General features: G+C 71.1%; 91 protein-coding genes, 4 pseudogenes and 1 riboswitch (1 of these 96 running past the window's edge). Of the genes and pseudogenes, 49 read left to right on the forward strand and 46 right to left on the reverse strand.

The window, feature by feature from the left end:
* Nucleotides 1-405: 405 nt before the first annotated feature.
* A complete protein-coding gene (locus tag AB0I18_RS00005) occupies nucleotides 406-759 on the forward strand; it encodes a hypothetical protein (RefSeq protein WP_363103018.1) in 354 nt (117 codons plus the stop codon).
* Between the two features lie 101 nt (nucleotides 760-860).
* On the opposite strand, the gene AB0I18_RS00010 is transcribed toward AB0I18_RS00005, so the two are convergent.
* Nucleotides 861-2,033, reverse strand: a complete 1,173-nt coding sequence (locus tag AB0I18_RS00010) for an NlpC/P60 family protein (RefSeq protein WP_363103019.1) — start codon at nucleotides 2,031-2,033, stop codon at nucleotides 861-863.
* Between the two features lie 6 nt (nucleotides 2,034-2,039).
* Nucleotides 2,040-2,211: riboswitch (cyclic di-AMP (ydaO/yuaA leader) on the reverse strand.
* 261 nt (nucleotides 2,212-2,472) lie between these two features.
* Here AB0I18_RS00010 and AB0I18_RS00015 point away from each other — a divergent pair.
* Nucleotides 2,473-3,582 (forward strand): ScyD/ScyE family protein, encoded by a 1,110-nt coding sequence (locus AB0I18_RS00015; protein ID WP_363103020.1) that lies wholly within the window; start codon nucleotides 2,473-2,475, stop codon nucleotides 3,580-3,582.
* A 104-nt stretch (nucleotides 3,583-3,686) separates the two neighbouring features.
* Nucleotides 3,687-6,152, forward strand: a complete 2,466-nt coding sequence (gene pcrA, locus AB0I18_RS00020) for a DNA helicase PcrA (protein ID WP_363103021.1) — start codon at nucleotides 3,687-3,689, stop codon at nucleotides 6,150-6,152.
* 109 nt (nucleotides 6,153-6,261) lie between these two features.
* Here pcrA and AB0I18_RS00025 read toward each other — a convergent pair whose 3' ends face one another.
* Both AB0I18_RS00025 and AB0I18_RS00030 read right to left on the reverse strand, forming a co-directional pair.
* Nucleotides 6,262-7,965, reverse strand: a complete 1,704-nt coding sequence (locus AB0I18_RS00025) for a M23 family metallopeptidase (RefSeq protein WP_363103022.1) — start codon at nucleotides 7,963-7,965, stop codon at nucleotides 6,262-6,264.
* 326 nt (nucleotides 7,966-8,291) lie between these two features.
* Nucleotides 8,292-9,191: an alpha/beta fold hydrolase gene (locus tag AB0I18_RS00030; protein WP_363103023.1), complete on the reverse strand. Its 900-nt coding sequence runs from the start codon at nucleotides 9,189-9,191 to the stop codon at nucleotides 8,292-8,294.
* Nucleotides 9,192-9,742: 551 nt separating this feature from the next.
* On the opposite strand from AB0I18_RS00030, the gene AB0I18_RS00035 reads away from it, so the two are divergent.
* Nucleotides 9,743-10,153 (forward strand): cobalamin B12-binding domain-containing protein, encoded by a 411-nt coding sequence (locus AB0I18_RS00035; protein WP_363103024.1) that lies wholly within the window; start codon nucleotides 9,743-9,745, stop codon nucleotides 10,151-10,153.
* Between the two features lie 317 nt (nucleotides 10,154-10,470).
* Here the strand turns inward: AB0I18_RS00035 and AB0I18_RS00040 are convergent, their stop codons facing one another.
* On the reverse strand, nucleotides 10,471-12,093 hold the full coding sequence (locus AB0I18_RS00040; RefSeq protein WP_363103025.1) for a DUF5691 domain-containing protein: 1,623 nt from the start codon (nucleotides 12,091-12,093) through the stop codon (nucleotides 10,471-10,473).
* 97 nt (nucleotides 12,094-12,190) lie between these two features.
* Entirely contained in the window at nucleotides 12,191-13,546 is a 1,356-nt protein-coding gene (locus tag AB0I18_RS00045; RefSeq protein WP_363103026.1) for an SWIM zinc finger family protein, read from the reverse strand.
* Between the two features lie 134 nt (nucleotides 13,547-13,680).
* On the opposite strand from AB0I18_RS00045, the gene AB0I18_RS00050 reads away from it, so the two are divergent.
* From AB0I18_RS00050 to sucD, 7 genes are all read left to right on the forward strand, one after another.
* Nucleotides 13,681-14,871, forward strand: a complete 1,191-nt coding sequence (locus AB0I18_RS00050; protein ID WP_363103027.1) for an AAA family ATPase — start codon at nucleotides 13,681-13,683, stop codon at nucleotides 14,869-14,871.
* A gap of 80 nt (nucleotides 14,872-14,951) precedes the next feature.
* Nucleotides 14,952-17,444 carry a DUF5682 family protein gene (locus tag AB0I18_RS00055; RefSeq protein WP_363103188.1) on the forward strand — a complete coding sequence of 831 codons (2,493 nt, stop codon included), beginning with the start codon at nucleotides 14,952-14,954 and terminating at the stop codon, nucleotides 17,442-17,444.
* Nucleotides 17,441-18,652: a VWA domain-containing protein gene (locus AB0I18_RS00060; RefSeq protein ID WP_363103028.1), complete on the forward strand. Its 1,212-nt coding sequence runs from the start codon at nucleotides 17,441-17,443 to the stop codon at nucleotides 18,650-18,652. Before AB0I18_RS00055 ends, AB0I18_RS00060 begins: the two co-directional genes overlap by 4 nt.
* Nucleotides 18,653-18,990: 338 nt before the next feature.
* A complete protein-coding gene (locus AB0I18_RS00065; RefSeq protein ID WP_363103029.1) occupies nucleotides 18,991-20,112 on the forward strand; it encodes a hypothetical protein in 1,122 nt (373 codons plus the stop codon).
* A 273-nt stretch (nucleotides 20,113-20,385) separates the two neighbouring features.
* Entirely contained in the window at nucleotides 20,386-22,413 is a 2,028-nt protein-coding gene (locus tag AB0I18_RS00070) for a hypothetical protein (RefSeq protein ID WP_363103030.1), read from the forward strand.
* Nucleotides 22,414-22,840: 427 nt separating this feature from the next.
* Nucleotides 22,841-24,019 (forward strand): ADP-forming succinate--CoA ligase subunit beta, encoded by a 1,179-nt coding sequence (gene sucC, locus AB0I18_RS00075; protein ID WP_363103031.1) that lies wholly within the window; start codon nucleotides 22,841-22,843, stop codon nucleotides 24,017-24,019.
* A 20-nt stretch (nucleotides 24,020-24,039) separates the two neighbouring features.
* A complete protein-coding gene (gene sucD, locus AB0I18_RS00080; RefSeq protein WP_363103032.1) occupies nucleotides 24,040-24,924 on the forward strand; it encodes a succinate--CoA ligase subunit alpha in 885 nt (294 codons plus the stop codon).
* Nucleotides 24,925-25,061: 137 nt separating this feature from the next.
* Here sucD and AB0I18_RS00085 read toward each other — a convergent pair whose 3' ends face one another.
* Nucleotides 25,062-25,916, reverse strand: a complete 855-nt coding sequence (locus AB0I18_RS00085; RefSeq protein WP_363103033.1) for a sigma factor-like helix-turn-helix DNA-binding protein — start codon at nucleotides 25,914-25,916, stop codon at nucleotides 25,062-25,064.
* A 181-nt stretch (nucleotides 25,917-26,097) separates the two neighbouring features.
* On the opposite strand from AB0I18_RS00085, the gene AB0I18_RS00090 reads away from it, so the two are divergent.
* Nucleotides 26,098-28,113 (forward strand): DUF6350 family protein, encoded by a 2,016-nt coding sequence (locus tag AB0I18_RS00090; RefSeq protein ID WP_363103189.1) that lies wholly within the window; start codon nucleotides 26,098-26,100, stop codon nucleotides 28,111-28,113.
* A 45-nt stretch (nucleotides 28,114-28,158) separates the two neighbouring features.
* Here AB0I18_RS00090 and AB0I18_RS00095 read toward each other — a convergent pair whose 3' ends face one another.
* The gene (locus AB0I18_RS00095) at nucleotides 28,159-29,145 is read right to left on the reverse strand and encodes an aldo/keto reductase (protein WP_363103034.1); all 987 of its coding nucleotides are present in this window, start codon (nucleotides 29,143-29,145) and stop codon (nucleotides 28,159-28,161) included.
* A 113-nt stretch (nucleotides 29,146-29,258) separates the two neighbouring features.
* Nucleotides 29,259-30,149, reverse strand: coding sequence for a hypothetical protein (locus AB0I18_RS00100; protein WP_363103035.1), 891 nt, complete (start codon nucleotides 30,147-30,149; stop codon nucleotides 29,259-29,261).
* A gap of 343 nt (nucleotides 30,150-30,492) precedes the next feature.
* On the opposite strand from AB0I18_RS00100, the gene purN reads away from it, so the two are divergent.
* Nucleotides 30,493-31,113, forward strand: coding sequence for a phosphoribosylglycinamide formyltransferase (purN, locus tag AB0I18_RS00105; RefSeq protein WP_363103036.1), 621 nt, complete (start codon nucleotides 30,493-30,495; stop codon nucleotides 31,111-31,113).
* Nucleotides 31,110-32,672, forward strand: coding sequence for a bifunctional phosphoribosylaminoimidazolecarboxamide formyltransferase/IMP cyclohydrolase (purH, locus tag AB0I18_RS00110; protein WP_363103037.1), 1,563 nt, complete (start codon nucleotides 31,110-31,112; stop codon nucleotides 32,670-32,672). The genes purN and purH overlap by 4 nt, the downstream gene beginning before the upstream one ends.
* Before the next feature lie 249 nt (nucleotides 32,673-32,921).
* Here purH and AB0I18_RS00115 read toward each other — a convergent pair whose 3' ends face one another.
* Both AB0I18_RS00115 and AB0I18_RS00120 read right to left on the reverse strand, forming a co-directional pair.
* Nucleotides 32,922-34,328, reverse strand: coding sequence for a protein kinase (locus tag AB0I18_RS00115; RefSeq protein WP_363103038.1), 1,407 nt, complete (start codon nucleotides 34,326-34,328; stop codon nucleotides 32,922-32,924).
* Nucleotides 34,325-34,426 (reverse strand): annotated as a pseudogene (locus tag AB0I18_RS00120) (FHA domain-containing protein); the annotation flags it as partial. The pseudogene AB0I18_RS00120 and the gene AB0I18_RS00115, both read right to left, overlap by 4 nt.
* Before the next feature lie 525 nt (nucleotides 34,427-34,951).
* Between AB0I18_RS00120 and AB0I18_RS00125 the strand changes: the two are divergent.
* Nucleotides 34,952-35,308, forward strand: coding sequence for a hypothetical protein (locus tag AB0I18_RS00125; protein WP_363103039.1), 357 nt, complete (start codon nucleotides 34,952-34,954; stop codon nucleotides 35,306-35,308).
* A gap of 49 nt (nucleotides 35,309-35,357) precedes the next feature.
* Here AB0I18_RS00125 and AB0I18_RS00130 read toward each other — a convergent pair whose 3' ends face one another.
* The 8 genes from AB0I18_RS00130 to AB0I18_RS00165 all read right to left on the reverse strand — a co-directional run bounded on the left by AB0I18_RS00130 (nucleotide 35,358) and on the right by AB0I18_RS00165 (nucleotide 44,180).
* Nucleotides 35,358-37,205, reverse strand: a complete 1,848-nt coding sequence (locus AB0I18_RS00130; RefSeq protein ID WP_363103040.1) for a serine/threonine-protein kinase — start codon at nucleotides 37,203-37,205, stop codon at nucleotides 35,358-35,360.
* Between the two features lie 217 nt (nucleotides 37,206-37,422).
* Nucleotides 37,423-37,842 (reverse strand): hypothetical protein, encoded by a 420-nt coding sequence (locus AB0I18_RS00135; RefSeq protein ID WP_363103041.1) that lies wholly within the window; start codon nucleotides 37,840-37,842, stop codon nucleotides 37,423-37,425.
* Between the two features lie 215 nt (nucleotides 37,843-38,057).
* The gene (locus AB0I18_RS00140) at nucleotides 38,058-39,446 is read right to left on the reverse strand and encodes a serine/threonine-protein kinase (RefSeq protein WP_363103042.1); all 1,389 of its coding nucleotides are present in this window, start codon (nucleotides 39,444-39,446) and stop codon (nucleotides 38,058-38,060) included.
* On the reverse strand, nucleotides 39,443-40,201 hold the full coding sequence (locus tag AB0I18_RS00145; RefSeq protein WP_363103043.1) for an FHA domain-containing protein: 759 nt from the start codon (nucleotides 40,199-40,201) through the stop codon (nucleotides 39,443-39,445). The genes AB0I18_RS00140 and AB0I18_RS00145 overlap by 4 nt, the downstream gene beginning before the upstream one ends.
* 245 nt (nucleotides 40,202-40,446) lie before the next feature.
* A complete protein-coding gene (locus AB0I18_RS00150) occupies nucleotides 40,447-40,965 on the reverse strand; it encodes a hypothetical protein (protein WP_363103044.1) in 519 nt (172 codons plus the stop codon).
* Between the two features lie 99 nt (nucleotides 40,966-41,064).
* A complete protein-coding gene (locus tag AB0I18_RS00155; RefSeq protein ID WP_363103045.1) occupies nucleotides 41,065-42,648 on the reverse strand; it encodes a protein kinase in 1,584 nt (527 codons plus the stop codon).
* Nucleotides 42,645-43,403, reverse strand: coding sequence for an FHA domain-containing protein (locus AB0I18_RS00160; RefSeq protein ID WP_363103046.1), 759 nt, complete (start codon nucleotides 43,401-43,403; stop codon nucleotides 42,645-42,647). Before AB0I18_RS00160 ends, AB0I18_RS00155 begins: the two co-directional genes overlap by 4 nt.
* A 138-nt stretch (nucleotides 43,404-43,541) precedes the next feature.
* Nucleotides 43,542-44,180 (reverse strand): hypothetical protein, encoded by a 639-nt coding sequence (locus AB0I18_RS00165; RefSeq protein WP_363103047.1) that lies wholly within the window; start codon nucleotides 44,178-44,180, stop codon nucleotides 43,542-43,544.
* Nucleotides 44,181-44,428: 248 nt separating this feature from the next.
* Between AB0I18_RS00165 and AB0I18_RS00170 the strand changes: the two genes are divergently transcribed.
* From AB0I18_RS00170 to AB0I18_RS00180, 3 genes are all read left to right on the forward strand, one after another.
* Nucleotides 44,429-45,283, forward strand: coding sequence for a bifunctional methylenetetrahydrofolate dehydrogenase/methenyltetrahydrofolate cyclohydrolase (locus AB0I18_RS00170; protein ID WP_363103048.1), 855 nt, complete (start codon nucleotides 44,429-44,431; stop codon nucleotides 45,281-45,283).
* A 118-nt stretch (nucleotides 45,284-45,401) separates the two neighbouring features.
* A complete protein-coding gene (locus tag AB0I18_RS00175; RefSeq protein WP_363103190.1) occupies nucleotides 45,402-46,046 on the forward strand; it encodes a DUF3017 domain-containing protein in 645 nt (214 codons plus the stop codon).
* Between the two features lie 242 nt (nucleotides 46,047-46,288).
* Nucleotides 46,289-46,786, forward strand: coding sequence for a helix-turn-helix transcriptional regulator (locus AB0I18_RS00180; protein WP_363103049.1), 498 nt, complete (start codon nucleotides 46,289-46,291; stop codon nucleotides 46,784-46,786).
* A gap of 55 nt (nucleotides 46,787-46,841) precedes the next feature.
* Here the strand turns inward: AB0I18_RS00180 and AB0I18_RS00185 are convergent, their stop codons facing one another.
* Nucleotides 46,842-47,396, reverse strand: coding sequence for a peptidoglycan-binding domain-containing protein (locus AB0I18_RS00185; RefSeq protein WP_363103050.1), 555 nt, complete (start codon nucleotides 47,394-47,396; stop codon nucleotides 46,842-46,844).
* A 395-nt stretch (nucleotides 47,397-47,791) separates the two neighbouring features.
* Here AB0I18_RS00185 and AB0I18_RS00190 point away from each other — a divergent pair, with 395 nt between their 5' ends.
* Both AB0I18_RS00190 and AB0I18_RS00195 read left to right on the forward strand, forming a co-directional pair.
* The gene (locus AB0I18_RS00190; RefSeq protein WP_363103051.1) at nucleotides 47,792-49,147 is read left to right on the forward strand and encodes an XRE family transcriptional regulator; all 1,356 of its coding nucleotides are present in this window, start codon (nucleotides 47,792-47,794) and stop codon (nucleotides 49,145-49,147) included.
* 995 nt (nucleotides 49,148-50,142) lie between these two features.
* Nucleotides 50,143-51,132: a malate dehydrogenase gene (locus AB0I18_RS00195; protein ID WP_363103052.1), complete on the forward strand. Its 990-nt coding sequence runs from the start codon at nucleotides 50,143-50,145 to the stop codon at nucleotides 51,130-51,132.
* A 171-nt stretch (nucleotides 51,133-51,303) separates the two neighbouring features.
* Here the strand turns inward: AB0I18_RS00195 and AB0I18_RS00200 are convergent, their stop codons facing one another.
* The gene (locus tag AB0I18_RS00200; protein ID WP_363103053.1) at nucleotides 51,304-52,224 is read right to left on the reverse strand and encodes a bifunctional helix-turn-helix transcriptional regulator/GNAT family N-acetyltransferase; all 921 of its coding nucleotides are present in this window, start codon (nucleotides 52,222-52,224) and stop codon (nucleotides 51,304-51,306) included.
* 205 nt (nucleotides 52,225-52,429) lie between these two features.
* On the opposite strand from AB0I18_RS00200, the gene AB0I18_RS00205 reads away from it, so the two are divergent.
* The 8 genes and pseudogenes from AB0I18_RS00205 (at nucleotide 52,430) to AB0I18_RS00240 (ending at nucleotide 63,517) form a co-directional block, all read left to right on the forward strand.
* Entirely contained in the window at nucleotides 52,430-54,256 is a 1,827-nt protein-coding gene (locus AB0I18_RS00205; RefSeq protein ID WP_363103054.1) for a hypothetical protein, read from the forward strand.
* Nucleotides 54,243-54,599 (forward strand): hypothetical protein, encoded by a 357-nt coding sequence (locus tag AB0I18_RS00210; protein WP_363103055.1) that lies wholly within the window; start codon nucleotides 54,243-54,245, stop codon nucleotides 54,597-54,599. The genes AB0I18_RS00205 and AB0I18_RS00210 overlap by 14 nt, the downstream gene beginning before the upstream one ends.
* A 22-nt stretch (nucleotides 54,600-54,621) precedes the next feature.
* On the forward strand, nucleotides 54,622-55,737 hold the full coding sequence (locus AB0I18_RS00215) for a hypothetical protein (RefSeq protein WP_363103056.1): 1,116 nt from the start codon (nucleotides 54,622-54,624) through the stop codon (nucleotides 55,735-55,737).
* 246 nt (nucleotides 55,738-55,983) lie between these two features.
* Nucleotides 55,984-57,495: an aldehyde dehydrogenase family protein gene (locus AB0I18_RS00220; RefSeq protein ID WP_363103057.1), complete on the forward strand. Its 1,512-nt coding sequence runs from the start codon at nucleotides 55,984-55,986 to the stop codon at nucleotides 57,493-57,495.
* Nucleotides 57,496-57,584: 89 nt separating this feature from the next.
* Nucleotides 57,585-59,111: a GMC oxidoreductase gene (locus tag AB0I18_RS00225; protein ID WP_363103058.1), complete on the forward strand. Its 1,527-nt coding sequence runs from the start codon at nucleotides 57,585-57,587 to the stop codon at nucleotides 59,109-59,111.
* A 74-nt stretch (nucleotides 59,112-59,185) separates the two neighbouring features.
* Nucleotides 59,186-60,196: pseudogene (locus tag AB0I18_RS00230) on the forward strand (glycine betaine/L-proline ABC transporter ATP-binding protein); the annotation flags it as partial.
* 377 nt (nucleotides 60,197-60,573) lie between these two features.
* Nucleotides 60,574-62,538, forward strand: a complete 1,965-nt coding sequence (locus tag AB0I18_RS00235) for an ABC transporter permease subunit (RefSeq protein WP_363103059.1) — start codon at nucleotides 60,574-60,576, stop codon at nucleotides 62,536-62,538.
* 25 nt (nucleotides 62,539-62,563) lie between these two features.
* A complete protein-coding gene (locus AB0I18_RS00240) occupies nucleotides 62,564-63,517 on the forward strand; it encodes an ABC transporter substrate-binding protein (RefSeq protein WP_363103191.1) in 954 nt (317 codons plus the stop codon).
* A 135-nt stretch (nucleotides 63,518-63,652) separates the two neighbouring features.
* On the opposite strand, the gene AB0I18_RS00245 is transcribed toward AB0I18_RS00240, so the two are convergent.
* Nucleotides 63,653-64,375 carry an isocitrate lyase/phosphoenolpyruvate mutase family protein gene (locus tag AB0I18_RS00245; RefSeq protein WP_363103060.1) on the reverse strand — a complete coding sequence of 241 codons (723 nt, stop codon included), beginning with the start codon at nucleotides 64,373-64,375 and terminating at the stop codon, nucleotides 63,653-63,655.
* Between the two features lie 29 nt (nucleotides 64,376-64,404).
* The gene (locus AB0I18_RS00250; RefSeq protein WP_363103061.1) at nucleotides 64,405-64,926 is read right to left on the reverse strand and encodes a carboxymuconolactone decarboxylase family protein; all 522 of its coding nucleotides are present in this window, start codon (nucleotides 64,924-64,926) and stop codon (nucleotides 64,405-64,407) included.
* 47 nt (nucleotides 64,927-64,973) lie between these two features.
* Here AB0I18_RS00250 and AB0I18_RS00255 point away from each other — a divergent pair, with 47 nt between their 5' ends.
* The gene (locus AB0I18_RS00255) at nucleotides 64,974-66,452 is read left to right on the forward strand and encodes a PLP-dependent aminotransferase family protein (RefSeq protein WP_363103062.1); all 1,479 of its coding nucleotides are present in this window, start codon (nucleotides 64,974-64,976) and stop codon (nucleotides 66,450-66,452) included.
* Between the two features lie 304 nt (nucleotides 66,453-66,756).
* Here AB0I18_RS00255 and AB0I18_RS00260 read toward each other — a convergent pair whose 3' ends face one another.
* Nucleotides 66,757-67,635: a hypothetical protein gene (locus tag AB0I18_RS00260; protein ID WP_363103192.1), complete on the reverse strand. Its 879-nt coding sequence runs from the start codon at nucleotides 67,633-67,635 to the stop codon at nucleotides 66,757-66,759.
* A gap of 75 nt (nucleotides 67,636-67,710) precedes the next feature.
* Nucleotides 67,711-68,916, reverse strand: coding sequence for an ornithine--oxo-acid transaminase (gene rocD, locus AB0I18_RS00265; protein ID WP_363103063.1), 1,206 nt, complete (start codon nucleotides 68,914-68,916; stop codon nucleotides 67,711-67,713).
* Nucleotides 68,917-69,290: 374 nt separating this feature from the next.
* Between rocD and AB0I18_RS00270 the strand changes: the two genes are divergently transcribed.
* Nucleotides 69,291-70,736 carry a glycine hydroxymethyltransferase gene (locus AB0I18_RS00270; protein ID WP_363103064.1) on the forward strand — a complete coding sequence of 482 codons (1,446 nt, stop codon included), beginning with the start codon at nucleotides 69,291-69,293 and terminating at the stop codon, nucleotides 70,734-70,736.
* 112 nt (nucleotides 70,737-70,848) lie between these two features.
* Here AB0I18_RS00270 and AB0I18_RS00275 read toward each other — a convergent pair whose 3' ends face one another.
* The 3 genes from AB0I18_RS00275 to AB0I18_RS00285 form a co-directional block, all read right to left on the reverse strand.
* On the reverse strand, nucleotides 70,849-71,592 hold the full coding sequence (locus AB0I18_RS00275) for a hypothetical protein (protein WP_363103065.1): 744 nt from the start codon (nucleotides 71,590-71,592) through the stop codon (nucleotides 70,849-70,851).
* A gap of 161 nt (nucleotides 71,593-71,753) precedes the next feature.
* On the reverse strand, nucleotides 71,754-72,680 hold the full coding sequence (locus AB0I18_RS00280; protein ID WP_363103066.1) for a hypothetical protein: 927 nt from the start codon (nucleotides 72,678-72,680) through the stop codon (nucleotides 71,754-71,756).
* On the reverse strand, nucleotides 72,673-73,287 hold the full coding sequence (locus tag AB0I18_RS00285) for an RNA polymerase sigma factor (protein WP_363103067.1): 615 nt from the start codon (nucleotides 73,285-73,287) through the stop codon (nucleotides 72,673-72,675). Before AB0I18_RS00285 ends, AB0I18_RS00280 begins: the two co-directional genes overlap by 8 nt.
* A 119-nt stretch (nucleotides 73,288-73,406) precedes the next feature.
* On the opposite strand from AB0I18_RS00285, the gene trpS reads away from it, so the two are divergent.
* From trpS to AB0I18_RS00310, 5 genes and pseudogenes are all read left to right on the forward strand, one after another.
* The gene (gene trpS / locus AB0I18_RS00290) at nucleotides 73,407-74,420 is read left to right on the forward strand and encodes a tryptophan--tRNA ligase (protein ID WP_363103068.1); all 1,014 of its coding nucleotides are present in this window, start codon (nucleotides 73,407-73,409) and stop codon (nucleotides 74,418-74,420) included.
* Between the two features lie 189 nt (nucleotides 74,421-74,609).
* Nucleotides 74,610-75,188 carry a 2'-5' RNA ligase family protein gene (locus AB0I18_RS00295; protein ID WP_363103069.1) on the forward strand — a complete coding sequence of 193 codons (579 nt, stop codon included), beginning with the start codon at nucleotides 74,610-74,612 and terminating at the stop codon, nucleotides 75,186-75,188.
* Between the two features lie 39 nt (nucleotides 75,189-75,227).
* Nucleotides 75,228-76,493: a hypothetical protein gene (locus AB0I18_RS00300; protein ID WP_363103070.1), complete on the forward strand. Its 1,266-nt coding sequence runs from the start codon at nucleotides 75,228-75,230 to the stop codon at nucleotides 76,491-76,493.
* A 24-nt stretch (nucleotides 76,494-76,517) separates the two neighbouring features.
* Nucleotides 76,518-76,643 (forward strand): annotated as a pseudogene (locus AB0I18_RS00305) (GtrA family protein); the annotation flags it as partial.
* Complete coding sequence (locus AB0I18_RS00310; RefSeq protein WP_363103071.1) at nucleotides 76,631-77,602, forward strand: YihY/virulence factor BrkB family protein; 972 nt, start codon at nucleotides 76,631-76,633, stop codon at nucleotides 77,600-77,602. The pseudogene AB0I18_RS00305 and the gene AB0I18_RS00310, both read left to right, overlap by 13 nt.
* Here AB0I18_RS00310 and AB0I18_RS00315 read toward each other — a convergent pair.
* Nucleotides 77,556-78,929: a D-alanyl-D-alanine carboxypeptidase gene (locus AB0I18_RS00315; RefSeq protein WP_363103072.1), complete on the reverse strand. Its 1,374-nt coding sequence runs from the start codon at nucleotides 78,927-78,929 to the stop codon at nucleotides 77,556-77,558. The genes AB0I18_RS00310 and AB0I18_RS00315 overlap by 47 nt on opposite strands.
* A gap of 151 nt (nucleotides 78,930-79,080) precedes the next feature.
* Between AB0I18_RS00315 and AB0I18_RS00320 the strand changes: the two genes are divergently transcribed.
* The 3 genes from AB0I18_RS00320 (at nucleotide 79,081) to AB0I18_RS00330 (ending at nucleotide 81,488) form a co-directional block, all read left to right on the forward strand.
* Nucleotides 79,081-79,341: a hypothetical protein gene (locus AB0I18_RS00320; protein WP_363103073.1), complete on the forward strand. Its 261-nt coding sequence runs from the start codon at nucleotides 79,081-79,083 to the stop codon at nucleotides 79,339-79,341.
* Nucleotides 79,338-80,708 carry a metallophosphoesterase gene (locus AB0I18_RS00325; RefSeq protein ID WP_363103074.1) on the forward strand — a complete coding sequence of 457 codons (1,371 nt, stop codon included), beginning with the start codon at nucleotides 79,338-79,340 and terminating at the stop codon, nucleotides 80,706-80,708. The genes AB0I18_RS00320 and AB0I18_RS00325 overlap by 4 nt, the downstream gene beginning before the upstream one ends.
* A 372-nt stretch (nucleotides 80,709-81,080) precedes the next feature.
* Nucleotides 81,081-81,488: an ATP-binding protein gene (locus AB0I18_RS00330; protein WP_363103075.1), complete on the forward strand. Its 408-nt coding sequence runs from the start codon at nucleotides 81,081-81,083 to the stop codon at nucleotides 81,486-81,488.
* A gap of 102 nt (nucleotides 81,489-81,590) precedes the next feature.
* Here the strand turns inward: AB0I18_RS00330 and AB0I18_RS00335 are convergent, their stop codons facing one another.
* Nucleotides 81,591-83,033, reverse strand: coding sequence for a HAMP domain-containing sensor histidine kinase (locus AB0I18_RS00335; protein WP_363103076.1), 1,443 nt, complete (start codon nucleotides 83,031-83,033; stop codon nucleotides 81,591-81,593).
* Entirely contained in the window at nucleotides 83,030-83,719 is a 690-nt protein-coding gene (locus AB0I18_RS00340; RefSeq protein WP_363103077.1) for a response regulator transcription factor, read from the reverse strand. The genes AB0I18_RS00335 and AB0I18_RS00340 overlap by 4 nt, the downstream gene beginning before the upstream one ends.
* 173 nt (nucleotides 83,720-83,892) lie before the next feature.
* Here AB0I18_RS00340 and AB0I18_RS00345 point away from each other — a divergent pair, with 173 nt between their 5' ends.
* Nucleotides 83,893-86,316: an MMPL family transporter gene (locus tag AB0I18_RS00345; RefSeq protein ID WP_363103193.1), complete on the forward strand. Its 2,424-nt coding sequence runs from the start codon at nucleotides 83,893-83,895 to the stop codon at nucleotides 86,314-86,316.
* On the opposite strand, the gene AB0I18_RS00350 is transcribed toward AB0I18_RS00345, so the two are convergent.
* From AB0I18_RS00350 to AB0I18_RS00380, 7 genes are all read right to left on the reverse strand, one after another.
* Entirely contained in the window at nucleotides 86,309-86,917 is a 609-nt protein-coding gene (locus AB0I18_RS00350) for a Uma2 family endonuclease (RefSeq protein ID WP_363103078.1), read from the reverse strand. The two genes, AB0I18_RS00345 and AB0I18_RS00350, sit on opposite strands and share 8 nt — an antisense overlap.
* 90 nt (nucleotides 86,918-87,007) lie before the next feature.
* Nucleotides 87,008-87,790: a TetR family transcriptional regulator gene (locus AB0I18_RS00355; RefSeq protein WP_363103079.1), complete on the reverse strand. Its 783-nt coding sequence runs from the start codon at nucleotides 87,788-87,790 to the stop codon at nucleotides 87,008-87,010.
* Between the two features lie 10 nt (nucleotides 87,791-87,800).
* Nucleotides 87,801-88,316, reverse strand: a complete 516-nt coding sequence (locus tag AB0I18_RS00360) for a DCC1-like thiol-disulfide oxidoreductase family protein (protein ID WP_363103194.1) — start codon at nucleotides 88,314-88,316, stop codon at nucleotides 87,801-87,803.
* 5 nt (nucleotides 88,317-88,321) lie between these two features.
* The gene (locus AB0I18_RS00365) at nucleotides 88,322-88,729 is read right to left on the reverse strand and encodes a hypothetical protein (protein ID WP_363103080.1); all 408 of its coding nucleotides are present in this window, start codon (nucleotides 88,727-88,729) and stop codon (nucleotides 88,322-88,324) included.
* A 316-nt stretch (nucleotides 88,730-89,045) separates the two neighbouring features.
* A complete protein-coding gene (locus tag AB0I18_RS00370) occupies nucleotides 89,046-89,462 on the reverse strand; it encodes a VOC family protein (protein ID WP_363103081.1) in 417 nt (138 codons plus the stop codon).
* Nucleotides 89,463-89,569: 107 nt separating this feature from the next.
* Entirely contained in the window at nucleotides 89,570-90,682 is a 1,113-nt protein-coding gene (locus tag AB0I18_RS00375; protein WP_363103082.1) for a serine hydrolase domain-containing protein, read from the reverse strand.
* A 143-nt stretch (nucleotides 90,683-90,825) separates the two neighbouring features.
* Nucleotides 90,826-91,608 carry a hypothetical protein gene (locus tag AB0I18_RS00380; protein WP_363103083.1) on the reverse strand — a complete coding sequence of 261 codons (783 nt, stop codon included), beginning with the start codon at nucleotides 91,606-91,608 and terminating at the stop codon, nucleotides 90,826-90,828.
* A gap of 228 nt (nucleotides 91,609-91,836) precedes the next feature.
* Between AB0I18_RS00380 and AB0I18_RS00385 the strand changes: the two genes are divergently transcribed.
* A complete protein-coding gene (locus AB0I18_RS00385) occupies nucleotides 91,837-93,468 on the forward strand; it encodes a DASS family sodium-coupled anion symporter (RefSeq protein WP_363103084.1) in 1,632 nt (543 codons plus the stop codon).
* A 95-nt stretch (nucleotides 93,469-93,563) separates the two neighbouring features.
* On the opposite strand, the pseudogene AB0I18_RS00390 reads toward AB0I18_RS00385, so the two are convergent.
* Nucleotides 93,564-96,164: pseudogene (locus AB0I18_RS00390) on the reverse strand (DNRLRE domain-containing protein); the annotation flags it as partial.
* On the opposite strand from AB0I18_RS00390, the gene AB0I18_RS00395 reads away from it, so the two are divergent.
* Nucleotides 96,109-101,265, forward strand: a complete 5,157-nt coding sequence (locus AB0I18_RS00395) for a hypothetical protein (RefSeq protein ID WP_363103195.1) — start codon at nucleotides 96,109-96,111, stop codon at nucleotides 101,263-101,265. The pseudogene AB0I18_RS00390 and the gene AB0I18_RS00395 sit on opposite strands and share 56 nt — an antisense overlap.
* Before the next feature lie 51 nt (nucleotides 101,266-101,316).
* The gene (locus tag AB0I18_RS00400) at nucleotides 101,317-101,730 is read left to right on the forward strand and encodes a DUF2750 domain-containing protein (RefSeq protein WP_363103196.1); all 414 of its coding nucleotides are present in this window, start codon (nucleotides 101,317-101,319) and stop codon (nucleotides 101,728-101,730) included.
* Between the two features lie 1,042 nt (nucleotides 101,731-102,772).
* Here AB0I18_RS00400 and AB0I18_RS00405 read toward each other — a convergent pair.
* Together AB0I18_RS00405 and AB0I18_RS00410 are read right to left on the reverse strand one after the other, a co-directional pair.
* Nucleotides 102,773-103,153: a PIN domain-containing protein gene (locus AB0I18_RS00405; RefSeq protein WP_363103085.1), complete on the reverse strand. Its 381-nt coding sequence runs from the start codon at nucleotides 103,151-103,153 to the stop codon at nucleotides 102,773-102,775.
* A 4-nt stretch (nucleotides 103,154-103,157) separates the two neighbouring features.
* Complete coding sequence (locus AB0I18_RS00410; RefSeq protein WP_363103086.1) at nucleotides 103,158-103,442, reverse strand: hypothetical protein; 285 nt, start codon at nucleotides 103,440-103,442, stop codon at nucleotides 103,158-103,160.
* A 308-nt stretch (nucleotides 103,443-103,750) separates the two neighbouring features.
* Here AB0I18_RS00410 and AB0I18_RS00415 point away from each other — a divergent pair, with 308 nt between their 5' ends.
* Nucleotides 103,751-105,544 (forward strand): aminotransferase class I/II-fold pyridoxal phosphate-dependent enzyme, encoded by a 1,794-nt coding sequence (locus tag AB0I18_RS00415; RefSeq protein ID WP_363103197.1) that lies wholly within the window; start codon nucleotides 103,751-103,753, stop codon nucleotides 105,542-105,544.
* Entirely contained in the window at nucleotides 105,541-106,344 is an 804-nt protein-coding gene (locus tag AB0I18_RS00420) for a phosphatidate cytidylyltransferase (protein WP_363103087.1), read from the forward strand. The genes AB0I18_RS00415 and AB0I18_RS00420 overlap by 4 nt, the downstream gene beginning before the upstream one ends.
* Nucleotides 106,345-106,500: 156 nt before the next feature.
* On the opposite strand, the gene AB0I18_RS00425 is transcribed toward AB0I18_RS00420, so the two are convergent.
* On the reverse strand, nucleotides 106,501-106,893 hold the full coding sequence (locus AB0I18_RS00425; protein WP_363103088.1) for a DUF1330 domain-containing protein: 393 nt from the start codon (nucleotides 106,891-106,893) through the stop codon (nucleotides 106,501-106,503).
* Nucleotides 106,894-107,170: 277 nt separating this feature from the next.
* Here AB0I18_RS00425 and AB0I18_RS00430 point away from each other — a divergent pair, with 277 nt between their 5' ends.
* The 3 genes from AB0I18_RS00430 to AB0I18_RS00440 all read left to right on the forward strand — a co-directional run bounded on the left by AB0I18_RS00430 (nucleotide 107,171) and on the right by AB0I18_RS00440 (nucleotide 108,638).
* Nucleotides 107,171-107,653 (forward strand): TM2 domain-containing protein, encoded by a 483-nt coding sequence (locus AB0I18_RS00430; RefSeq protein WP_363103089.1) that lies wholly within the window; start codon nucleotides 107,171-107,173, stop codon nucleotides 107,651-107,653.
* 49 nt (nucleotides 107,654-107,702) lie between these two features.
* Nucleotides 107,703-108,098 carry a DUF2752 domain-containing protein gene (locus AB0I18_RS00435; protein WP_363103198.1) on the forward strand — a complete coding sequence of 132 codons (396 nt, stop codon included), beginning with the start codon at nucleotides 107,703-107,705 and terminating at the stop codon, nucleotides 108,096-108,098.
* Nucleotides 108,099-108,374: 276 nt separating this feature from the next.
* Nucleotides 108,375-108,638 (forward strand): TM2 domain-containing protein, encoded by a 264-nt coding sequence (locus AB0I18_RS00440; protein WP_363103090.1) that lies wholly within the window; start codon nucleotides 108,375-108,377, stop codon nucleotides 108,636-108,638.
* Between the two features lie 117 nt (nucleotides 108,639-108,755).
* On the opposite strand, the gene AB0I18_RS00445 is transcribed toward AB0I18_RS00440, so the two are convergent.
* The 5 genes from AB0I18_RS00445 to AB0I18_RS00465 form a co-directional block, all read right to left on the reverse strand.
* Nucleotides 108,756-109,535 carry a succinate dehydrogenase iron-sulfur subunit gene (locus tag AB0I18_RS00445; RefSeq protein WP_363103091.1) on the reverse strand — a complete coding sequence of 260 codons (780 nt, stop codon included), beginning with the start codon at nucleotides 109,533-109,535 and terminating at the stop codon, nucleotides 108,756-108,758.
* Nucleotides 109,535-111,292, reverse strand: a complete 1,758-nt coding sequence (gene sdhA / locus AB0I18_RS00450; protein WP_363103092.1) for a succinate dehydrogenase flavoprotein subunit — start codon at nucleotides 111,290-111,292, stop codon at nucleotides 109,535-109,537. Before sdhA ends, AB0I18_RS00445 begins: the two co-directional genes overlap by 1 nt.
* A 19-nt stretch (nucleotides 111,293-111,311) precedes the next feature.
* Nucleotides 111,312-111,797 (reverse strand): succinate dehydrogenase hydrophobic membrane anchor subunit, encoded by a 486-nt coding sequence (locus AB0I18_RS00455; RefSeq protein ID WP_363103093.1) that lies wholly within the window; start codon nucleotides 111,795-111,797, stop codon nucleotides 111,312-111,314.
* 5 nt (nucleotides 111,798-111,802) lie between these two features.
* A complete protein-coding gene (sdhC, locus tag AB0I18_RS00460) occupies nucleotides 111,803-112,183 on the reverse strand; it encodes a succinate dehydrogenase, cytochrome b556 subunit (protein WP_363103094.1) in 381 nt (126 codons plus the stop codon).
* Between the two features lie 271 nt (nucleotides 112,184-112,454).
* The gene (locus AB0I18_RS00465; protein WP_363103095.1) at nucleotides 112,455-113,045 is read right to left on the reverse strand and encodes a 2-oxo-4-hydroxy-4-carboxy-5-ureidoimidazoline decarboxylase; all 591 of its coding nucleotides are present in this window, start codon (nucleotides 113,043-113,045) and stop codon (nucleotides 112,455-112,457) included.
* Between the two features lie 249 nt (nucleotides 113,046-113,294).
* On the opposite strand from AB0I18_RS00465, the gene AB0I18_RS00470 reads away from it, so the two are divergent.
* Nucleotides 113,295-114,875, forward strand: coding sequence for a glycoside hydrolase family 20 protein (locus AB0I18_RS00470; RefSeq protein WP_363103199.1), 1,581 nt, complete (start codon nucleotides 113,295-113,297; stop codon nucleotides 114,873-114,875).
* A gap of 204 nt (nucleotides 114,876-115,079) precedes the next feature.
* Nucleotides 115,080-115,343, forward strand: the 5' portion of a protein-coding gene (locus tag AB0I18_RS00475; protein WP_363103096.1) for a hypothetical protein. It continues 252 nt past the right edge of the window; the window shows 264 of its 516 coding nt (coding positions 1-264); the start codon lies at nucleotides 115,080-115,082; its stop codon lies off the right edge, out of view.

The raw sequence follows: 115,343 nt of genomic DNA on the forward strand, positions 1-115,343 counted from the left end.
GGCCCGCTCCCCCCTGTGCGGGCCGCCGCCGGACCTTTCTCGGCGGTGGTGTCCGACTGCCGCCCCTGGCCGGGCGGCGGTGGGGAGCCGGTCACCTGGGGAAGGACGCTAAACCTCGAAGTGCGGCGGGGGTAACGGCATGTACGGAAGTGGTGGGACTACGGCACGAGGTGACCGGATCGGACCATGATCCCCGCCCGGCGGCGGCCACTTGGCGCGGCCGGGTGACCGATGCGGGGGTTGTCCGGAAGCGGAGGGCGGGCCGGTGCTATGGGCCGCCGACCGGTGCTGCCGACCGGTGCCGCGGGCCGGTGCCATGGGCTCCGCCGGGGCGCGTACGGGACCGGCACCGGCACCGGGGGCGGTGCGGAGCGGTACGCGGACCTCCGGTTAGGGTCCGGGCTCATGGACGTACTCATTCATGTCTTCGTCGCCCTGCACATCATCGGCATCGCCGCCCTGCTCGGCGGCTTCCTCACCCAGCTGAAGGCCATGGGCGCCGGCACGGCCCGTTTCACCCCCGCCATGCTGCACGGCGCCCTGACCATGCTGGTCACGGGCGCGATCCTGGTCGGCCTCAACCAGGCCGACGACCAGACCGTGAACAACATCAAGATCGGCGTCAAGCTCGCGCTGCTGGTCGTGGTCCTGGGCCTCGTCTACGTGCAGCGCGACGAGGAGAAGGTCGAGAAGCCCCTCTTCGGCCTGGTCGGTCTGCTGACCACGGCGAACATCTTCATCGCGGTCCTCTGGACCTGAGGATGCTCTGGACCTGAGGGTGCTCCGGACCCGAGCGGCCGCCGACCTGAACAGCGGCCGCCCCGAGCCCTGGTGAGAGTCCTGAAGGTCCTGGAGGTGCCTTACGCCGGCCGCACCACGCTGTGGATCGGCATGTAGTAGATCGACTCCTCGCGGACGTACGCCCCCGGCTTGGGCGCGTGGATCATCATGCCGTCGCCGATGTAGATGCCGACGTGGCTGATGTCGTCGTAGAAGAAGACGAGGTCGCCGGGCTGCGCGCTGTTCACCGAGACCGTCGTGCCGACGTTGACCTGGTCCCAGGTGGTGCGCGGGAGCGTGACGCCCGCGGCCTTCCAGGCGGCCTGGGTGAGGCCCGAGCAGTCGTAGGAGCCGGGGCCGCTCGCGCCCCACACGTACGGCTTGCCGATCTGATCGCGGGCGAAGGCGAGCGCCTTGTCGGCCTTGGCGGTGGTGGAGGAGTCGGTCCCCGAGGCGCTCCCCGCACCGGTCGAGGTCCCCGTGCCGCCCGTGGACGTTCCCGTGCCCTGCTGGGCCTGCGCGGCCTCCTCCTGGCGCCGCTGCTCCTCGGCGGCGGCCTGCTGCCGCGCCAGCTCGTCGGCCTTGCGCCGTGCCTCTTCCTGCTTCTCCCGCTCGATCGCCGCGAGCCGCGCCTTCTCGTCGGCGGTCAGCTTCGAGAGGAGTCCGCGCGCCTCGGCGAGCTTCCGCTGCACGTCCGCCTTGGACGTCTTCAGCGTGCTCTGCGTCGTGGTGAGCGTCTCCAGGCTCTCGGACGCCTCCTGCCGCTTCTCCGTCGTAGCGGCCTGCTGCGTCGCGTAGTCGTCGACGGCCTGCTTCTGGCGGCTGGTCAGCCGGCTCATCAGCTGGGTCTGGTCGAAGTAGTCCTGCGGGTTGTCCGCGAGGAGGAGGGAAGCGGTGTCCGGAGTGGAGGCGCCCGTGCGGTACTGCGCGGCGGCGAACGTACCGAGTTCCTCGCGCGCCTCGTTGAGCTTCTCCGTGCGCTGGGCGACGTCGTCCAGCAGGGTGTCCACCTGCTTGCGCTGCTTGGTGGTCTTCTCCTTGGCCCCGTTGTACTTCTCGGTGGCCGTCCCCGCCTGCTGGTAGAGGTCGTCGACCTTCTTCTGGACTTCCTCCAGGCTCGGCTTGGGCTCCGCGGCGGGTGAGGCGTTCGCCGTCTGGGAGAGGAGGGCAACCGAGGTGAGGGCCGCGGTGGCGAGGGCCGGGGTCCTCATGCCCATGGGACTGGGCGGCCGCGTCTTGCGGTGTGGCGCCACGAGGGCGACTCCTTCCGTCATCCGCCTACCGGGTTAGCTGTCGGGTTCGGGCGAGTGCTTCGGAAGGTTTGCCCTACGGTCCTCGTCCCGGAAGGGAGTCGGACCGATTCACCCCAAGTTCGGTGGGTCCCCGGTTCCGTCGGCCACGAGGGCGTGCCGGATTCGGCGGAGGCCGCTCGGCCCGGCGATGTTCGCCGGTGGAGGTCGGGCGGCCCACTCGGCAAGTTAGCCAATTCGTGTGGCTCTTGTGAAGTTTGATGTGCGATATGCCCGATACATTTTCGTGACCTCAGCCTCAAGCATCGCTCTTCGAGGTCAATACGGAAGGATCTGCGATGAGTTGTACGGAGTTACGGAGTCCGCCTGGTTCCGGCCATTAAGGTCGGCTCGGCCCGGCCCGGGACAGCCCGGCGCCGACCGCCCGACTCAGGGGGTACGTATGGCACGCAGGGCGTACAAGGTGCGTACAGGACAACTTCTCGTCGCCTCGGCCACCGGGGTCGCTCTCGCCGTCACGGCGGGCGTCGCCCCCGCGAGTTCGGCGAGCGGTTCCGGCGGGAAGCCCGTCGTACGGGTGATCGCGACCGGCCTCGACAACCCGCGTCAACTCTCCTACGGCAACGGCCGGGTGTACGTCGCCGAAGCCGGCCGGGGCGGCAGGACGTGCACCGGCGGCGGCAGCCCGGAAGAGGTCCAGTGCATCGGGACCACCGCGGGAGTCACCAAGGTCTTCTGGAACGGCGGCAGTTGGCAGCAGCGCAGGCTGGTCGGCGGGCTGCCCTCCTCGGCCGCCAAGGACGGCGGCTTCGCGGTCGGGCTCAACGGCGTCTCGGCCCTCGACGGCGGTGTGTGGGGCGTCGAGACCTGGGCCCCGCCCGAGGCCGGCGTCCCCGAGGGCAGGCCCTGGAACACCCTCGGCAAGCTGCTGGGCATCACCCACGGCAAGGCGCGGATCGCCGCCGACATCGCCGCCGTCGAGCTGAAGCACAACCCGCACAAGGCCACGATCGAATCCAACCCGTACGGCGTGCTCGCGCTCCCCGACGGCCGGAAGATCGTCGCCGACGCGGCGGGCAACGACCTGATCGAGGTCTCGCCGCGGGGCAGGACCCGCGCTCTCACGGTCTTCCCCGACCACGACGGGAACGAGTCCGTGCCCACCTCCCTCGCCCTCGGTCCGGACGGCAAGCTCTACGTCGGCGAGCTGAACGGCGAGGCCGCGAAGCCGACCGCCCGTGTCTGGCGCGTCGACCCCCGCACCGGGAAGATCCTCGGCCGGCAGGGCGGCTTCGGTTCGATCACCGGGATCGCCTTCAACGGCAGCGGCGACCTGTACGTCAGCCAGCTCTTCGCCGGACGCGTGACCAAGGTCGCGCACGACGGCGGCAAGCGTACGAGCGTGAAGGTGCCGTTCCCGGCGGGCGTGGCGGTGGACCCGTACGACGGGAAGGTCTTCGTCTCCGCCTGGTCCGTCGCGGACCGTGACGGGACGGTGATGGAGGGCAAGAAGACGCCAGGCGGTCAGCTCTGGAAGATCCTCGGCTTCTGAGGGGCGGTTCCGCCGGGCCCGGATTCTGCGGGCGGGGTGCGAATTCCGTCGAGTTTTCGGGGTGGCGGCGGGGTGTCAGTGGGGGCGCCTAGACTCGGAGGGCGATGAGCAGCCTCTTTGATGACAGCTTCCTGGCGGACCTCAAGCCTTCCAAGGCCCACGAGGAAGAGCCCCCGCCGCCGCCCGAGGACGAGGCGCCGGAGCCGGTTCCGGACGACCTGTTCGGCGGCCGCTTCGACGTGCCGCCGAGCCGGGACGGCCACTACCGCGACGGCGCCCCGCGCCCGTACGTGGACCCGGCCGCGCTCCTGGACGGGCTGAACGAGAACCAGCGCGCGGCCGTGACGCACCACGGCTCGCCCCTGCTCATCGTGGCCGGCGCCGGCTCCGGCAAGACCCGGGTGCTCACCCACCGGATCGCCCATCTGCTGGGCGAACGCAAGGTGCACCCGGGCGAGATCCTCGCGATCACCTTCACGAACAAGGCCGCGGGCGAGATGAAGGAGCGCGTCGAGCACCTCGTCGGCCCGCGCGCCCACGCGATGTGGGTGATGACCTTCCACAGCGCGTGCGTCCGCATCCTGCGCAGGGAGTCGAAGAAGCTCGGCTTCACGTCGTCGTTCTCGATCTACGACGCCGCCGACAGCAAGCGCCTCATGGCCCTGGTCTGCCGCGACCTGGACCTCGACCCCAAGCGCTTCCCGCCCAAGTCGTTCAGCGCCAAGATCTCGAACCTGAAGAACGAGCTGATCGACGAGGAGGACTTCGCGGGCCAGGCCGTCGACGGTTTCGAGAAGACCCTCGCCCAGGCCTACGCGATGTACCAGTCACGGCTGCGCGAGGCGAACGCGCTGGACTTCGACGACCTGATCATGACGACGGTCAACCTGTTCCGGGCCTTCCCGGACGTCGCCGAGCACTACCGCCGCCGCTTCCGCCACGTGCTCGTGGACGAGTACCAGGACACGAACCACGCCCAGTACGCGCTCGTACGGGAGCTGGTGGGCCCCTCCGGCGAGGACCAGGACCCGGGTGAGCTGTGCGTCGTGGGCGACGCCGACCAGTCCATCTACGCGTTCCGCGGCGCCACCATCCGCAACATCCTCCAGTTCGAGGAGGACTACCCGAACGCGAAGACGATCCTCCTGGAGCAGAACTACCGCTCCACCCAGACGATCCTCACCGCCGCCAACGCGGTCATCGAGCGCAACGAGAGCCGCCGCCCGAAGAACCTGTGGACCAACGCGGGCGCGGGCTCCCAGATCACCGGCTACGTGGCCGACACGGAGCACGACGAGGCCCAGTTCATCGCCGACGAGATCGACCGGCTCACGGACGCGGGCGACGCGAAGGCGGGTGACGTCGCCGTCTTCTACCGTACGAACGCGCAGTCCCGTGTCTTCGAAGAGGTCTTCATCCGGGTCGGCCTGCCCTACAAGGTCGTCGGCGGCGTCCGCTTCTACGAGCGCAAGGAGGTCCGGGACGTCCTGGCGTACCTTCGCGTGCTCGCGAACCCCGAGGACTCCGTACCGCTGCGCCGCATCCTGAACGTGCCCAAGCGAGGCATCGGCGACCGTGCCGAGGCGATGATCGACGCGCTCTCCCAGCGCGAGAAGATCAGCTTCCCGCAGGCGCTGCGCCGCGTCGACGAGGCGTACGGCATGGCGGCCCGCTCGACCAACGCCGTCAAGCGGTTCAACACGCTGATGGAGGACCTGCGGACCGTCGTCGAGTCGGGCGCGGGCCCGGCGACCGTCCTGGAGGCGATCCTCGAACGCACCGGCTACCTGGCCGAGTTGCAGGCCTCCACCGACCCGCAGGACGAGACCCGCATCGAGAACCTCCAGGAACTCGCCGCCGTGGCCCTGGAGTTCGAGCAGGAGGCCGGTGAGGGCGAGGCGGCGGCGGGCGGGCTCTCCGCCTTCCTGGAGCGGGTCGCGCTCGTCGCCGACTCGGACCAGATCCCGGACGAGGAGGAGGACGGGTCCGGTGTCATAACGCTGATGACCCTCCACACCGCCAAGGGTCTCGAGTTCCCCGTGGTGTTCCTGACCGGCATGGAGGACGGCGTCTTCCCGCACATGCGCGCACTCGGCCAGACCAAGGAGCTGGAGGAGGAGCGGCGGCTCGCGTACGTCGGCATCACGCGCGCGCGGGAGCGGCTGTACCTGACGCGGTCGTCGATGCGCAGCGCCTGGGGGCAGCCCTCGTACAACCCGCCGTCCCGTTTCCTGGAGGAGATCCCGGAGGCGCATCTGGAGTGGAAGCGGACGGGCTCCATGGGGCCGGTGAACTCCGGTCCCGCCGCCGGTGTGGCGGCTTCCCTGTCCTCGTCCCGGTCGCGCTCGGCGGCCTCTGGTGCGTCCGGCTTCGCGACGCGGCGCGGCGGCGCGAGCGAGAAGCCGGTGGTGTCGCTGGCGGTGGGGGACCGGGTCACCCACGACCAGTTCGGCCTGGGCACGGTGGTCGGCGTGAAGGGCACGGGGGCGAACTCGGAAGCGACGGTCGACTTCGGCGAGGAGAAGCCGAAGCGGTTGCTGCTGCGGTACGCGCCGGTGGAGAAGCTCTAGGGCCCTAGCTCCGGGGCTTGCGGGGGCTCGACGGTTCGGTCGCGTCGAGCCTTGTGGGTGGGGCCGGGCGTGGGTCCGGGCCCTGGATCTCTGGGGCCCGGTGGCTCGATTACGTCGGGTTGAGGCCGTGGCTCCGCAGCCACGGGAGCGGGTCGATCGCCGAGCCGCCGGCCGGGCGTACCTCGAAGTGGAGGTGCGGGCCGGTGGAGTTGCCGGAGTTGCCGGAGAACGCGATCGGGTCCCCGGCCTTCACGACGGCGCCGGAGGCCACCTTGTAGCTGGCGAGGTGGCAGTACCAGGTCTCCGTGCCGTCCTTGGCGGTGACGATGACCATGTTGCCGTACGCGCTGTTCCACTCCGTGCGGACGGTCCCGTCGGTCGCGGCCATCACCGTCGTGCCGTACGAGACGGGGAAGTCGATGCCGGTGTGCACGGACATCCAGTTGATGCCGGCCTGTCCGTAGTAGGCGCTGAGCCCCTTCTGCGCGACCGGCAGCGCGAACTTCGGACGCAGCCGCTCCTTGCGGGCCGCCTCCTCGGCGGCCTTCCGCTTCTCCGCGTCCTGCTGGGCCTTCAAGTCGATACGTTCCTGCGTCCGGCTGGCCCGGTCGGCGAAGTCGTCCGCGTCCGCCGAGAGGTTCTCCAGCTGGGTGTCGAGCTTGTTGTTCACGGCGGCCGGTTTCACGGCACTCACGTCGGGCGCGGCGACGGTCGTCTCCTTGACGTCGTCCCCGCTCCCGCCGGGCAGCACCGTCGCGGCGGCGATCCCGGCCACACCCATCACACACGCCGAGGGCACGGCGACCGTCAGCAGCGCGGAACGCTTGGGCGGGGTACGGCGGCGGGAACGCGAGGCGGAACGGCCCGCCGCGCGCGCCGCCGAGCGGGAGCCGGGGGTGGCGCGGGCCGCGGAGGCCGCGGGGGCGATCTCCTCGACGTCGTCCAGGAGCGGGAGCTCATCGTGGTCGTGGGCACCGGTGTGATGACCGGTGCCCACGTCGGTGCCCGAGTTGACGCCGTCGGAGGAAGTGAACTCCCCCTCCACGGCGGCCTGTTCCTCGTACCCGACCTGCTCGAAGACCGAGGTGGCCTGCTGGTCGTAGGACCCGTGCTGCTCGTAGGACTCCGGTTGGTCGTACGACTCGTGGGCGGCCTGATGCTCGGTCAGCGCCTGATCATGTCCCTGCGCCTGATGCGTCTGGTGGTTCTGATGTGCCTGGTCGCCGCCGTCCGAGTTCCAGGCCGTCGCGTCGTACGCGCCCGTGTCGAAGGTCGGCGCGGTCCACTGCTGGGTTCCGCCGACCGGATCGGCCTGCTGCCACGCGTTCGCGTCCCACTGGCCGGTGGGGTCGGGCCCCGCGGCCTGCGCCGGGATCGCGCCGAGCTGCTGGTAACCGGCGTCCGGCCAGACGCCGGTCGTGTCGTAGCTGCCGGTCTCGTACGCGGCGTGGTGCTGGGCCGCGTACGGGTCGTAGTTCAGCGTCTGTTGGCCGCCCGTGGACCACTGCGTGGCGTCGTACGAACCCGTGCCGCCGCCGTTGCTTCCGGTTCCGCTCCCGTCGCCGGGAAGGTCGCCGAAGAGGGGGTCGGTGTCGAAGGTCGTCGTCGCGTAGGCGCCCGACGTGTCGTAGCTGCCCGTCGTGTCGTACGAGCCGGTGGCTGTCGCGTCAAAACCGGTGGCGGAGTATCCGTCGTACGTGGTGAAGTCGCCGTACTGGACGCCCTGTCCGCCATGGGACGCGTAGTGCGCCGAGGCGGCTTCGGGAGCCGGGGCCGGGGGAGTTACGGTCCCCGACGGGTGACGGTCGTTCACCAACTTCTCTTTCGCCTCGACAACAGGGGCTGGCAGAGCAGTGCGGTGACTGTACCCGGCGGTATGAGGGCGCGACAATCTTCGGCAGGTTTCCCCCTCTCAGGAAACGGGCATTCGGCCGCCTTTCGGCGGAGGGCGGGCAGAGCTTTGGCCTTGCGTTCGATGACTGTTCGAGAAATCGCGGATGGCCGGAGCCGGTTGAGCCGCTTCCGGTAAGCCTTCCGTTGCGCCGCTTCCCGCGGCGAAGCCACCGGCCGTGACGATTCCGGTTGCCTGGGTTACCTGGTTCCCGGCTTGTGCCGCTTCCCGTTGCGTGCCGGGCCGGATTACGCCACGGTCAGGCCGTCCGCGCGGGCGGCGGTGCGGGCTCCCGTTTCCTCGGCGTCGAGCGCCTGCCGTATGCCGACCGCGACGGCCGGGTGCACGGGCAGGGCGAGATGCCCGATTCCGCTCACCCGCACGTTCTGCGCGAGCAGGTCCGGGTGCTCGATGCAGGCGGTCTCCAACGGGTCCATCAACTGGTCGAGGTCGCTCCAGAAACTCACGAACCGCGTCCGGCAGTGCGGTGCGGGCCGGCCGAGCTCCTCGATCACCGTGGAACCGGGGCGCATCTGGCGGACGATCGGGTGCGCGTTCATCAGCGGGACGACGCGGGTGCCCGAGTGCGGCGTGCCCAGCGTGACCAGCGTCCGGACGCGGGCGTCCCCGCCGAGGCACTGTGCGTAGTACCGCGCGATCAGTCCGCCGAGGCTGTGCCCGACGATGTCCACCTCCTGGTGCCCCGTGCGCTCGCAGATCTCCTCTATGTGCCGGCCGAGCAGCTCGGCAGCGGTCCGTATGTCGCAGGTCAACGGTGAGTAGTTGAGCGACTCGATCTGCTGCCTGCCGTGCTGGGCCAGGGAGCGGCGCAGCAGCACGAACACCGAGCGGTTGTCTATGAAGCCATGCAGGAGGACGACCGGGGGCCTGGCCGGAGTGGGCAGCCGGGCAGCGTCCGCGGGGGCGTCCGGGTCGGTGATCTGCGGGTCTTCCGGGGTCCTGGGGGCGATCGGGACCGGGCGGCGCTCCGGAGTGATGCCGGAGGGGTAGAGGAGCAGGTGGCCCGCGAGGATCGCGATCTCCAGGGCGGTCGCCTTCAGGAGGGTCAGTGAGAGTCCGGCCAGTCTGCCGGGGAGCAGACGCTGGCAGAGTGGCAGAAGGGGCAGCAATGCCCTGGTGACCGTCATGGCCGACCTCCCGTCGGCGCACGGGAGGACGCCTCTGTCCCCCGTGTGCCCTCGTGGGAAACCGCCGCCGAAGAAGGCGACAGCGCACGTGCGGCGTGTGTGACGCCGGTGGAGCGACGGAGGTGCCCGTCGTCGTGCGGTCGCCGATGCGCCGCATCACCTCGCCGTGCGACTGACGGCTCGGAGGTGCGGCGACCTCGTAGCGGCTCCCCTTGCGCCCGTCCCGGCTGCGGCCCATGTGCCGCAGGGTGTGGGATCGGTGCGCGGCGAACTTGTCCCACTGTGTGATTTCCCCCTCGGTCTGCACCGTGAAACTGCCGGTTGCGGGATGGTGGCGATAACGTTCGTTCACTTCCCCGGCCTACGCGGTGTGGGGTGGCTGTGCCGCTGGGGCATACCTGATGTGGGTGCGGTGGCGGCGAGTCGCCGGTGTGGCCGTCAGGTGCTTCAGTCGGTACAGGGCGAGGGACGGCGGTCGACAGGTGACGGTCGATCGCCGATGGTCGGTAGAGATCTCTGCAGATCGGTGTAGTCGGTTCATGGAGGCAGTGATGGGTGTGGCAACCGGTCCGATCCGCGTGGTGGTGGCCAAACCGGGGCTCGACGGCCACGATCGCGGGGCGAAGGTGATCGCGCGGGCGCTGCGGGACGCGGGGATGGAGGTCATCTACACCGGCCTTCACCAGACGCCCGAGCAGATTGTGGACACCGCGATTCAGGAGGACGCCGATGCGATTGGGCTGTCCATTCTGTCCGGTGCGCACAACACGCTGTTCGCCGCCGTGATCAAGCTCCTTGAGGAGCGTGAGGCCGCGGACATCAAGGTGTTCGGGGGCGGCATCATTCCCGAGGCGGATATTGCGCCGCTCAAGGAGAAGGGGGTTGCTGAGATCTTCACTCCCGGGGCTACGACTGCGTCCATCGTGGACTGGGTGCGGGCGAATGTGCGGCAGCCGGTGTAGGGCTCCGGTGGTTGGGCGGGGCCACTGGTTCGGTTGTGGGTGGGTGCGGGTCGGCTCGGGCTGGTCGCGCAGTTCCCCGCGCCCCTGGGTGGGTGGGGGTGTGGGTGGTGTGTGAGCTGCGGGTTGGTTTGGGTTGAGCGCGCAGTTCCTCGCGCCCCTGGGTGGGTGGGGGATTGGGTGGTGTGTGAGGTGCGGGTTGGATTGGGCTGGTCGCGCCGTTCCTCGCGCCCCTAAAAGATTGGGGGGCTTGGGGCGGTGTGCGTACTGCGGGGCGGTGGGGGCTGGTCGCGCAGTTCCTCGCGCCCCTGAGGGGTGGGTTACGGGGTGGTGAGTTCGTTGTGCATGGTTGCTCTTAGGCGCAGTGTGGTGACCAGGCGTTGGAAGGACTCGGACCAGTAGCCGCCGGCGCCCGGAGCGGCGTTCTCGGGCTCGTCCGGGGTGGCTGTGAGGGCTTCGAGCCGGGTGGCCTCCGACGGGTCCAGGCAGCGTTCGGCCAGACCCATGACTCCGCTGAAACTCCATGGATAACTCCCCGCGTCCCGCGCGATGTTGAGGGCGTCCACCACTGCCCGCCCCAAAGGCTCCGCCCAGGGCACCGCGCACACCCCGAGCAGTTGGAATGCCTCGGACAACCCGTGCACGGCGATGAACCCCGCCACCCACTCGGCCCGCTCCGCGTCCCCCAGCGTGGCGAGCAGCTTCGCCCGTTCGGCCAGCGACACCGCCCCCGGCCCGCCTGCCTCCGGCGACACAGGAGCCCCCAACAGGGCCCTGGACCAAGAAGGATCACGCTGCCGCACCGCAGCCCGGCACCACGCGGCGTGCAGCTCGCCCTGCCAGTCGTCCACCACGGGCAGGGCCACGATCTCCTCCGGCGTACGCCCCCCGAGCCGCCGCGACCAGGTGCCGAGCGGCGCCGCCTCCATCAACTGGCCCAGCCACCAGGACCGTTCACCCCGGCCGGCCGGGGCCTTGGGGGCCACTCCGTCCCGCTCCATGCCCGGATCGCACTCGTGCGGCGCCTCGACCGCGAGCGTCGGCTTGTCCCGCGTGTGATCGACGGCCACGCAGGACCCGGCGCGCTCCGCCATCCGCCCGGCGAGCGCCGAACCCGGCAGCGCGGACAGCAGCTCGGCCGCCGTGGCCCGCACATTCCGGCTCCGGTCGGCCAGCGCCTGCTCCAGGAACGGCTCGTCCGCCGCGCACAGCCCCGTCCGCAACGAGTCGAGGAACATCAGCCGGTCCTCGGCCCGCTCCGTCGCCCACGTCGTGGCGAGCAGGTCCCGCGCGGCCGCCGCGTCCCGCGACCGTATCGCCGTAAGGAGCGTGACCCGCTCGGCGAACAGCCCTTCCTCCCACAACGCCCGCACCCGCTCCGGCTCTTCGGGCCCCGGCACCGCCGCCCCACCGCCCGGCGTCGAGCGCAGCGCGAACCGCCAGTCCGGGTTCAGCCGCGCCAGCCACAGGGCCCGCGGGCCCGCGAACGTCAGCGCCGGCGGCCGCAGGTCCGTACGCCCCCGGGCCGCGTCCAGCAGCGCGGGCAGCACCTCCGGGGGTGCGGCGAACCCACGTCGGTTCGCCGTGGCCAGCCACTGCGGCAGCAGCTCCATCAGGTCGGGAGCCGCCCCTCTGCGGACACCGCTGCCCGTCCCCGGCCGGTCGGCGAGCAGCATCGCCAGCCTGCGCGCCGCCGCCCGTGGCAACGCCGGACGCGGGTCCTCCGCCGCGGGGTCCACGCGGGCCGCAGCGGGCCCCGGCCGCATCCCGGCCCGCCGCCGTACGGTCTCCACGGCCGCCGCGTCCAGCAGCGCCCCCGGCGCCTCCCGCCCGGCCGCCACCCCCGAAGGCGTACGCCGCGCGGTCCCCAGCAGTGCCGCGGTCACGAGCTCCTCCCAGCGGTTCCCGCCGGGCGCGTTCGGGGGAGCCGGGGTCCTGTTCATGAGAGTCCCTTCTGCAAGGAGTTGAAGGAGTCGAAGGATTTGAAGGGGTTGAAGGAGCTGTTGGTGAAGGCGGAGGGTGCGGTGGGGCGTGGTGGCGTCAGCACAGGAGGACCGCCTCTCCCGGGCCCTCCGGCCAGGCCGTCAGAGGGGTGAAGCCTCGGTGGCCGCACTCCCCGAAGACGGTGACCGGTGCGCCGCCCGAGAGGGCGACCAGGCGCCACAGGCCCGAGCGGGAGCGGGCGGCCGGGGCGAGGGGCAGGGCCACATCGCCGTCGGCGTCCGCCAGTTGCCAGTCGTCGCCGTCCGGGGTCGGTATGACGCGGCCGAGCGTCACCGGGTGGGAGTCCAGCCACGGGTCGTCCCGGAGCGCCTCGCCGTACCGCTCCGCGGCCCGGGCCACGCTCACCCCCGGCGGACGCCGAGTCGTGGGCGCCGGAGCCGTGAACTGCTCGCCCAACGCGACCCGCAGCTGACCCGCGCCCGGATACGCGGCCACCTCCGCGTCGAGGGCCAGCCCGACCGGCAGCGACAGCTCGGGAGCGCGGCCGGCCGCCCCGTACGACAGGAGCAGGGCCGGGCGCTCCGACTCCGCCCCGTGCAACCAGATGCGCCGGGTCGTGAGGTGGCTGTCCGCCGTGTCGTACTGGGCGAGGACCAGCCAGTGGTCGCGCACCGGTGGGCCGTCCGCCGAACCGGGCAGCCCGATCCGCGAACGGACCGTCGCGGCAAGCCCGTCCGGCAGCCGCTCGCGGCGCAGCCAGCCCTGGTCGAGGAGATGCAGCAGCGCGCACTCCTCAAGCAGCCGCACCGGCCAGCCGGGCCCTGATGACGGGATCGCCCCCAACTCCCGCACCCGCGCGGCCAGCCCCGGCGCCTGCGCGTCGACCATCCGGGCCGCCGTCTCCTCCCACAGCCCGTACCCCGCCTGCTCGGCTGCCGCCAGCCCGCCCCGCAGCAGGTCGGTCAGCCGCTGCTCCAACTCCGCTGCCCCCGCGGTGATCCGCTCGGCCCGCCGCTCCGCCCTGCGCCGCGCCGCCTCCGGATCACCCGACGCCGACGCTCCGGACGCCGCGCCCGCCGTCCGCTTCTCCTCCGCCCGCTGCCTCCTCCCCGCTATCCACTCGCCCGCCCAGTCCGGCGCCTGCCCCCGCGGCACCGTGCCGTCCTCGCCCGCCCAGAGCAGCAGCAGCCCCAGCGCGTGCTTGCACGGGAACTTGCGGCTCGGACAACTGCACTTGTACGCGGGCCCGGTGGAGTCCGTGATGTCGATGACCGTTTGATACGGCTTGCTGCCACTGCCCCTGCACAGTCCCCACAGCGTCCCCTCGTCAGAACTGCCCGCCTCCGACCACGGCCCGGCCGCGCCGAGTTTGCTTCCCGCTTTGCGCGACGCGGCGTCAGGCGCCAGTGCCAGCACCTGATCCGCAGTCCAGCGCACCCCCTGCTGAGTCATGTCATCGAAGGTAGATCCCACCACTGACAATCGGCCGTCGCGAGATTGTTTCCGCAGGTCAGGGCCGATTGTCAGTGGCGTGGTGCACGGTGGAACCAGATCCGAACCGGCCGAGCCGCAAGGGGGACCGCTCCATGTCCGTGTCCGTCGACCCGACGTCCGTCGACCCGAGCCAGCACCAGTCCGCGCCCGTGAACGGGGGCGCGGGTGTGGGTACGTCCGTGCGGGCGCCCGCACGAGAAGCAGGCGAGGCGCTGCGGCCGCACGCCGAGGAGGCGTTCGCCGCCGAGCTCGCCGCGCTGGCCGCGCAGGACGACCGCCCGCGCCCGGTCCGCTGGCGGATGTCGCCGTGGGCCGTCGCGACCTACCTGCTCGGCGGCACACTGCCGGACGGCACGGTGATCACCCCGAAGTACGTGGGGCCCCGCCGCATCGTCGAGGTCGCCGTCACCACGCTCGCCACCGACCGGGCGCTGCTCCTGCTCGGCGTGCCCGGCACGGCGAAGACGTGGGTGTCCGAGCACCTCGCCGCGGCGGTCAGCGGCGACTCGACCCTCCTCGTGCAGGGCACGGCCGGCACACCGGAGGAGGCGATCCGGTACGGCTGGAACTACGCGCAGCTGCTCGCGAACGGGCCGAGCCACGACGCCCTGGTCCCGAGTCCGGTGATGCGCGCCATGGCCGAGGGCATGACGGCCCGGGTGGAGGAGTTGACCCGCATTCCCGCCGACGTGCAGGACACGCTCATCACGATCCTGTCGGAGAAGACCCTGCCGATACCGGAGTTGGGGTCGGAGGTGCAGGCCGTCCGCGGCTTCAACCTGATCGCGACCGCCAACGACCGCGACCGCGGGGTGAACGACCTGTCCAGCGCCCTGCGCCGCCGTTTCAACACGGTGGTGCTGCCGCTGCCGGAGAGTGCCGACGCCGAGGTCGACATCGTCTCGCGCCGGGTCGACCAGATCGGCCGGTCCCTCGACCTGCCCGCCGTGCCCGACGGCGTCGACGAGATCCGCCGCGTCGTCACCGTCTTCCGCGAGCTGCGCGACGGGATCACCGCCGACGGCCGTACGAAGCTGAAGTCGCCCAGCGGCACGCTCTCCACGGCGGAGGCGATCTCCGTCATCACCGGCGGGCTCGCCCTGGCCGCCCACTTCGGGGACGGCGTCCTGCGCGCGGGCGACGTCGCCGCGGGCATCCTCGGTGCCGTCGTCCGCGATCCGGCTGCCGACCGGGTCATCTGGCAGGAGTACCTGGAGGCGGTCGTTCGCGAGCGCGACGGCTGGAAGGACTTCTACCGGGCCTGCCGGGAGGTGAGCGCGTGAACGACCGGGAGGGGACGACGGAGCCCGGCGGGACGGCGGACACCGGCGGGGCGAGGGAGGTCGGCCGGGCGCCGGGACCGCTGTTGCTCGGAGTGCGGCACCACGGGCCCGGATCGGCGAGGGCCGTGCGGGCCGCCCTTGCGGCGGCGAGCCCCCGCGCGGTGCTCATCGAGGGACCGCCGGAGGCCGACGTACTGATTCCGCTGGCCGCCGACGAGGACATGCGGCCGCCCGTCGCGCTCCTCGCGCATGTCGTGGACGAGCCGGGGCGGTCGGCCTTCTGGCCACTGGCCGAGTTCTCGCCGGAGTGGGTGGCCATGCGATGGGCCCTGGAGCACGGGGTGCCGGCCCGCTTCATCGACCTCCCGGCCACGCACACGCTGGCATGGGGGCGGGACGCAGAGGAGCAGGGAGAGGGGGAAGGGGAAGGGCAGGGGGAGCCGGGTGGGCTTCCGGCCGTACCCGAGGAGGCCGTCCGGATCGATCCGCTCGCCGTGCTCGCAGAGACCGCCGGGTACGACGACCCCGAGCGGTGGTGGGAGGACGTGATCGAGCATCGGGGGATGCGCGGCGGGGACGCGTTCGTGCCGTTCGAGGTGCTGGGCGAGGCCATGGGGGCGCTGCGGGAGGCGTACGGGACCGGAGGGCATGAGCGGGATCTCGTGCGGGAGGCGTATATGCGGCTCCAAGTTCGCTCGGCCCAGCGGGAGTTCGGGGACGACGTGGCCGTGGTGTGCGGAGCCTGGCATGTACCCGCGCTACGGCAGAGGACGACCGTCGCCGCCGACCGGGCGCTGCTCAAGGGACTGCCCAAGGCGAAGGTCGACATGACGTGGGTGCCGTGGACGCACCGGCGGCTGGCGCGGGCGAGTGGTTACGGCGCGGGGATCGACTCACCGGGGTGGTACGGGCACTTGTTCAGCGCCGCCGACCGTCCGATCGAGCGCTGGATGACGAAGGTGGCAGGGCTGCTGCGGGACGAGGACCGGCTCGTCTCGTCCGCGCACGTCATCGAGGCGGTGCGGCTCGCCGACACGCTCGCCGCGATGAGAGGCAGGCCGCTGCCCGGTCTGACCGAGACCACCGATGCCGTACGGGCCGTGATGTGCGAGGGCTCGGACGTGCCGCTCGCGCTCGTGCACGACCGGCTCGTCGTCGGTGACGTCCTGGGCGAGGTGCCCGCGTCGGCGCCCGCGGTGCCTCTGCAGCGCGACCTCGCCCGGCTCCAGCGCCGGCTGCGGCTCAAACCGGAGGCGCTGGAGCGGGAGATGGAGCTCGACCTGCGCAAGGAGAACGACGCCGAGCGCAGCAGGCTGCTGCACCGGCTGCGGCTCCTGGGCATCGAGTGGGGGGAAGCGGTCGCCTCGCGCGGCAGCACGGGTACGTTCCGGGAGACCTGGCGGCTGCGCTGGGAGCCGGAGCTGGCGGTGCGGGTCGCCGAGGCCGGGGTGTGGGGCACGACGGTCATCGCCGCCGCGACCGCGAAGGCCGAGACGGACGCGATCGGCGCACCCTCCCTGGCCGACGTGACGGCACTCGCCGAGCGCTGCCTCCTCGCCGAACTCCCGGACGCGCTCCCGGTGGTGATGCGGGTCCTCGCCGACCGCGCCGCCCTGGACGCCGATGTCGGCCACCTCGCCCAGGCTCTGCCCGCCCTGGTCCGCTCCCTCCGCTACGGCGACGTACGCGGCACGGGCACGCACGCCCTGGCCGAGGTCGCCGCGGGTCTCGCGGAGCGCGTCTTCGTGGGCCTGCCGCCGGCCTGCGCCGCGTTGGACACGGAGGCCGCGGAGGAGATGCGGGGGCATGTCGACGCCGTGCACGGGGCGGTGGGGTTGCTGGGGGAGGGGGAAGAAGAAGGAGAGGGAGAAGGGGAGGGGCCTGCGGAGGACTCGGCGGGGGCCGACTCCGCCCCTCGGCCACCCCGACCTGGGCCCGGAGTTGGCACCGGCACCGGCACCGGTATACGCGGCCGGTGGCACGCCGTGCTGCGCACCCTGTCCGGGCGGGAGACGATCCCCGGGGTCATCCGGGGGCGGGCCGTGCGGTTGCTGCTGGACGACGGGGAGTTGGCGCAGGGGGAGGCCGCGCGGCTCATGGGGCTCGTGTTGTCGCCCGGGACGGCGCCGGGGGACGCGGCGGCGTGGATCGAGGGATTCGTCGGCGGCGGCTCCGGGGGCGGGATGCTCCTCGTGCACGACGAGCGGCTGCTCGGGCTGGTCGACGAGTGGCTGACCGGGGTGTCGGGGGACGCGTTCACCGACGTACTGCCGTTGCTGCGGCGCACGTTCTCGGCGTACGAGGCAGGGGTGCGACGCACGCTCGGTGAACTGGTCCGGCGCGGTCCCGGCACGAAGGGGAGCGCCACGGGGGCCGCCTCCGGCATGCCCGGCTTCGCCCCCGACCTGGATGCCGGACGCGCGGATGCCGTACTGCCGGTGCTGCGCCTGCTGCTGGGGCTGGACGAAACCGAGCGCGTCGACCGCACCGGCCGCGACGATGACGCCGACCGCGCTGACAACGCCGACGACAACAACGCCGACGACAACGGCCTTGTGGGGGTGGCCCGATGAGCACGGAAGCGACTGGCCAGGCGGGTCCGACCGACGCATCCGACGAACGGATGCGGCGCTGGCGGCTCGTGCTCGGTGGTGAGGAGGCGGACGGTACCGGGTGTGCGCTCGCCGGGCGGGACGCCGCGATGGACGGGGCGCTCAGCGCGTTGTACGGGAACGGAAAGGGGGGCGGCGCGGCGCGGGCGGGGAAGGCGCGGTCGGCGGGGCTCGGGGCGTCCGCTCCGTCCGTCGCCCGGTGGCTGGGGGACATCCGGACGTACTTTCCGTCCTCCGTCGTCCAGGTCATGCAGCGGGACGCCATCGACCGGCTCGGCCTGTCCACCCTCCTGTTGGAGCCGGAGATGCTGGAGGCGGTGGAGGCCGACGTCCACCTGGTCGGCACCCTGCTCTCGCTCAACAAGGCCATGCCGGAGACGACCAAGGAGACGGCACGGGCCGTTGTGCGCAAGGTGGTGGAGGACCTGGAGAAGCGGCTCGCGACGCGGACCCGGGCCACGCTCACCGGCGCCCTCGACCGAAGTGCCCGTATCAACCGGCCGCGCCATCACGACATCGACTGGAACCGCACGATCTCGGCCAATCTCAAGCACTACCTGCCCGAGTACCGCACGATCGTGCCCGAGCGGCTCATCGGCTACGGGCGTGCGTCGCAGTCGGTGAAGAAGGAGGTCGTCCTCTGCATCGACCAGTCGGGGTCGATGGCGGCGTCCGTCGTCTACGCGTCCGTGTTCGGCGCGGTCCTGGCCTCGATGCGGTCCATCGACACCAGGCTCGTCGTCTTCGACACGGCCGTCGTCGACCTCACCGACCAGCTCGACGACCCGGTCGACGTCCTCTTCGGCACACAGCTCGGCGGCGGTACGGACATCAACAGGGCGCTCGCTTACTGCCAGTCGCAGATCACCCGCCCCGCCGACACCGTGGTCGTGCTCATCAGCGACCTCTACGAAGGGGGGATACGGAACGAGATGCTGAAGCGGGTCGCGGCGATGAAGGCGTCGGGGGTGCAGTTCGTGACGTTGCTCGCGCTGTCCGACGAGGGGGCTCCCGCGTACGACCGTGAACACGCGGCGGCGCTCGCAGCGTTGGGCGCGCCCGCGTTCGCGTGTACGCCCGACCTCTTCCCGGAGGTGATGGCGGCGGCGATCGAGAAGCGCCCACTGCCGATACCGGACACCGGGAGCCCGGCGCGGCAAGGCCAGTAAGGCAGCAAGGCTGTATGGCTGTAAGGCGATAAAGCGGTAAGGGGGCAAGGCGGTAAGAGGGTAAGGAGGCAAGGCTGGACGGGTGAAGTGGCAAACGGGGCATGTGGCGTCGGGACATGGAAAACGGGACATGAGCGTCCATCGGTAACAGGGGGCTTGCGCAACCGCGGGAGTTCCGTGCGAGGATCTGCGGGTCTTCGGGGGGCGCGCTGCGTTTCTGCCGCGCCCCACCTCGCTCCGACCCGCTCCACCTCACTCCGCTCGGCCCCACTCCGTTCCACCTCGTTCCACATCCTCCGCCCTGTTCCGCCGCACGGGAGGCCCGCTCCGTCTTGCCCTTGTCAGCCGCACTGCCCGGTGTCGCTCTGCGCGTGACGCGCACGGCGGCGGGGCGGCGTGCGCTGCAAGTGGTGTTGCTGGTGGGTGGGTTGTTCGTACTGGGGCTTCTCTGCGGGGAGCAGGCGCGGGCGGCGGACGGTGTGGGGGCGACACCGACGGAGGTCGTCCGCTCGGTGGAGGGCTCGACCGAGCGGCTCGTGACGAATCTGACGAATCCGGTCGGGCAGGCGGCGAAGGACGCGCAGCGGGCTTCGGACCAGCAGACCGGAGAGCGGTCGGCGGAGCCGAATCCGCCGACCTCGCCGAACGTGAGCACGCCCCCGTCCGACTCCTCGCCGTCGAGCACGTCCTCCGAACCGGCCGGGCCTGGGCTCCCCAAGGCGATCACGCCCGTGACCGACGGAGTCCAGCGCGTCGTGCGCCCTGTGACGGAGCGCGTCGTTCGCCCGGTCACCGAGCAAGTTGTCCGCCCGGTGACCGAGCGGGTCGTTCGCCCGGTCACCGGGCGCGTGGTGCCGCCGGTCGCCGAAGGTGTCGTACGACCCATCGGGGATCTGGTGGACGGGATCACCGGTGGGGTCACGGAACCGCCGCCGTCGTCGCCTTCGCTGCCGCCGTCGCAGTGGTGGCCGTCGTGGCCTCAACTCCCCACGCTGCCGGGCCTTCCGGAGTTGCCGGGGCTGCCCGCGGTTCCGGGGCAGACGTTGCCGGTCGGCACGGCGCCGCAGCAGCCGGGCGGGGCGACGGACGAACACGGGGCGGCCGGCCGCGAGGCCGAGGAGAAGGCGCGCGACGAGGGTACGGGCGCGTACGGGCCGCAGTTCGGCGGCGGCTCAGCGGTGGATGGTGCCGACGTGGACCACGCCGCCGACCAAGCCGATGACGCGCGAGCCGTGCAGGCTCCCGCGCGACAGGCTCCTGACGGTGGATCCGACGGTGACCCCACGGGTTCGTCGGGGCATCGGTCCGCGGTCGACAACGGGTCGCCGCGGCACGGCGACGCACAGGCCGTCGCGTTGAACGAGCGGGCCCAGCTTCGGCTGGTGCCCGGCGCCGCCGCGGATGTCACCGCGGCCGGGACCCGGGACAGGCACCGGGACATTCCGGCATTCCCCGGTTAGAGCAGACCTTCCCCCGCTGAGACCTGCCGCGCGGGGGCGGAACAGGTCTGCCCGCCGTCCGGGCATCCCTCCGGTCTCCGGACGGGACCAGTCGGACGCCGAACCGCTGTCGTAGCTGTAGCCGTTGCCGTTGCCGTAGTCGTCGGTCCTCAACTCCCCGGACCGGCACGGCATCGCGACCGCGCACGCACGGCGCACCCGGCCTCCGGCACCCGGAAGCCCCCCACTCCACACGTCCTGAAATCTCGGTATCCCGAAGGATCTGACGCACGCATGCACAAGAACATCCGCCGTTCCATCGTCATAGCCGCCGGCGTCACCGGCGCGTGGGCGCTCGGCTCAGCCGTCGCCAGCGCTGACGAACTGCCCGCCACCTCCGCCACCGTTCCCGATGTGTCGCTGTCCGTGGACGACGTGGTCGGCAGCACTGTCAGCACGGTCGACGACACTGTCGACGGAGTCGTGGGTGACGTTCAGAGCGACGCCCCCACCGTCACGGACAAGGTCGCCGACACCACCGACACCACCGACACCACCGCCAGGGCGAAGGCGGCCGACCAGGCCCGCCAGTACGTCGAGGGCGAGCTGCCCGCACACCAGACCGTGCAGAAGACCATGGCCAAGACCACGACCACGACCACGGCCAAGGCCAAGACCACGACCACGACCACGACCAAGGCCACGGACAAGGCGGCGGCCACGGCGAGGGACGCGGTGTCCGACACAGCGTCCGACGCCACCAGTTACCAGAACCCCCAGAGTCCCCAGGACGAGGTCGACTACCTCTTCGGCCCGTTGTCGGCGTTCGCGCCCCAGCTGGAGCAGGCACTCGGCGCGGCCCAGGCGAAGCTCGCGGCCGACCGTCGCACCGTCGCCGGTGTCTCCTCCGACGCCCGCACCAAGGTCCGGCAGACCGTCGCCACCGCAGGCAGGACGGTCTCCGACACCCGCAGGACCGTGACCGGCGCCCCCGGCCAGGTCCAGGCCACGGCCGACGGCGTCCCCGCCCAGATCCAGGGCACCGTCACCGGCGCGAAGGCCCAGGCCCACGGCATCGTCACTGGTGTCCACACCGGTGTCCACGGCACCGTCGCCACCGCCGGCGGCCTGACCCAGGCCACGGTCACCACCGTGAAGGCCGACGCGTCCGCCACGGTCACCGGCATCCCTGCCACGGTCCACGGGGTTCACCGGACGGCCGTCCCGGTCGTCGACCAGACCGCCGCCGCCGTACTTCCGCCGGTCGCCGCCACGGCCGTTCAGGGCGTCACGCCGATCGCGGGCCGTGCCGTCAGTGGTGTCGCGCCCGTCGCCGACCAGGCCGTGACCGGCGTCGGGTCCGTCGCCGACCGGGCCGTGACGGACGTCGCGCCGGTCGCCGTCGGCGCCGTGGACGGGGTGGCCCCGGTCGCCGGGTACGCCGTCGGCACCACCACCGCCCTCGCCTACGGCGTCGTCGCCGACGTGCACGCGTACACCCACGGCGTCGTCGGTGACGTCGCCCCCTACGCGACCGGCGTGGTCGGCGAAGCGGCACCGTACGCGACCGGCGTGGTGGACGACGTCGTCCCGTACGCGACGGGTGTGGTCGGTGATGTCGCCCCGTACGCGACCGGAGTCGTCGGTGAGATCCCGCCGTACGCCACCGGTGTCGTGGGCCAGGTCGCCGACGAGACCGTCGCCGCCGTCCTGCCGCCCGTCGTCGCCACCGCCGTGGACGGCGTGGTCCCGGTCGTCGGACAGGCGGTCGGTGACGCGACCGCGCTGGCCGACGGTGTCGTCGGTGACGTGCGGCCCTTCGCGGGCGGTGTCGTGGGCGAGGTCCCGCCGCTCGCGTACGGAGTGACCGGTCAGGTCGCCCCCTTCGCGCAGGGAGTCGTCGGCGAGGTGCCGCCCTTCGCCGAGGGCGTCGCCGGCGCGGTGCGGCCGGTCGTGGAGACCGTCGTCGACTACGTCCGGCCGGTCGTCCGGGGCGTCGGCGGCAGCGCCACGGCGCTGGCGTACGGAGTCACGGGCGACGTCCGTCCCTTCGCGGACGGCGTCGTCGGCGCGGTCGACCCGTTCGCGGCCGGTGTGGCCGGCCAGGTCGCGCCCTTCGCGCAGGACCTGACCGGGACCGTCGAGTCGGCCGGCGGCCCGCTGGCCGGGAACGCCGTCAGCGGCGTCCAGGCAGTGGCCGAGTCGGTCACGCCGGGCTACCTGCCGGACGCCGAGTACGGCCAGTACGCGCAACACGGCACGCACGGCCAGTACACGCAGCCCGGCCAGTACGGCCAGTACGGCTCCCCGTACGGCGTCTGAGCGCGGCGGACCGCCTCACCGCGCACGCCACCCCATCCGACTCCGCAGGGCGCCGGCCCCGTACGGCCGAAAGCCGTCGGCCTGTCCGACCGAAACCCCGCGGATAGGGACGGGTGGTCCCCATTGGGGTGGGGACCACCCGCCCTGAGCCCCTCAAGGGGCTGTTCAACGGGCCTCACCGGGCCGACCCCAGCCTGGTGAGGCCCTGTGCGTGCGTGGCCCGTGAAGGCATCTGTGACCGTAATCACCGCTCAGGTGTGACCTGCGATTTACGACCCCGCCGCCCACGGCGATAACCTGCGAGACGGACATGCCGCGTGCCGGCCACCGTGCCCACGCCCTCCTTGTGACCGCGCAGTCACGTTGCCCTTCGCGGCACGCCCACGCAGACAACGAACCGCGAGATACCTGATAGGGACGGACGCGCGTGGACCTGTTCGAGTACCAGGCGAGGGACCTCTTCGCCAAGCACGGTGTACCGGTGCTGGCCGGTGAAGTCATCGACACGCCTGAGGCGGCGCGCGAAGCCACCGAGCGTTTGGGCGGCAAGTCGGTCGTCAAGGCGCAGGTGAAGGTCGGCGGCCGCGGCAAGGCCGGTGGCGTGAAGCTGGCCGCCGACGCCGACGAGGCGGTGGCCCGGGCCACCGACATTCTCGGCATGGACATCAAGGGCCACACGGTCCACAAGGTGATGATCGCCGAGCTGTCCCCGGAGATCGAGGCGGAGTACTACGTCTCGTACCTCCTCGACCGCACCAACCGCACCTTCCTGGCCATGGCCTCGGTGCAGGGCGGCATGGACATCGAGGAGGTCGCGGAGAAGACCCCCGAGGCCCTCGCGAAGGTCCCGGTCAACGCCGTCGACGGCGTGGACATCGTCAAGGCCCGCGAGATCGTGGCCCTGGCGAAGTTCCCGGCCGACGTGGCCGAGGGTGTCGCCGAGGCCATGGTGACGCTGTGGGACACCTTCGTCGCCGAGGACGCCCTCCTCGTCGAGGTCAACCCGCTGGTGAAGACCAAGGACGGCCGCATCCTGGCCCTCGACGGCAAGGTCTCCCTCGACGAGAACGCCGACTTCCGCCAGCCCGAGCACGAGGCGCTGGAGGACAAGGAGGCGGCCGACCCGCTGGAGGCCGCGGCCAAGGCCAAGAACCTCAACTACGTCAAGCTCGACGGCGAGGTCGGCATCATCGGCAACGGCGCGGGTCTCGTCATGAGCACCCTCGACGTCGTCGCGTACGCCGGTGAGGCGCACGGCGGCGTGAAGCCCGCCAACTTCCTCGACATCGGCGGCGGCGCCTCGGCGCAGGTCATGGCCAACGGCCTGGAGATCATCCTCGGCGACCCGGACGTCAAGTCCGTCTTCGTCAACGTCTTCGGCGGCATCACCGCCTGTGACGAGGTCGCCAACGGCATCGTCCAGGCGCTGCAGCTGCTCGCCGACAAGGGCGAGGACGTCACCAAGCCGCTCGTCGTCCGCCTCGACGGCAACAACGCGGACCTGGGTCGCAAGATCCTGTCGGACGCCAACCACCCGCTGGTGCAGCGCGTGGACACCATGGACGGCGCGGCCGACAAGGCCGCCGAGCTGGCCGCGGCCAAGTAAGGACGAGGGAAACCACAGCCATGGCTATCTTCCTCAACAAGGACAGCAAGGTCATCGTCCAGGGCATGACCGGTGCCACGGGCATGAAGCACACCAAGCTCATGCTGGCCGACGGCACCAACATCGTCGGTGGCGTCAACCCGCGCAAGGCGGGCACGTCGGTCGACATCGACGGCACCGAGATCCCGGTCTTCGGCACGGTCGCCGAGGCGATCGAGAAGACGGGCGCCAACGTGTCCGTCCTCTTCGTGCCGCCGGCCTTCTCCAAGGCCGCCGTCGTCGAGGCCATCGACGCCGAGATCCCCCTCGCGGTCGTCATCACCGAGGGCATCGCCGTCCACGACTCCGCCGCCTTCTGGGCGTACGCGAAGGCGAAGGGCAACAAGACGCGGATCATCGGCCCGAACTGCCCCGGTCTCATCACCCCGGGCCAGTCCAACGCCGGCATCATCCCGGGCGACATCACGAAGCCGGGCCGTATCGGCCTGGTCTCGAAGTCCGGCACGCTGACGTACCAGATGATGTACGAGCTCCGTGACATCGGCTTCTCGTCCGCCGTCGGCATCGGTGGCGACCCGGTCATCGGTACGACGCACATCGACGCGCTCGCCGCGTTCGAGGCCGACCCCGACACCGACCTGATCGTCATGATCGGCGAGATCGGCGGCGACGCCGAGGAGCGTGCGGCGGACTTCATCGCGAAGAACGTGACGAAGCCGGTCGTCGGCTACGTCGCCGGCTTCACCGCGCCCGAGGGCAAGACCATGGGCCACGCCGGCGCCATCGTCTCCGGCTCCTCCGGCACGGCCGCCGCGAAGAAGGAGGCCCTTGAGGCCGCCGGTGTCAAGGTCGGCAAGACCCCGACCGAGACGGCCAAGCTGGCTCGCGCCATTCTCGGCAACTAGGCACAGCCAGGCGCAGTCGGGCACAGCCAGGGACGGCCTGGCACAGCCTGGCCGGCTGAAGCGCCGGATTCGACTGGATCGCCTGTACGCGGCCGGGCCCGCACCCCTTCTCCAGGGGTGCGGGCCCGGCCGCGTTCTCAGCGCAGTTCAGGGACCAGCCTCTCCGGGCCCTTCCCGAGCATCGAGTGGAGCCTGGCGCGGAGCTGCCGGTCCGTCTCGGAGAGCGGGCCGGGGCCCGAGCGCGGCGGTACACCGTGGACGGTTTCGCCGGGGGCCCGCGGGGCCTCGTAGTGGTCGGGGGCCGAGCGGAGCGTGAACGCGGTGGAGCCGATGATCAGGACCGTGAAGGCGACGGCCGCGAGGGTCCAGCAGCGCGCGCGGCGCTCGCTGCCCGAACGCACCGCCGCGGGTGCGGGTTTCACGGCGGTGGTCGCGGTGGTCGCGGCGGCCCGCAGCCGCTCGGTGCCCGCGAGTTGCGTCAGACGCTGCCGCAGCACCTGGGGATCCGCCAGCTCCGGCAGCCGTCCGGCGAGGGTCTCGCGCGCGTACAGCAGCCGGTTCGCCGCCGCGCGCGTGCTCGCCTCCGTCTCCGCCGCGGTCTCAGGCAGGCCGAGGCCGAGACCGTCGTGGAGGAGCAGCGTGCGGCGGTACGCGGGCGGCAGCCTCAGCAGTACGGAGAGCAGCCGACGGTCGTCCAGAGCGGCGGGCGGCGCCTCCGGATACCGGTGACGCAGACGCAGCCGGTGCCAGGGAGACACCGCGTACTCGTACGCCGCCGCCCGCACCCAGCCCGCCGGGTCCCGGTCGACCGCCACCTCGGGCCAGCGCTGCCAGGCCTGGTGGAAGGCCCGCTCGACGGACTCGCGGGCCAGTCCGCGCCGCCCGGTGAGCAGATAGGCCTGCCGTACGAGGGCGGGGGCGGCGAACGCGTAGAGGGCGTCGAAGGCCTGAGCGGGGGTCAGGGCCGGGGCAGGGGTGTCGGTCTGCGTCACCGGGCTGCGCCCCTTCGTACGTAAAAGTACATAAAACATATATTGAGCGACACATCCGGGGTTCGCCTGTTACGACGAGAAAGCGCGTGTCGTTGGGAGCATGGCGGGCGTGCCCCATATGACCGATCGCACCCCATCGTCATCGCCGTCATCGCCGTCACCGTCACCGTCGCCGCCGACACTGTCGGCGTCGTCGCCTCCGCCCCTGTTCGCCCGGGCGCCCGGACTGGCCGCCGGGCTGGTGGGTGGCGCCCTCGCGGCGGGGCTCGGGCTGGGTACGTTCGCCGTGCTCGTGACGGTCCTGTGGATCAGTTCGCCCTATCCGGACAGCGGTCCCGGCGGGGCGTTGCACGTCGCCGCCGCGCTGTGGCTGCTCGCGCACGGCGCCGAACTCGTCCGCACGGACACACTCTCCGGCGTACCCGCGCCCGTCGGGGTCACCCCGCTCCTCCTGGTCGCCCTGCCGGTGTGGCTGCTGCACCGCGCGGCGCGCGACGCGACGGGCGGGGACGAGGCGGGCGTGCCGTCCGCCGCCCGGACCGCCTGGAGCGGTGTCGTGGTGGGATACCTGACGGTCGGTGCGGCGGCCGCGGCCTACGCGTCCGGCGGTGAACTGCGGCCCTCGTGGGTGTCGGTCGCGGTGTGGCCGCCGCTGCTCGTGGTGGCCGCGGCGGGGGCGGGCGTGTGGACGGCGTACGGCCGCCCGCGTGGACCTCTGCCGCCGACCGTGCGCCGCGCCCTCGACACGCTCCCCCTCGGCTCCCTCGCGCCTCTCGCCGCCGGCAACCGGCTCACGGCCGCCGTGAGCGCCGCGGGTGCGGGGGCGGTGGTCCTCGTCGGGGGCGGGCTTGTGCTCATGGGTACCTCGCTGGTGTGGCACGGCGGGCCGGCCCGGGAGTCGGTCCTGCACCTCACGGAGAGCTGGTCGGGGCGGTTCGCGGTACTCCTGCTGGCGCTGGCCCTCGTGCCGAACGCGGCGGTGTGGGGGGCGGCGTACGCCCTCGGCCCGGGGTTCGCGCTCGGGGCCGGGCATGCGGCGGGTCCCCTGATGTCGTCCCCCGGGCAGTTGCTTCCGCCCTTCCCGCTGCTGGCGGCCGTGCCGGGGGCGGGTCCCGGGACGCCGGTGAACTGGGCGGCCGGGGCGGTGCCGTTGGTGGCCGGGACGGCGGTGGCGTGGTTCGTGGTGGTGGCGGGGGTGCCGGGGCGGAAGGACCGCGAGGAGGGCGCGGGCGCCGATCCGGCTCCGGCGGGCACCGGGTGCGGCGGGGCCTGGTCGCGCGGGCGCACCGCCGGGACCGTGGCGCTCGCGGCGGTCCTGTGCGGGCTCGCCCTCGCGATCCTCGCCGCCCTCGCGGGCGGGCCCCTCGGCGTCGCCGCACTCGCCGAATTCGGACCCGTCTGGTGGCAGACGGGGCCCGCGGCGGCGGGGTGGACAGCGGTGGTGGGCGTGCCGGTGGCGCTGGGACTGCGGGCCTGGCGCCTGCGGGAGCCGCGCGTACGGGAACCTCGGGTGCGTGAGCCTCGGGCGGCGCGTGGGGGCTGGGCGCGGGTGCCTCGGGTGCGGATGCCCTGGCGCCGGGGACTTGGAGCATACGAGCCTGGAGCTGGAGCTGGAGCTGGAGCTGGAGCTGGAGCCGGGGCCGGGGCCGGGGCCGGGGCCGGGGCTGGAGTTGGAGTTGGAGTTGAGACGATGATTGGGCCGGGGCCGGGGCCGGGGACTCCGCGAGTTCAGGAGCCGTCGCTGGTTCCGGAACCGCAGGCTCGTCCCCCGTGGGGCGCGGCGGAGGGGTTCGAGCCCCGGTCCGCCGAGCCGCAGCCGCCACACCCCCAGGACCTCGCCCGCCAGCCCGAGCCCATGGTTGCCACCCGCCAGCCGCCCGGTCCCGGTCCTGAGCCCGATCTCGATCCTGATCCCGTTTCCGGGGCACCTCCACCCGTCCCGCAGCTCTTTGTCCCCCCGCGCAAAACCTGGTTCTCGCGGGTACGGCTCGGGCGGCGAACGGCCCCACCGTCCGCCATCCGAGCCGACACCGGCGCCCCCGCCGACGCGGAGACCTACATCGACCCCGACTTCGAGCCGTACGACTTCCTGCCGTCCAGCGACCCCTTCGGCTCCCTCTGGCACGACGACGCCGCCAGGGAGACCCGCTGGGCCGCGCTCAAGCGGGCGTCCGCGCCGACGGACCCGCCGGACTGACGGAGAGCGAAGAGCGAGCGAACGGAGGCACGTAGGCGCGGAGGCTCAGCGGGCCGCGTCCAGCCGGGCCCGCTGGTTCGCCGTCAGTTCCAGATCCAGCGCGGCCAGGTTCTCGTTCAACTGGGCCACCGAGGAGCAGCCGACGAGCGGGATCACCGGGATCTCGCCGTCGATCAGCCAGGACAGGACCACCTGGTTGACGGTCGCGCCGGTCTCCTCGGCGACCGAGCGGAGTGCGGCCAGGCGGGTCGGTGTGCCCGCGTGGTCGAACTCGGGGCCGAGCGGCTTGTCCTCGTTGACGTAACTCCCCTTCAGCAGCGGGGAGTAGGCCACGAGCGTCAGCGAGGGCTCGGTGCGCAGATAGCTGAGCAGATCGCCGCCGACCGCGCCCTGGTCGCCGTCCGGCGAGAGCTGGCCCGGCAGGTCCGCACGCTTGCGCAGATAGCTGTGCTGGTACTGCAGGACCTCGTACCCCGGAAGGCCCGCCGCCGCGGCGAGGCTCCGGGCCCGTTCCAGCCGCCACGTCCAGTGGTTGCTCGCGCCGAGGAGGCCGACGGTGCCCTCGGCGACGAGTTCGGCGAAGCCCTCGACCGTCTCCTTCAGCGGGACGGCCGGGTCCTCGATGTGGGCGTACAGCAGGTCGAGTTTCGCGACACCGAGCCGCTCTCGGCTGCCTTCCGCCGCCTCGCGGACGGCCTTGGCGGACAGGCCTTCGGGGTTGTCGGTGTAGCTGGTGCCGGGGGCGAGCGGCCGTGCGCCCAGCTTCGTCGCGATGACGATCTCGTCGCCGATGCCACGGCTGCGGCGCCAGCGGCCGAGCAGCGCCTCGCTCTCGCCGCCCTGGGTGCCGTTGACCCAGAACGCGTAGTTGTCGGAGGTGTCGATGAAGGTGCCGCCGGCCTCGACGAAACGGTCGAGCACGGCGAACGAGGTCGCCTCGTCGGTGACCGTGCCGAACAGCATCGCGCCGAGACTGAGGACGCTCACCTCACGGCGGGTCCCCGGGGCCGTGCCGATCGTGCGGTAACGCATGCGGGTGTCCTCCCCTTGCGGCCCGCCGGGCGGCGGGCGTTGAAGCGGAGTATGGATTTTGAAGCGCACTCGAAGTCAACGGGCCGAAACCCGGAAGAACGCCCCCGCCGACCTCAGTCCCGCGTGCCCAGCAGATCCCGTAGTTCCTCCGGGAGCAACGTGTCGCAGGACTGCTTCGCCGTGTTGGTGAGTGAGTCGTTCACGCAGGTGTAGTAGTCGCGGTAGACGAGCTGGGCGGTGAACGTGGCCGCGACCACGGCGAGTGCCAGGGATGCCGTGACCAGGCCGCTGATCGCCGCCGTGGTCTGCGGTTTGCTGCCCGAGGTCGGTGCCGGGGTGTCCGGATCCTGCGTACGGGGCTTGGCGCGCAGGGAGCTGATCGCCCAGTACAGCGCCAGCGCGCCGAGCAGCAGTGCGATGTACGGCCAGCTGAAGAGGGCGAAGAAGAACGCCCACATACCGGAGAGCAGCGCGAACCGGGCGCGGCGCTGGGCCGGGTCCGCCGGGTCCCAGCGCATGCCGGTGCCGGGGCCACTGGGTCCTTCAGGACCGCCCTGCCCACCGGGGCCTCCGGTCCCGCCGGGTCCGCCCGAGGAACCGGGCCGGTCACCGAAACCGCCGCCCTGCGCGGGCCCGGGCTGCCGGTCGCTCCACTGGCTGCCCCACGGGGTGTAACCACCCTCGCCCTGGCCGTCCTGTTCTTGCCCCTGCCCCTGGCCCTGTCCGCCGGTCTCCTGCCCCTGTCCGCCCGCGGGCCGCCGAGGCTGCCACGGCCGGTCGGGTGTGCCCTCCGCGGGCGGGGCGAAGGGGTTGTCGTCGCTGGGAGCCGCGGGAGTCCCGGGAGCCGCGGGTGTCCGGGGCGGCTCGGGACGCTGTCCGGAGCCCTTGGCGGCCGCGGAGTCCTGCCCGCCCTCGGGCACGTCGTCGCTCTCCCGCGGCGGCGTGGGAGAAGGGCGCCGCTCGCGCAGCAGGAGCGGAGGGAGTCGGAGACTGCGGTCCGGCATCAGGTGTGCGTCTTCCCCTTGGTGGTCTCTGGCAGGCAACGTGTCCACAGAGCTGGTTACGTGCCCGAGGCTGGCGCCCCGGGTGTTCGCACCCGTCCTGGTCAACGTCCCGTACGCACAGGGCGTTCCCCGGTGCGGACCGTGTGCCCAGGGCGGATCCTCCCCAGACGCTACCTTCCGGCCACGCCCCCGTCCCGTGGGGGCCGCCCGGTGTGCCGGTATCGTTGCTGACGGTCGGCCGCTTCGTAGACTTCCCCGTATCCGAGGGCGCGAAGCATTCGTACGACCGTACAAACGCAGAACCGCACAAGCTCTCCCCCAGAACCCGAGAAAGGGCCCCGCTGTGGCCAAGGCCAAGCGCCTCGTCGTGCTGGTCTCCGGATCAGGTACGAATCTGCAGGCTCTCCTCGACGCGATCGCGATGCAGGGGACGGCCGTCTACGGAGCCGAGATCGTCGCGGTCGGCGCGGACCGCGACAACATCGCCGGCCTGGAGCGGGCCGAGCGCGCCGGCCTTCCCACCTTCGTGTGCCGGGTGAAGGACCACGCCACGAGGGACGCGTGGGACAGGGCGCTAGCCGAGGCCACGGCCGCCTACGAGCCGGATCTCGTCGTCTCGGCCGGGTTCATGAAGATCGTGGGCAAGGAGTTCCTGGCCCGCTTCGGCGGCCGGTTCGTGAACACCCACCCGGCACTGCTGCCCAGTTTCCCGGGGGCGCACGGCGTCCGCGACACCCTCGCCTACGGCGCGAAGGTCTCCGGGTGCACCGTCCACTTCGTCGACGACGGCGTCGACACCGGGCCGATCATCGCTCAGGGCGTGGTCGAGGTCCGGAACGAGGACGACGAAGCCGCTCTGCACGAGCGCATCAAGGATGTCGAGCGAAGGCTGCTCGTCGATGTCGTGGGCCGGCTCGCCCGCCACGGCTATCGCATCGAGGGACGAAAGGTAGTTATCCAGTGACCGCCGAGAGCAACAAGCGGCCCCTTCGCCGGGCGCTCGTCAGCGTCTACGACAAGACCGGCCTCGAAGAGCTGGCGCGCGGGCTGCACGAGGCCGGTGTCGAGCTCGTCTCCACCGGCTCGACCGCGTCGAAGATCGCCGCCGCCGGTGTGCCCGTCACCAAGGTCGAGGAGCTCACCGGCTTCCCCGAGTGCCTGGACGGCCGGGTCAAGACCCTGCACCCCAAGGTCCACGCGGGCATCCTCGCCGACCTGCGCCTGGAGAGCCACCGGGAGCAGCTCGCCGACCTCGGGGTCGAGCCGTTCGACCTGGTCGTCGTGAACCTCTACCCGTTCCGCGAGACCGTCGCCTCGGGCGCCACCCCCGACGAGTGCGTCGAGCAGATCGACATCGGCGGCCCCTCGATGGTCCGCGCCGCCGCCAAGAACCACCCGTCCGTCGCCGTGGTCACCAGCCCCGAGCGGTACGCCGACGTGCTGGGCGCCGCTCGCGACGGCGGCTTCGACCTCACCGCCCGCAAGCGGCTCGCCGCCGAGGCCTTCCAGCACACGGCCGCGTACGACGTCGCCGTCGCCTCCTGGTTCGCGAGCGAGTACGCCCCCGCCGACGACTCCGCCTTCCCGGACTTCATCGGCGCGACCTTCGAGAAGCGCAACACCCTGCGCTACGGCGAGAACCCACACCAGGGCGCGGCCCTGTACGTGGACGGCACGGGCGGCCTGGCGGACGCAGAGCAGCTGCACGGCAAGGAGATGTCGTACAACAACTACACGGACACGGATGCCGCCCGCCGTGCCGCGTACGACCACGACGAGCCCTGTGTCGCGATCATCAAGCACGCCAACCCCTGCGGTATCGCGGTCGGCGCGGACGTCGCCGAGGCGCACCGCAAGGCGCACGCCTGCGACCCGCTGTCGGCGTTCGGCGGCGTGATCGCGGTCAACCGCCCGGTGTCCAAGGAGCTGGCCGAGCAGGTCGCGGAGATCTTCACCGAGGTCATCGTGGCGCCCGGTTACGAGGACGGCGCGCTGGAGGCCCTCACCAAGAAGAAGAACATCCGCGTGCTGCGCGCCCAGCAGGGCCCGACCGCGTCCGTCGAGATCAAGCAGATCGACGGCGGCCGCCTCCTCCAGGCCGCCGACCGCCTCCAGGCCGACGGCGACGACCCGGCGAACTGGACCCTCGCGACCGGTGACGCGCTGTCCTCCGCCGAGCTGGCCGACCTCGCCTTCGCCTGGCGGGCCTGCCGCGCGGTGAAGTCCAACGCGATCCTGCTCGCCAAGGACGGCGCCTCCGTCGGCGTCGGCATGGGCCAGGTCAACCGCGTCGACTCCTGCAAGCTGGCCGTCGAGCGAGCGGGCGAGGAGCGGGCACGGGGCTCGTTCGTCGCCTCGGACGCGTTCTTCCCCTTCCCGGACAACATCGACGTCCTCGGCGCCGCCGGCGTCAAGGCCATCGTCCAGCCCGGCGGTTCGGTCCGCGACGAGCTGGTCGTCGAGGCCGCGGCGAAGGCGGGCATCACGATGTACTTCACGGGGACGCGGCACTTCTTCCACTGAGGTCCTCCTGGGGCCCCGCTGAGTTGACGTGAGCGAGGGGCGAGCCGTGGTCCACGGCTCGCCCCTCGTCGGCATGTGGCGGAGTAGCCGCACCTCTTCCGCGTACGTCTGCTTCCTCGGCTCTTCCTGCCGGCCGGTGCCGGTGCCGGTGCCGGTGCCGGTGCCGGCGTCGGCCGCGGCCCTGTCGGTGCGCTGTGTCGTGCAGCCGGTCACGGTGACCGGCACCATGACCGAGACGGCGACCGCGGGTCAGCAGCTCTCCGCCCACGTGTGGGACAGGGGGCGGACGGGCGCGGACAGGGTGGCTTTCGTGCCGACCTCCACACAGCTCTGCCGGTCACGCAGGGCAGGCTTCGCGTAGTGGACGACATCCACGAAGGTCTCGCCCGCCTCGGTGTCATGGCCGTTGTTGAACACCGACCGCGCGTCCATGCGGCCCGCCCAGCCGCAACTGTGCTCCCCCTTCGTCCAGTCGACGTCGTCGCCCTCCCAGGCGCACATGTCGCCCCGGCCGGCGGGCTCGGTGAAGAAGCAGACGAAGCCCCGGGAACAGCGGTCGTACCCGGCGGGGGACGAGGCGCCGGCGGCGATGTCCGCCCGTACCCCCGGACCGCGCTCCGGTGATTCGCCGCCGCTCGCCAGGGCGCTGACGCCGAGGCCGAGGGCCGCGAGCAGTGCCGTCACCGTGGCGGAGGCCAGCAGGACGTGTGCCCGTGAGCGGGGGCGGAGCCTCGGCAGGCGGGATGGGCGGGGGGTGCCCGCGGCTTGTGTCACGCGGCGCAGGAGGGTGGCCGTACCGGCTGCGCGGGCGGTCCGCTCCTCGTGCGTGGGGGCGAGGCAGTCGGTGATGATCTGCCGCCAGACGGACGGGAGTTCCGGGCTCAGACGCAGTTCCTCGGTGCCGCGGGCGTAGCGCACCGCCGCGTCCGTGCGGGCGGCCGTGGTGGCGCCGGGCAGCGGGTGCCGGCCGGTGAGGGCGAGGTGGGCGAGGACGCCGAAGGCCCAGACGTCCGCGCTGGGGCGGATCCGCATGCCGCGTACGCCGATGTCGGACCAGAGAAGGTCGGGCGGGGTGTAGTCGGGCGTGGTGAAGGCGGGGGAGTAGGCGTGGGTGCCCTCCAGTTCGGCGGCGCTGTTGAAGTCGGCGAGGCGGACCGTGCCGTCGTCCATGAGCAGGATGTTGGCCGGTTTGAGGTCGCCGTGCACCCAGCCGGCCCGGTGCAGCTGGGCCAGCCCCTCGCAGACCTGGACGAGCAGCGGCGACACGGAATCGGGCGCCGGACGCCGGGACAGCAGCGCGTCCAGTGAGCCGTGCGCCCGTTCCAGTACGAGGACGGTGGCGCCGTCGAGTTCGGGGTGGCCGGGATCGTCGACGACGAGAGCCTCGTACATGTGGATGAGGCGCGGCGAGCGCAGCCGCTTGAGCAGGTTCACTTCACGTTCGGCCAGGTCGCGCAGGTGGGCGAGCTGCCGTGGGGTGTGGGTGCCGGTGGGCAGGAACTTCAGGGCCGCCCGCTGCGGCGGTTCGCCGTCCTCGGAGGTGTTGCGGGCCGCGTAGACGGTGCCGAAGGCACCCGAGCCGATCGGCTCGCCGATCTCCCAGCGGCCGACGCGGTAGCCGGCGGGCACCTCGACGGCGTACGGCCGGCCGGTCACGCCGCCGCCTCGCAGGGGACGGGGGTGAGCAGGTCCAGGTCGTCCTCCCCTACGAGGTCGAAGCGGAGCGCGAGCGAGATCAGGAACTCCTTCTTGCCGTCCGGTGGCACCACGATGACGCTGTACATGGAGTTCCCCCTTCTCCGTGACTCCGTGACGCGCTGTGTCGAACTGAGTGAAGCACTCCAGGCGTTGGGGCGGCAGGCCGGGGTGAACGGGGCATCCGACCCTGTGGCGACACCTGGGGATGGTGGCGTGGATCCGGGGCGAGCGGTACCTGGAACTTTGCAGGGTCGAGGAGCAGGGCGTTGTTCCCGGTCGCCCGGTGGGTGGCGGACGGACCGTTCAGAGCATGGCCGGAAACGCCGGTGGAGACCCACAGCGTTCCGTCCGCGCCGAACCAGAGCCCCTTGGGCGCGGCGAACGCGCCGTCGTCGGACAGAGCGGGGGCGTCCGTCCTACGGCCACGACCCGGACCTCCCGCTGACCTCACGTGCGTACCCGCGAGTTCGCCCCGAACCCGGGCGCGGCGGAATGGCGCATACCCGGGTACAGAGTCCCTCCCTCCGCTGGAAGGGTGTGCCGCCTGTCGGCTCTCTCAACCGGCCCTTGGAGGTTCAGTCATGCGGAGCAGATCACGTCGATTCGCCGCCGTCGTCGCGGTGTTGGCCGTCGCACTCGGTACGGGTGCTGTCGGGAGTGCCGCCGCGGCCGAGGCGGGCGCGGAAGCCGTCGCCTGCCCCAAGGGGTACGTGTGTCTCCTGCCCCAGTTCGGTAGCGGCCAGCCGGTGCTGGTGAAGGAGGGGGACACGGCCAAGTTCTCTCCCGCGCTGACGGTCACGGAAGTCACCAACGCCACGAGCGTGGCGTACTGCGTGGGCGGCAACCTGAACTACCCGCTCGGACCCGGCCGGACACAGACCGGGGTCAGCCAGGTGAACACCGTGGAGCCGTCGAAGAGCGGCTTCTGCCTGCTGTGAACCGGTGAGCTCGGACGGCGGGCCGCTGTCATTGTGCCGCGAGGCGAGTTCAGGCCGAACTGCGCAGCGCTCCCCAGGTGTTGGGGCCCACCTGCCCGTCGACTTCCAGCCCCTTGTCGCTCTGGAAGAGCCTGACCGCCGACACGGTGTCCGCGCCGAACTGGCCGTCCACGCCCGCGCCGCCGACGCTGTACCCGCGCTTGGACAGCATGCACTGCACCTGTACGACGCGCTGGCCCTTGTCGCCGGCCTGCGTGAGCTGGGTGCCGGAGTAGTACGTGCACTGGGAGATCCACGGGGGAGCGGCCGGCTTGGTGGCGGTCCTGGTCGGGGCCGGGGTGCTGCCGCCGTTGCCACCGCCCCCGCCGTTGCCGCCGGCCGCGGTGGTCTCCGCCTGGGTGGGCGAGGCCTGCCCACCGCCCTGGCCGCCGGCGGCTCCGGCTCCGGAGGCATCGTCATCGCTTCCCCCGTCCTTGTCCTCCTTCTCCTTCTGCTTCCCCTTCTCGGGGGAAGTGGAGGGAGAGGCCGAGCGGGAGGAGCTGGGTGACGGCGAGGTCTCCGTCCCTTCCTTCTCCTGCTGGGAGGCGGTGGCTTCGGTGGTCGGTGCGGGGGACGCGGTGCCGGCCGAGTCCGGTCGGGTGAGCAGAAAGGCGCTCACGGCGACGGCGCACACGGCGAGCACCGCGGCGACGACCAGGTACGGCTTCCGCCTGCCGCGCCTGGCGGGCGGATTGTACTGGCCGCCCTGGCCGCCCTGACCGCCCGGCGGTGTCGGCGGGCCGTACGAGTTCGGTGGCGTCGGGGGACCGTACGAGTTCGGTGGCGTCGGGGGTCCGAAGCCGGGGCCCGGGACGGGGGACGCCACGCGCTGGGTGGGCGTGCGGAAGTGGCCCGTCTGCTCGGTGGAGGCGTGCCCCAGCACTTCGTGGGCCTGACTCCGGGTGACCAGACGGGAGTTGAGGGGTTCCTGCCACGACGGCACACGCGACGCACGGGTACGGGCGTGTGCCTCGGCCGCGTCGATCAGCTGGCGTGGCGTGGGCCGCCCGGCCGGGTCCTTGGACAGGCAGGCGAGGAGCAGCGCGGCCAGCGGGGGATCCGCCTCCGCGAGCTCGTCCATGATCTCGGGTTTCGGCTCCTCGAAGGCGACCCGGTGCATGACGTCGACACCGGTGCCGTCGCCGAACGGGGCGCGCGCCGTGGCCGCGTAGACGAGTGTGCTCGCGAGCGAGAACACGTCGGAGGCGGTGTCGCACTCGCCCTCCCGGAGGTATTCGGGGGACATGAAGGCGGGGGTGCCGACCCGGTTGCCGGTGGTGGTGATCGCGCTGCTGTCGGCGGCCTGCGAGATGCCGAAGTCGATCACGTGCGCGCCCTGCAGGGACAGGATCACGTTGGACGGCTTGAGGTCGCGGTGCACGATTCCGGCGGCGGCCAGTGCCGACAGGGCCTGCCCGAGTTCGCCCACCAGCCGCCACACGCCCGCCGGTTCGAGCCCGCCGCACTCACGGGTGGCCTCCGCGAGGTTGAGGCCGGGCACGTACTGCGTGGCCATCCACAGCAAATCGTCCTGGAACCCGGTGCCCAGCAGTCGAGGCGCGTGCGGCGTACGCACCTGGGCGTGCACGGACGCCTCGCGCTCGAACCGCCGCCGGAACTCGGCGTCCTCGGCGTACTCGGGCCGGATCACCTTCACCGCGGCGAGCCCCGGGGCGTCGTCGGCGGGCCGAGCCAGATAGACCCGGCCCATCCCGCCGCTGCCGAGCAGCCCGAGCGGTGCGTACGGTCCGATGTGCGCCGGATCCGTGGACTTCAGCCGGGTCGCCCCGGCCTGCTCCAGCGCGGCGTCGCCGGACGCCGGAGAGTACGGCGACGGCGTGGGCCGCTGGTCTGACATGGATCCCCCGATGGGCTGCTCTGCCGCAGCCGTTCTTTCACAAGTCGCTGTTCCGCCACCCCAGTCGGCACGAGGCTATCGCGGGTCCCGTGTGTCCCGCCGCCGTCTCGGGCCAACGGCGGCTCTGCGTCGAGTTGTTGCCTCGCGACCGGGCAAGCGGAGGCGAGTACTCGCCTCCGCTCGGTGCCGCGTACCCCTACAGCGGTGCCATGCTGATTCAGTGGGCGAGGTCGGCCTTGAACGTGTTGGTGGCGTAGTCCATGGAGACGCTGTACCTGGTGCCGTCCCTGACGTCACTGGCGATCACACGCCACTCGTCCAGGTCCGACTTGTAGAACTCCTTCCAGCTGTTGCAGGTCGTGCCGCCGGAGGACGGGTGGAAGCACACCCGCACCGCCAGCATGCCGGCGTTGCCCCAGGTGGTGAACCTCAGGTTGATGTCGTTGCACCGTGAGGTGGTGGTGTAGGGGCCGAAGCGGTGCTCGGACTGGTCCGATCCCATGTTGAAGGTCTTGCTGACCGCGCCCCCCTTGCAGGTCGCGGCCGCCGCGGTCGACGCGGTGCCGACCGTGAGCGCGCCGGCTGCCAGGACCAGTCCACCCGCGACCGCCGTAAGTCGCTTCGCCGTCGTCCTCATATGCCGTTCTCCTACGGGTCGATGTGGGGAGTTTCAGCACGAAGGCCGCAGCTGTGGCGTCAAGGCATGCGGAATGACGTGCTGCGGTTGTGGTGTCTCGTTCCCCGTGGGTCGTTCGTGTCAGGTCTCACTGTGCGGAGGCCGTGCGGCGAGCGGTACCTGAAATGTTTCAGGTATGCGGTGCGGAACCGCAGGTGCCGTTCCCCGTCCGCGACTCATTCCGTGGCGCGCAGCGCCCGCCATGTCTTCGGCCCGACCGTTCCGTCCGTGTCCAGTCCGGCCCGTTTCTGGAAGGTCAGGACGGCCGCGTGGGTCAGGGGCCCGAAGTCGCCGTCCGTCTCTCCGACTGCGGTGATGCCGTGGCGGTATTTGAGCAGGCACTGCAGCTCTTCGACCTGGCTGCCCCCGTCGCCCTGTTTGACGGTGAAGTCCCACGTGCCGCTCTTGCCCGCGTGGTACCACGTGCCGTGGGTGCTGTCCTTGTGCAGGACGGGCTTCTCGCAGGTCGGCGGCGCCGCGGTCGCCGGGTCCGAGTCCCGCAGGGCGTACGTCGTCGCCGTCGCCGCGCCCAGGACCAACGCCGTGAACACGGCCGCCAGGACCGCGGGGTGCGGTCGGCGGCGGGGCCGCAGCCGGGGCAGGCGGGGTGAGCGGTCGGCCCCGGCGGTCTGTTCCACCCGGCGCAGGAGCGCGGTCATGTCGGCGGCGAGGGCGGCGCGTTCCTCGTGGGTGCGGGCGAGGCAGTCGGTGATGATCTCCCGCCAGGGATCGGGGAGTTCGGGGGACAGGCGCAGTTCCTCGGCGCCGCGCGCGTACCGGACCGCGGCGTCGCGACGGGCCTCGGCCGTGCCGCCGGGCAGGGGCAGGGAGCCGGTCAGGACGAGGTGGGCGAGGACGCCGAAGGCCCAGAGGTCGGCGGTGGGGCGGATCCGCTGGCCGCGTTCGTCGATCTCGGCCCAGAGGAGTTCGGGCGGGGTGTAGTCGGGGGTGGAGAAGGCCGGGGAGTAGGCATGGGTGCCTTCGAGTTCCGCGGCCAGGTTGAAGTCGGCGAGGCGGACCGAACCGTCCTTGAGCAGGAGGACGTTGGCCGGTTTGAGGTCGGCGTGTACCCAGCCCGCGTGGTGCAGCTGGGCAAGCCCCTCGCAGACCTGGGCGAGCAGCGCGGGGCCGGACTCCGGTTTCGGTGAGCGGGCCAGCAGGGTGTCCAGGGAGCCTTCGGCCCGTTCCAGTACGAGGACGGTGGCGCCGTCGAGTTCGGGGTGGTCCGGGTCGTCGACCGTCAGGGCCTCGTACATCCGGATCAGCCGTGGCGATTGCAGCCGGCGCAGCAGGTCGACTTCGCGCTCGGCGAGTTCGCGCAGGTGGTGCAGTTGGCGCGGGGTGCGGGTGCCGGTCGGCAGGAACTTCAGCGCGGCTGTCTGCGGCAGTTCACCGTGGTCCGCGTAGCCCGTGTGGCCTGCGTGGTCCGGCTGGGCCGTGCCGTGCCCGGTGTTCCTGGCCGCGTAGACGCTGCCGAACGCGCCGGACGCGAGGGGTTCCCGTACCTCCCAGGAGCCGACGCGGTAGCCCTTCGGCACGCGGACGGCGAAATCGCGCCCGTTCACCGGGGGAACCCGCTCGGGGCGGGGGTGAGCGCGACGAGATCGGCCTCGCGTACGAGGTCGAAGCGGAGGGCGAGGGAGACCAGGGTCTCCTTCTTGCCGTTGAGGCGCTGACCGGATTCGGCGGTGTCCGGGTCGGGGCGCAGCCGCAGCTTCACCGTCAGGTAGTCGATGTTCCAGTACACGGAGGAGCGGTTCGCGGCGGGCCAGGTGGGCCGCAGGCGTTCCACGAGCTGGTCGACGGTGGGGAGCGGCGCGTGCGGTTCGCCGCGCAGCCGGGGCTCGCACAGGGCGGTCAGGACGGCGAAGTAGCGCTTGGCACGGTCGAGAGCGAATGCCTGGGCCGTGGTGGCGCCGGAGAGGCCGGGACCGTCGGCGCTGCGGTAGGTGTGGCGGGGTGCCCACACGTCGAAGCTGAGCAGTTCACCCGCGGCGGGCAGCACCACGCGGGAGAACTCGAAGGACACGGGTGCGTCCAGGCGGCCCGGCGCGACCTTGATGTGTTCGCCCGCGCCCTCCGGATTCTCCACCACATAGGTCTGGTCCTGGCTGAGGTTGCTCAGGATCCAGAAGGCGCGGTGGGCGGTGATCTCACCGGCGACCCGGGACACCCCGTCGTGGGCGATCGTCAGACCGCCCTCCGGCGCGGTTCTGCCGAAGACGAGCTTCTCGCCCGCCGAGAGTCTGATCTGGTCGCTTGATTCGACGGCACGGCTGCGGCTCCGCGGGTGCGGTGGCACGACGATGACGCTGTACATGGAGTCGTCCCCCTCCTCCTGACCTGATGAGAGTCAGGGTAAGAGGAGTTACCGGGGGCTTGTCCCGTCGGCGCGACGGGGCGCGGCCCGGTGGCTGAGACCACCATGAAGTCCGTCTAGTTGCTTCACCATATGTTCGCCGGAAAATCACCGAAGATCCGGGGCGGCCCCGACCCCTCCCCCGTGGAGGTCAGGGCCGTCCCGGCATCGCCCCTCGACTCAGGGGCGTGCTCGGCGAGGCCTGCTCAGCAAGGCCGCAGCGAGTAGATCGGGTCCCAGGTGGCGCGCCCCGCCTGGTAGGCCGTCGAGTTCCACCGCTCGCTGCCGTCCTTGTTGTAGAAGCGGGCGACCGTGCCGGGTGTCTGGTTGTTGACGAAGTCGCCGTCGCCCCACCAGTTGGAGACGGTCCACGTCTGGCACTTGTAGTAGTTGAAGATGGTGCCGCGGACGTTCATGCACAGGTAGCCGTAGGAACAGTTGAGGGCGGCGGCCCTGGTGCTGTTCTTCGCGCCGTCGGGGAGCACGGTGACGTCGAGGCCGTCGTACTTGACCTCGGTGGCGGAGACCTGCCGGCCCCCGGGCTGCCCGGCGAGGACCTTGTCGACGCGCTGCTGGAGCTCGGTCGCCTGGGACGCGGAGAGTCCGGAGGCCAGCGCCTGGGCCCGGAAGTCGGGCTGGGCGGGTGCGGCGGAGGCCGCGACCGTCGACCCGGCCAGGACGGCGGTCGCCGCGAAGAGCAGTGCGACGGGCTTCTTGATGTTCACTGTCGTTCCCCCATGAACACTCGGTGGTCACCCCGCTACGGCGGAGTGGTCTCACCGTCCCAGGGGCCCGGGACCGCCGGTACCTGTGAACTCACAGGGTCACTTCCTCCCCGGTGGCGTGTACTCCTTGAGGTAGTGGGCGACGCGGTCGGCGTAGTCGCGGTACTGCGGGGGAACGCCGCCCGCGTCGTTCACTTTCTCGTACGACGTCCGGTACGCGGCCGCGATCAGCACCCGGCGGTCGCCGCCCAGTCCGGAGTCCAGGCGGGGTGCGACCCAGCACAGGTACCGGCTCATGGCCGGGATCGACTCGGCGGGCGTGAAGGGGGGCTTGGGGATCGCCTCGGGGGTGGTGCCGTCGGAACGGATCCAGAAACGCAGCACGCGCGGGGTCCAGCGGGCGATGCCGTACTCGTCCAGGGCGGGGTCGGACAGGGCCGGGTCGAAGTCGCTCTCCACCTTCAGCATGGCGGCGAGGAGAGCCGGCGTGACGTCCTCCTGTACGCAGTCGTGCGCGGAGTCGACGATCAGCGGCCGGTAGGCGGCCGGGACGCCCTTGCCGGTACGGAGTTCGCCGGCGCCGTACGTGGCCTGGACGACCTTCCCGGTCCCGGCGGTGCTCCCGCCGTCCTTGCCGTCCTTGCCGTCGTCCGGAGCGCCGCCCGCCCAGCCGCTGATGCCGTAGCCGAGGGCCGTGACGGCGACGGTGGCGGCCGCGGCGCCCAGGATCACCGCCGAGCGGCGTCTGCGCCGGGGGAACAGGCGGAGCACGCGGGGGGACCGGCCGGTGTCGGCCGCCGCCTCCACCTGCCGCAGCAGGGCCTCACCGGAGATCCGTTCCGTGTGGGTACGGGCCAGACACCCCCGCACGATCTCCCGCCAGCCGTCCGGGAGTTCGGGGGACAGCCGCAGCTCGTCGGTGCCGCGCGCGTAACGCACCGCCGCGTCCCGGCGGGCCGAGGGCGTGCCGCCTGGCAGCGGGAACGTGTCCGTGAGGACGAGGTGGGCGAGGACGCCGAAGGCCCAGATGTCGGCGGAGGGCCTGATCTGCCGGCCGCGCTCGCCGATGTCGGACCAGAGGAGTTCGGGTGGCGTGTAGTCGGGGGTGGAGAAGGCGGGCGTGTAGGCGTGGGTGCCCTCCAGTTCGGCGGCCATGTTGAAGTCGGCGAGGCGGGCGGAGCCGTCCTCCATCAGCAGGACGTTGGCGGGTTTGAGGTCGCCGTGCACCCAGCCCGCCCGGTGCAGCTGGGCCAGTCCCTCGCAGATCTGCGCCAGCAGGGCGGGCCCGTGCGGCGGGCGCGGAGTCCGGCTCAGGAGTGCGGCCAGCGAGCCTGCCGCCTTCTCCAGTACGAGGACGGTGGCGCCGTCGAGGCCGGGTTGGTCCGGGTCGTCCACCGTGAGGGTCTCGTACATGCGGATGAGCCGCGGGCGCCTGAGCCGGCGGTGCAACCGGACCTCGCGCTCGGCGAGTTCGCGCAGATGGGCCAGCTGGCGGGGGGTGCCCGTGCCGGTGGGCAGGAACTTCAGCGCGGCGTGCTTCGGGAACTCCGCCGCGCCCTCCCGCGGTTGCGTGCGACGGGCTTCGTACACGCTCCCGAACGCGCCCGTGGCGATCGGGTCCCGCACCTCCCAGGACCCCACCCGGTACCCCTTGGGCACCGAGACCGCGTACCCCTCCGTCACCGCGCCGCCCGGCTCGCCGGCGCCGTCAGGACGACCAGGTCGTCCTCCCGTACGAGATCGAAGCGGAGCGCCAGGGACACCAGCGACTCCTTCTTGCCGTTGAGCCGCGGGCCGGTGTCCGCCAGCTCGGGGCTCGGCTTGAGGCGCAGCTTCACGGCGAGGTAGTCGATGTTCCACTGGACCGAGGTCCGGGACGCGGCAGGCCAGTTGGGGCGCAGCCGCTCCACCACCTGGTCGACGGTGGGCAGCGCGGCGTGCGGTTCGCCGCGCAGGCGGGACTCGCACAGGGCGGCCAGGACCGCGAAGTACCGCTTCGTGCGGTCGACGGAGAACGCGGGCGTGGTGGTGGCGCCGTCGAGTCCGCCGGGGGAGCGCAGGTAGTCGTGGCGGGGCGCCCACACCTCGATGGGCAGCAGGTCGCCCGCCGCCGGGAGGACGATCCGGGAGAACTCGAAGGGCACCGGCGCGTCCAGGCGGCCCGGTCCGACCTTGATGTGCTCGCCCGCGCCCTCCGGGTTCTCCACGACGTACGTCTGACGTGCCGAGAGGTTGCTCAGTATCCAGAAGGCGCCGTGCGCGGTGATCTCCCCGGCCTTCCGGGAGACGCCCTCGTGTGCGATCGCAAGCCCGTTGTCCGCCTCGGAGCGGCCGAAGGCGAGACGCTCGCCGGGCGCGAGCCGGATCTGGGGGTCGGTGTGCCGGTCGTTGTGCTCGTCCTCCGTGGTCGGCGGAGGTACCACGATGATGCTGTACAAGGCCGTTCTCCCCGTCCCGCTCCCCGTCCTGTGCCCAGCTACGGGATCAGGGTAGGGCGATGCGGCAGGGCCGTGTTCCCCTGGACGAGGGGAAACACGGCCCCAGGCGGGAATGGCGTGAACTTGCCGTTCCGGGACTCAGTAACGCGGGCGGTTGAACCACGCGGAGGCGGCGCCGTTCACCATCGAGGCGAGGATGATGCCGGCCATGGCGAGTGAGATGAGCCCGCCGAAGGTGACCGAGCCGCCCTGACCGCTGACCGTGTTGACGAGGCCGCCGAGGATCATCAGCCCCGCGTACACGATCGTGGTGATGCGGATGCCGCTGCCGCCGGTCCTGAACTTGACGCCCAGGAAGATGGAGAGGGCGCCCATCCCCACCATGAGCGCGGCGAGCAGGAAGCCGAGTCCGGCGAGCATGTCGGTGTCGTCACCGCTGCCGACGCCGTTCGACACGTCCTGTGCCGCGCCGAAGGCGATGCCGGCGATGACCCCGAACAGGATCTGGAAGCCGGACAGGATGAACAGCAGGACGCGCGAGGTCTTCATCAGACCCGGCATCTCCATGGGCAGCTGGTTGCCGCCCGGGTGGCCGGGGTAACCGGGGTACGCCTGCTGCTGCGGGTAGCCGTAGCCGGGCTGCTGCGGCGGGACGCCCTGCGGGTAGCCGTAGACGGGCTGGCCCTGGGGAGGCTGGGGCGGGTAACCGGGCTGCTGATAGCCGGGCTGCTGGCCCTGCGGCTGCCCGTAGGGGTTGTTCGGGTCGCCAAAACTCATGGCGTCTTTCCTCCGTTGTGGCGTCAAGTGCGGGGACGACGCGGCACATCGCGGAGGAAGGTTCTACAGATGCGGTTCGTCCCCCCGGTACTGTCCGCGGCACTGTGCCGCTCATCGTCCTCAAGGCGTCACTTCTTTGTCCAGCCGGATACCGAGTGTGTTGTGCAAGTGCAACCCCACCGGTCAGGGACGTCGGCCGCAGGGGGCCGGATTGGAACCCGGGCCCGGTCATCCGCGAGGATGGGCACATGACCGCCCAGATTCTCGATGGCAAGGCCACCGCAGCCGCGATCAAGTCCGATCTGACCGTCCGCGTGGCGGCCCTGAGGGAGAAGGGCATCACGCCCGGCCTCGGTACCGTCCTGGTGGGCGAGGACCCCGGCAGCCAGAAGTACGTCGCGGGCAAGCACCGCGACTGCGCGCAGGTGGGCATCGCTTCCATCCAGCGCGAACTGCCCGCGACCGCCACGCAGGAGGAGATCGAGGCGGTCGTCCGCGAGCTCAACGAGGACCCGGCCTGCACCGGCTACATCGTCCAGCTGCCGCTCCCCAAGGGCATCGACGAGAACCGCGTCCTGGAGCTGATGGACCCGGACAAGGACGCGGACGGCCTGCACCCGATGAACCTCGGGCGCCTCGTCCTGAACGAGCCGGCCCCGCTGCCCTGCACCCCCAACGGCGTCCTGACCCTGCTGCGCCAGTACGGTGTGGAGATCAAGGGCGCCGAGGTGGTGGTCGTCGGCCGTGGCGTGACCATCGGCCGCTCGATGCCGCTGCTGCTCACCCGCCGCTCCGAGAACGCGACCGTGACGCAGTGCCACACCGGCACGCGCGACCTGTCCGCCCACCTGAAGCGCGCCGACATCATCGTCGCCGCGGCCGGCTCCGCGCACCTGATCCGCCCCGAGGACGTCAAGCCGGGAGCCGCCGTCCTCGACGTCGGTGTCTCGCGCAGCGCCGAGGGCAAGATCGTGGGCGACGTCCACCCGGGCGTGGCCGAGGTCGCCGCGTGGATCTCCCCGAACCCCGGCGGGGTGGGCCCGATGACCCGCGCCCAGCTCCTCGTCAACGTGGTCGAGGCGGCGGAACGCAGTGCCGGCTGAGGACGGGCCGGGCACACCGGCCGAACGGGACGTACCGGAGCGCGGTACGAAGCCGCAGGGCGCTCAGGGCGCCGCGGGCGCTCAGAGTGTGGAGGGGGCGGAGCTGAACGGGACGCCCGTGCGGGCCCCGAAGCCGTCCGGCACCGAGCCGCGCGCCGAGGAGCGGTCCCAGGACGGCGGCGCACCCACTGCCGCCGCCTCGCCGGACGCCGAGCCCACCGCGCCCGCCGCCGCCCGCCAGGCACAGGACGGCGAACCGGCGGCCGACGCGGCACAGGACGGCGGACGTGAGGCCGAGGCCCTCGCGGCGCAGGACGGCGAACCCACCGCTGAGGACGCCGTCAGCGCGATCGGGCCCGATGGACGGGCCCGGCGCGTCACCCGGCGTTTTCCGCTCTTCACACGGGACACCGCGCGTCCCGAGGGAGGCGGCCGGGCGGCTGCCCGGGACGCCCCCGCGCCCGCCCGGCAGTGGCCGATCCTCACCGTCACGGCGACCGTCGGACTCGGTCTGCTGCTGACCGCGCTCGACGTCTTCCGGGTCGGCACCCTGCTGATCGGTGCCGCGCTGCTCGCGGGCGGCGCCATGCGCTGGATGCTGCCCGACGTCGGCATGCTCGCCGTCCGCTCCCGGTTCACGGACCTCGTCACGTACGGCGTCCTGGGTGTCACCATCGTGCTGCTCGCGATGATGGCGCAGCCCCAGCCGTGGCTGGTGATCCCGTTCCTGGACGACACCCTGCACTTCACGATCAGGACGTAGGACCGGCCTGGACCGACCCGGCCGAGAGCAGCGCCCGTCCACTCCCCCGAGCGAGGACGGGCGCCGCCTGACACCAAGGGTCATGGACGTGCCAACGGTGGTTCAACAGCTGTCAGTTCGCTGTGGCACGGAGGTGACAGTTCCGATACCTCGTACGCGCCCGTCCGCCACGTATCCGGCGGGAACCAATCCGCAGCTCGCCACCGTCACCCGGCACAGCGGGTGACGCGAGGAGGGCAGCGATGGGCGCCTGGCAGCCGCTGCCTGCGGATCTTCCGCCGGAGGTACGGCATTTCGTCGAGCAGCTGCGGCTGCTCAAGGACCGCACGGGGCTCAGCCTGGTCGCCCTGGGCGCGCGCACCGCGTACAGCAAGTCCTCCTGGCAGCGGTATCTCAACGCGAGCCAGCCCCCGCCCCGGCAGGCCGTCGTCGCCCTGTGCCGGGTCGCGGGGGTGGACGCCGAGCGGTTCGGCGTGCGCTGGGAGCTGGCGGTGCGGGTGTGGCCGCGTACGGCGGCTCCGGATCCGGTGCCGGCTCCCGCGTGGGCGCCCGCCGTCACGGGCGCGAGCGGGACGAAGGAACCGGAGAGGGACGCGGCGCCGGAGAGTGCGCCGGAGCACGCTCGGGGCAGCCCCGCCCGGACCTCCACACCGCGCCTGCTGCTCTACGCCCTGATGCTCGCTCTGCTCGTCCTCGCCCTGCTGCTGATCGCGGTGATCGGGGCCGGCACCCTGTCGTGATCACCTGTCGTGATCACCCTCTTGAGTGAGGCCCCGGTCCGTCGCGTGCGGGAGCTCAGCCGCTCCAGTTGTACGCCGCGACCCTCCACCGCCTGTCGATCTTGACGTAGTACTTCCCGTCCAGTCGCTTGAAGGTGACGTCGTACCGATACCCGCTGTATGTCACGTTTCCGTTGCGGTACGGGCCGTCCAGGGCGTCGTCGGCGAGGCCGAACGTCTCCCCGTCGACGATGCCGTCGACGTTCTCCAGCTCGTCGTCGTCCTGGCTCTCCTGCCACCACTTGGTGGCCGCCCTGGTCTTCCAGCCGAACGAGCCGTCGATGTCGTACTTGGTGAAGGTGTGCCGCCTGCCGTTGCCGTCCCGCCACTTGGCGCCGTCCGCGTACAGGATGGTCTGCCACAGCCGCGTCGCGTTGCTCTCCGCGTGCCTCCTGACGGAGAGAGTGCCCTCGTCGCCCCAGTCGTTGTACGCGGCACCGCGTCCGTCGACGACGTGCGGACCCGCGGCGGACGCGGTGAGCGGAGTGCTCATCCCGAAGGCGAGTCCCGCGGTGGCCGTCACGGTGACGGCGGAGAGCAGTCGGCGGTTCGGCCTGCCCCTGGTGTGCATGTGATCCCCCTGAAGACGCGAGTGACGCACGAGGTCGTACATGTGTTCCTGACGTGTCGATGTGTTGACAAGTTCGAGGATTTACGTCGATCACCCGCGACACCAGGGTTAACGTGTGCAATCGGGACGCTCCGGGACGTCCCGTGCGCTGGCCAGGGGATGCTGCCGACCGGGAGGGAAGTCGGTGGGACACTGGACCGCAGACCAGCGGGCGTGCAACGGTGCATGCCCACAGGCCCGACTGCTCCCGTGCGCCCCCACCCCGGGAACTGAGATCCTTACTGGGCGCATCCCTATGGGTAGCCAGAACGGGGACTCGGCAGAGGGCGTTACGCGCGGGGAAAGTCAGCACGTACGGGGGGAAGAGGGGGGTAGCAATGCCTCGTTGGAGGGCCTTGCCGGATGAACTCGATCCGCAGGTCAGGGAGTTCGCCAGTCAGCTGCGTCGGCTTGTCGACCGCAGCGGACTGAGCATCGCCGCTGTGGCCGACCGCACCGGTTACAGCAAGACGTCCTGGGAGCGGTATCTGAACGGCCGGCTGCTCGCGCCGAAGGGCGCGATCGTGGCACTGGCCGAGGTGACCGGGACAAATCCCGTCCATCTGACAACGATGTGGGAGCTGGCCGAGCGGGCATGGAGCCGCTCGGAGATGCGCCACGACATGACCATGCAGGCGATCCAGATCTCCCAGGCGCGTGCCGCGCTCGGGGAGTTCGGGCCGACACCTGCCAAGGGGGGACGGAACGGGAAGCAGGCGGGTGCGGGGGGCAGTGCGAAGGCGGCTCCCAAGCCCGGCGTCGCGGGGCCGGCCGGGGTGGCACCCACGGTGCCGCCGCAGAGTCCGGCGCCGGGGGAGGAGCGCAGGCCGTACGGGAGCGGTACACCGGGCGGTGCCTCGTCCGGGGCGGGTGCCGGGGCCGGTAACGGCTCTGGCGCCGGTCCTGGCGCCGGCCGCGGCGCGGGTTCGCGCGCCGGAGGCGGTGGGGGATGGGGCGCTGTCGCCACGCCCTCGGGGCCGTCCGCGGCGTCCGGCGGCTCCGGGTTGTCCGGGGTGTCCGGGGCTGCGGGTGTCGGTCCCGGCACCGGTGCGGGTGCGGGTGCGTCCGGATATTCGGGGGCGTCAGGCTCGGGCGGCTCTTCGGGCTCCGGCCCGGCGGGTTCGTTCGGACCGTCCGGTCTGTCCGGCTCGGCCGGGGGTCCGCCCCAGGACGCGCGGCCGCCGCAGCACGGCGGTTCGCCCGACGGGCAGCTGCGGAAGCGGCGGTTCACGATGTTCCTCGCCGGTGTGGTGGGCGCGCTCGTGGTGATAGCCGCGGCCGTGTTCCTCACCAGCTCCGGCGGCGACTCGCAGGCCGAGACGCCGCCCAAGACGCCGGCGACCTCGGCCGACGCGAACACCGACCTGCCGGAGGGCGTGGAGTGCGCCGGTGCGGACTGCGTCGGCAAGGACGCGGAGACCATGGGCTGCAGCGGCGACCTGGCGAACACCGCGACCAGCGTCACCGTCGGCACGACCCTCGTCGAGGTCCGCTACAGCAAGACCTGCGGCGCCGCCTGGGCCCGCATCACGCAGGCCGCGCAGGGTGACGAGGTCGAGGTGAGCGTGGGCGGCGGCAAGGCCAAGCAGACCGGTTCGGTCTCGACGGCCGGCGACACCACCGCGTACACCCCCATGGTGGCCGTGAAGGACGCCGGCGAAGCCACTGCCTGCGCCACGCTGAAGTCGGGGCAGGAGGGCTGCACGCAGTAGCCACCGCTGATACGGATTGGCTGCCCGCGCCAGCCTGGGCACCCGATCCGTACGGACGCCCGAGCCGACTGAGCCGGGCGCCCGACCCCGCGTGAAACGGGCGCCCGGCTCCATTCGAGCCGGGCGCCCGGTCTTGTCTCCGGGGGTACCCGGTCCTGTGCCGGGCGGGTTCCTGGTCCTGCCTCCGGCGGGGACAGGGTTCGGGGCTGATGGACTTCCGGTCTCGTGCCGGGCAGGCGTCCGGTCTTGGGCCGGGCGGGGACCGGGTCTTGGGTCGGGCGGGGACTCGGCCCGGGCCGGGGGGCGTCCGGTCGTGTGTCGGGCGGGGACTCGGCTCCGGGCCGGGCGGGGACCGGGTCTTGGGCCGGGCGGGGACTCGGCCCGGGCCGGGGGGCGTCCGGTCCTGTGTCGGGCGGGGACCCGGTCGCGGGCCCGGCGGGCGCCAGTCCGGCTCTGGTGGGCGTCAGCCTTGACTCCGGCGGGCACCGGCCATGGCCCGGCGGGTGTCGGGGGTTTTCATGGCGGGTGCCCGGCGTCTTCGGCCCGCTCGCCCCGCCGGCCAGGCGCTCCGCACCGTCCGGACCGGGTCCCGGGACCGCTCGGGCAACTAATCGCCGTACAGGGGGAATGCCTTTCGCGCTCCGGGGCAGGCGGAAAGTACCCCCACGGGAGTCCGGCGCCGTCCGGGAGGAGTCACACCCCCTCCCGGCCCCCGGCACCCCCACCCGGCGGCCGCCGTCCCCCTCTCCCGGACCGGCGGCCGCCACCCCGTGGCACGGGAAGAGCCCTGCGGAGCGAGGTACCCGGGTCTGTGGGGTGGGCCACATCGGACCCGGCCGTCCGGGATCCCGGATGCGCGATAGCCTGACCGCTGGATCTCTCTTGACGCCGAGAGATCGATCATCGGTACCGGTGATCGATCATCGTCGCGGCAACGGAAATCCCGTACCCCGGGGCAGGGACGCCCCACCGTCAGCTGTCATACGGAGAACGCCATGACCCGCACTCCCGTGAACGTCACCGTCACCGGCGCGGCCGGCCAGATCGGTTACGCCCTGCTCTTCCGCATCGCCTCCGGCCAGCTGCTCGGCGCGGACGTGCCGGTCAAACTGCGCCTCCTGGAGATCACGCCGGCGCTGAAGGCCGCCGAGGGCACCGCCATGGAGCTCGACGACTGCGCCTTCCCGCTCCTGGCCGGGATCGACATCACCGACGACCCGAACGTCGCCTTCGCCGGCACGAACGTCGGTCTGCTCGTCGGCGCCCGCCCCCGCACCAAGGGCATGGAGCGCGGTGACCTCCTGGAGGCCAACGGCGGCATCTTCAAGCCCCAGGGCAAGGCGATCAACGACAACGCCGCGGACGACGTCAAGATCCTCGTCGTCGGCAACCCGGCCAACACGAACGCCCTGATCGCCCAGGCCGCCGCCCCGGACGTACCGGCCGAGCGCTTCACCGCGATGACCCGCCTCGACCACAACCGCGCGCTGACGCAGCTCGCGAAGAAGACCGGCTCGACGGTCGCGGACATCAAGCGCCTCACCATCTGGGGCAACCACTCCGCCACCCAGTACCCCGACATCTTCCACGCCACGGTCGGCGGCAAGAACGCCGCCGAGACCGTGAACGACGAGAAGTGGCTGGCCGAGGAGTTCATCCCGACCGTCGCCAAGCGCGGCGCGGCGATCATCGAGGCCCGCGGCGCCTCCTCGGCCGCCTCGGCCGCGAACGCCGCCATCGACCACGTGTACACCTGGGTCAACGGCACGGCGGACGGCAACTGGACCTCCATGGGCATCCCGTCGGACGGTTCGTACGGCGTCCCGGAGGGCCTCATCTCCTCCTTCCCCGTCACCACGAAGGACGGCTCGTACGAGATCGTCCAGGGCCTCGACATCAACGAGTTCTCCCGCGCCCGCATCGACGCGTCGGTGAAGGAGCTGGAGGAGGAGCGCGAGGCGGTCCGCGGTCTCGGCCTGATCTAGCGCGGCCCCCAGCTCGACCGGGCCGGTCTGTCACGACCTGGCACGGACGACCTCGCACGGGACGACTTCACACGGGTTCCGCTCCGGTAACCGACCGGAGCGGAGCCCGTGTCTCTTTTGCCCCTACGGGTTTGCCGCTGCCGGTTTGCCCCTACCGGGTCGGCGGCCCGGTCACCCCCGACGTGTCAGCCGCTTCTCGAACCAGTGATCGGCGTAGACGTGATCCACGTACGCCGGGATCTCCGTGTACCCGCACGCCCGGTACATCGCCTGTGCCTCCGTGAGCGCCGCGTGCGTGTCGAGTCGTACGACCTCGAAACCGCGTGCGGCGGCCTCCCCCTCCAGCGCCGCGAGCAGCCGTCGGGCGAGTCCGAGGCGCCGGGCGTCCGGGTGCACCCACACATGCCGGATCTCGCCGACGCGGGGCTCCAGCCGGCGCAGCGCACCACAGCCCACCGGGCGGCTCTCCTCGTACGCGACGAAGAACGCGCCGGCGTCCCCGGACACCTCTTCGGGCCGTACGAGATCGGACGCGTCGAAGCCTTCCGGGAACCGTGCGTCGATATCGGCGGCGTACGCGTCCAGACAGGCCCGGGCGTCGGCGGAGGCGCCGGGGACGTGCTCGACGGTGATGCCGGCCAGCCGCAGCAGCCGCTCGGTGACGGCCAGGGCCTCCGTCAGCTGTGTGCGCTGGTCCGCGCTCAGGCTGCCGAGTAGACCGGCGGCGAGCGCGTTGGCCCGCCGCCGCTGTTCCTTCACCTCGACGCGGCCCGCCGGGGTCGGCTCGATCATGCGCAGCCGGTTGTCGTCCGGATGCACGCTCACCCGGACCATCCCCTGGGCCTCCAGCGTCTTCGCCATCCGGCTCAGATATCCGGCGTCGAGCCCGAGCCGGTTCCTGAGCTCGCGCAGCGGTACTCCGTCCCCGATGCCTGTGATGTCTGTGAGGTTCCCGATCTCGAACAGCAGACGTGCCTCGCCGAGCGGGCGGCCCTGGCCGAGGTAGTGGTCGTCGAGCGCCCCGATGCGGCGCGTGAAGTAGCGGTTGAAGCGGCGGAAGGCCGCCACGTGTTCCGTCGACACCGGCTCCATTCTTTGACTTTAGTCAAAGAACGAGGAGTCGGGAAGAGAACGAGGAGTCGGGAAGAGCGGGAAGACGTGAAGGGCTCGTGCGAGTCCCGGGTCGCGTGGTCCTCTCCTTGGTATTCCGGTTCCGCCGGTCCCACCCGCCCCTCTATGCTGATGGTTTGTCAAAAGTGCTGTGAACAAGGGTTTTTCCACGCATCGGGGGATCGGCGTGAGCACCGCATACGTGCCTCAGCAACCGCGGCAGACACCCGTCGGCGCACCACCGGCGGCCGCACCACCGCCCACTCCGCCGACTCCACCGCACGCCAGCGAGGCGACCCGGCTGCTGTGCGCGGGCACCTATCTGGACTCCGGTTACCGGGACCGGGTCATCGAACAGCTGCACCTCAACGAGCAGCGGATCGTGGCACCCTCGCTCGGCCTCGACGCGGCCCGCGTCCTCGCGCACGCCCTGCGGGCCCGGCGCCAGGAGCTGCTGTGGGCCGGAGCCGTCATCGGACTGTGGGTGGTGGGGCTGCCGCTGACCGGCGGCATGCTGGCCGGTTTCCTGATCCCCAGCCTGCTGCTCGCCCTCGCCGGCTGGATCCGGGGCCGGGACGCGGACGCGCCGGTGTACCGGCGGCTGCCCGCCTTCCTGCTCCGCTGGTGGGGCCGTATCACCTTCGCGATGTTCCTGGTCGTGACGCTCGTCGCGGCGTTCGGCGGCGGCTCGGACGACAGCTCGTCCGGCTCGTCCGGCTACGGCTCGTACGGCTATGACGACTCGTACGGCTACGGCGACAGCTCCGGCCCGTCCGACCTGCTGTTCCCGGACCCGGACGGGATCAGCGGCCTCGTCGAGCCCTGGCAGGCCTGGCTCACGCTCGGTGTGTTCGCGCTGATCGCGCTGTGCGTGGCCGCCCAACGGGCCCAGTTCGCCCGGACGATGGCCGGTGAACTGTCCCCGCAGCGCTTCCCGGACGCCGCCGCCGACCCCGCCGAGCAGGACGAGGGCCAGCGCTTCCAGCGGCTCAAGGGGCGCATCCGGCTGGAACAGCACGCGCCGCTGGTCATGTATCACGAGAGCCGTCCGTTCTGCGGCGCGGGCGAGGCCTACGAGACCTGGGTCCTCGCCGTCGAACTGCGCCCCGACGGCATGAAGAAGGAACAGCGGCCGCTCAGCAACCGCACGGTCCTGGAGACGGTCCGGCCGCTGCTCGAACAGCTGCGGCTGCCCGCCGAGTTCGCCGGTCACACCGTGCGCGACCGGCTGCGCTGGCTGGAGATCGACGAGTGCGTGTTCCTGCCCGCCGAGGGGCTGCGGCGGCGCGAGGAGGCGCCGTACACCCCGCACGCCTTCGAGGAGCACCGGGCGCGCGCGGTCGAGGAGGGCGCCGAGAAGCGCCGGCACTTCCTGCGCATCCGCGTCGGCGGCTGGGAGGAGGAGCTGGTCGTCACGGTCTTCGTACGCGTCCACACCCAGGGCCGCATGCTCATGCTGGAGATCGCCCCGCATGTGCTGCTGCCGGTGCGCGAGGACTTCAAGGACGCCGACCGCACGGCCCACACCTTCCGCAACAACAACGCGGTCGGCAAGGCGGCCTGGGCCGTCGCCCGGGTGCCCGGCTCCGCGGCCCGCTCCCTGGTCGCCCTCGGCAAGGGTCTCTGGTACGCGTGGCGGCTGCTGACCGGCGGACACTCGGGCGCCCTGCCCGACGGCCCCGCCCTGTCGGTACGGGAACTGGCCGCGATGCGGGCCGGTTCGCTCTTCCAGGAGATGGACGTCTCCCGCTACCTCAAGAGCGTGCAGGACCGCGTCGCGCACGGTGTGAAGACCGCGCTGGCCGAATCCGGTTACCAGACCGGCGAGTTCGCGCAGAAGATCGTGAACATCAGCGGCGGCGGCGTGAACATCGAGGGCGGCGTCGAGGGCAGCACCTTCGCCGTCGGCAGCCACGCCTCCGCGTCCTCCACCACGAATGCCCCGACCACCACGTCCACCACGACCGGCGGCGCCGCGCCGCAGAAGGGATCCGGCACCGATGGCAACGGATGAGCCGAACTTCAGCATCAACGGAGGCGTCTCGCACAGCACCTTCGCGGTCGGCAGTCACGCGCACGCCGAGAGCCACCACGGTACGGCCGGACAGCGCGACCAGGCCGCCGAGGAACTGCTGAAGGCGGTACGCGAACTGCGCGCCGACCTGACCCGGGTGCGCGCCGACGAACGGACGGCCGAGCTGGACGCCGCGCTCGCCGACACGGAGGACGAGATCACCCGCACCGGGCAGGCCGGTCCGACGCGCATGGAGCGGCTGCGGCAGCTGCTCGCGGACTCCCAGGCCCTGGTCGGCCTGCTCGCGTCGGCCGGAGCCGTGGCCGGTCTGGTGGGGATATGAGCGGGGAGACGAGAGGGACACCATGAGCGGGGGAGCGCGGTACTGGAACGAGGAGACCCAGCGCTGGGAGGACGACGACGGCACACGGAACGCGTCCGCCCCGCTCACTCCACCGCCACCGGTCCGCCCGGACTTCGCGCCGACGTGGAGCCCGGGCTCCGGGGAGGGGATGGCGGGCACCGACGCGTCGAGCACTGACCCGTCGAGCACTGACCCGCCGGGCACCGACCCGTCGAGCGCGGGTCCGCCGACGCGGCCCGAGGGAGGCGCAAGCGACCTTTCCTCGCACCCCTCGCACCCCCCGCACTCCTCGCCGCCCTCGGCCCCGTGGCCCCCGTCGGCGCCGTGGCCGAGCGGCGACGGCACCGGTGTCTCCTGGCCGCCCGCGGACCAGCTCACGTCGCCGGTCCCGGCGCGCGGGACGAGCCGGCGGCTCGTGTGGTCCGTGCTGGCCGGGGCTGCCGCCGTCGGGGTCGCCGTCAGCCTGGTGCTGACCCTGGTGGTCGACTCCGGGGACGACAAGGACGACCCGTCGGCCGCGGGAAGCCCGTCCCCGACGGCCGGGGCCTCGCAGGAGGGCGACCCGTACGCGTCGCCGTCGCCGTCGCTCACCGAGGAGACGGCGTCGCCCTCCGCCCCGGCCCCCGAACTCCCCGCCGGCTACGAGGCGTACGAGGACACCGAGGGCTTCCGGATAGGCAGGCCCGAGGGGTGGAAGCGCAGCTCGGCGGAGTCCCAGTACGGCATGGACGTGGTCAGCTACCGCAGCCCCGACGGCCGGCACCGGCTGCAGGTGTACCAGGTGCAGGAGGAGTCGCCGGACGCCTCGTTCGAGCTGTACCTGTCCGACGAGACCTCCAAGCCGGCCGGCTTCCGGCAGCTCGAACTGCGGGATCTGGACGACGGCGACTTCACGGGCTCACGGCTGGAGTACCTGGCCGACAGCCTCAAGGGCGAACCCGACGTCGGCACGTGGCACGTCTACGACGAGCGTTTCATTGCCTCCGACGGCAACATCTTCGCCATCGCCGCCTACGGCCCCGACGCGGACGGCCGCGACGACGAACTGACCCTGCTCACCACGGCGTTGGAGTGGTTCTGCCCGCCGCTGGGGTCCTGCGCACAGCCGACGCCGTAACGACCGCGGCGACGGCCCACGGGTTCGGCGCGGCCCGCGATCCCTGAGCGGTCCGTGGACGCGCGTCACTCTCGGCGCACGTTTCACGCCTTCTGGATGTGTTTCGGCGTATTTTTCAGTGACACCGCGCACTTTCCGTCACGGGTTGTGCATGCATCCCGGGTCGAGGGGCAGGTGCTCACGGCCCCGAGAGTGACACGCGTGTGACACAGGGGCACGGAACAGGAACGGAAGGCAACACCGATCATGCCGGGACAGCAGGCGCAGCAGACCATTCACGTGGGCGGAGAGTGGCGTACGGCCGTCTCCGGGGCCACGCGCGACATTCTCGACCCCGCGGACGCCAAGCCGTTCGCCGTGGTCGCGGAAGGTGGCGTGCCGGACACGGACGCCGCCATCGAGGCCGCCCGGCGCGCCTTCGACCACGGAGAGTGGCCCCGGACACCCGTCCCCGAGCGCGCCGCCCTCCTGCGCCGCGTCGCCGACCTCCTCGTACGCGACCGTGAGCGGCTCGGGCTCCTGGAGAGCCGGGACGCGGGCAAGACACTGGAGGAGGGGCGCGTCGACATCGACTGTGTCGCCGACGCCTTCCGCTACTTCGCCGATCTCGTCGTCGGAGAGGGCGGCGGACGGGTCGTGGACGCCGGGGACGACAACATCCACAGCGTCGTCGTGCACGAACCCGTCGGCGTCTGCGCGATGATCACGCCCTGGAACTACCCACTGCTGCAGGCCAGTTGGAAGGTAGCGCCCGCCCTCGCCGCCGGGAACACCTTCGTCGTCAAGCCCAGCGAGATCACTCCGCTCAGCACCGTCGCCCTCGTCGAGCTGCTCGTCGAGGCAGGGCTGCCGGACGGTGTCGCCAACATCGTCACCGGGCCCGGCCACAGCGTCGGCGCCCGGCTCGCCGAGCACCCGGACGTCGACCTGGTGTCCTTCACCGGCGGGCTCCTCAGCGGTACGAAGGTCGCGCAGGCCGCCGCCGTCACCGTGAAGAAGGTCGCCCTCGAACTCGGCGGCAAGAACCCCAACGTCGTCTTCGCCGACGCCTGCGCCACGGAAGAGGGCTTCGACACCGCCGTCGACCAGGCCCTCAACGCCGCGTTCATCCACAGCGGCCAGGTCTGCTCGGCCGGCTCCAGGCTCATCGTCGAGGAGTCCGTGCGCGAACGCTTCGTCGCCGAACTGTCCCGGCGGGCCGCGAAGATCCGGCTCGGCCGCGGCACCGAGGACGGCGTCGAGTGCGGACCGCTCGTCTCCGAGCAGCAGCGCGAGAAGACCGAGTCGTACGTCGCCTCCGCGCTGGCCGAGGGCGCGGTGCTGCGGGCCGGCGGCGGGCGCCCCGAGCCGTCCGACAGCAGGCCCGCCACCGGGTACTTCTACGAGCCGACCGTCCTCGACCGCTGCCACCGCGAGATGCGGGTCGTACGGGAAGAGGTCTTCGGTCCCGTCCTGACCGTGGAGACGTTCCGCACGGAGGACGAGGCCGTCGCGCTCGCCAACGACACGGAGTACGGGCTCGCCGGCGGCGTCTGGACCGCCGACGCGGGGCGTGCCCGGCGCGTCGCAGGCCGGCTGCGGCACGGCACCGTCTGGATCAACGACTTCCACCCCTACCTCCCGCAGGCGGAATGGGGCGGCTTCGGCAAGAGCGGAGTCGGACGGGAGCTCGGTCCCGCGGGCCTCGCCGAGTACCGCGAGACCAAGCACGTCTACCAGAACCTCGCCCCGAAGCCGGTCCGGTGGTTCGCGGGCTGACCGCCAGGCCCGGAGCCGGTACCTCCCCCACCGCACAAGGCACCCGGAGCCAGTCCCCCCACCGCACAAGGCACTTGGAGTACCCCGCCATGTCCCAGCATGAGAAAACGTACGACTACGTCGTCATCGGCGGCGGCACCGCCGGATCCGTCATCGCCTCCAGACTCACCGAGAACCCGGACGTCAGCGTCGCCGTCATCGAGGGCGGCCCCAGTGACGTCGACCGCGAGGACGTGCTGACCCTGCGCCGCTGGATGGGTCTGCTCGGCGGCGAGCTGGACTACGACTACCCGACGACCGAGCAGCCGCGCGGCAACTCGCACATCCGGCACAGCCGCGCCCGCGTGCTGGGCGGCTGCTCCTCGCACAACACGCTCATCGCGTTCAAGCCGCAGCCGTCCGACTGGGACGAGTGGGAGGCGGCGGGGGCCAAGGGCTGGGGCTCGGTGCCGATGGAGGCGTACTTCCCGCGGCTGCGCAACAACATCGTGGCCGTCGACGAGAAGGACCGGAACGCGATCGCCCGCGACTTCGTGGACGCGGCACAGGCGGCACTCGGTGTGCCGCGTGTGGAGGGGTTCAACAAGAAGCCGTTCACCGAGGGCGTCGGCTTCTTCGACCTCGCGTACCACCCGGAGAACAACAAGCGGTCGAGCGCGTCGGTCGCCTACCTGCACCCCTTCCTCGACCGGCCGAACCTGACGCTCCTGCTGGAGACCTGGGCGTACCGGCTGGAGCTGGACGGAACACGGGCGCGCGGCGTGCACGTCCGCACCAAGGACGGCGAGGAGATCCTCGTACGGGCCGAGAACGAAGTGCTGCTCTGCGCCGGCGCCGTCGACTCGCCCCGGCTGCTCCTCCACTCCGGCATCGGGCCGCGCAAGGACCTGGAGGAGCTCGGCATTCCCGTCGTCCACGATCTGCCGGGCGTCGGCGAGAACCTGCTCGACCACCCCGAGTCGGTCATCGTCTGGGAGACGAACGGGCCGATCCCCGAGAACTCCGCGATGGACTCCGACGCCGGCCTGTTCGTGCGCCGGGACCCGGACTCCAAGGGCCCTGACCTGATGTTCCACTTCTACCAGATCCCCTTCACGGACAACCCGGAGCGCCTCGGCTACCAACGCCCCGCGCACGGCGTCTCGATGACCCCGAACATCCCCAAGCCGCGCAGTCGCGGCCGCCTGTACCTGACGAGCGCGGACCCGTCCGTCAAACCCGCCCTCGACTTCCGCTACTTCACGGACGAGGAGGACTACGACGGCCGCACCCTCGTCGACGGAATCCGCATCGCCCGCGAGATCGCCGGGGCCGAGCCGCTGGCGGGCTGGCTGAAGCGCGAGGTCTGCCCCGGGCCTGAGGTCACGGGGGACGAGGAGCTCAGCGAGTACGCGCGGAAGGTCGCGCACACGGTCTACCACCCGGCGGGTACCTGCCGCATGGGCGCGGCGGACGACCAACTTGCCGTCGTCGACCCGGAGTTGAGAATCCGTGGCCTCGACGGCATCCGGATCGCCGACGCGTCCGTCTTCCCGACGATGCCGGCCGTGAACCCGATGATCGGAGTGCTCATGGTCGGCGAGAAATGCGTGGACCTGGTGGGGAGTGGCGCCTGATGAGTACGTCGACCGCCACCTCCGGCACCACCTCGGCCAACACGCCAACGAACAAGGCAGACGCGGCCGTTGAGCCCGTCTTCTCCGTCGAAGGGCTCTGGAAGGTCTTCGGGCCGAAGGCCGACCGCGTCCCCGCCGACCCCGAACTAGCCGCCCTCGGCCCCGCCGAACTCCGCTCCCGCACCGGCTGCACGGCCGCCGTACGCGATGTGTCGTTCGACGTGCGCCAGGGCGAGGTCTTCGTCGTCATGGGCCTGTCCGGCTCGGGCAAGTCCACCCTCGTACGCTGCCTGACCCGGCTCATCGAGCCGACGGCGGGCGCGCTCGCCATCGACGGCGAGGACGTCCGCGCCATGGACAAGACCCGACTGCGCGAACTGCGCCGGCACCGCGCCGCGATGGTCTTCCAGCACTTCGGCCTGCTGCCGCACCGCTCCGTGCTCGACAACGTCGCGTACGGCCTCGAAGTCCAGGGAATGCCGAAGGGCGAGCGCCGGGAGAAGGCGCGGGAGGTCGTCGCGAAGGTCGGCCTGGAAGGCATGGAGCACCGGCGGCCCGGACAGCTGTCCGGCGGCCAGCAGCAGCGTGTCGGGCTGGCCCGGGCGCTCGCCGTGGACCCTCAGGTCCTGCTGTTCGACGAGCCGTTCAGCGCGCTCGACCCGCTGATCCGGCGTGACATGCAGGAGGAGGTGATCCGGCTGCACCAGGAGGAGGGCCGCACGATGGTCTTCATCACCCACGACCTGAACGAGGCACTGCGGCTCGGCGACCGGATCGCCCTCATGCGCGACGGCCGCATCGTCCAGCTCGGCACGCCCGAGGAGATCGTGGGCTCGCCCGCCGACGACTACGTACGCGAGTTCGTAAGGGACGTGCCGCGCGAGCAGGTCATGACCGTACGGACGGCGATGCGGAACGCGTCCGCGGAGGAGGCGGGCGAAGGCCCGGCCCTCGCGCCGGAGGCAACGGTCTCGGAGGCCATCGAGGCGGTCGCACGCTCGGGACAGACCGCACGCGTGGTGGACCAGGGGCGCTGCCTGGGAGTCGTGGACTCGGAGGCCCTACTGGAGGTGGTAGCGGGAACCCGCGGCCCGAACGGCCCGGACAGCCCGAACGGCCCGGCCGGGCGAACCGCCGGGCCCGCCGAGCTCACCGGGGCCGCGAACTCCGATGGGCCTGCCGGTTCCGAGGGGCCCGCCGACTCGACTGAGCCTGCCGGGCTCACAGACTCCGCCGAGCCCACAGACTCCACCGACTCCGCCAAGCTTGCCGGGCCCGCTGACCCCGTCAAGTCCGCCGAGCCCGCCGACTCCACCGACCTCTCCGATCCCATCGAGCCCGCTGACCGCGCCAAGTCCGCCGACGCCGCCGGGCATGCCGGGCCCACAGACTCCGCCGGACCCACCGACCCCACCAAGCCCGCCGCAGGCGATGCCGTGTCTGATCGTGAGGGGGTGGTCTGATGGCTACCGCCACCGCGGCCGCTCCCCATGCCGGGCTTGCCGGGCTTCTCCGGCACCGGGCCGTCGCCAAACTCCTGCTGCTCGCCGTGGCGGCGGCGGTGCTCGTCCCGCTCGTCAACTCCCGCTGGAGCGACGGCAGCTGGCCGGACGCCCTCACCGTCGATCTCTCCGAACCCCTCGGCAAGGCCAGCGACTGGATCATCGACAACCGCGACAGCCACCCGCTGTTCCTCTACTTCTTCGGATACGTCTCCAACGCGGTCGTCCTCTCCGTACGCGGCGTCTACCTCGTCCTGCTCGCCGCCGGCTGGGCGGGCGTCACGGCCGCCGCGGCGCTGGTCGCCTGGCGGGTCGCGGGGGTGCGGCTGGCGGCCGGCACCGGCGTGGCGTTCCTGGCCTGCGGGCTGCTCGGCATGTGGGTTCCCACCATGCAGACGCTCGCGCTCATGGTGGCCGCGGTCCTCGCGTCCGTCGTGCTCGGCGCACTGCTGGGCCTCGCGGCCGGGCTCTCCGACCGTACGTTCCGCGCGCTGCGCCCCGTCCTCGACACCATGCAGGTACTCCCGGCCTTCGCCTACCTCCTGCCGGTCGTGCTCGTCTTCGGCATCGGCGTCCCGGCCGCGGTGCTCGCCACCGTCGTGTACGCGGCCCCGCCCATGGCCCGGCTCACCGCGCTCGGCCTGCGCGGCGCGGACGCCGGAGTGATGGAGGCCGTCGAGTCGCTGGGCACCACGGCCCGCCAGCGACTGCTCACGGCCCGCCTCCCGCTCGCCCGCAAGGAACTCCTACTCGGCCTCAACCAGACGATCATGATGGCCCTGTCCATGGCCGTCATCGCGTCCGTCATCGGCGCGGGCGGCCTCGGCGACCGCGTCTACCAGGCGCTCGCCTCGGTCGACGTCGGCGCCGCGCTCGCCGCCGGTATCCCCATCGTGCTGCTCGCGGTCGTCCTGGACCGGGTGACAGGAGCGGCCGGGGACGGCCGGCACGCCGGCTCCGCCGGGTCCGCCGCGCCCAACTCCGGCTGGACGCGGTGGGCTTACGTCGCGGCCGGCGCCGTGGCCGTCGCGGTCGCCGGACGCCTGATCGGCCGCCTCGACTGGCCCGACTCCTGGGTCGTGAACATCGCCGAGCCGGTCAACCGCGCCGTCGACTGGATGACCGACCACCTCTACTCCGGCGTCCCGTACATCGGCGGCACCGCCGACTGGGCCGGCCACTTCACCACCTGGGTCCTCGACCCGCTGCGGGACGGCCTGCAGTGGCTGCCCTGGTGGTCGGTCCTGCTGATCGTCGCCGCGCTCGCCTGGCTGATCGGCACCTGGCAGACCGCGCTCACCGCCGTCCTCGCGATGGCCGCGATCGGTGTGCTCGGCGTGTGGCAGCCGTCCCTCGACACGCTGTCCCAGGTCCTCGCGGCCGTGGCGGTCACCCTGGTCCTGGGCTTCGCGACCGGCATCGCGGCGGCCCGCAGCGAGCGCTGTGAACGGCTCCTGCGACCCGTCCTGGACGTCTTCCAGACCATGCCGCAGTTCGTGTACCTCATCCCCGTCGTGGCCCTCTTCGGCGTCGGCCGCGCCCCGGCCGTCGCCGCCGCCGTCGTCTACGCGCTGCCCGCCGTGGTCCGCATCGCCACCCAGGGCCTGCGCCAGGTCGACCCGGCGGCCATGGAGGCCTCGCGCTCACTGGGCGCCACCGGCTGGCAGCAACTCCGCCAGGTCCAGCTCCCGTTGGCCCGCTCGACACTGCTGCTCGCCGTCAACCAGGGCGTCGTCCTCGTCCTCGCCGTCGTCATCATCGGCGGCCTGGTCGGCGGTGGCGCGCTCGGCTACGACGTCGTCTTCGGGCTCGCCCAGGGCGATCTGGCGACCGGCCTCGTCGCGGGCGCGGCGATCGTGTGCCTCGGCCTGATGCTCGACCGGGTCACGCAGCCGACGGAACGCCGCGTGAAGAAGGGAGCGTGACATGACTACTCGTACGCGCACTCGTATGCGGATGACGGCGGCCCTCGCCGGTGTCTCCGCCCTGCTCGTGCTCACCGGCTGCGGTGCCGCCGACATGACCAAGCAGGCCTCGCCCTTCGCCAACGCCCAGGGTGCGAAGACCGTCAACCTGTCCGTGCAGTCCTGGGTCGGCGCGCAGGCCAACGTGGCCGTCGCGCAGTACCTCCTGGACCACGAGCTCGGCTACCGCGTCGACACCGTCCAGGTCGACGAGGTCCCCGCCTGGGACGCGCTCAGCCAGGGGCGGGTCGACGCGATCCTGGAGGACTGGGGCCACCCCGACCAGGAGCAGCGGTACGTCAAGGACAAGAAGACGATCGTGAACGGCGGCGGCCTCGGGGTCACCGGGCACATCGGGTGGTTCGTGCCGACGTACTTCGCGAAGCAGCACCCGGACGTGACGAACTGGAAGAACCTGAACAAGTACGCCGACCAGCTCCGTACGGCGGAGAGCGGCGGCAAGGGCCAGCTGCTCGACGGCTCACCTTCCTACGTCACGAACGACAAGGCCCTGGTGAAGAACCTGGACCTCGACTACCAGGTGGTGTTCGCCGGTTCGGAGGCGGCCCAGATCACCCAGATGCGGCAGTTCGCCAAGGAGAAGAAGCCCTTCCTCACGTACTGGTACACACCCCAGTGGCTCTTCGAGAAGGTCCCCATGACCGAGGTGAAGCTGCCGGCCTACAAGGAGGGCTGCGACGCCGACCCGGAGAAGGTCGCCTGCGCCTATCCGCACACGCCCCTGCAGAAGTACCTGAACGCGGACTTCGCGAAGTCCGGCGGCAAGGCGGCGGCCTTCCTGAAGAAGTTCAAGTGGACGACCGAGGACCAGAACGAGGTCTCCCTGCTGATCGCCGACGAGAAGCTGACGCCCGAGGAGGCGGCGGAGAAGTGGGTACGGGGCCACGAGTCGACGTGGAAGGCATGGCTGCCCCGGTGACCTGTCACCGATGCCCGTAACTCACCGATGCCCGTAACCCTTCACACGCGTGTGCCGGGTGCCTTCCCTGACAGGGGCACCCGGCACGCTTGTGTTGCTTGTGAGCTTGTGAGCCTGTGTGCTTCCGCGCCTGCCTCAGCGCAGGCGCGCGGTGATCTCCCGCAGCGCCGCCGTCGCCGCGCGCTGCAGCCCCGGCCCGTACGTGATCCGGGTCGCCCCCAGCTCGCCCAACTCCGCGGCGCGGGGGCCGTCCAGCGTCGCGAACACGTTGACCGGGCCCTCGATCCCCGCCCGCAGCAGCGGGAGCACGTCCACCGGCGCCCCGATCGGATACACGCAGTCGGCACCGGCCGCCACGTACAGCGCGGCCCGCTCGATCGCCCGCTCCGGGTCCGTGACCCCGCACGCGAACGTGTCGATGCGCGCGTTGAGGAAGAGCCGGTCACCCGCGGCGGCCCGCACCTCGGCGAGCCAGTCGGCGTGCCGGGCGGGGTCCTTGAGTTCCTCCTCGTGGGACCCGTGGGAGTCCTCCAGGTTGCAGCCGACGGCCCCCGCCGCCAGCAGCCGCTCCACCAACTCCGCGGGCGCCAGCCCGTACCCGTCCTCGACGTCCGCGGAGACCGGCACGTCGACGGCCCGTACGATCCGGGCGACCGCGGCGAACACCTCGTCGGCCGGGGTGGCCCCGTCCGCGTATCCGAGCGAGGCCGCGACGCCGGCGCTGGGCGTGGCGAGTGCGGGGAACCCGGCGCCCACGAACACGCGGGCACTGGCCGCGTCCCACGGGCCCGGAAGCACCAACGGATCGCCGGGTACGCGGTGTTGGTGCAGCGCGCGAAAGGCCTCGACCTTGCTCACCGTCGGCGCGAACGGTCTCGTACCCGTCGTCACTTGTACTGGCCCGGCTTGTAGTGGCCCGGCGTCAGCCGACAGGTCACGCCGAACCGGTTCCACGCGTTGATCACCGTGATCGCGGCGATCAGCCGGGCCAGCTCGGTCTCCTCGAAGTGCCGGGCGGCCGTGTCGTACACCTCGTCCGGCACGAACCCGTCCGTCAGGACCGTGACCGCCTCGGTCAGTGCGAGTGCCGCCGCCTCCTTCTCCGTGTAGAAGTGCCGCGACTCGTCCCATGCGCTGAGCTGGATGATCCGCTCGACGTTCTCGCCCGCCGCGAGCGCGTCCTTCGTGTGCATGTCGAGGCAGAACGCGCAGTGGTTGAGCTGCGACGCGCGGATCTTCACCAGTTCCAGCAGCACCGGGTCGACGCCCTGCCGGGCCGCCGCGTCGAGCCCGATCATGGCCTTGTAGACCTCGGGGGCGAGTTTGGCCCACTGGAGCCGGGGGGCGTGTTCGGGGGCATAGCCGGCATCCTTCTGCGCGGCCCGGGTGTCCTCGTTCGTCGTCGTCATGACTGCGACCCTACGACCGGAGTAGCCCAGGGGTATGGTCCATTTCCATGGCGGAATCCTGGGCCACTTTGGGTGTGGACCTGCATGTCGACGTGACTCGGACCGGTGCCGGCCTGCGCAAAGGCCTCACGGACGCCTTGCGGGAGGCGGTGCGGGGCGGGCGGCTCGCGCCGGGCACGCGGTTGCCGTCGTCGAGGTCGCTCGCCGTCGACCTGGGCATCGCGCGCAACACCGTCGCCGACGCGTACACCGCCCTCGTCGCCGAGGGCTGGCTCACCGCCCGCCAGGGCTCGGGCACACAGGTGGCGGAACGGGCGGTGGTCGCCCCGGCCACGGCGGCTCCCCGGCCGCGCTCGGCCCGGGGCCCGGCCTACGACCTCGCCCCCGGCACCCCCGATCTCGCCTCCTTCCCGCGCACCGAGTGGCTCAAGGCAGCCCGCCGAGCCCTCGCGACCGCCCCGCACGACGCCCTCGGATACGGCGACCCGCGGGGCCGCGCCGAACTGCGCACCGCCCTCGCGGGCTACCTCGCCCGGGCCCGCGGTGTACGCGCCGACCCCGAACGCATCGTCATCTGCTCCGGCCTCTCACACGGGCTGATGCTGCTCGGTGCGGTGTTGGCGGAGCGCGGGGTGGGGTCGCTTGCGGTGGAGTCGTACGGGCTGGACGTGCACTGGGGCCTGGCGGAGCAGGCCGGGGTCCGGACGGTGGCGCTGCCGCTCGACGAACTGGGCACGTGCACGGATGAGTTGACCGCGAGGGGCGAGGGCGAGGGCGGGAGCGGGACAGGGAACCGGCACGGGAGCGGGAGTGCGAGGGAGAGTGGCGACGGTCCCGGCGGCGTGCGGGCGGTGCTGCTGACGCCCGCCCACCAGTTCCCCATGGGCGTACCCCTGCACCCCGATCGCCGCGCCGCAGTCGTCGACTGGGCGCGGCGGACGGACGGGCTGATCCTGGAGGACGACTACGACGGGGAGTTCCGCTACGACCGGCAACCGGTGGGCGCGCTCCAGGGCCTCGACCCCGACCGCGTGGTGTACCTGGGCACCGCCAGCAAGTCCCTCGCCCCCGGCCTGCGGCTGGGCTGGCTGGTCCTGCCGCCGGACCTGGCACCGGCGGTGACGGCGGCGAAGGGCGACGTGGACTGGTCGTGCGGGGCTCTGGACCAGCTGACACTGGCGGAGTTCATCACCTCGGGCGCGTACGACCGGCACGTCCGTGCCGCACGCCTGCGGTACCGACGCCGCCGCGACCAGCTCGTCGCCGCCCTGGCCGCCCACGCGCCCTCGGTCACCGCCACCGGCATCGCGGCCGGCCTCCACGCGGTCCTCCGACTCCCGCCCGGCACCGAGCAGTCGGTGGTGAGAGCGGCGGCGTGGCAGGGCCTGGCGCTGCACGGCCTGACCCGCTACCGCCATCCCGCCTCCGTCGCCCCGCCGTCGGACGCCTTGGTCGTGGGCTACGGAACCCCGTCGGACAGCGGCTGGCCGGGGGCACTGGAGGCACTGTGCAGGGTGCTGCCGTAGTGTGCGCGCACTCTTCCGGCGTTCCGCGGCGTTCCGGCGGAGGCATGACGGACGGAGCTCTGCGGAGCAGCCTCTGGGGGAGCTTGTGGAGCGGCCCCTGGGGGGAGCCCTGTGGAGCAACCTCCGGGGGAGCTTGTGGAGCCATCCCCTGGGGAGCCTGCGGAGCAACCCCTGGGGGAAGCGTGGCATCCCTGGGGAAGTCTGCGGAGTCGCCCCTGGGGAAGCCCGCGGAGGCGCCCCAGGAGAAGCCCGCAGAGTCGCCCCTGGAGAAGACCGCGGAGGCGCCCCAAGAGGAAGGGAACCCCTACGGAGCAACCCGCTCCGGGACCTCCGTCGGCGCCTCCCCGAACCGCGCCAGCGCCAGCGCCCCCACCACCGCGACGGCAAAACCGAGCACGACCAGCCACGCCAGGCCTTCCCGCGTACGGTCGCCCAGCCAGACCACGCCCACCAGGGCGGGCCCGATGGTCTCGCCGATGACCAGCCCCGCCGTGGCCGTGGTCACCGAGCCGCCCTGGAGCGCCGAGGTGAGCAGCAGGAACGCCGCGCCGCCGCCCAGCAGGAGCGCATACGCCGCCGGGTTGCCGAAGAGCACCGAGGGGGACAGCCCGTCGACGAGCCGGACCGCCACCTCGACCACCCCGAACCCGAACCCGGCCCCCAGTCCGAGCGCGAGCGCCCGCCCCCGCCCGGGCAGCCGCCCGGCCACCACCCCGAGGAGTAGTACGGCGACAGCGGTGCCCAGCATCGCGAACCCGAGCACCGTGGACCCGGCCCGATTCCCCTCCTCCCCGGACGCGAGCCCGAGCATCGCGAGCCCCGCGCACACCACCCCGACCGCGCCCCACTCGGTCCCGCTCAGCCGCACACCGAGCAGCCACGCCGCGACCACCGCCGTCACCGCGAGACTCGCGGCGAGCGCCGCCCCCACCGCGTAGATCGGAATCGACCGCAGAGCCGCGATCTGCAACAGGAACCCGACCCCGTCCAGCCCGAGCCCCGCGACATACCGCCACTCCCGCAACGCCCGCCACAGCAACGCGGCGTCCACACCGGAGGAGCCCGGTGAGGAGCCGCCGGGGGAGCCGGAGCTTTCCGCGGCGGGCGCAGCCGCCCGCGCGGCGATCGCCTGCAACACCGTCGCCGTCCCGAAGCACACCGCCGCACCGAGGGCACACACCATTCCAAAGAGCACAAAGCGACTGTAGGGGAGGGAGCGTAGGGAGAGTTTGAAGGAGCCGCTCGCCCAACCGGCCTTCTAGCCACCCAGGACACCCCGCAGCTGGGCGAGCCCCCAGTCCAGGTCCTCCTTGCTGATCACGAGCGGCGGCGCGATCCGGACCGTTGAACCATGGGTGTCCTTCACCAGCACACCCCGGTCCATCAGCTTCTCGGAGATCTCCCGGCCCGTGCCGTACACCGGATCGATGTCGACCCCCGCCCACAGCCCCCGCCCGCGCACCTCGGTCACCCGCCCCGTGTCCGCCAGCAGCCCCAGCTCGCGGTGCAGATGCTCACCCAGCTCGGCGGCCCGCCGCTGGTACTCGCCCGACCGCAGCATCGCGATCACCTCCAGCGCCACCGCACAGGCCAGCGGATTCCCGCCGAACGTCGACCCGTGCTCGCCCGGCCGGAACACTCCGAGGATCTCGGCCGAGGACACCACCGCCGACACCGGGACGACTCCGCCCCCGAGCGCCTTCCCCAGGACGTACACATCCGGCACGACGCCCTCGTGCTCACACGCGAAGGTCCGCCCCGTCCGGCCGAGACCCGACTGGATCTCGTCCGCCACGAACAGCACGTTCCGCTCGCGCGTCAACTCCCGTACGCCCGCGAGATAGCCGGCCGGCGGCACCAGCACCCCCGCCTCCCCCTGAATCGGCTCCAGCAGCACGGCGACCGTGTTCTCCGTGACCGCCGCCCGCATCGCCGTCAGGTCCCCGTACGGCACGATCTCGAAGCCCGGCGTGTACGGCCCGAAGTCCGCCCGCGCCTCGGCGTCCGTGGAGAAGCTGATGATCGTCGTCGTACGCCCGTGGAAGTTGCCGCCCGCCACGACGATCTTCGCCGTCCCGTCGGGCACGCCCTTGACCCGGTACCCCCACTTCCGCGCGGTCTTCAGGGCCGATTCGACCGCCTCCGCACCCGTGTTCATCGGCAGCACCATCTCCATGCCGCACAACTCGGCCAGCCGCGCACAGAACTCGGCGAACCGGTCGTGATGAAACGCCCGCGACGTCAGCGTCACCCGCTCCAGCTGCGTCTTGGCCGCCTCGATCAGCCGCCGGTTGCCATGCCCGAAATTCAGCGCCGAGTATCCGGCCAGCAGGTCGAGATACCGGCGCCCCTCGACATCCGTCATCCAGGCCCCGTCCGCCGTGGCCACGACCACCGGCAACGGGTGATAGGTGTGCGCGCTGTGCGCTTCGGCCGAGGCGATGAGGTCTTCCGTAGCGGTCACGGCATCTCCGTTCATACGTCCCACAGGGCGCCGGGCGGGCTTGTGGCCTCTCTCCTATCGTCGCTCGCATGGTGGACGAGGGCGGTATCGATCCGCGGCCACCACCGCGTGGCCGGTGATCCGGCACGCCCGGTACGCTGATCCACGGGCCGTGACTGGCGCGCTGGGATGGGACCGACCATCGGGGAGCGGCCCACGCTGTGCTTTCCCGGGGGACAACCCCCGGACCCCCGGCCGGACCGTGACAGCAGCCGCTTCCGCGGCGGGCAGGTCGGCCGAGGGGCCCGGAGTGTCCCGTACGAGGAGCCGCGGCGATCGAGTGCCGTGCGCCTGGGCCGAACCGTGAACGCCGTACGCCACGTCCGGAGGCCGTCATGTCAGAGCCCCTCTCCACCGAATCCACCGCCTTCCGCAGTGCCCTCGAAGTGATCCGCGCCGTCGAGCCCCGGGTCGCCGACGCCATCGGGCAGGAAGTCGCCGACCAGCGCGACATGCTCAAGCTCATCGCCTCGGAGAACTACGCTTCTCCGGCCACCCTGCTGGCCATGGGCAACTGGTTCAGCGACAAGTACGCCGAAGGCACCGTCGGCCGCCGCTTCTACGCCGGCTGCCGCAACGTCGACACCGTCGAGGCCCTCGCCGCCGAGCACGCCCGTGAGCTCTTCGGCGCCGAGCACGCCTACGCCCAGCCGCACTCCGGCATCGACGCCAACCTGGTCGCCTTCTGGGCCGTCCTCGCCGCCCGCGTCGAGGCCCCCGCCCTTCAGCAGGCCGGCGTCCGCAACGTCAACGACCTCTCCGAGGCCGACTGGGCCGAACTGCGCCAGGCCTTCGGCAACCAGCGCATGCTCGGCATGTCCCTGGACGCCGGCGGCCACCTCACCCACGGCTTCCGCCCGAACATCTCCGGCAAGATGTTCGACCAGCGCTCCTACGGCACCGACCCCGCCACCGGCCTCATCGACTACGAGGCCCTGCGCATCTCCGCCCGCGAGTTCAAGCCGCTGATCATCGTCGCCGGCTATTCCGCCTACCCCCGTCTCGTGAACTTCCGGATCATGCGCGAGATCGCCGACGAGGTCGGCGCCACGCTCATGGTCGACATGGCGCACTTCGCGGGCCTGGTCGCCGGCAAGGTCCTCACCGGCGACTTCGACCCGGTACCGCACGCCCAGATCGTCACCACGACGACCCACAAGTCGCTGCGCGGCCCGCGCGGCGGCATGGTCCTGTGCGACGAGTCGCTCGCCGAACAGGTCGACCGTGGCTGCCCGATGGTCCTCGGTGGCCCCCTTCCGCACGTCATGGCCGCCAAGGCGGTCGCGCTCGCCGAGGCCCGTCGCCCCGAGTTCCGCGACTACGCCCAGGCCGTCGTCGACAACTCCCGCGCCCTCGCCGAGGGCCTGATGCGGCGCGGCGCCACGCTCGTCACCGGCGGCACCGACAACCACCTCAACCTGATCGACGTCGCCTCCTCCTACGGCCTCACCGGCCGCCAGGCCGAGACCGCCCTGCTCGACTCGGGCATCGTCACCAACCGCAACGCCATCCCCGCCGACCCGAACGGCGCCTGGTACACCTCCGGTATCCGCATCGGCACGCCCGCACTCACCACGCGTGGTCTCGGCGCCACCGAGATGGACGAGATCGCCGGCCTGATCGACCGCGTCCTCACCACCACCGAACCGGGCACCACCAAGAAGGGCGCCCCCTCCAAGGCCCAGCACGTCCTGGACCCGAAGATCGCGGACGAGATCGCCCGCCGGGCGACCGACCTGCTCACCGGCTTCCCGCTGTACCCGGAGATCGACCTCGGCTGAGGCCCCGAACCGATACTCGGGCTGCGGCTGCGGCTCGGGCTCGGGCTTGGACTGAGGCTCGGACTCGAATGGCATCTCTCGCCCGAGCCCAGCCGGGCCGGATGCTCGGGTCTCACAAGTCGATCAGCTCCTGCCGTGACTCCTGCGGCGGCTCCGGCTCACGCCGGGCCGCCGTGCGGCGCACCAGCAGGGTGCCGCCGGAGCCGACGGCGAGGCCCGCCGCGAGCCCCGGTATCGCCCACCACCAGTCGGTGCCGTCATCCGTCGCCGCAGCGGCCGTCGTGCGAGGCCGCTCGGCGGATTCGGGTGCGGTGGGTGCGGCGGAGGCATCCCCCGTCTGCCAAGGCGCCGGATAGATGGCCCCGGCGCCGTTACCGGACGCCTCGCCGAGCACACCGAGCTTCTTGAACAGCGCGCGTATCTCGGCGGGTTGCCCGGCCTTGTGCCAGTAGCCGTTCATGGACTCCGGCACCTGGGTCGCCGTGTGTATCCAGACATCGTCGCCGCGCGGTGAGTCCAGATAGACGCGGTCGACCCGCCAGGGCGACACGTCATGGAGCATCCACGTGACGTTGATCTGACGGCCGCTGCCCTCGGTCAGGCCCGACTCCTCACGTAGGCCGCTGCCCGGCTTGCCGAGCAGGCGCTCCAACTCCTCGTACTCCTTCTCCGAGTAGTACAGCGCCGCGCCCTGCGCGCTCTCCGGCGAGACCACCAGCACACTCGTCGGCCCGCCCGCCGTCGCGGTGGGTGCGCTCAGCAGAACCAGGCCGAGCGCCACCACCGATCCTGAGATCCCCCAGCCCGAGATCCTCAATCCCGGGATTCCCGCCGCCAGTTCACGAAGCCTGCGCATTCGACGCCCCCAACCGGTCCCGGTGCGGCCCGCCCGCACCTGCGTGTCACTTCTGGTACACCGCCCGACCCGCCGGGGTTCCCACTTGGCACCGACCAAAATTTCCGCAGGTTCATTCGGTGCGGTCGGTGCGGTCGGTGCGGTCGGTGCGGTCGGTTCGGTCAGTCCAGCGACTTCGCGATCTCCACGGCCCGCGTCCGGGATGCCACGCCCTCCAGCCGGAGGGTCGTGTCGTCCCCGTGCATCCACAGCAGCGTGGGCCCCGCGGTCCGCTCGGAGCGGGTGAAGCCGTCGCCGTCCTCGTCCACCAGCCAGAGGCTCAGGAAGTGAGCTCTGGGAAACCACAGGGCCGTGTCCGCGAAGCCAGTGCCTTCGCGCAGCGGCACGTACTCCGGCTGTTCCTTCACGGTCTTGACGAAGCCGGGGTCCAGCCGCGCAGGGAACTCGTCCAGCCGGATCGTCTCTCCCCGCTCGCGCCAGCACAGGCTCATCAGGAACCGCCCCGCCGGCTCGCGGGTCACCGTCACCGCGTCCGGCGTCCCCAGGGCAGGGGGCGAGAGAGGCGCGAACCCCGCCCGTCGCTCGGCCTCGGCAAGTGTCAGGGAGGGGCCGCCGCACCCGGGCACCTCGGCTCCCGGCGAGGGCGTCGCCGAAGGGTCGTAGCGCACCTCGACCCCGCCGAAGCCGAACCAGTCGACCACCGCGGCGCGCACCGGAGGCGTGAGCACCAGGACCGTCAGCAGACCGCACAGTCCCGCGGTCAGCAGGCGCCGACGCGCCCGAGCCCAGCGGCGCAGCGACCTCAGCCGTTCGCGGAGTCCGGGCGGCTCGGCCACCGGGACCGGGACCCGCTCGGCGAGTATCTGCTCCAGGACCCGCTCGACCATCGACTCGGTCCCCCGCGCACCCGGCGGATCCAGCGACCGCCCGAGTGTCCGCAGCTCCTCGGGCAACCGTGAGGCATCCGCATGCCCCTGTCCGTGCCCCTGCCCACGCCGACCCCGGTCACCGGAGGGCTCCGCGCCCCCCTCCTCGTACGACTCACGCCCGTACGACTCGCTCGACTCGCTCTCGTGCGGCTCACTCATGCTCATCACCTCCTCCCCGGGACTCCTGATGTGACTGATGCGCCTGATGTGCCTGACGCCCCGGGTGCTCCCGTGGCTCGAAATCCGGCAGCAGCCGCCCCAGCTTTCGCAGCGCTCGGTTGAGCCGGGACTTCACCGTGCCGCGCGGCCAGCCCAGGGCCTCGGCTGTCTCCGACTCGTCCATCTCCAGCAGATAGCGGTAGGTGACGACCAGACGGTGCTCCTCGCCCAGTCTTTCCAGGGCGGCCAGCAGAGCCGCTCTGCGCTCGACCTCCAGCGCCGCGACCGCCGGGTCAGCCGATTCCGGTATCAGCGGCTCCGCCTCCGCGAGCGCGGCCTCCCGGCCGGCCAGCGTCCGCTGCCGCACCGCCGTCCGCACTGTGTTCCTCGTCTCATTGGCGACGATCGAGAGCAGCCATGGCTTGAATGCCGCCCCGTCCCGAAAGCGTCCCAAGGAGCAGTACGCCTTGAAAAAGGCCTGCTGCACCACGTCCTCCGCGTCCGCACCCGCGCCCAACGCCACGGCCGCCCTGAGCGCGAGGCCCGTATGGGCGCGCACCAGCTCCGCATACGCCTCCGGCTCTCCGGCGCGTACGCGTGCGATCACCGCGGCCTCATCGACGATGCGGCCCCCCTCCCGCGTTCTCACACTCTTGTTACACCGCCGGAGGCCAATCGGTTCCCACCTGTTCCAGACCTCCCGCCCGCACCTGAGACAATGACGGCATGGCCTCTGACCGTCCCCGCGTGCTCTCCGGAATCCAGCCCACCGCAGGCTCGTTCCACCTCGGCAACTACCTCGGCGCCGTCCGCCAGTGGGTGGCTCTGCAGGAGTCCCACGACGCGTTCTACATGGTCGTCGACCTGCACGCGATCACCCTTCCGCAGGACCCCGCGGACCTGCGTGCCAACACCCGGCTCGCCGCCGCCCAGCTGCTGGCCGCCGGCCTGGACCCGGACCGCTGCACGCTCTTCGTCCAGAGCCATGTACCCGAGCACGCGCAGCTCGCCTGGGTCATGAACTGCCTCACCGGCTTCGGCGAGGCGTCCCGGATGACCCAGTTCAAGGACAAGTCCGCCAGGCAGGGCGCCGAGCGGGCCTCCGTGGGCCTGTTCACGTACCCGATCCTGCAGGTCGCGGACATCCTGCTGTACCAGGCCAACGAGGTCCCGGTCGGTGAGGACCAGCGTCAGCACATCGAGCTCACGCGGGACCTCGCCGAGCGCTTCAACGGCCGCTTCGGGGAGACGTTCACCGTGCCGAAGCCGTACATCCTCAAGGAGACGGCGAAGATCTTCGATCTTCAGGACCCGTCGATCAAGATGAGCAAGTCGGCGTCGACTCCGAAGGGCCTCATCAACCTCCTCGACGAGCCGAAGGCCACCGCCAAGAAGGTCAGGAGCGCGGTCACCGACACGGACACGGTGATCCGGTTCGACGTCGAGAACAAGCCCGGTATCAGCAACCTGCTGGGCATCTACTCCACCCTCACCGGAACCGGTATCGCGGAACTGGAGCAGAAGTACGTCGGCAAGGGCTACGGTGCGCTCAAGACGGACCTCGCCGAGGTCATGGTCGACTTCGTAACGCCGTTCCGGGAGCGCACCCAGCAGTATCTGGACGACCCGGAGACGCTCGACTCGATCCTGGCCAAGGGCGCGGAGAAGGCTGGGGCCGTCGCCGCGGAGACGCTCTCCCAGGTGTACGACAGGGTGGGTTTCCTGCCGGCCAAGCACTGACGGCCGGTACTCCGGCCGATACGTCGGCCGGTAGGAGACCAGAGCAACACCGGCGCGACGACCGGTATCGGGCCGCACCGCCGTACAGTCGATAGCCGAACAGCAACAACCCCTGCCCGCACAGAACACCGAACCGTCACAACAGCGACGGTCTCGACAACGACAGTCACAACAACGACAGGAGACGACGTGGGGACCGTAACGATCGGTGTGTCGATCGCGGTCCCGGAGCCACACGGCAGCCTGCTCCAGGAGCGGCGCGCGGGCTTCGGCGACCCCGCGGCTTCCGGCATCCCCACCCACGTCACACTGCTGCCGCCGACCGAGGTAGACGAGTCGGCGCTGCCCGCGATCGAGGCGCATCTCGTCGAGGTCGCGGCCGCCGGGCGCCCGTTCCCGATGCGGCTGAGCGGCACGGGAACCTTCCGACCACTGTCGCCCGTTGTGTTCGTGCAGGTCGCCGAGGGGGCCGAGGCCTGCACCTGGCTGCAGAAGCAGGTCCGGGACGCGTCCGGACCCGTGGCGCGCGAGTTGCAGTTCCCGTACCACCCGCATGTGACGGTGGCGCACGGCATCGACGACGAGGCGATGGACCGGGCGTTCGAGGAGCTGGCGGAGTACGCGGCCGAGTGGCCGTGCACCGGCTTCGCGCTCTACGAGCAGGGGGCGGACGGGGTGTGGCGCAGGCTGCGCGACTTCGTCTTCGGGAGCGCGGTCGTGCCACCGCAGGCGGCCCACGTGGACCGCGGCTCGCTTCCTGCCCACTGACCGGATCGAAAGTTCGGTGGATCGGTGGATCGGGGGGACATGCGCAGCATCGTGGCGGTGCTCGCCGTGCTCGGCCTCGCGCTGACCGGATGCGGTACGGAGAACGGCGACGACGACCAGGCGAAGCCGCCCGCGTCACGGCCTGCCAAACCAACCGCGTCACGGCCCGCGTCACCGACCACTGAAGCGGCCGGGCCGAGCTGGGTGTACGACGAGATCTTCGACGAGGGTTCGCTGTCGGACGTGATCGCGGCCACCGCCGACGACATCTGGGTCGCGGGCGTCGGCATGGACAGGACGAACCCGCTGCCTGACGACGGCTTGAACCCGTCGCCCGGCGACAGTTCGAACCCGTCGCCCGACGACGGTTTCCTGCTTCACCACGACGGCACGCGCTGGCAGCGGCAGCCGATGCCCGGCGCGCTCGGCCGCAGTGTGTACGAGGCCCGCCTCGACTCCCTGGACTCCGGCGAGTTCCTGCTGACGGTCACGCCGAAGGACATGAGCGTGCCGCGGATGGCCCGGTGGGACGGCGCACGCTGGACCGTGCTCCCGGCGGTCCCCGGCGACGGCCGGCTCGCCGACGTGAAGGCGTTCGGGCCCGACGACATCTGGGCCCTGGTCGGTGAGTCCCGGATCCAGCACTGGGACGGCACGCGGTGGACCACCTCGCCCCTGCCCGCCACCGCCACCTCACTCGACGGCGTCGCGCCGGACGATCTCTGGGCGGTCGGCTACCGGAACACGAGTGACGGAAGCGACGGCGAAGAGCTCACCCAGCCCGCGGCCGTGCACTGGAACGGCAGCTCCTGGAAGCTGACCGAGACCCCCGCCTACCGCTTCCCCGAACCCGTTCCCGCCGAGCCGGGTGCCTCGATCGCGCGTGTCCTCGCCTTCGCCGCCGACGACGTCCGGGCGTACGGCACGCACTCCTTCAACCACGGGGAGGGCGGTGAGGAGCCGCAGGAGGAGTCCGTACGACTGCGCTGGGACGGTTCCCGCTGGAGCAGGGTGGCCGACGCGGAGGGAGAGTGCGCCGGGCGTGTCCCCGTGGCGCGGGACGGCGCGGGAGGGTTCTTCCTCGACGGTAATCGGTACGTCACAGGCGACGGCGCCTGTACGAAGATCAAGCGGCCCCGGCTGCCCAGCGAGGGTGGGATCACGGCCGCTTCACGGCAGTCGCTGTGGCTGTCGGCCGTGGAGCCGGTGCCGGGCACCGACAAGGTCCTCGGCGTGGGCCACGTCCAGGTCAACCAGAGCGGTGATCCCACGAGCAGGTCCGTGATCGTCAGCCTGAGGCGTTAGCGCTCCGCGCGGAGGCCGGTGCCGGGCGCCGGAATCGGCGTGGCGCTCGCCACGGTTCCGCGCTTTCGGGGTACCCGAACGTTGGTTTTTCGGGGCTTCCGAACATTGGTCTTCCGAGGCGAGGGCAGAGTCGGATCATGGACTGGCTGAAAAAGCTCCCCGGCGTGGGCCCCTTGGTCACCCGCCTGACCGCCACGCACGCGTGGCGGTCGTACGAGCGTCTGGACCGGGTGAAGTGGTCGCGGCTCGCCGCGGCGATGACCTTCATCAGTTTCGTCGCGCTCTTCCCGCTGCTCACCGTCGCCGCCGCGGTCGCCGCCGCGACGCTCGACGAGAGCGGCCAGCGCAAACTCGAGGACAAGCTCGCCGAGCAGGTGCCCGGCATCTCCGACCAGCTCGACATCGGCGGTCTCGTCGACAACGCCGGCACGGTCGGCCTCATCGCGGGCGCGCTGCTGCTCTTCACCGGCATCGGCTGGGTCGGTTCGATGCGCGAATGCCTGCGCGCCGTCTGGGAGCTGCCGGACGACGAGGAGAACCCGTTCCTGCGCAAGCTCAAGGACGGCGGCGTACTCGTCGGCCTCGGCGGCGCCGTGCTCGTCACGATCGCCGCCTCCACCGTCGCGTCGACCATGGTCGGCTGGACGGCCCGGCAGCTCGGCATCGACGAGGCCGGCTGGGGCGGGGTGCTGCTGCGCACCGCCGCCTTCGCCGTGGCCGTCCTCGCCGACTTCCTGCTGCTCCTGTACGTGCTGACGCTGCTGCCCGGCGTCCAGCCGCCGCGGCGCCGTCTTGTCGTCGCCGCGCTGACCGGCGCCGCCGGGTTCGAGCTGCTGAAGCTGCTGCTCAGCGGCTATATGCAGGGCGTCGCGTCGAAGAGTATGTACGGCGCCTTCGGGGTGCCCATCGCACTGCTGCTGTGGATCAACTTCACCGCGAAACTGCTGCTGTTCTGCGCCGCCTGGACGGCGACGCGGCACGACGAGCCCGCCGAGCCCACCGAATCCGCGGAGCCGGCCGAGGCCGACGGGTCCAGCGGATCGTCCAGCGGTTCCGCCGCGGTCAGCGGCGGCGGCGCATCAGGTCGGGCAGCGGCCAGCGGCGGTTGATCACGAAGGCACCGGCCGCGACGAGCACGAGGATACCGCCGGTGATCGCCAGTGCGATCCCGACGCCGCCCGAGGACTTCGGCTCCGCCGAAGCGGCGACGGGCTTCGCCGAGGCATCGCCGTCGCCCGCCGAACCACCCGCCTCGCCGGAGGCGTTCGCACCCGGCTGGGCACCCGTGTCGGCACTCTTCGGCGGCACCAGCTCGCCCACCGGGTCCACCTTGCCGGATGCCTGGAAGCCCCAGTCGAGGAGCTTGGCGGTCTCCTTGTAGACCTGGTCGCTCTCGTCCTTCGCCGGGTTCATGACGGTGACGAGCAGCACCTTGCCGTCGCGTTCGGCGACACCGGTGAAGGTCGAGCCGGCGTTCGTGGTGTTGCCGTTCTTCACACCCGCGATGCCCTGGTAGGGGTCGAGGCCGTAGGTGCCGGCCAGCAGCCGGTTGGTGTTCTGGATCTCGAAGGACTTGCGGACCTTCTTGCCCTTCTTGTTCTTCTTGGTCTCGCCCGGGAACTGTGCGCGAACCGTAGAGGAGTACTCCCGGAAGTCCTTCTTCTGCAGGCCGGAGCGGGCGATCAGGGTCAGGTCGTACGCCGAGGACACCTGCCGCGACTTGTCGTAGCCGTCGGGGCTGACCACGTTCGTGTCCAGGGCCTGGAGCTCCTCGGCGTGGGCGTTCATGTCCTTGACGGTCTGGTCGACGCCGCCGTTCATCGCGGACAGGACGTGCACGGCGTCGTTGCCGGAGCGAAGGAAGACACCGAGCCACAGGTCGTGGACCGTGTAGGTCTCGTCCTCCTTGACGCCCACCATGCTGGAGCCCGAGCCGATGCCCGCCAGGTCGGTCGGCACGACCTTGTGCTTCGTCGTCTTCGGGAACTTCGGCAGCAGGGTGTCGGCGAACAGCATCTTCAGGGTGCTCGCCGGGGGCAGCCGCCAGTGCGCGTTGTGCGAGGCCAGGACATCGCCCGACTCGGCGTCCGCGACGATCCAGGAGCGCCCGCTCAGATCCTTCGGGAGGACCGGGGCGCCGGTGCCGAGGTTCACCTGGGTCCCGGCCTGGCCGAGCCGGGCACCGCCGACGGCCGACATGTCCGCCGGAGGTGTGGCCGACGGCGGGCCCGTCGGGCTGCCCGACGACGACGGCGAGGACGACGGGGAGGGAGAAGCCGATGAGGACGGCGACGAAGAGGCCCCCGGAGTGGCTGTCGGTGTCTCGTCCGCGAACGCCGGCGCGGTGGCGGTGACGGCCGCTGTGAGCGACAGGGACAACAGGGTGGCGGAAGTGACCAGCAAGGATGACTTGGCGGTCTTTTTCGAGGCGGGCACGGTCGAGAACGTACAGGGCGCCGGGCGGGAAGTCGCGCCACGCTCACGGCAGTCGTCGCCGTCGTCGCCGTCATGGCCGTGGCGCCCGCCGTCGCCGTCGAGCTCCGTACCCCGGACGAGGGCACCGTTCGACGGCGGCGATACTGGACGCATGAAGCTCAGCCGTCCCGTCTCCTGGTTCCTGCTCGCCTTCGGGGTGTGGAGCTGGGTCATCTGGATCACTTTCATTAAAAACCTCTGGAAGGACGGCAGCGGGCTCGCCTTCGACGACGCGGGCGATCCGACCGGGTACTTCTGGGTGCACCTGACGCTCGCCGTTGTCTCCTTTGTCCTTGGGACGGTCGTCGGGGGCATTGGGTTGCGCAGTATTCGAGCCTTGCGCCGCACGTCCCAACGGGGAGCCACCGCGTGATCATCGTCTTCATCGTCGTTCTGGTCCTGGTCCTGGCGGCCTTCGCCGGACTGCACTGGTACCTGTGGCGCCGCCTGGTGCGCGACACGACAGCCGGTCCTGGGCTCGCCCGGCGCCTGGGCACGGTCGGGGTGGTCGCCGCGCCGGTCCTCATGTTCGCGGCGTTCGTGACCGAGCGCAGCGGAGCGCCGTTCCGGCTCCAGCAGGTGCTGGCCTGGCCGGGGTTCCTGTGGCTGGCGTTGACGATCTATCTCCTGCTGGCGCTGCTGGTGGGAGAGGCCGTACGTCCGCTGCTGCGGCGCGTGCTGGAGCGGCGGGCGGCGCCGGAGGACGAGCCCGGGCCCGTGCCGGTGGAGGTTTCCGCGCCCGCCGAGGTGGTGGGGGCGGGGTCGCGGCAACATGTCGGTCCTCGGTCCGGCGCGATCGATCCGGCGGCGGAGGACCGGCCTCGGGAGACCGGAGAGGACGCGCCGGCCACCGCGGGCGGAGGCGCCTCCGCGGCCCCTCCGGGCGGGCCGGCGGGGGCGAGGGCAGGCAGTGGCCCCTCGCGTCGCCTCTTCGTCTCGCGCGTGGTGGGCGGGGCCGCCGCGGCCGCCGCCGTGGGCACGGTCGGGTACGGCACGTACGGCGTTCTGCGCGGGCCGAAGGTGAAGCGGGTCACCGTGCCCCTGGCCAAGTTGCCGCGGGCCGCCCACGGGTACCGGATCGCCGTCGTCAGTGACATCCACCTCGGGCCCGTGCTCGGGCGGGGGTTCGCCCAGCGGGTCGTCGACACGATCAACTCGACCCAGCCCGACCTCATCGCGGTCGTGGGCGACCTCGTCGACGGCAGCGTGAAGGATCTCGGTCCCGCGGCCGCGCCGCTCGCGCAGCTCAGGGCCCGGCACGGGTCGTTCTTCGTCACGGGGAACCACGAGTACTTCTCCGGCGCCGAGCAGTGGGTGGAGCACGTACGGGAGTTGGGCCTGCGCCCGTTGGAGAACGAGCGCACCGAGTTGAACGGGTTCGACCTCGCCGGGGTCAACGACGTGTCGGGCGAGGACGAAGGCCAGGGGCCCGACTACGAGAAGGCGCTCGGCGACCGGGACCGGGCACGCGCGTGCGTGCTGCTCGCTCATCAGCCGGTGCAGATCCACGACGCGGTGGACCATGGAGTGGATCTCCAGCTCTCCGGTCACACCCACGGTGGTCAGATGTGGCCCGGGAACTTCATCGCGGGCCTCGCCAACCCGACCCTCGCCGGTCTTGAGCGGTACGGCGACACCCAGTTGTACGTCTCCCGGGGCGCGGGCGCCTGGGGGCCTCCCACGCGGGTCGGGGCGCCGTCCGACATCACCGTGGTGGAGCTGGCGTCGAAGCAGGCGTGAGAACAGCCGGGCGTGCGCACAGCTGGGCCTGAAAACAGCCCGGCGTGCCAACAGCATGGACATCGACCGGCTGATTCAGGACAGTCGGGAGTACGCGGACCGCGGCCGTACGGTGGCGGAATTCCGCGGGCTTCAGGGGGCCGTGGTGCGCTATGTGTCGTTCGTTCCGTCGCGGCGGCGCATGGAGTAGGTGCTCAGCTGCGAGAACGCGGGCGGCGGGCGGTACCCGTCGACGGCCCCGGGGGTCCTGCGGTTCCGGAGCCTCCGCCGAATTGACGCGTTCACGCGGGGTTGACGATTGCGCGAGTGACGCGATGGGCTCACTCCACGCAGCACCATGTGTCGGAGGTGTGCGCGGGGTGAGGAGCAAACGTGTTGAGACGCAACTCCTTCCGGCTGCCCCGGCATCCGGCCTCGGTCGGGCTCGCCCGGCGCCGGGTACGAGACCATCTGTCGAACTGGGGGCACAGCGCGGGCGAACCGGCGTTCGAGGACGTCGTGCTGCTCGTCTCCGAGCTGGCCACCAACGCGGTGCGCCACGGGCCGCTGCTGGAGCGGGAGTTCGAGGTGGCGGTGACCGCGCTCGCGGACGGCTCCTGCCTGATAGAGGTCTCCGACGAGAGCCCCGTCCAGCCGCGGCTGCGCGTGGTCGAGGACTACGACGAGGAGTCCGGGCGCGGCCTGCGCCTCGTGGAGAACCTCACGACCGCCTGGGGGGTGTGGAGCCGGGGGCGATACGGGAAGACCGTGTGGGCGCTCGTGCCGAGCACTCCGCTGTGAGCCCGGTGAACGACGTCCGACGCGTGGTGGCAACGGCGCCCGACGCCCGACGAGTGGTGACAACGGAACCCGGCGCCCGACGAGTGGTGCGGGCCGGGATGCTCAGCCGTGGGTCCGGGCCGGCAGTGTCACCGTGACCGCCAGGCCCTTGCCGGGGGCCGTCCGTACCGTCACCTCGCCGCCGTGGGCCGTCACCACGCCCTGCACGATCGCCAGTCCCAGACCGCTGCCCGCGCCGCCGCTCGCGCGGAAGAAGCGGTCGAATATCCGGGCGGCGTCCTCCTCGTCGAGTCCCGGGCCCTCGTCCGCGACACACAGCCGTACGACCCCGTCCACCCGCTCCAGATCGAGCGTGACCGGCACGTCGGCGGGTGTGTGCGTGCGTACGTTGCCCACCAGGTTGCCCAGGATCTGCCGCAGGCCCGATTCGTCGGCGTGCACCAGGAGCGCTCCCTCGGCGCCCACGGACACCGGGCGCTCGGGCTGCTGGACCCGCAGGTCCTCCGCCGCGTCCCGGACGAGACGGCTCAGGTCGACGTTCTTGAAGCGCAGTTCGGGCTGCTGGTCGAGGCGGGCCAGGGTGAGCAGCTCGTCGACCAGGCGGCCCATGCGGTCGGCCTCGCCGGTCATCCGGTCCCAGGCCCGCTTCCGCTCGACGGGCTCGCGCAGCATCCCCTTGTCGTACAACTGGAGGTAGCCGCGGATCGCCGACAGGGGCGTACGCAGCTCGTGCGAGGCGTCCGCGACGAAGCGGCGCAGCTGGGCGGCGCTGCGCTCGCGCGTGCGGTACGCCGACTCGACCTGGTGGAGCATCGAGTTGAGGGCGAGCCGCAGCTGCTCGACCTCCTGGGTCGCGTGATGGCTGGAGGGCACGCGGCGGGTCAGATCCCCCTCGGCGATCGCCGACGAGGTTTCCACCATGTCCTCCAGGGGGCGCATCCGGCGGCTCACGCTGAGCATGGTCAGTACGGCGAGCAGCGCCAACAGCAGGGTCCCGAAGGCGAGATCGAGCTTGAGCGCCCTCGCGACGCCTTGGTGCAGTGCCTCGATGGAGGTGGCCATCAGGATCATGGTGTCGTCCGTGAGCGAGACCGCGGTGACCCGGTACGGAGTGCCCTTGACCCGGACGTCGTGCGGCTCGGTGTCGTCGACGAGCGCTCTCGGGTCGTCCATGGCGGCGGCGAGGGCGCGCTGGTTGTCGGTCGGCTCGAAGCTGCCGATCGTGATGGGCTGCCCCTTCCTGTCGACCGCCGCGAAGAGGGAGTCCGAATTCGGCGGGCCCTCCGATTCCGGCGCCTTCCCGTCCCGGACGAGCGCCAGCGCGCTCAGCGAGTCGATCTGGCGCGCCGTGATCTGCGTACTCCCCAGCGAATCCCGTGTCTTGAGCAGCTGTGTGTCGATCTGGTCGAGCAGGTAGTGCCGCATGCCCATCAGGCTCACCGCGGTCGCCATGACGATGCCGAGCGCCAGCAGCGCCACGTTCGCCAGCGTCAGCTTGCCGCGCAGCGAGTGGATGCCCCGGTGGCAGCGGCCGCCGACGATCATGCGAGCCCGTATCCGACGCCCCGCCGCGTGGTGATCACCGGGGCGCCGAGGGCGTCGAGTTTGCGCCGCAGATAGCTGATGTACGTCTCCACGACGGTCGACTCGGCCGAGTGCTCGTACTGCCAGACGTGGCGCAGGAGTTGCTCCTTGGGCACGATCCGCCCTCCGTTGCGCACCAGGAAGCGCAGCAGCGCGTACTCGGTGGGGGTGAGCTCGACCGTGCGGCCCGCGCGGTGCACCGAGTACGTCGTCTCGTCCAGCTCCAGGTCCCCGTAGCGCAGCGGCGGGCGCTCGGTCAGGACGTCGGCCGGGCGGGTGCGGCGCAGGACCGCGGCGATCCGGGCGACCACCTCGTCGATGTTGAACGGCTTGGTGATGTAGTCGTCGCCGAAGCCGAGCGCGCCGACGATCTCGGCGGGCGCGTCGCGCGCGGTGAGGAACACCAGCGCCAGGTCCGGCTGTTTCGCGCGCAGTTCGCGGCCGAGCGCACGGCCGTCGCCGTCCGGCAGCATCACGTCGAGGAGCGCGGCGTCCGGGCGCGTGCGCTCGGCCAGCGCCAGCGCCTGGCGGACGGTACCCGCCGTCATCACGTCGAAGCGGTGGTAGCGCAGGGCGATGGCCAGGACGTCCGCGATGCTCGGCTCGTCCTCGACGACCAGGATGGTCGCCCCCTCTTGTGCGGTCATGTCCCCAGTATCGGCGCGGGCACCGACAACGGGGGCGGGTTGTGCCTTGGAGTTCCTTGTGAGTCATGGCGTCGCGGTGTCCAGGCAGGCACCGCGCACCCGATGCTGAGCCGCAGGACCTGGGGGACCAACCGACCGACCGTACGAATAAGGAGCGTTGAGGCGTGGCGACATTGGCACGGTGGTGCTATCGGCACCGGCTGGTGGTCCTGTTGCTGTGGGTGGGGACGCTGTTCGGCGTGGGCTTCGCGGGTTCCGCCGCGGGCACGGACTACGCGAACACCTTCTCCCTCCCGAACACGGACTCCACTCGCGCGTACGACCTGATGGAGAAGGCCTTCCCGCAGAGCTCGGGCGACACCGACACGGTGGTGTGGAAGGTCGACGACGGCACCGTACGGGACCAGTCCGTACGCTCCCGGATCGAGCCCGCGCTCGAAGAGATCGGGCAGATGAAGGGAGTCGGCGAGGTCAGCAGCCCGTACGTCTCCCAGGGCGGCTCGCAGATCAGTGAGAACGGGCGGATCGCCTACGCCCAGGTCACCTTCACCGAACAGGCGAACGGTGTCCCGAAGGAGCTCGTCGAGGACGTCGTCGACACGGCGCAGGCCGCCGAACGCGACGGCCTCCAGGTCGAACTGGGCGGCCAGGCGATCACCCGGACCCAGGAACCGCCCACCGGCATCGCCGAGATGGTCGGCATCGTGGCCGCGGCGGTCGTCCTCTTCCTCGCCTTCGGCTCGGTCTTCGCGATGCTGCTCCCGCTGGTCGTCGCGATCGCGGCCCTCGGCACCGGCCTGATGACGACCTCGCTGCTCAGCCATGTCACCGACGTGCCCGAAGTCGCCCCGCTGCTCGGCTCGTTGATCGGCCTCGGCGTCGGCATCGACTACGCGCTGTTCATCGTCACCCGGCACCGGCGGGGCATCATGCGCGGCATGAAGCCGGAGGCGGCGGCGGTGACGGCGCTCAACACCTCGGGCCGGGCCGTGCTGTTCGCGGGCGGCACGGTGTGCATCGCGCTCGCCGGCATGCTGGTGATGAACATGCGCTTCCTGGACGGCGTGGTCATCGCGACCTCGCTGATCGTCGTGCTGAGCGTGCTGGCCGCGACCACCCTGCTGCCCGCGCTTCTCGGGCTGCTCGGTATGCGCGTCCTCAGCCGCCGGCAGCGGCGACGGCTCGCCGCGACCGGACCGCTGCCGCAGGAGGAGAGCGGACTGGCCGCGCGCTGGTCCGGGTACGTCGAGAAGCGTCCGCGGTCGGTCGCCGTCATGGCGCTGGTCGTGATGGCGGTCCTGGCGCTGCCCGTACTGTCGCTCCGGCTCGGCGCCACCGACCAGGGCAACCACCAGGAGTCGACGACCACACGACAGGCGTACGACCTGCTCGCCGAGGGCTTCGGGCCCGGCTTCAACGGCCCGCTCCAGGTGGTCGTCGAAGGCGGCGAGACGGATGCCCTCGTGTCGAGCATCCGGTCGACCGAGGGAGTCGCACAGGCCGCGGCCGCACCGCCCTCCCGGGGCGTCACGGTGATCCAGGTCGTGCCGAGCACGTCACCGCAGTCCGAGCAGACGGACCAGCTCATCGACCGCCTGCGGGACGACGTGATCCCGGCCTCCGGGACCGAAGCCCATGTGGGCGGCGTGACCGCCATCTTCAAGGACTTCGCGGCCGTGACCGGCGACCGGCTGCCGTACTTCGTCGCGACGATCATCTCGCTCGGCTTCCTGCTCCTCCTGGTGGCCTTCCGCTCGATCGTGGTGCCGCTGACGGCCGCCCTGATGAACCTCATCGCGGCCGCCGCGTCCTTCGGAGTGCTGGTCGCGATCTTCCAGTGGGGCTGGGGGACGGAACTCCTCGGCATCGGCAAGGAGGGGCCGATCACCGCCTTCCTGCCGGTCATCATGCTGTCGCTGCTCTTCGGGCTCTCGATGGACTACCAGGTGTTCCTGGTGAGCCGGATGCACGAGGAATGGGTGCACACGAAGGACAACGCGCGGGCGGTCCGGGTCGGCCTCTCCGAGACCAGCCGGGTCATCAACTGCGCGGCCCTGATCATGATCTGCGTGTTCTCCGCGTTCGTCCTCAGCGGCGACATGGAGGGCGCGATGGCGGGCATCGGGCTCGCCGCGGCGGTCGCGCTGGACGCGTTCATCCTGCGTACGGCCCTGGTGCCGGCCGCGATGCATCTGCTCGGGAACTCCAACTGGTGGCTTCCGGCCGGCCTGGAGAAGCGGCTGCCGCACCTGGCGGTGGAGCCGAAGGAGGAGTCGGTGCAGGACGTGTCCCACGCGCGCGTGCCCGACGGTGACGGCGGCTCCACCGTCGTCCACGGCTTCGTCCGCACCCCGGACGGTGAACCCGTCGAAGGTGCCGCGCTGACCCTGCTCTCCACGGGCGGCGGCCGTCAGCTGGACCGGGTGACGTCCCTCGCCGACGGTTCGTACATCGTCTCGGCGCCGGCCCCGGGGACGTACATGCTGTCCGTGACGGCCGACGGACACCCGTCCCGCGCCCAGCAGGTGAGCGTCGACGGGGAGCCGCTGGTGTACGACGTGGAGCTCGTGGAGGACGAGGTGGACGCGGTCAACTAGTCCTGGGCTGCCCGGCTTTGAGGATCTGCTCCACATCGAGGGTGACCGTGGCACCGATGGAGTCGGGCAGCGTGACGATCTCGCCGGGGGCGTGGACGCGGTGGCTCGCGTACTCGTCCCCGGCGGGGTCGGTGAGGACGTGGAGGCGTTGGTGCTTCCGGTCGACGATGACGTAGACGGGGATCTTGGCTCCGGCGTATGCGGTGACCTTGGTGCGCAGGTCGGTCTGGTAGTTGCTGGAGGTGACTTCGAGAACGAGGCGGAAGGCGATCGGGTCGTAGCAGTTGTTCTCGACGAGGTGATCTTCGATGTCGCCGTCGACGACTACGAGGTCGGGGATCGCGTAGTCCTCGATACCAGCGGGGAGCCAGAGCCCGACTCCTTCGAGCACTTCCGTTTCGCCGCCGTCCAGACCCGCGGTGTAGAAGGGGCGCCTCAACCTGGACAGAGCGCGGGCGTGAGCGACGTTGGGGGGCGGGCTCACGATGATCATGCCTCCGATGATCTCGACGCGGTACCCCGGAAGGCGGTCCATGATCCGGTTCGCCTCCGCGATCAGCGGACGGTCGCCGTAGGGCCGCTCGACAGATGCAGCGGACATCACGTGCCTCCTGTGGGCTGGGGTCGAGAGCATCATCGTAGGCAGGCCGGATGCCAGGTGTCCCGTTCGAGCCGCTTCACCCGATAGTGATCATTCCGCGCGCCGCTTGACCGCCGGATCCGGCAAGGCGTTCGTCATCCCCGGCAGGAAGTCCGTGAACAGGTCGTGCACCTCGCGGACCAGCGGCCGCAGCACCCGGAAGCGGGCCAGCGAGACGCCGAGAGAGGTGAGGCGGGCGCCGCGCTCGGCCAGCCGGTAGCTGCGCTCGCGGCCCTCCGTGCGGTCGAAGATCCAGTACAGGACGAGGCCCATCTGGGAGAGCCACAGCAGCTCGGGGAGCACATCCCGAAGCTCCTCCGGGACCTTCGCCTTGGAGCCGGCCAGCACCTCGCGGCAGACGCCGATGGCCTCCACGCGCGCGTGCTCCGACTCGGCCGAGAACGGGCTGAGCGGGCTGTCCGGATCGGCGGCGTTCTTGAAGAACTGCACCGCGAACTCGTGGTACGGCGTCGCCACGTCCAGCCACGCCTTCAGCACCCCGGCGATCCGGGCCTCCAGGTCCTTCTCCCGGTCCAGGACCTCACGGACCGCCACCCGGTGCTCGGCGGCGAGCCGGTCGTAGAAGCCCTGGATCAGGTGTTCCTTGCCGGCGAAGTAGTAGTACGCGTTCCCGACGGAGACCCCGGCCTCCTTGGCGATGGCCCGCATGGTCGTCTTCTCGTAACCCCGCTCCTGGAAGAGACGCATCGCCGTCTCCAGGATCAGGGCCCGCGTCTGCTCGCTCTTGGCGGGCGTACGGGACGGTCCGGGTCCGGGGCCTTCGGACTCCGCGGGGCCTTCCGGTCCACTGACACTGTCTTTCGCTGCTGGCACGGGACAGAGCCTAACGAGGCGCGCAGGTGTCGCCGTCGCAGGCGGGCGCGTTGTACGTCCAGCCCGCGGCCGGGTTGTACACCCACCCGTGGGCTCCGTAATGGGCATTCGCGCCCTCACGCCAACGCCCCTGCCGCCGCGCCGCCTGTCCTTCACGCCACTTGGCGGCGGCGAGGACCGCGCCCCGCGCGAGACGCGCCCCGGCCGGAGTGCTGAGCCGGTGGGCCATCGGGCGGTGCTCGGCGAGCGCCCACAGGGTGACGATCCAGGCGGCGGCGCCCCGGTAGACCTGGCCGGAGTCGCCGACCACGGTGATCTCGTCGAGCGTCGCCGCGTGGTCGAGCCCGGGGAAGCGGTGCCGGGCCGCTTCGGAGTCGGCCGGAACGAGCTCCAGCGGCACCAACTGCCGCTGCCGTACGAGCCAGTCGCGCAGGAAGGCGCAGAGCGAGCACTCGGCGTCGTACAGGACGGTGAGCCCGCGGACCGGGACGCGCGCGGCGTCCCGGCCCTGGGTGGCGGTGGCCATCGTGGTCACGCCCCGACCGCCGGGGCGACCCAGTCCTGCGGCGGCACGGGCGGCTGCTGCTCGCGCTCCATGATGCCCCGGCGGCGGATCTTGTTGAGCACGTACACGTTGCCCAGGTGCATGGCGCCGAGCACCAGGAGCACCACGCCGACCTTCGTCGACAGGGCCTCGAACACCCCGCGGGCGTCGGCGATCTCGTCGTCCTGGCTCAGATAGAGCGCCACGAAGCCCAGGTTGACCAGGTAGAAGCCCACCACCAGCAGGTGGTTGACGGCATCGGCGAGCTTCTCGTTCCCGTGCAGCACATCGGCCAGAAAGATCCGCCCGTTGTGGCTGAGTGTCCGCGCCACCCAGATCGTCAGCGCGACGCTGACCAGCAGATAGATGACGTACGCGACCACCGTGAGGTCCATGTCCCCACCCTCTCTCGAACTTCTTGAACGCGTTCAAAACGCTGTCGAGGAAGAATGTAGACGGGTTTTTGAACATGTTCAAGTCAGGCTTGGTGGTTGGCTTGGTGATCGCCTGGTTGGCCGGTCATCGGGTGGTGGTCGGTCCGGGGACGGATCGGGTGATCCGGCGGGGGGTCTGTGGGACGGTCGGAACTGGCATGGCCACTTTCGCGCCGCGGGGGCGCGTCACAGGACGGGGCGGACGGCGTATCGCCCTCAAGTAGCTCTACGGCTGGGGTGCCCCCACAGGTGCGTACGCGCCACGGTCGCGGGCTCGTCAGGCCTGGCCGGCGCGCCCCAGTTCCGGCCGTTTGCTGTAGTCGGTGAACCCGATGACGTTCCCCCACGGATCCGCGACCTCGACGGTCCACCCGGTCGCCGCGGAGGAGGGCGCGTCGAGGGACGCGATGCCCGCCGAGGCCAGCGCGGCGGCGGTACCCCGGGCGTCGCGCACCTCCAGCCACACCCGGGGCGACCCCCATGGCGGCGGCCGGTGCCCGAGCTCCTCCTCCCGGCGCAACAGCACCCCGGGCGTCTCGCTCCCGACCTTGAGCAACGCGATCCCGGCCTCGTCGAGCCGGAACCCGACGGTGAACCCGGCCCGCTCGTAGAAACCCACGGCCTCGTCGAGATCGCCCACCGGAAGCAGCACGTTGTCGAAACCGAGCAGTTCGTACGACTCGTTGTCTGACATGGCGTCAGGTTAGGGCGGTGGTCGGGGCTGCCGGGGGAGGCGGCCGCGGCGTCACCCGAGTGGCACGGGGGCAGGCGGGCAGAGGCGCGGCGGCACGGCGGCACCGATCAGAACGCCGCCTCCGCTATGCGCATCACATACGGCGTCTCCGGGGCCCGGTCCGTCGGGTTGATGGCGTAGACGAGGAGGCGGCGGAGGTCGCGGGTGGCGAAAACGCCGCTCGTGTAGCCGGCGGCGTGGCCGCTCTTGCCCCAGACGAGGGTGCCGCCGGGGAGTTCGGTGCGCTGGAGGCCGCCATAGCTGAACTGCCGCTCGCCGCTCGCCGCCGCGGGCATCCGGAACAGGTCCTTCTGCTGGGCCGGTGGGAGCAGGCGGCCGCGGTACAGGGCCGTGAAGAAGCGGGCCAGGTCCGGGGCGTTGGAGATCATCCCGCCCTCCGCCCAGGAGTGCGGGCTCTGGACGCTCACGTCCTTCAGTTCGTCCGAGCCGGAGCCCGGCACCACCACCATCCCCCGCGTGTGCGGCGCCGGTATCGACCAGTCGTCCAGCGCCGGTACGAAGGTGTCGCGCAGACGGAGTGGTTTCAGGATGCGGGTACGGACCTCGGTGCCGTACGAGCGGCCCGTCACCTGCTCGATGAGCAGGCCCGCGATGAAGTAGTTGATGCCGTTGTACCGCGTGGCCTTCCCCGGCTCCGTCGGCTCTCCGCACGCCAGCGACGCGTCGACGGCCTCGCGCGGTGACATGTCTTCCTCGGCGCAGGTCATGATCGGGAGCCCACTCGTGTGGCTGAGCAACTGGCCCACGGTGACGGGGTGGTAGCCCGGCGGCAGGAGGCCGGGCATCAGTTTCTGCACCGTGTCGTCCAGGGTCAGCTGTCCCTCCGCGGCCAGTTGCAGCAGCACCGTCGAGGTGAAGATCTTCGTGATGCTCCCGATGCGGAAGTGCGCGTCGGCGGACGGTACGGACGGGCCGGTCAGGCCCGTCCAGCGGCCGTCGGTTCCGCTCATCCGGATCAGGCCGCCCGTCACGTTCTCATTGGGTACCTCGGCGAGTACGGCTCGCAGTGCCTCCTCGTCCAGCTCTTGATGCCGGTGCGCCACACCGCGCTCGGGCCCGGCCGCCACCGCCGGCACGGCCCCCGCCACCAGCGCTGTCACCACCGCTCCGGCTGCCACGGCCCTGGCCCATCGCTTCTCGTGTCCACGTGAGTTCGCCACACGCACAAGCCTCGCGGCGTGCGGCCCTCCGCTCCATCGGGAAGATCCCGGACGCACCCCTGACACGACCCCGAGCCGACCCCGAGCCGGGTGATGAACCGATGTGGAGACGACCGTGCGCGATGACTGATTGTCAGTCAGGCTTAACAGCCGCCCACGCGCCTGGTGCTCAGCGCGATGTCGTCCATCCGCATGTCGTACGAGGAGGGGGAGGGGTCGGCCTGGTAGAGCTGCCAGCCCAGCTTGAGCTTGTCGAAGGTGGGGAAGACGAAGTCGCCCTCCGTACCGCCGTGCTGCTTCGTAGAGACGGTGAGGTCGGACTTCTCGACGCCGTCCAGGTAGACGGTGACCCGGTTGTCGGTGGCGTCGAGGTGGAACTCGACGCACTGCCAGGCTCCGGCGGTGACCGGCGCGGAGGTGCGCCAGGCGGTCCAGTCACCGGTGGAGCTCAGGTCGGAGCCGACGCCGAAGAAGTTGCGCTTCTCGGTGGGCACGTACTGGCCGCCGAGCGGACGGACCAGCGTGGGGGAGTCCGAGCCGGAAGCCTCGGCGAGGGTCCAGTGCGCCCAGTCGGGAGCGGTCGGGAAGGCGTCGACCTTCACGCGCATACGGGCCCAGAAGCTGTTGCCGGGCGGCGCGAGGTCGGACAGGACGAGGAAGGCACGGCCGTTGCCCTCGGTATGGACGCGGAGTTCGCGGCCGGGTCCGCCGGAGGTGCTCGGCTCGACGGTCAGCGTGCCGTCGGAGGTGTCGGTGGTCCAGCCCCGCCCCGCGGTGACCGGACCGAGGGGGAGCCGGTCGAAGCCCTCCCGTACGAAGGTGCCGCTTCCGTACGGGGCGGGCGTCGCCGAGGCGGTGGCGGGTATCGCGAACAGTACGGCCGCGGCGGCGGACAGCGCGGCGGCGGCTTTCCTCAGGAGGGGCATGGGCTCAGCCTGCAACCGGAACCCCGTCTGTCACATGAACCACACGGGATATGGCTGATTGAGACCTCAAGTATGTCTGAATCGCCGGGAGTTGCGGCCGGAACGCGTCGGCAACGGGCCGGCCTCTTCAACTCACAGACCTGGCCGATGAGTTCTACAGGTTGCTTGTCTTGGACTGTTGAGGTCGCGTTGCCACAGTGGACGCAGTCGAGTCCTCAAGGAGGAGGCATGGCCGCAGAGCACGATGCGTCGCCGGGTCCGCCGACTGCCGAGAGCACGCGGACGGACGTCGAGAAGGCCCTGCTGGGTGGCGCCACATACCGCAGCCTGGGCGAGCAACGGCTCTCGCCGGCCGAGGAGCGGTTCGAGAAGGGCCGCCGACTTGTGGGCTGGTTCCTCGCCCCCGCGGTGGCCCTGCTCTTCGGTCTGCTCCCGCTGGACATGGACGGCGCGCAGCAGTCGCTCGGGGCCGTACTCCTCGGCGTGATCGTGCTGTGGATCTGTGAGCCGGTACCCATCCCGGTCGGGGGCCTGATCGGGGTTTCGGCGATCATCCTGCTGGGGGTGGCCCCCTCGGACGAGGTGCTGGCGCCCTTCGGCTCGACCACCGTGTTCACGTTCATCGGGGCGTTCATTCTTGCCCAGGCCATGCTCAAGCACGGGGTGGCACAACGCGTCGCGTTCTTCGTCCTCGGGCTGCCCGGCGTGGGCCGGTCGACGGTGCGCATCATCCTCGCCTTCGGGGGCATCACCTGCCTGTTGTCGGCGTTCGTGTCCAACACGGCGACGGTCGCGATGCTGATGCCCACGGCGATCGGCATCCTCGCGGTCGTCGCGCGGCTGATGCAGGACCGCGGTGTGGTGCGCCCGGACTTCGACCCGATGCGGGTCCGGGTGGGCGCCGCGCTGATGCTCATGCTGGCCTACGGCGCCAGCGTCGGCGGGCTGCTCACCTCGGTGGGCTCGCCGCCGAACCTCATCGGCCGCGGGCTGATCGAAGAAGCCACCGGCGAGCGCATCTCGTTCGCTCAGTGGACCCTGGCGGCCCTGCCGATCTGCGCACTCATGTTCATCGTCCTCGCCGCCGTCCTGCTGCTGATCAACCGGCCGGAGGTCCGGCAGATCGAAGGCGTCGAGGAGTACGTCCGCGCCCGCCGCGCCGAGCAGGGGCCCATGAGCCGCGCGGAGAAGAACACCGTGGTCGCGTTCGCGGTCACAGTCGCCCTGTGGCTCGTCCCCGCGGTGGTCGGCCTTGCCGCCGGCACCGACTCCAGCGCGTACACCACCGTCGACGACCGGCTGAACGAGGGTGTCGCGGCCGTCATCGGCGCCGCCCTGCTGTTCATCCTGCCGGTCAACTGGTCGCGCCAGGAGACCACGATGACCTGGCGCGACGCGAGCCGGATCGACTGGGGCACCATCCTGCTCTTCGGCACCGGGATCATCTTCGGCGCCATGCTGTCCTCCACCGGTCTGGCGAAGACGATCGGCGAGAACGCCTCGGACGCGCTGGGTATCGGCAGCTCCTTCGCCATCACCGCTTTCGCTGTCGTGCTGGCGATCATCATCTCCGAGACCACCAGCAACACCGCCTCCGCCGCGGTGGTGGTGCCCATCGTCATCCCGCTCGCGGTGGCGACCGGGGTCGACCCGGTCGTCCCCGCTCTGGCCGCCACGTTCGCCGCGTCCTTCGGCTTCATGCTCCCGGTCTCCACGCCCCAGAACGCCATCGTCTACGGCACCGGGTGCGTGCCGATCACCCGGATGATCCGCTCCGGGATCACCTTCGACGTGATCGGCGCGATCCTGATCATCGGGCTCTTGCCCGTGATGGCCGCTGCCACCGGGATCGGGGGGTGACAGCTACGCGTCGCAGGAAGTTCCTCGCGGGCTCGGGGACCGCGGGGGTACTTCCTCGACGACCGCCGTCGACGACCGCACGACAGCTGTCGATGTCACCCGATGGCGATGCGGGTCTGCCAGTAGCTCACGGGGCCGATGATCTCGGTGCCGGAGCCCGAGAGGACCGTCTTGCCGCCCGCGTAGAAGCGGACCGAGCCGTCGGAGCGTACGGTCCAGACGTCGGGAACCGAGTCCCCGTTGGCGTCCGGCGTTCCGACCAGCAGCGGGATGCCGGCGCTGGACCAGCCCGCGGCACCGTACTCGGTGTCCTCGCCGCCCGACGAGTTGGCTCCGGACTTCAGGGAGTTCAGGTCGACCCCGCCACTGCTCGCGGCGATGCCCTTGCGCAGCAGTAGGCGCGCGGAGACATCAGTGCGGTACACCAGGTCCGTGACGCCGTCTCCGCTGATGTCCTGGACGGTGACCAGGTCGCGCTCGGTCCAGGTCGAGGCGGCCAGGCGGATCGCCTGGTCGACGGTTGCCCCGTGGTAGCCGGTGAAGGCCCACAACTCGTCGCCGACCGTGGCGAGGAAGTCGGTCCGGCCGTCACCGGTGGCGTCCCCGGCGGACACGATCTGGGTGAGGTCGGCGGGGCTGGGAGCGCCGTCGGGCAGCAGGATCTCGCGGCGCTTGTCGACGTTGACGGCGCCGTAGCCGTCGCCCGGGTAGACCCACAGCCTGCCTTCGACGCGGACGATCAGGTCCTGCAGGCCGTCACCGCCGTAGACGTCGCCGTTGTGGGTGATCAGCGCGCCCTTGAAGTGACCGGAGGGCGCGGCTACGAAGGAGGGCAGATCGTCGCCGTTCGGGTCCTTGGCGGGGTTGCCCCGGTAGGCCCCGGGCATCGAGTAGTCCAGGTCGCCGGTGCCCTTGGCCAGGTCCTTGTCCGCCTGTGACGGGTAGAGGGAGAGGTTGCCGCCCTCGGTGACGACCATCAGGTCGGCGAGCTTGTCGCCGGTGAAGTCGCCGGGGGCGTCGGCCTGGTCGCGAGGCGTGACATAGAAGAAGTACTTCGTCGGCTGGGACGGGTTGCCCGCTCCGTCCACGGCCCTGACGTACAGCACGTTGGGACCGGCGGTCGGCGGCTTGGCGTTGCCGATGGTGGCACTGACGGTGGTGGCTGTCCCGGAGGTACGCGTCAGAGAGCCTGTGTAGGAGGCCGAGTTGAAGCCGTACTCGTAGCGCACGACGTCCGTGTTGAGGGCGCGCACGGTGAACGAGCCCGCCGTCCCGAACTTGAGCGTGCTCCAGTTCGTGTCCTCGTCGTCGTTGCCGAAGCCGTTCTCGCTGCCGTCGGCGTTGGGGAAGTCGGTGGAGCTGACCTTGGGCGGCTTGGGGGCGGTGGTGTCGAGGACGAAGCGGCACGGTGTTTTGGCTGGAGAGTAGCCGGAGGAGGCGTTCGCGTCGTCGACGGCCCGCACCCGCCAGGAGTAGACGGTGCCGTTGGCGAGCGTGCTGGTGGAGAAACCGCTCGTGGTGCGCAGCGCGGTGTCCTTGTCACCGCCGACGGAGACCTTGCCGGTGGCCTTGAGCAGATCGCCCGTGCTGTCCCACTTGCCCTTGGCCCACAGGTCGAAGTCGAGGAAGTCGAGGTTCTTGTCCTTGTCGGACGCCCGGGCGGTGAACGTCAGACTGCCCGAGCCCATACGCACGTACGGCTCGGTGGTGGTGCACTTGCCCTCGGGGCCGAGGTCGAGAGACTTGGAGTCGACGGTCGGCTTGCGGTTGTAGACGAGTTCCAGGACGGGCGCGTTGTCCCCGTTGGCGCGGAACTTCTTCCACGCGTACTGCGCGTGCTCGTCACGGGCGCGCATCCCGAAGGTGATGGTGTCCTCGCCCTTGTCGGCCCGCTTCTGCGCGGCCTTCTTCACGTCGAAGGTCTCGTACGCGTCCCGGCAGCCGGACTTGTAGCCGTGCGCGAAGCTCTTGGTCGCGAACTTGTTGCCGTCGTGCAGCTTGGGGGCGTTCTTCCAGTTGGTGTGGGAGTTGATCTCGCCGGTGAGGTGCACGCTCATCGAGCGGGCGCTGCAGGACCAGGAGTACGTCTCCAGAACGCGCAGCTTCGCGCTGGTGATCTTCGTGCCCTTGAGATCCTTGTCGAAGGAGATGTTGAAGTACGAGCGGGAGGTGCCCCACGTGTCGGACTCGAAGCCGACGCGGGCCTCGTGCGTACCGCCCTTGTTGAAGCCCTTGCCGTTGTAGAAGGTGGCGTTGGGGTGGCGGCTGTACGCGGTGGTCCAGTTCTGGGTGTGCTTCTTCACCGACGGGTCGATGAACACCGGGTATGTGGTGGCCGAGTCCGCGAGGAAGTCCTGGGCCGGGGTGAGCGTCCAGTTCGCCCCGGACAGGTCGGTCTCGACGAGCTCGCCGCGGGAGTCGGGGGAGGGGCCGTCGAGGCCGGGCAGGCCGAGCGTTGCCGCGGAGCCGCTCTGCGAGGGCGCGGGCGTCGGCTCGGCAGGGGCGGACGGCAGCGGGGACTCCGCCACGGTGGGATCCGGGCCGTCGGTGGCCGCCGACAGGGTCTCGGGGCTCGCGTCGGCCTGCTCGTCCGTCTCGATGAGCTCCTCGGTGGGGCTCGGGCTGTCGCTCGGCTCCTCGGTGACCGGGCCGGTGGGACCCGGGCTCTCCGATGCGGTCGGCTGGGCGGTGGCGCCCGACCCGGCCGCCGCCGAACAGGGCCGCGAAACACTGGACTTGGAGACGCTCGACAAGGACGCTCCGGTCGCCGGCGAGGTCTTCGAGCGGGACCTGGAGACCCTGAAGGTCGATGTCCCCGAGGACCTGGAACAGGCCCCGGCCGGCACGGCGACGGCGCCGCCCGCCGACACCGGGACGGTCAGCTTCGGTTCGACGGCGAGTGCGACCCAGGCATCGGCGCGTACGGGCCCGATCGCGGCGCGTAAGGGCACGGCCCCGACGGCATCCCGCCAGGGAGCGACCGCCCAACAGGTCGACCTGACCCCGGTCGACGACCTGCCCGTCAGCCTCGGACAGGCCCCCGACCAGGCCGCGCCCACGGGCACTTGGCAGGTCTCCGTCGCCGCCCGCACCGCGCCCGTGTCCCAGGGCGTCGACGGCGCCGTCGTGACCGTCCAGGCCCCGGCCACCGGTTCCGTGCCGGTCTCGGTCAAGCTGGACTACGCCGAGTTCAGGAACCTCTACGGCGCCGACTGGGCCTCCCGCCTGCGCTTCGTCCAGTTTCCCGAGTGCTACCTGACGACGCCGGACGACGAGGCGTGCCAGACGTACGAGGAACTGGAGACGGCCAACGACACGAAGGCCCAGGCCATCACGGCCACGGTGGACACGGCTGCGGACGGAACGGTCACTCCGGCCGCAGCGCGGGCGATCGGCGCTGACGGCCCGTCAGTAGCCCAGGCGTCGTACCGCGCCTCGGTGACCCCGGCCGCGGCGACCGGCGACACGGCGGTCGTCGGCGCGGTCGACTCCGGTGGTGGTGGCGGCGGTTCGTTCAAGGCCACGCCGCTGGCCTCCAACGGCAAGTGGGAGGCGGGTGGTTCATCGGGTGCGTTCACCTGGTCGTATCCCCTGACCCTCCCGGCAGCACCTGCGGGTCCGGCCCCCAACGTCTCCTTCACCTACAACTCGCAGACAGTGGACGGCCGTACCGCGGTCTCCTCGCCCCAGGCATCCTGGATCGGCGAGGGCTGGGGATACGACCCCGGCCACATCGAGCGCCGCTACCGGGCCTGCCAGGACGACCGCAAGGCGATGAACTCAGGCACGGCCAACAACACGGCGAAGAAGGACAAGACGTCGGACCTGTGCTGGGTGTCGCACAACGCTGTGATGTCTCTGGCAGGCAAGACCACCGAGTTGGTGCGGGTCGGCAGCACCGACACCTATCGTCCGCAGCGGGATGACGGCACTCGTGTCCAGCTGAGGACGGGCGGCAGCAACGGCGACAACGACGGCGAGTACTGGGTTGTCACCACCACGGACGGCACCCAGTACTTCTACGGTCTGAACAACGTCGGCGGCGGCCACGCCGACACCAACTCCGTCTCCACCGTCCCCGTCTTCGGCAACCACCCCGGCGAGCCCTGCCATGCCACCGCCTTCGCCGACTCCCGCTGCGGCGCGGGCAAGAAGCAGGCCTGGCGCTGGGGCCTGGACAAGGTCGTCGACGTGCACGGCAACGCACTGGTGGCCAACTGGAAGCAGGAGACGAACCACTACGCCGTAAAGAAGAAGTTCAAGTCCCCTGAGCAGTACGACCGTTACGCCTACCCGACGACCATCGAGTACGGCATGCGCTCCTCGGACCTGACCAAGCCCTCCGCCACGGTCGAGTTCGGAGCCAAGCAGCGCTGCTTGAAGTCGGAGACGGCCTGCGACGCGGCGAACTTCGCCAAGACCGACGACCCGGGCGCGTACCGGCCCTGGTGGGACACACCCGGCAACCTCAACTGCAAGTCCACGTCCAAACTGTGCCCGGCCTTCCCGTCCTTCTGGACGCAGATGCGCCTGGACACGGTGACGACGAAGGCGGCTCGCGCCGGTCAGACCGGCCTCGGCAAGGTGGACACGTACACGCTCCACCAGTCCTTCCCGGAGGACTGGTACGACACATCGCCGGGCCTCTGGCTGAACTCGATCACCCGCAGGGGCTTCGCCCCGGGCGACAGCACCGGCACCCTCCAGTCCAAGGACGGCGTCAGCTTCGCCGAGTACTCGGTCGGCTCGACCTCGCCCCTGCGCCTTCGCCTCATGGACCGCCAGCTCCCGAACCTGGTCTCCAGCGGCCCGAACGACCAGGGCCCCGGCTTCACCCGGCCCCGCATCGGCACGGTCGCCACCGAGCACGGCGGCGACATCGAGGTCGAGTACAAGGGCGGCTGCGCGAGCGAACCGTCCGAGGACAAGGGCAAGAACAACGGCACCTGCTATCCGGTCCGCTGGTCCCCGGACGGCGACGAGAAGACGCCCGCGAAGGCGTGGTTCAACAAGTACGTCGTCGACTCGGTGACCGAGACGGACAAGGTCACGTCGCGCGGCAAGCCCGTCCACGTGACGTACGACTACTCGGAGCCCGCCTGGGCCAAGTCCGACGACGAGTTCACCCGCCCGTCCCTGCGCACGTACAGCGACTGGCGCGGCTACCGCAAGGTCGCGGTCACCAAGGGCAGCAAATCCACCTCCAAGTTGGGCGAACCACAGTCGCAGTCGTACTCCGAGACGCGGTACTTCCAGGGCGTCGGCGGAGTAGTGAAGGACTCCACGGGCGCGTACACGCTGCTCGACGATGACGAGCCGCAGTACGCGGGCATGACGGCGGAACGCATCACGTTTCTCAACTCGGACAAGGGCGCCAAGGGCGTCAAGAAGAGAACCCTCAGCTACCCGTGGTCGAAGCAGACCGCGTCCCGCTCGCGTGAAAGCCAGGACGGAACGGACATAGCGCCGCTTCTTGCGCACCGCAGTGGCATCCAGCGCACGGACGAGATCCAGACAGCCGATCCGAGCTGGCGTGCCGTCCGGACGCTGACGTCCGTCGACGAGACGTACGGCCTGCCGATCCAGGTCGAGACGGCTGTGGTCAAGCCGAACGGGTCCGGAGAAACCCTGTCCGACCAGAGCTGCACCAAGACGTCGTACGTGCACAACACGTCGACGTGGCTGATCGGGCTGCTCAAGGAGGAGCGGAGTACGGGCACTTCGTGCGCCGACCACGGCACGGCCGATCCGGCCACCAAGCTCATGTCGGCGTCGCGGACCAGCTACGACAACCTGGCATACGGAGAAGTGCCGACGAAGGGGCTCGTCACCTCCACCGCCGCGATCGACGGTGCCGGAACCGCGTACTCGGTCATCACGAAGACCACCTACGATCCGCTGGGCCGCCTCCGCACCGTCACTCCGCCGGGCACCGGTATGACCGAGACCCAGTACACCCCTGGGGATGCGGGCGGACCGGTCACGTCAGTCAAGACGATCAATGCGAAGGGGCACGCTGTCACCACGGCCTTCGATCCGGGCCGAAGCCTTGCGCTGACGGTCACCGATGCGAACGGTCGGGTGACGCGAAGCGAGTACGACGCGCTCGGACGTCTGGTGAAGGGCTGGTCGCCGTCGCGCTCGTCCGGCGGCAGGACGCCGGACATAGAGATGGAATACCAGGCGGCGATCGCCACCTCCGAGAAGACCCGACCGGCCGCCGTCACGGCCAGGACGTTGAAGGACGACGGCTCCTACAGCCGTCAAGTAACGATCTACGACGGTCTGATGCGCCAGGTCCAGAGCCAGTCCGAGGCTCATGGCCCGGGCCGGATCGTCACCGACCTCACCTACAACGACCACGGTCTGCCCGACGAGCAGACGGGTGCCTATGTCGCGAAGGGTGAGCCGGCCGTCGAGCTGTTCGCCCCCAGGTCGAAGGCGCTGATCCCCAGCTGGGTCAAGCTGCGCTACGACGGTCTGGAGCGGCAGGTGCGCCAGTCGACGTACTACGACGGCGACTTCGAGTACGCGACGCCGACGGAGTACAGCGACACCAGCACGTACGTGAATCCGGCCGGCTCGACCGCGCCGCGGATCCGGACCTACACCGACGCCCGCGGCCGGGTCACCTCGATCCACCACTACAGCAAGGACGGTGAGAGCTCGGGCGACGGACGTCTGACCGCGTACGAGTACGACGCCCGCGGCAATCGGACCAAGGTCACGGACCCGGCGGGCAACGTCTGGACGTACACGTACGACGCCCGTGGCCGGGTGACGTCCACGACCGACCCGGACGTCGGCAGGACCGACACCTTGTACGACGAGGCCGACCGGCCGAACAAGGTGACCGACGCCAAGTCGAGGACGACGCACACGGAGTACGACGAACTCGGCCGGATCAAGAACGTCCGAGAGGGCTCCGCGACCGCCACCCCCGCCAAGTCGTACACCTACGACACGCTGCCGGGCGCGCTGGGCCAGCCGGTCGCCTCGACCCGGCACACCTCGGGCGGCGACTACATCAGCCGGGCCACCGGCTATGACACCGACTACCGGCCCACCGGCAGCGAGACGGTGATCCCGGCCCACACGACGACCACCGGTCTGTCCGGCACGTATGCCTACGCGTACACCTACACTCCGACCGGCAAGCCGCTGTCGATCACACTGCCGGCCGTGGGCGGACTCGCGAAGGAGAAGGTCGTCACCCGCTACAACGGTGACGGCCTCGCCGAGTCGACGTCAGGCCAGGCCTGGTACACGTCCGACGCGACCTACTCGCCGTACGGCGAGGTACTGCGCACGGTCTCCGGATCCCAGCCCAACCGGGTGTGGACGACGAACTTCGTCGACCCGCACACCGGCCGTCTCCAGCGCACGGTCGCGGACCGCGAGACCGCCGGCCCGCACCGCATCACGGACAGCCACTACTCCTACGACATCTCGGGCACCATCACGTCCAACGCCCGCAAGCTGTCCGAGGCTTCGGGCACGACATGGGACAACCAGTGCTTCACGTACGACGTGATGGGCGAGCTGGTGAACGCCTGGACGTCGAGTGTCGCGCCCGCCGGGAGCGGCACCGGGTGCAAGTCGTCGGGCGGGGTGGTCTGGGGTTACCGCACCGATTTCGCGGCCTCGTCCGGTCCGGTGGCGGATGCTCCGGATGCGGCGACGGACGTGTCGAGCCCGGACGCCACGCCGACATCGACCCTGGCCGCGACCGCTCCGAGGGCGTTGCCGAGGACGGTCATGGCGTCGCGCTGGAGGGGAAGGCGTACGTGGGTGTAGACGGTGGCGGTGACGCCGACGTGGTCGTGGCCCAACAGCTCTTTGATGACGATGAGTTCGAGAGTGGTGCTCAAGTCGGGACGACCTGGGAGGACACAAGTGGGCACAAGTGGGGCGCAGGCGGCGGCCTTCTTCCGTGAGATCGTTCAGACTCGTACCGTTTGGTGGGTTCGAGATGACGACGGTAGTCCGACGCCGGTCTCAAGTTCTGGACGGCCGGCATTTCCCTATTGGTCATCGGAGGCCCGTGCGCATCGCGCTGCTCAGCTATGGGGTCCTCAATTTCGTGCTGTTTCAATGCCGCTGGATCATTGGCGAAGCGCGGCTTTGCCGGATTTAGCCAGGGATGACTTCCGGGTAGGGATTAATTGGAGTGGACAGCACCTGACTGGATGGGATTTCAATGTCAATGAAGTGGTCAATCGTCTCATTCACGTGCTTGGCGAACCACCATACGACGGGTAGATTCGGTTGACCGCAACACGGACGCACAACACAGAACTTCCACGCACATCCACACACAAGCCGAATAGCGCTCACCTGCGAAAACGTAGATGACAGTTCCTCAGCCCGCACACGTATTAGAAGAGAGGTCTAGACCGCAGACGGCAACGGTTGACGGCAACGTCCGCGGACGGGGGCTGCGCAGAGCGCGGGAGCATAGGCCGGACTACCAATCGGAAGCCCCACTGTCCGACCGCTCGGCAGCAGACCAGCCGGGCACCCGAGAGGCCGTCCGGCGAGCTCGTACCGTGCGGCGTCGGCACCCGGGCCGAACTGCCGTCCCGAACGCCTGGGTCAGGTGGCTGGCTGAGGTCGCGACGATGGAGATAACTGGGCTGATGCCGGTGCGGGGTTGAGCGAGACACACGTGGCGGATGACCGGCCAGCGCACCCGCCGTTGTGGCTGACCTTCTATGGCAGAGGCCAGAACGCTCCACAGCCGTGAGCGCGCCACGCACGTGGGGGCCCGCCCCTGCCGGGGCTGACGAGTGCGGGGGAGTCTCGATCGGCTGCGCCAGGCAGGGGGCGGGTGGGTCAGCGCGGTGCGGCGCCTGGGCGAGCGAGACGGCCACGTCTGGCGCCAGGTCCGCCAGGGGCGGGTGATGATCTCCCGGTAGGTGTGGTGGGACGGGTTCTGGCCGCAGTGCCGCAGGACTCCGACGCGTAACGCACCCGGCAAGACCGCCTCGCGGACATAGTTCCTCTACATCCCATCGAGGCGGCCCGCCATGCAGGCCGCGCGCTCGCCCGCCGACTCGCGCTCAGGCGTTCCGCCCGCGCGGCGCGGCCAGCGCGCTGCGCAGCCGGACCTGGAAATCGTGCCCGGTCAGGACGGCACTCCGAGACTTTGAGGAACCGGCCTTCGCGCGAGCGTCGAAGATCACGATCCCTGCTCGGGCACTGCGGGCGGGCGAGGAGTCAGCCCGAGCCGCGGGGCAGCGTACGGGGCCATGATCTCTCCCGCGAAGGCCGCTTCCTTGGACTCTCCGTGCCGCGGTCGAGTTCAGACCGTGTACAGGCGCAGCTTGACGCCGAGCGAGTCGGCCAGCTGAGTCAGGTCGTCGGGATCGCTGGTGACCACCGGGGCCTGGTACTGCACCGCGGTAGTGATCACGATCGCGTCGACCACGTCGGAGGTACCGGAGGCGGCACACGCCACGCCGGCCGCCCGGCCCATGCGCTCGTCGTCGGGCAGGATGTCGCAGCCCTTGAGGACTCGGGAGATCTGGTGCTGCGGCCCGCCGCGCCAGGCCTGGGCGAGGACCACTACCGGCACCAGCGGCCGGATCCGGGCGGCGGTCAGCTCGTCGTGCAGGGCCAAGAAGTCGGGGCGGCGGCGCTCGGCGGCCACGAGGGCCCCGGTGTCGTAGACGATGGTGCGCACGTTCTCAGGCCGCCCGCCCCGATGCGTCGTCCAGTAGGCCGGTTTCGGCGAGAAACTGCCGGGCGCGTTGCCGGGACTCCTCGGGCAGCGGTCCGTGCTCGCGCTCGAAGTCGGCCAGCAGCTCGGCCATCGCGGCGCGAGCCTGGGTGGCCAACTCGGCGAGGTGCGCCTTCTCCACCGCGGCCTCGGCCAGCCAGGCAGAGACCGGCTTGCCTTCCTCGGCGGCGGCGGCCTTGATCGTCTCTTCGATCTCCGGGGGCACCGAGATCGATAGTTTGCGTGCGGTCATGGCGCCACCATAGCGCGCGGTAGGAACGCGTTCCTACCGAAATCCGTCATGAAGCCTGCGAGCGCGGGCGGGATCGGGTAAGTGGTCTGGACCGCCGACGGCAACGCTGGCGGCAACCGGGACGTACAACCACGCACTGAAGGCGGGCTGAGGTTCCGAAACTCCCAATTCCACTTGGACGGAGCACGCAAGGGACGACTGCGCCTGAGTACCCGTACCCAGGTTGACTGTGTCGCTTGGCTCTGACGCGGGTGGTCTGCGTTCTCCACGATGGGATGGCCCCCCACCCCGCGTCGAATGAGGTGTTTATGGGCCGTGACCTGCAGTTGCGCGTTGCCACTCCGGAGGATCTTGAGTGGATCTACGAACTGCGTCATCGGGTGTACGCGGAGGAGTTGGGCCAGCATGTGCCGGATCCGGGCGGGCGGCTTCGTGACGGGCTGGACGGTGACAACGTCTATCTAGTGGCGGCGCGCGGCGCGGTGCGTATCGGCTTTGTCAGTCTGACTCCGCCGTGGGTGGGGCGGTACGCGCTGGACAAGTATCTGAGCTGCGACGAGTTGCCGTTGTTGGGCGAGGACGATCTGTTCGAGGTGCGCATCCTCACCGTTGAGCCGCGCTGGCGGGGCACCGTGGCGGCGCCGCTGTTGATGCACGCGGCGCTGCGCTGGATCGCCGCCCGGGGTGGTCGCCGGGTGGTGGTCATGGGGCGCACCGAGTTGCTCGACATGTATCTGGCTGCCGGGCTGCGTCCGGTCGGCCGTACCGTCCGCAGCGGTGCGTTGACCTTCGAGGTGTTGACCGGCGCAGTGACCGAGCTGACGACGGTCACGATGGAGCGTTTCCGCACGATACTGGAGCGCCTGCGGTCCCAAGTGGACTGGCGGCTGGACGTGCCGTTCGCACCTCGGCCGGACGGTTGCGAACACGGCGGCGCCTCGTTCACCGCCATCGGTACGGATTTTCGCAGCCTGCACCGGCGTCATCAGGTCGTCGCGGCCGACGTGTTGGACGCCTGGTTCCCGCCGGCCCCCGGGGTGCGGGCAGCGCTCGCGGAGGATCCGGCCTGGGCCGCCCGGACCTCGCCGCCGACCGGTGCCGAGGGCTTGTTGGCGGAGATCGCCGTGGCCCGGGCGCTGCCGGTGGAGACGTTTGCGGTCGGCGCCGGTTCGTCCGACCTGATCTTCAGGGCGTTCGGCCAGTGGCTGACACCGCAGAGTCGGGTGCTTCTGATGGATCCGGGGTACGGGGAGTACGCCCATGTCACGGAGCGGGTGATCGGGTGCCGGGTGGACCGGTTCCGGTTGCGCCGCGAAGACGGCTGGCGGATCGATCCGGCTCGGCTGTCCGCGGTTGTCGGGTCCGGTGACTACGACCTCGTGGTGGTGGTCAATCCGAACAACCCGACCGGACGCCACGCGCCGGCCGGTGAGTTGCGCTCGGTGATCGCCGCCGCGCCGGGCCGGACCCGCTGGTGGATCGACGAGGCGTACCTGGGCTATGTCGACCTGGCCGAGTCGCTGGTCGACCTTGCCGCGACGGACCCGCGGGTCGTAGTCTGCAGTTCACTGTCGAAGATGTATGGGCTGTCCGGTATGCGGGCTGCGTACCTCGTGGCCGAGCCCGCCACCGCGGCGCGGCTACGGCTGCGGACGCCGCCCTGGCCGGTCAGTCTCCCGGCGCAGCTGGCCGCCGTGGCCGCCCTGCGCGACCCGGCGTACTACCGCGACCGCTGGCTTCGCACCCACGTGCTGCGCCGGGAACTGGCCGCCGACCTGGCCGGGTTGGACGATACCGTGGTGGTCGAGGAGGGCGTGGCGAACTTCCTCACCGTGACCCTGCCGTCCGGCGGGCCGAGTGCCGCGCAGGTGGTGAACGAGTGCCGCCGCCACGACGTCTATCTGCGCGACCTGTCGCCGATGTCGTCGGCGTACCAGGGGCGCACCGTGCGCATCGCGGTCAAGGACACCGCCGAGAACGCGCGCATCGTGGCCGCCTTCCAGGCCGCCCTGGAGGTGCTGCGGTCGGGTGCCACCTCGCCCGTGCCGACCTCGCCCGCTCCGGTGCCTGCCGGCGTGCCCGCCGCCGGATCCGCCCGGTGATCACCGTGGCCTCCCTGGCGCCCTACCTCGGTGGGGCGTTGGCGCTGGGCGGCGTCGCGGTGGCGGCCTCCCGGCGCCGCGAGCTGTTGATCCGGTGGTGCGCCTGGGCGGTCGGAGTGCCGCTGGTCACCGGTGCGTTCTGGTGGGGCCGCCCCGGCGCCGCGGCCATCGCCATCGCGGTCGGGGTGATCGCGGTGATGGAGTTCGGCGGGCTGATGCGGCTGGGTCGGGTGGACCGGGGCGTACTGGCCGCCGCGGTCGCAGGCGTGGTGCTGGCCGCCTGGTTGGCGCCCGGACAGGAGCTCCGGGCGGTCGCGGTCGGGGCGCTCGCGGTGGCCGCGGTGCCGCTCCTGGCCGGTGACGCCGACCAGGGCCTGCACCGGCTCGGCGCCGGGCTGCTCGGGCTGGTCTGGCTGAGCGTGCTCGCCGCGCTGGTACCGCTCGGGGCGGGGGCGCTCGCGCTGTTCGTGGCGGTCTCGGTCGCCGACATCGTGGCGTACTTCGCCGGTCAACGGCTGGGCGGGCCAAGGCTGTCGCCCCTGTCACCGGCCAAGCGCTGGAGCGGGACGCTGGCAGGGGCGGCGGCCGGCGTCGGCGTACTCGCCGTGCTGTCCGCGCTGACCTGGCCGATGGCGGTCGCGGTGGCGATCGGCGGCCCGGCCGGCGACCTTCTCGAATCCATGGTCAAACGAGGTGCCCAGGCGAAGGACGCCGGCCACTGGCTACCCGGCTCCGGCGGCCTGCTGGACCGGATCGACTCGCTGCTCGTCGCGCTGGCCGTCCTGCTTGTCCTGAGCTGACCCTCAACAGCCCTGACTGGCCAGTGGACTTGGTGATGACGCCCTCACGGGCGGTCGGTTATCTCCCGGCGGGCGCGGCCGGCAGTGAGCCATGTTGGCCGACCGACGCCTCGTCGGCCGGCCAAGGACGGCTCCGGCTCCGTAGCGATGAGGGTTTTAAGGCTTGAGTACCGCCAGTACGTCGTCGAGCGGAACATCGGCGGGGTCACTCATATCGAGACCATCGAACGTCTGCCAGGTATAGGACGCCGTCCCGCTCTCCCGCAGCGGATGCAATTCGGCCAAGTCCGGATCGTCCCGGAAGCTGTTGAACGCCTCTTCGGACTCCCATTCAACGAGAAACAGAACCTGCCGTGGCGTGAGGTCACCGGCCACGTTGTCCCGGAAACGGCCGAACGCCACCATTCGACCGCCATATCGCGGAGCCTCTTCGGGCAAGCGACTGAAATACGCCAGGTACTTCTCCAAGTCGACCACGTCAAACATATTCAGGGCGTAAAACTTCTTCTTCTGTGAATTCGCAATCATTGCCAATACCCTCTCCGGCATCAGGAAACTTGTGTGACGGGAAACCGATCGGTTCCCTCATCGTAAACCGATCGGTTTCCGCGTGCAAGCCCGAGCGGAGTGGCGAGCTCCGACTGCGTGGCGTCCGCCGCCGCGTGTCACGTACCCGGTACAACCGGCCACCCGCTGTGGCCCTCCCCCCGTTCCTCCTGGCAACATGACCGGCGACCATGTTCATGGCCATGTCCAAATCCATGCCCTCGCGCACCGGATCAGTCGGAGCACCGGGTCAACCGGTTCAATCACAGGAGTCGTCGCCTTGAGTGAGCAGCCCCAGCAGCCCCCGCAGCAGCCCCAGAACCCGCAGCCGGGTTACGGATATCCGAACGCCGGCCCGTACGGCGGTCAGCCCGGCCAGCCCGGGCCGTACCAGCAGGGACAGCAGGGGCCCTACCAGGGCGGTTACCAGCAGCCGGGTCAGCCCGGCCAGCCCGGTTACCAGCAGCCCGGATACCCGGCGGGCGCCATGCCGCCCGGCACGTACACCGGCGACCCCTCGGCCCCGTACGGCTACGACCCCTTCGGTCGCCCGTACTCCGACAAGTCGAAGATCGTCGCGGGCGTGCTCCAGCTGACCCTGGGCACGCTGGGCATCGGCCGGTTCTACATCGGCAGTGTCGGTGTCGGTGTCGCCCAACTCCTCACCTGCGGCGGCCTCGGCATCTGGGCGCTGATCGACGGGATCATGCTGCTGGTGGGCAACAGCGCCACGGACTCGCAGGGACGGCCCCTGCGTGGCTGACCCCGGGCCCGCGCGAGGGTCCGTCCTGCCTGTCCGTTCCGTCCGGTCCATCCGGTCCATTCCGTCCGCCCTGCGGCACCCGGCGGCGGCACCCCTCGCGGTGCTGGCCGCCGGAGTCGCGGGCGCCGGCTATCTGTACGGCACCAACCCGCACGAACCGGGGCACCTGCTGCCCGGTTGCCCGTTCCGGTTCGTCACCGGGCTGCTCTGCCCGGCCTGCGGCGGCACCCGCATGGCGTACGACCTGATGCACGGTCACTTCACCGCGGCCTGGCACGACAACCGGATGCTGCTGCTGGCCTCGCCCTTCGCCCTGGCGCTGCTCGCCCGTTGGGGCATGGAAGGGCTGCGCGGCCGACGCTGGCGGCCCTCGCTCAGCCGCCGAACCCAGGCGCTGATACTGCTCGTCGCCGTGGCGTGGACCGTGGCCCGCAACCTCGTATAGGTCGGCTGGGTCTCTAGGTCGTAAAGGCCGTACGGGCCGGGCTCGTGGGCATCTCGTGGGTGCCCAATCGGGCACAAGTGTCAAGCGAGGTTCCGGACAATGGATCACGGAATCGACACGATCGCTCTCCCTCCCTCCCCCTGGGCACTCCCGCCCCTCTAGGCTCCAACCTCCGCAGGGGGGATGAGCGCACACGTGCAGTCATCGTGGATTCCCTCCTGGGTTCCGCTCGGAACATTCCGTTCCGCTTTCTTCTTCATGCCAGGAGCAACACGCATGTCTGTCCCCACCCCTGACGCCCCGTTCGGTGTCGACCACGCCGGCCGCCCGTACTCCGACAAGTCCAAGATCACCGCGGGCATCCTCCAGCTCTTCCTGGGTGGCTTCGGCGCCGGCCGCTGGTACGTGGGTTCCAACGGTGTGGCCATCGCCCAGCTCCTCACCTGCGGTGGCCTGGGCCTCTGGGCGCTGATCGACGCGATCCTGTTCTTCACGAGCAACGACCGCACCGACAAGCAGGGCCGCGTCCTGCGCGGCTGACGTCGGTGGCCTGACGGTCCGGCGGCCTGACGGCCTGACGTACGACGAGGGCCCCGTCTCCCAACCCGGGAGACGGGGCCCTCGTACGCGTACGGCCAATGCGTACGGCCGACTACCTCAGAAGCGGCGCGTGATCAGCGCCCGCTTCACCTCCTGGATCGCCTTCGTGACCTCGATACCGCGAGGGCAGGCGTCCGTGCAGTTGAACGTCGTGCGGCAACGCCACACGCCGTCCTTGTCGTTGAGGATTTCGAGCCGCTGCTCGCCCGCCTCGTCACGCGAGTCGAAGATGAAGCGGTGCGCGTTGACGATCGCGGCCGGGCCGAAGTACTGGCCGTCGTTCCAGAACACCGGGCACGAGGACGTGCAGGCGGCGCAGAGGATGCACTTCGTCGTGTCGTCGAAGCGCTCGCGGTCCTCGGCGGTCTGGAAGCGCTCGCGCGTCGGCTCGTTGGTGTCCTTCGTGATCAGGAAGGGCATCACGTCGCGGTACGCCTGGAAGAACGGCTCCATGTCCACCACGAGGTCCTTCAGGACCGTCAGGCCCTTGATGGGCTCGACCGTGATGGGCTTCTCGGGGCTCAGGTCCTTGATCAGCGTCTTGCAGGCCAGCCGGTTCTTGCCGTTGATCCGCATGGCGTCCGAGCCGCAGATGCCGTGCGCGCAGGACCGGCGGAACGTCAGCGTGCCGTCCTGGTCCCACTTGATCTTGTGCAGCGCGTCGAGGACACGCTCCTTGGGGTCGATCTCCAGCTGGAAGTCTTCCCAGACCGCCTCGCCCGAGACCTCGGAGTTGAAGCGGCGGATGCGGAACGTGGCCGTGATGTACGGGGAGTCGGCGAAGCCGGCCTCCGGCTTGCCGGCGCTGTCCGCCTTGTCCAGGGTGGGAGTTGCCATCAGTACTTACGCTCCATCGGCTGGTAGCGGGTCTGGACGACCGGCTTGTAGTCGAGACGGATGGACTCGGTGCCGTCGTCGCCGACCTCGCGGTACGCCATGGTGTGGCGCATGAAGTTCACGTCGTCGCGGTTCGGGTAGTCCTCGCGGTAGTGACCGCCGCGGGACTCCTTGCGGGCGAGCGCCGAGACGGCCATGACCTCGGCGAGGTCGAGCAGGTTGCCCAGCTCGACGGCCTCCAGGAGGTCGGTGTTGAACCGCCTGCCCTTGTCCTGGATGGACACGTGCAGGTAGCGCTCGCGCAGCTCGGCGATCTTCTCGACGGCCGTCTTGATCGTCTGCTCGGTGCGGAACACCATCACGTTGGCGTCCATGCACTCCTGCAGTTCCCTGCGGATGTCGGCCACCCGCTCCTTGCCCGTGGAACTGCGCAGCCGCTCGACCTGGGCCACGACCAGCGAGGCCGGGTCCTCGGGCAGCTCGACATGAGCGGCGACCGTGGCCGAGTACTCCGCCGCGGCGATGCCCGCGCGCTTGCCGAACACGTTGATGTCCAGGAGGGAGTTGGTGCCCAGGCGGTTCGCGCCGTGCACCGACACACACGCGACCTCGCCGGCCGCGTACAGGCCCGGCACGACCGTCGTGTTGTCGCGCAGCACCTCGCCCTGGACGTTCGTCGGGATGCCGCCCATCGCGTAGTGCGCGGTGGGCTGGATCGGGATCGGGTCCGTGTACGGCTCGATGCCGAGGTACGTACGGGCGAACTCGGTGATGTCGGGCAGCTTGGCGTCCAGCTGCTCCGGCGGGAGGTGCGTGAGGTCGAGGTAGACGTGGTCGCCCTCGGGGCCGCAGCCGCGGCCCTCGCGGATCTCCGTGTAGATGGAGCGGGAGACGACGTCACGGGACGCGAGGTCCTTCATGACCGGCGCGTACTTCTCCATGAAGCGCTCGCCGTCCTTGTTGCGGAGGATGCCGCCCTCACCGCGGGCGCCCTCCGTCAGCAGGATGCCCATGCGCCAGATGCCGGTCGGGTGGAACTGGAAGAACTCCATGTCCTCCAGCGGCAGCCCGCGCCGGTAGACGGCGGCCTGGCCGTCGCCGGTCAGCGTGTGCGCGTTGGACGTCACCTTGAAGAACTTGCCGGTGCCGCCGGACGCGTAGATCACGGCCTTCGCCTGGAAGACGTGGATCTCGCCGGTGGCCAGTTCGTACGCGACCACGCCGGCCGAGTGCTTGACGCCGTCGACCTCGGTGATCAGCTGGTCGAGGACGTAGAACTCGTTGAAGAACTCGACGCCCTCCTTGACGCAGTTCTGGTACAGCGTCTGGAGGATCATGTGGCCGGTGCGGTCCGCGGCGTAGCAGGACCGGCGGACGGGCGCCTCGCCGTGGTTCCGGCTGTGACCGCCGAAGCGGCGCTGGTCGATCGTCCCGTTGGGCGTCCGGTTGAAGGGAAGGCCCATCTTCTCCAGGTCGAGGACCGAGTCGATGGCCTCCTTCGCCAGGATCTCGGCGGCGTCCTGGTCGACCAGGTAGTCACCGCCCTTGACCGTGTCGAAGGTGTGCCACTCCCAGTTGTCCTCCTCCACGTTGGCCAGCGCGGCGGCCATGCCGCCCTGCGCGGCGCCCGTGTGGGAGCGGGTGGGGTAGAGCTTCGTCAGCACGGCGGTACGGCTGCGCTTCGTCGACTCGATGGCCGCGCGCATGCCGGCGCCGCCCGCGCCGACGATGACGGTGTCGTACTTGTGGATCTTCATGAGTCTCGTAGCCCCGGATCTAGCGGATGTTCGGGTCGAAGGTGAAGATCACCAGCGTGCCCAGCAGGATGGTGAACACCGTGGCGGTGTAGAGCAGGCCCTTGAGCCACAGCCGGGTGTTCGCGCGCTCCGCGTAGTCGTTGATGACCGTGCGCAGGCCGTTGGCGCCGTGCAGCATGGCGAGCCACAGCATCAGCAGGTCCCAGGTCTGCCAGAACGGGGAGGCCCAGCGGCCCGCCACGAAGGCGAAGCCGATCTTGGACACGCCGCCGTCGAGGACGAGCTGGATCAGCAGGTGGCCGATGACCAGGACGACGAGGACGACGCCGGACAGGCGCATGAAGAGCCACGCGGCCATCTCGAAGTTGCCGCGGGTCGACTTCGGGGTCTTCTTGGTCCGCTTGCGCGGGGCCTCGATCAGGGGCGCCGGGTTGTCGACGCTGTAGAGGGACTCGCCCTCGACGGGGCCGATGCCGGACGCGGCGGTCTTCTCGGTGGTGGACATTGGCGTCAGCTCCCGAAGACTTCACGAGCGGCGTGGCCGAGGACGGGGTACAGGGCCCCGACCATCAGCACGACCCAGATGCCGAGCACGGTCCAGAGCATCTGCTTCTGGTAGCGCGGGCCCTTCGACCAGAAGTCGACGGCGATCACCCGCAGGCCGTTCAGCGCGTGGAAGAGGATGGCGGCGACGAGGCCGTACTCCAGCAACGCGACGAGCGGCGTCTTGTAGGTGGCTACGACCTCGTCGTAGGCCTCGGGGGAGACACGCACGAGAGCGGTGTCCAGCACGTGTACGAACAGGAAGAAGAAGATGAGGACGCCGGTGACTCGATGAGCCACCCATGACCACATTCCTTCCCGGCCGCGGTACAGCGTTCCAGCCGGCACGGAAGAACCCTCCGGGAGCGGGGATTGGGGCCGCGCCGGCTTCTGTGTCGGACGGGCCCGGCCGGGTACGGTCCACCGGCCCTGGCCATCGTAGCGACGTGCTGTCGGAACGTTCACGGCGGGCCTACCCGATGTGATCAAACAGGCAAGCAAACAGGCTCGTACGGGCTACTGAGAGCGGCTACTGGGGTGGGGATGTCGCTGATTTGCCGGGTGCGGGTTCGTTGGGGCTGGGCGCGCAGTTCCCCGCGCCCCTAGGGGGCGGAGCCCCCTAGAAAGCCAGGCGGGCCAGGCGGCCCCTCGCCAGGCGGCGGAGTTCCTCCGCCGTCAGGATTCGTTCCTCCTCCGGATCGTTTGTCAATCGTGATCGGATTCCGGCCAGGACCTGGTCCAGGGCCTCCTCGGGGGGCGCGTCGTCCACGCAGATGACGAAGACGTGGCCGAAGCGGCTCTCGTAGGCGGCGTGGGCGGCGCTCAGGGCCGTGTGGGCCGCGGAGTACGTGCCGTCCGGGAGGAGGGCGAGGGACTCGCAGGCCAGGGCCTCGGAGAGGTCGCCCGGCGTCAGGTCGTACGCCGCCTCGTCGGCCGCGGCGAGGAGGGATTCCAGGTCCGGGTAGGGGCGGTGGTCGGCGATGCGGCGGGCCCAGCGGTGGCTGCCGCAGCAGGCGAGGAGGGCGCGCTCGGCCTCGTCGGCGGGCACGGCGTTGAGCCGCTCCAGGCCGGTGGGGCGGGATCCGGTGGGACCCGGCGCGAAGCGGGTCTGTTCCGGGAGTTCCGGTATGGCGACGACCTGGCCGGGGAGGCGGGACGGACGGTGCGCGGGCAGCGTGGGTTCCTCGGCGGTTCGGTGACGCGCGGGCATGCGCCACGCGTGATTCGGTGGGGGGTCAAGTGAGAGATGTGACGTCACGCTATCGAGACTTGACGGGAGCTGTCCGACGGATGCCCGAATTTCACCCGCACGGGAGAGTTTCGGAACGTGTGGTGGACGTTGGAGGGGGTGACGGGGCCGTAGGTTCACGGTGGAGGTGCAACGAATGCACGTGCAGGTGGGTGGTCTGTGGTGAACGCGCGTAGGCGCTGGGTGCCGGGGTCGGCGGGCCGGCGGCCCCTGCTGGTCGGCGCGGGTGTGGCGGTCGCGGCGGGTGCCGCGCTGACCGTCGGGCTCTGGCCGAGCGGTGACGACGGCGCGCCGGCGGGCCGACGGCCCTCGGACGGGAGTACCGCCGCGTCAACGGCGCCGACCCCGTCTCCGTCGCCGACTCGTACGTATCCGCTGTCGAAGACGCCCCGGACCATTCCGGCGGTACGCGAGCACACCCCGGCCCGCGGACCCGGCTGGCGCCCCGCGGCGGGCGGCCGCGTGCTCGTCGGCGACAAGGGGCTCGTGGACGAGGGGCGGCTGCTCGCCGGGGAACTGGGACTGACGTACGCGGGGTCGGGTGAGCCGCGCTCCGGCGACGTACGGCTGGACCTCACCGACGAGGACGCGAACGCCGAGGCGTACACGCTGACCGTGCGGAACGGGCAGGTGCGGATCAGCGGTACGGAGGAGGCGGGCGTCTTCTACGGGACGCGGACGCTCAAGCAGGAGGTGCGCGGGGACGGCGTGGCGCCAGAGGGGGTCGTACGCGACTCGCCGGCCAAGCCGCAGCGCGGGTTCATGCTGGACATCGCGCGCAAGCACTTCACGGCCGGCTGGATCGAGGACCGGATCCGTGAGCTGGGGGACCTGAAGTACAACCAGTTCGGGCTGCACTTCTCCGACGACCAGGGATTCAGGATCGAGTCCGACTCGCATCCCGAAGTCGTGTCCGAGGAGCATCTGACCAAGGCGGAGGTGCGGCGCATCCTCGCCCTCGCGGCGAGCCGGCACATCACCGTCGTGCCCGAGATCGACTCGCCGGGGCACCTCGGCGCGGTGATGGCCGCGCATCCCGATCTCCAGCTGCGCAACACGCAGGGTGTCGCCAGGCGGGGTGCGATCGACATCTCGAAGCCCGCGGCCGCGGACATCGTGGACGACCTGCTGAACGAGTACGCGGATCTCTTCCCCGGTCGGTACTGGCATCTCGGCGCCGACGAGTACCAGGCGCTGACGGTGGCGAGCCCCGAGGCTTCGTTCCCGCAGCTGGCCGCCGCCGCGAAGAAGGCGTACGGGCCGGGCGCCGGGATCGCGGATCTGGCGACGGGCTGGCTCAACGACCGGGCCGACGTGATGCGCGGGCACGGGCGCCTGCTGCGGGCCTGGAACGACGGGTTCTTCCCCGGGGGCGCCGTGCAGGCCGACGACGACATCGAGGTCGCGTACTGGACGGGCAAGGAGATCGGCGCGCGGCAGCCGGCCGAGTATCTGCGGGCCGGGCGCAAGCTGGTCAACTACAACGACGAGTACCTCTACTACGTGCTCGGCCAGCCCAACGCCTTCGTCTACCCGACCGGGCAGCGCATCTACGAGCAGTGGACCCCGCTCGTCGTGCGCGGCACCGCGCCGGTGTCCAAGGAGTACGACGCCCAGATCCTCGGCGGCTCCTTCGCCGTCTGGTGCGACCTCGCGGGCTCGCAGACCCAGGACCAGGTGGCGGCGGGCATCCGCATGCCGCTGCGGGCGCTGACGCAGAAGCTGTGGGATCCGCGGGAACCGGCGTTGCCGTGGGCGGAGTTCAAGGGGCTGGCGGGCAAGCTGGGCTGAATCGGGTGCACCGAGGTCTGCACCAACTGCCGTCGCCAGACGGCGGCGCCGGGCACGGCCCTGTGCGCCGAGTGCGCCGCCACGGACCCCTGCGCTCCAGGCCGTTCCGGCGCAGTTCGGGGCCACTTGACCATTTCGGTGGCGAACTGCCGTACGACTGTGATGTATTCGCGGCGGGCCGACCGACACACCGGGGGGAGCGGGATGGGCTACTGGGGTTATTTCGTCGTGGGTAGAAGCGAGTCACCGCTGGCGGAACTGGGCGCGCTGGCAGGGGCGTCGGGCATGACGCTGCACGAGCGCGCGGACGATGGCTGGCAGGTGTGGGAGTACCCGAACTCCCCCGACGGCGCCGCGGGCGACGTCGGGAACATGAACACCCTCGCCGAGGAGACGGGCGCGCCCGCGCTCTTCGGATACGTCATGGACAGCGACTGCGTGGTCGTCGAGGCGGCCGCGCCGGAGAGC

Origin of the sequence: Streptomyces sp. NPDC050704 (assembly GCF_040654355.1) — a bacterium.
Taxonomy (GTDB): Bacteria; Actinomycetota; Actinomycetes; order Streptomycetales; family Streptomycetaceae; genus Streptomyces.

Bases quoted from the DNA above. Each gene is read 5' to 3' on its own strand.
- AB0I18_RS00005 (WP_363103018.1), top strand. From the start codon at position 406: ATGGACGTACTCATTCATGTCTTCGTCGCCCTGCACATCATCGGCATC.
- AB0I18_RS00015 (WP_363103020.1), top strand. From the start codon at position 2,473: ATGGCACGCAGGGCGTACAAGGTGCGTACAGGACAACTTCTCGTCGCC.
- pcrA (WP_363103021.1), top strand. From the start codon at position 3,687: ATGAGCAGCCTCTTTGATGACAGCTTCCTGGCGGACCTCAAGCCTTCC.
- AB0I18_RS00030 (WP_363103023.1), bottom strand. From the start codon at position 9,191: ATGACGGTCACCAGGGCATTGCTGCCCCTTCTGCCACTCTGCCAGCGT.
- AB0I18_RS00035 (WP_363103024.1), top strand. From the start codon at position 9,743: ATGGGTGTGGCAACCGGTCCGATCCGCGTGGTGGTGGCCAAACCGGGG.
- AB0I18_RS00040 (WP_363103025.1), bottom strand. From the start codon at position 12,093: ATGAACAGGACCCCGGCTCCCCCGAACGCGCCCGGCGGGAACCGCTGG.
- AB0I18_RS00045 (WP_363103026.1), bottom strand. From the start codon at position 13,546: ATGACTCAGCAGGGGGTGCGCTGGACTGCGGATCAGGTGCTGGCACTG.
- AB0I18_RS00050 (WP_363103027.1), top strand. From the start codon at position 13,681: ATGTCCGTGTCCGTCGACCCGACGTCCGTCGACCCGAGCCAGCACCAG.
- AB0I18_RS00060 (WP_363103028.1), top strand. From the start codon at position 17,441: ATGAGCACGGAAGCGACTGGCCAGGCGGGTCCGACCGACGCATCCGAC.
- AB0I18_RS00070 (WP_363103030.1), top strand. From the start codon at position 20,386: ATGCACAAGAACATCCGCCGTTCCATCGTCATAGCCGCCGGCGTCACC.
- sucD (WP_363103032.1), top strand. From the start codon at position 24,040: ATGGCTATCTTCCTCAACAAGGACAGCAAGGTCATCGTCCAGGGCATG.
- AB0I18_RS00095 (WP_363103034.1), bottom strand. From the start codon at position 29,145: ATGCGTTACCGCACGATCGGCACGGCCCCGGGGACCCGCCGTGAGGTG.
- AB0I18_RS00100 (WP_363103035.1), bottom strand. From the start codon at position 30,149: ATGCCGGACCGCAGTCTCCGACTCCCTCCGCTCCTGCTGCGCGAGCGG.
- AB0I18_RS00125 (WP_363103039.1), top strand. From the start codon at position 34,952: ATGCGGAGCAGATCACGTCGATTCGCCGCCGTCGTCGCGGTGTTGGCC.
- AB0I18_RS00130 (WP_363103040.1), bottom strand. From the start codon at position 37,205: ATGTCAGACCAGCGGCCCACGCCGTCGCCGTACTCTCCGGCGTCCGGC.
- AB0I18_RS00135 (WP_363103041.1), bottom strand. From the start codon at position 37,842: ATGAGGACGACGGCGAAGCGACTTACGGCGGTCGCGGGTGGACTGGTC.
- AB0I18_RS00145 (WP_363103043.1), bottom strand. From the start codon at position 40,201: ATGTACAGCGTCATCGTCGTGCCACCGCACCCGCGGAGCCGCAGCCGT.
- AB0I18_RS00165 (WP_363103047.1), bottom strand. From the start codon at position 44,180: ATGAGTTTTGGCGACCCGAACAACCCCTACGGGCAGCCGCAGGGCCAG.
- AB0I18_RS00170 (WP_363103048.1), top strand. From the start codon at position 44,429: ATGACCGCCCAGATTCTCGATGGCAAGGCCACCGCAGCCGCGATCAAG.
- AB0I18_RS00180 (WP_363103049.1), top strand. From the start codon at position 46,289: ATGGGCGCCTGGCAGCCGCTGCCTGCGGATCTTCCGCCGGAGGTACGG.
- AB0I18_RS00185 (WP_363103050.1), bottom strand. From the start codon at position 47,396: ATGCACACCAGGGGCAGGCCGAACCGCCGACTGCTCTCCGCCGTCACC.
- AB0I18_RS00195 (WP_363103052.1), top strand. From the start codon at position 50,143: ATGACCCGCACTCCCGTGAACGTCACCGTCACCGGCGCGGCCGGCCAG.
- AB0I18_RS00200 (WP_363103053.1), bottom strand. From the start codon at position 52,224: ATGGAGCCGGTGTCGACGGAACACGTGGCGGCCTTCCGCCGCTTCAAC.
- AB0I18_RS00210 (WP_363103055.1), top strand. From the start codon at position 54,243: ATGGCAACGGATGAGCCGAACTTCAGCATCAACGGAGGCGTCTCGCAC.
- AB0I18_RS00215 (WP_363103056.1), top strand. From the start codon at position 54,622: ATGAGCGGGGGAGCGCGGTACTGGAACGAGGAGACCCAGCGCTGGGAG.
- AB0I18_RS00220 (WP_363103057.1), top strand. From the start codon at position 55,984: ATGCCGGGACAGCAGGCGCAGCAGACCATTCACGTGGGCGGAGAGTGG.
- AB0I18_RS00225 (WP_363103058.1), top strand. From the start codon at position 57,585: ATGTCCCAGCATGAGAAAACGTACGACTACGTCGTCATCGGCGGCGGC.
- AB0I18_RS00235 (WP_363103059.1), top strand. From the start codon at position 60,574: ATGGCTACCGCCACCGCGGCCGCTCCCCATGCCGGGCTTGCCGGGCTT.
- AB0I18_RS00240 (WP_363103191.1), top strand. From the start codon at position 62,564: ATGCGGATGACGGCGGCCCTCGCCGGTGTCTCCGCCCTGCTCGTGCTC.
- AB0I18_RS00250 (WP_363103061.1), bottom strand. From the start codon at position 64,926: ATGACGACGACGAACGAGGACACCCGGGCCGCGCAGAAGGATGCCGGC.
- AB0I18_RS00255 (WP_363103062.1), top strand. From the start codon at position 64,974: ATGGCGGAATCCTGGGCCACTTTGGGTGTGGACCTGCATGTCGACGTG.
- AB0I18_RS00260 (WP_363103192.1), bottom strand. From the start codon at position 67,635: ATGGTGTGTGCCCTCGGTGCGGCGGTGTGCTTCGGGACGGCGACGGTG.
- AB0I18_RS00270 (WP_363103064.1), top strand. From the start codon at position 69,291: ATGTCAGAGCCCCTCTCCACCGAATCCACCGCCTTCCGCAGTGCCCTC.
- AB0I18_RS00275 (WP_363103065.1), bottom strand. From the start codon at position 71,592: ATGCGCAGGCTTCGTGAACTGGCGGCGGGAATCCCGGGATTGAGGATC.
- AB0I18_RS00280 (WP_363103066.1), bottom strand. From the start codon at position 72,680: ATGAGTGAGCCGCACGAGAGCGAGTCGAGCGAGTCGTACGGGCGTGAG.
- trpS (WP_363103068.1), top strand. From the start codon at position 73,407: ATGGCCTCTGACCGTCCCCGCGTGCTCTCCGGAATCCAGCCCACCGCA.
- AB0I18_RS00300 (WP_363103070.1), top strand. From the start codon at position 75,228: ATGCGCAGCATCGTGGCGGTGCTCGCCGTGCTCGGCCTCGCGCTGACC.
- AB0I18_RS00310 (WP_363103071.1), top strand. From the start codon at position 76,631: ATGGACTGGCTGAAAAAGCTCCCCGGCGTGGGCCCCTTGGTCACCCGC.
- AB0I18_RS00320 (WP_363103073.1), top strand. From the start codon at position 79,081: ATGAAGCTCAGCCGTCCCGTCTCCTGGTTCCTGCTCGCCTTCGGGGTG.
- AB0I18_RS00335 (WP_363103076.1), bottom strand. From the start codon at position 83,033: ATGATCGTCGGCGGCCGCTGCCACCGGGGCATCCACTCGCTGCGCGGC.
- AB0I18_RS00340 (WP_363103077.1), bottom strand. From the start codon at position 83,719: ATGACCGCACAAGAGGGGGCGACCATCCTGGTCGTCGAGGACGAGCCG.
- AB0I18_RS00350 (WP_363103078.1), bottom strand. From the start codon at position 86,917: ATGTCCGCTGCATCTGTCGAGCGGCCCTACGGCGACCGTCCGCTGATC.
- AB0I18_RS00360 (WP_363103194.1), bottom strand. From the start codon at position 88,316: ATGGCCACCGCCACCCAGGGCCGGGACGCCGCGCGCGTCCCGGTCCGC.
- AB0I18_RS00365 (WP_363103080.1), bottom strand. From the start codon at position 88,729: ATGGACCTCACGGTGGTCGCGTACGTCATCTATCTGCTGGTCAGCGTC.
- AB0I18_RS00370 (WP_363103081.1), bottom strand. From the start codon at position 89,462: ATGTCAGACAACGAGTCGTACGAACTGCTCGGTTTCGACAACGTGCTG.
- AB0I18_RS00380 (WP_363103083.1), bottom strand. From the start codon at position 91,608: ATGCCCCTCCTGAGGAAAGCCGCCGCCGCGCTGTCCGCCGCCGCGGCC.
- AB0I18_RS00385 (WP_363103084.1), top strand. From the start codon at position 91,837: ATGGCCGCAGAGCACGATGCGTCGCCGGGTCCGCCGACTGCCGAGAGC.
- AB0I18_RS00400 (WP_363103196.1), top strand. From the start codon at position 101,317: ATGAGTTCGAGAGTGGTGCTCAAGTCGGGACGACCTGGGAGGACACAA.
- AB0I18_RS00410 (WP_363103086.1), bottom strand. From the start codon at position 103,442: ATGACCGCACGCAAACTATCGATCTCGGTGCCCCCGGAGATCGAAGAG.
- AB0I18_RS00415 (WP_363103197.1), top strand. From the start codon at position 103,751: ATGGGCCGTGACCTGCAGTTGCGCGTTGCCACTCCGGAGGATCTTGAG.
- AB0I18_RS00425 (WP_363103088.1), bottom strand. From the start codon at position 106,893: ATGCCGGAGAGGGTATTGGCAATGATTGCGAATTCACAGAAGAAGAAG.
- AB0I18_RS00440 (WP_363103090.1), top strand. From the start codon at position 108,375: ATGTCTGTCCCCACCCCTGACGCCCCGTTCGGTGTCGACCACGCCGGC.
- AB0I18_RS00445 (WP_363103091.1), bottom strand. From the start codon at position 109,535: ATGGCAACTCCCACCCTGGACAAGGCGGACAGCGCCGGCAAGCCGGAG.
- sdhA (WP_363103092.1), bottom strand. From the start codon at position 111,292: ATGAAGATCCACAAGTACGACACCGTCATCGTCGGCGCGGGCGGCGCC.
- AB0I18_RS00455 (WP_363103093.1), bottom strand. From the start codon at position 111,797: ATGTCCACCACCGAGAAGACCGCCGCGTCCGGCATCGGCCCCGTCGAG.
- AB0I18_RS00465 (WP_363103095.1), bottom strand. From the start codon at position 113,045: ATGCCCGCGCGTCACCGAACCGCCGAGGAACCCACGCTGCCCGCGCAC.